At 64.2% G+C, this 113,126-nt stretch carries 107 protein-coding genes, 1 tRNA gene, 1 other RNA gene and 4 pseudogenes (2 of these 113 cut by a window edge); 66 read left to right on the plus strand and 47 right to left on the minus strand.

The annotated features are described in order from the left end of the window. Positions 1–689: the end of a preprotein translocase subunit SecA gene (secA, locus tag G7077_RS13135; protein ID WP_166412094.1), read on the plus strand. Its footprint begins 2,038 nt before the window's first position; 689 of the gene's 2,727 nt are visible here — the last part of the coding sequence; its start codon lies beyond the left edge, outside the window; the stop codon is at positions 687–689. A gap of 10 nt (positions 690–699) precedes the next feature. After that, positions 700–3,789 (plus strand): bifunctional proline dehydrogenase/L-glutamate gamma-semialdehyde dehydrogenase PutA, encoded by a 3,090-nt coding sequence (gene putA, locus G7077_RS13140; RefSeq protein WP_166412095.1) that lies wholly within the window; start codon positions 700–702, stop codon positions 3,787–3,789. A gap of 162 nt (positions 3,790–3,951) precedes the next feature. Here the strand turns inward: putA and G7077_RS13145 are convergent. Both G7077_RS13145 and G7077_RS13150 read right to left on the minus strand, forming a co-directional pair. Further along, positions 3,952–4,026 (minus strand) — tRNA-Asn (locus G7077_RS13145). A 56-nt stretch (positions 4,027–4,082) separates the two neighbouring features. Next, positions 4,083–4,877 (minus strand): NAD kinase, encoded by a 795-nt coding sequence (locus G7077_RS13150; protein WP_166412096.1) that lies wholly within the window; start codon positions 4,875–4,877, stop codon positions 4,083–4,085. Between the two features lie 130 nt (positions 4,878–5,007). Between G7077_RS13150 and G7077_RS13155 the strand changes: the two genes are divergently transcribed. Further along, positions 5,008–5,814, plus strand: coding sequence for an EAL domain-containing protein (locus G7077_RS13155; protein WP_166412097.1), 807 nt, complete (start codon positions 5,008–5,010; stop codon positions 5,812–5,814). On the opposite strand, the gene mfd is transcribed toward G7077_RS13155, so the two are convergent. After that, positions 5,811–9,296: a transcription-repair coupling factor gene (mfd, locus tag G7077_RS13160; RefSeq protein ID WP_166412098.1), complete on the minus strand. Its 3,486-nt coding sequence runs from the start codon at positions 9,294–9,296 to the stop codon at positions 5,811–5,813. The two genes, G7077_RS13155 and mfd, sit on opposite strands and share 4 nt — an antisense overlap. 88 nt (positions 9,297–9,384) lie before the next feature. Next, positions 9,385–9,646: pseudogene (locus tag G7077_RS14635) on the minus strand (FAD assembly factor SdhE). 103 nt (positions 9,647–9,749) lie between these two features. Between G7077_RS14635 and recG the strand changes: the two are divergent. Continuing rightward, positions 9,750–11,804 (plus strand): ATP-dependent DNA helicase RecG, encoded by a 2,055-nt coding sequence (gene recG, locus G7077_RS13170; protein WP_166412099.1) that lies wholly within the window; start codon positions 9,750–9,752, stop codon positions 11,802–11,804. A gap of 9 nt (positions 11,805–11,813) precedes the next feature. Further along, positions 11,814–12,263, plus strand: coding sequence for a DMT family transporter (locus G7077_RS13175; protein WP_166412100.1), 450 nt, complete (start codon positions 11,814–11,816; stop codon positions 12,261–12,263). On the opposite strand, the gene tyrS is transcribed toward G7077_RS13175, so the two are convergent. Then, positions 12,260–13,468 carry a tyrosine--tRNA ligase gene (gene tyrS, locus G7077_RS13180; RefSeq protein WP_166412101.1) on the minus strand — a complete coding sequence of 403 codons (1,209 nt, stop codon included), beginning with the start codon at positions 13,466–13,468 and terminating at the stop codon, positions 12,260–12,262. The genes G7077_RS13175 and tyrS overlap by 4 nt on opposite strands. 60 nt (positions 13,469–13,528) lie before the next feature. On the opposite strand from tyrS, the gene G7077_RS13185 reads away from it, so the two are divergent. Both G7077_RS13185 and G7077_RS13190 read left to right on the plus strand, forming a co-directional pair. Then, positions 13,529–14,068: a DOMON-like domain-containing protein gene (locus G7077_RS13185; RefSeq protein ID WP_166412102.1), complete on the plus strand. Its 540-nt coding sequence runs from the start codon at positions 13,529–13,531 to the stop codon at positions 14,066–14,068. A 9-nt stretch (positions 14,069–14,077) separates the two neighbouring features. Beyond that, a complete protein-coding gene (locus G7077_RS13190) occupies positions 14,078–15,277 on the plus strand; it encodes an exo-beta-N-acetylmuramidase NamZ family protein (protein ID WP_166412103.1) in 1,200 nt (399 codons plus the stop codon). A 6-nt stretch (positions 15,278–15,283) separates the two neighbouring features. Here G7077_RS13190 and G7077_RS13195 read toward each other — a convergent pair whose 3' ends face one another. The 3 genes from G7077_RS13195 to G7077_RS13205 all read right to left on the minus strand — a co-directional run bounded on the left by G7077_RS13195 (position 15,284) and on the right by G7077_RS13205 (position 17,690). After that, positions 15,284–15,988 (minus strand): DUF6975 family protein, encoded by a 705-nt coding sequence (locus tag G7077_RS13195; RefSeq protein WP_166412104.1) that lies wholly within the window; start codon positions 15,986–15,988, stop codon positions 15,284–15,286. Positions 15,989–16,090: 102 nt separating this feature from the next. Beyond that, positions 16,091–16,420, minus strand: coding sequence for a PspC domain-containing protein (locus G7077_RS13200; protein WP_166412105.1), 330 nt, complete (start codon positions 16,418–16,420; stop codon positions 16,091–16,093). Between the two features lie 178 nt (positions 16,421–16,598). After that, positions 16,599–17,690 (minus strand): extracellular catalytic domain type 1 short-chain-length polyhydroxyalkanoate depolymerase, encoded by a 1,092-nt coding sequence (locus G7077_RS13205; RefSeq protein ID WP_166412106.1) that lies wholly within the window; start codon positions 17,688–17,690, stop codon positions 16,599–16,601. Positions 17,691–18,029: 339 nt separating this feature from the next. Here G7077_RS13205 and G7077_RS13210 point away from each other — a divergent pair, with 339 nt between their 5' ends. Then, complete coding sequence (locus G7077_RS13210; protein WP_166412107.1) at positions 18,030–19,319, plus strand: DEAD/DEAH box helicase; 1,290 nt, start codon at positions 18,030–18,032, stop codon at positions 19,317–19,319. Here the strand turns inward: G7077_RS13210 and G7077_RS13215 are convergent. From G7077_RS13215 to G7077_RS13255, 9 genes are all read right to left on the minus strand, one after another. Further along, on the minus strand, positions 19,316–19,714 hold the full coding sequence (locus G7077_RS13215) for a hypothetical protein (protein WP_166412108.1): 399 nt from the start codon (positions 19,712–19,714) through the stop codon (positions 19,316–19,318). The genes G7077_RS13210 and G7077_RS13215 overlap by 4 nt on opposite strands. 96 nt (positions 19,715–19,810) lie before the next feature. Continuing rightward, complete coding sequence (locus G7077_RS13220; protein ID WP_166412109.1) at positions 19,811–20,491, minus strand: fimbrial biogenesis chaperone; 681 nt, start codon at positions 20,489–20,491, stop codon at positions 19,811–19,813. Next, a complete protein-coding gene (locus G7077_RS13225) occupies positions 20,491–22,842 on the minus strand; it encodes a CS1-pili formation C-terminal domain-containing protein (RefSeq protein WP_166412110.1) in 2,352 nt (783 codons plus the stop codon). The genes G7077_RS13220 and G7077_RS13225 overlap by 1 nt, the downstream gene beginning before the upstream one ends. A 128-nt stretch (positions 22,843–22,970) precedes the next feature. Beyond that, complete coding sequence (locus G7077_RS13230; protein WP_166412111.1) at positions 22,971–23,516, minus strand: hypothetical protein; 546 nt, start codon at positions 23,514–23,516, stop codon at positions 22,971–22,973. A gap of 12 nt (positions 23,517–23,528) precedes the next feature. Then, positions 23,529–24,077, minus strand: coding sequence for a hypothetical protein (locus G7077_RS13235; protein ID WP_166412112.1), 549 nt, complete (start codon positions 24,075–24,077; stop codon positions 23,529–23,531). An 86-nt stretch (positions 24,078–24,163) separates the two neighbouring features. Further along, positions 24,164–24,754, minus strand: coding sequence for a 5-formyltetrahydrofolate cyclo-ligase (locus G7077_RS13240; protein WP_166412113.1), 591 nt, complete (start codon positions 24,752–24,754; stop codon positions 24,164–24,166). Continuing rightward, positions 24,742–24,895, minus strand: a non-coding RNA gene (gene ssrS / locus G7077_RS13245) — 6S RNA. The genes G7077_RS13240 and ssrS overlap by 13 nt, the downstream gene beginning before the upstream one ends. A gap of 11 nt (positions 24,896–24,906) precedes the next feature. After that, positions 24,907–25,218: a cell division protein ZapA gene (locus tag G7077_RS13250; protein WP_166412114.1), complete on the minus strand. Its 312-nt coding sequence runs from the start codon at positions 25,216–25,218 to the stop codon at positions 24,907–24,909. Continuing rightward, positions 25,218–25,385 (minus strand): hypothetical protein, encoded by a 168-nt coding sequence (locus tag G7077_RS13255; RefSeq protein WP_166412115.1) that lies wholly within the window; start codon positions 25,383–25,385, stop codon positions 25,218–25,220. The genes G7077_RS13250 and G7077_RS13255 overlap by 1 nt, the downstream gene beginning before the upstream one ends. A 125-nt stretch (positions 25,386–25,510) precedes the next feature. Here G7077_RS13255 and tkt point away from each other — a divergent pair. The 6 genes and pseudogenes from tkt (at position 25,511) to G7077_RS13290 (ending at position 31,612) form a co-directional block, all read left to right on the plus strand. Beyond that, positions 25,511–27,486 (plus strand): annotated as a pseudogene (gene tkt, locus G7077_RS13265) (transketolase). Beyond that, positions 27,480–28,490, plus strand: coding sequence for a type I glyceraldehyde-3-phosphate dehydrogenase (gene gap, locus G7077_RS13270; RefSeq protein ID WP_166412497.1), 1,011 nt, complete (start codon positions 27,480–27,482; stop codon positions 28,488–28,490). Before tkt ends, gap begins: the two are co-directional and overlap by 7 nt. Positions 28,491–28,492: 2 nt before the next feature. Continuing rightward, positions 28,493–29,695 (plus strand): phosphoglycerate kinase, encoded by a 1,203-nt coding sequence (locus G7077_RS13275; protein ID WP_166412118.1) that lies wholly within the window; start codon positions 28,493–28,495, stop codon positions 29,693–29,695. 23 nt (positions 29,696–29,718) lie between these two features. Next, complete coding sequence (locus G7077_RS13280; protein WP_166412119.1) at positions 29,719–30,618, plus strand: fructose bisphosphate aldolase; 900 nt, start codon at positions 29,719–29,721, stop codon at positions 30,616–30,618. Next, positions 30,615–31,289, plus strand: a complete 675-nt coding sequence (gene thiE, locus G7077_RS13285; protein ID WP_166412120.1) for a thiamine phosphate synthase — start codon at positions 30,615–30,617, stop codon at positions 31,287–31,289. Before G7077_RS13280 ends, thiE begins: the two co-directional genes overlap by 4 nt. 47 nt (positions 31,290–31,336) lie before the next feature. Continuing rightward, positions 31,337–31,612: a hypothetical protein gene (locus G7077_RS13290; RefSeq protein ID WP_166412121.1), complete on the plus strand. Its 276-nt coding sequence runs from the start codon at positions 31,337–31,339 to the stop codon at positions 31,610–31,612. On the opposite strand, the gene G7077_RS13295 is transcribed toward G7077_RS13290, so the two are convergent. Next, on the minus strand, positions 31,609–32,274 hold the full coding sequence (locus G7077_RS13295; protein WP_166412122.1) for an HAD family hydrolase: 666 nt from the start codon (positions 32,272–32,274) through the stop codon (positions 31,609–31,611). The two genes, G7077_RS13290 and G7077_RS13295, sit on opposite strands and share 4 nt — an antisense overlap. A 21-nt stretch (positions 32,275–32,295) precedes the next feature. Next, entirely contained in the window at positions 32,296–33,036 is a 741-nt protein-coding gene (locus G7077_RS13300) for a DUF72 domain-containing protein (RefSeq protein ID WP_246167226.1), read from the minus strand. Between the two features lie 59 nt (positions 33,037–33,095). Here G7077_RS13300 and G7077_RS13305 point away from each other — a divergent pair, with 59 nt between their 5' ends. From G7077_RS13305 to G7077_RS13440, 28 genes are all read left to right on the plus strand, one after another. Next, a complete protein-coding gene (locus tag G7077_RS13305; RefSeq protein ID WP_166412124.1) occupies positions 33,096–34,184 on the plus strand; it encodes a L,D-transpeptidase family protein in 1,089 nt (362 codons plus the stop codon). Next, positions 34,184–34,831, plus strand: coding sequence for a M23 family metallopeptidase (locus G7077_RS13310; RefSeq protein WP_166412125.1), 648 nt, complete (start codon positions 34,184–34,186; stop codon positions 34,829–34,831). The genes G7077_RS13305 and G7077_RS13310 overlap by 1 nt, the downstream gene beginning before the upstream one ends. Positions 34,832–34,876: 45 nt before the next feature. Continuing rightward, positions 34,877–35,440: an elongation factor P gene (efp, locus tag G7077_RS13315; protein ID WP_166412126.1), complete on the plus strand. Its 564-nt coding sequence runs from the start codon at positions 34,877–34,879 to the stop codon at positions 35,438–35,440. Positions 35,441–35,552: 112 nt separating this feature from the next. Next, entirely contained in the window at positions 35,553–36,365 is an 813-nt protein-coding gene (locus G7077_RS13320; RefSeq protein WP_166412127.1) for an inositol monophosphatase family protein, read from the plus strand. Positions 36,366–36,473: 108 nt separating this feature from the next. Then, complete coding sequence (gene ndhC, locus G7077_RS13325) at positions 36,474–36,851, plus strand: NADH-quinone oxidoreductase subunit A (RefSeq protein ID WP_166412128.1); 378 nt, start codon at positions 36,474–36,476, stop codon at positions 36,849–36,851. Beyond that, the gene (locus G7077_RS13330) at positions 36,842–37,423 is read left to right on the plus strand and encodes a NuoB/complex I 20 kDa subunit family protein (protein WP_425505286.1); all 582 of its coding nucleotides are present in this window, start codon (positions 36,842–36,844) and stop codon (positions 37,421–37,423) included. Before ndhC ends, G7077_RS13330 begins: the two co-directional genes overlap by 10 nt. Beyond that, entirely contained in the window at positions 37,423–38,313 is an 891-nt protein-coding gene (locus G7077_RS13335) for an NADH-quinone oxidoreductase subunit C (protein ID WP_166412129.1), read from the plus strand. The genes G7077_RS13330 and G7077_RS13335 overlap by 1 nt, the downstream gene beginning before the upstream one ends. Before the next feature lie 26 nt (positions 38,314–38,339). Continuing rightward, the gene (locus tag G7077_RS13340; protein WP_166412499.1) at positions 38,340–39,560 is read left to right on the plus strand and encodes an NADH-quinone oxidoreductase subunit D; all 1,221 of its coding nucleotides are present in this window, start codon (positions 38,340–38,342) and stop codon (positions 39,558–39,560) included. Between the two features lie 294 nt (positions 39,561–39,854). Then, the gene (locus G7077_RS13345) at positions 39,855–40,544 is read left to right on the plus strand and encodes a complex I 24 kDa subunit family protein (RefSeq protein ID WP_166412130.1); all 690 of its coding nucleotides are present in this window, start codon (positions 39,855–39,857) and stop codon (positions 40,542–40,544) included. After that, positions 40,545–40,685, plus strand: a complete 141-nt coding sequence (locus tag G7077_RS13350) for a hypothetical protein (protein WP_166412131.1) — start codon at positions 40,545–40,547, stop codon at positions 40,683–40,685. Beyond that, positions 40,685–41,995: an NADH-quinone oxidoreductase subunit NuoF gene (nuoF, locus tag G7077_RS13355; RefSeq protein WP_166412132.1), complete on the plus strand. Its 1,311-nt coding sequence runs from the start codon at positions 40,685–40,687 to the stop codon at positions 41,993–41,995. The genes G7077_RS13350 and nuoF overlap by 1 nt, the downstream gene beginning before the upstream one ends. A 70-nt stretch (positions 41,996–42,065) precedes the next feature. Then, positions 42,066–42,740 carry a hypothetical protein gene (locus G7077_RS13360; RefSeq protein WP_166412133.1) on the plus strand — a complete coding sequence of 225 codons (675 nt, stop codon included), beginning with the start codon at positions 42,066–42,068 and terminating at the stop codon, positions 42,738–42,740. 73 nt (positions 42,741–42,813) lie between these two features. Then, positions 42,814–43,548 (plus strand): hypothetical protein, encoded by a 735-nt coding sequence (locus tag G7077_RS13365; protein ID WP_166412134.1) that lies wholly within the window; start codon positions 42,814–42,816, stop codon positions 43,546–43,548. 153 nt (positions 43,549–43,701) lie between these two features. Then, entirely contained in the window at positions 43,702–44,346 is a 645-nt protein-coding gene (locus G7077_RS13370) for a hypothetical protein (protein WP_166412135.1), read from the plus strand. Between the two features lie 237 nt (positions 44,347–44,583). Further along, positions 44,584–45,144, plus strand: coding sequence for a hypothetical protein (locus G7077_RS13375; protein ID WP_166412136.1), 561 nt, complete (start codon positions 44,584–44,586; stop codon positions 45,142–45,144). Between the two features lie 180 nt (positions 45,145–45,324). Beyond that, positions 45,325–47,337 (plus strand): NADH-quinone oxidoreductase subunit NuoG, encoded by a 2,013-nt coding sequence (nuoG, locus tag G7077_RS13380; protein WP_166412137.1) that lies wholly within the window; start codon positions 45,325–45,327, stop codon positions 47,335–47,337. Beyond that, on the plus strand, positions 47,334–48,392 hold the full coding sequence (gene nuoH / locus G7077_RS13385; protein WP_166412138.1) for an NADH-quinone oxidoreductase subunit NuoH: 1,059 nt from the start codon (positions 47,334–47,336) through the stop codon (positions 48,390–48,392). Before nuoG ends, nuoH begins: the two co-directional genes overlap by 4 nt. Next, the gene (gene nuoI, locus G7077_RS13390; RefSeq protein ID WP_166412139.1) at positions 48,389–48,871 is read left to right on the plus strand and encodes an NADH-quinone oxidoreductase subunit NuoI; all 483 of its coding nucleotides are present in this window, start codon (positions 48,389–48,391) and stop codon (positions 48,869–48,871) included. The genes nuoH and nuoI overlap by 4 nt, the downstream gene beginning before the upstream one ends. A 16-nt stretch (positions 48,872–48,887) precedes the next feature. Next, complete coding sequence (locus tag G7077_RS13395) at positions 48,888–49,493, plus strand: NADH-quinone oxidoreductase subunit J (RefSeq protein WP_166412140.1); 606 nt, start codon at positions 48,888–48,890, stop codon at positions 49,491–49,493. Beyond that, the gene (gene nuoK, locus G7077_RS13400) at positions 49,490–49,795 is read left to right on the plus strand and encodes an NADH-quinone oxidoreductase subunit NuoK (protein WP_166412141.1); all 306 of its coding nucleotides are present in this window, start codon (positions 49,490–49,492) and stop codon (positions 49,793–49,795) included. The genes G7077_RS13395 and nuoK overlap by 4 nt, the downstream gene beginning before the upstream one ends. Continuing rightward, positions 49,795–51,846, plus strand: a complete 2,052-nt coding sequence (gene nuoL / locus G7077_RS13405; RefSeq protein WP_166412142.1) for an NADH-quinone oxidoreductase subunit L — start codon at positions 49,795–49,797, stop codon at positions 51,844–51,846. Before nuoK ends, nuoL begins: the two co-directional genes overlap by 1 nt. Continuing rightward, the gene (locus tag G7077_RS13410) at positions 51,846–53,405 is read left to right on the plus strand and encodes an NADH-quinone oxidoreductase subunit M (protein WP_166412143.1); all 1,560 of its coding nucleotides are present in this window, start codon (positions 51,846–51,848) and stop codon (positions 53,403–53,405) included. The genes nuoL and G7077_RS13410 overlap by 1 nt, the downstream gene beginning before the upstream one ends. Continuing rightward, positions 53,406–54,839, plus strand: coding sequence for an NADH-quinone oxidoreductase subunit NuoN (nuoN, locus tag G7077_RS13415; RefSeq protein WP_166412144.1), 1,434 nt, complete (start codon positions 53,406–53,408; stop codon positions 54,837–54,839). 47 nt (positions 54,840–54,886) lie between these two features. Then, entirely contained in the window at positions 54,887–55,531 is a 645-nt protein-coding gene (locus G7077_RS13420; protein WP_246167576.1) for a biotin--[acetyl-CoA-carboxylase] ligase, read from the plus strand. 3 nt (positions 55,532–55,534) lie between these two features. Next, the gene (locus tag G7077_RS13425; RefSeq protein WP_166412145.1) at positions 55,535–56,305 is read left to right on the plus strand and encodes a type III pantothenate kinase; all 771 of its coding nucleotides are present in this window, start codon (positions 55,535–55,537) and stop codon (positions 56,303–56,305) included. 8 nt (positions 56,306–56,313) lie between these two features. Then, the gene (locus tag G7077_RS13430; RefSeq protein WP_166412146.1) at positions 56,314–57,951 is read left to right on the plus strand and encodes a ribonuclease J; all 1,638 of its coding nucleotides are present in this window, start codon (positions 56,314–56,316) and stop codon (positions 57,949–57,951) included. Further along, positions 57,951–58,211 (plus strand): DUF1467 family protein, encoded by a 261-nt coding sequence (locus tag G7077_RS13435; protein ID WP_166412147.1) that lies wholly within the window; start codon positions 57,951–57,953, stop codon positions 58,209–58,211. The genes G7077_RS13430 and G7077_RS13435 overlap by 1 nt, the downstream gene beginning before the upstream one ends. 266 nt (positions 58,212–58,477) lie before the next feature. Next, positions 58,478–58,990, plus strand: a complete 513-nt coding sequence (locus tag G7077_RS13440; protein WP_166412148.1) for a hypothetical protein — start codon at positions 58,478–58,480, stop codon at positions 58,988–58,990. 37 nt (positions 58,991–59,027) lie between these two features. Here the strand turns inward: G7077_RS13440 and G7077_RS13445 are convergent, their stop codons facing one another. Further along, positions 59,028–61,280 carry a coiled-coil domain-containing protein gene (locus tag G7077_RS13445; RefSeq protein ID WP_166412149.1) on the minus strand — a complete coding sequence of 751 codons (2,253 nt, stop codon included), beginning with the start codon at positions 61,278–61,280 and terminating at the stop codon, positions 59,028–59,030. A gap of 96 nt (positions 61,281–61,376) precedes the next feature. Here G7077_RS13445 and G7077_RS13450 point away from each other — a divergent pair, with 96 nt between their 5' ends. Genes G7077_RS13450 through G7077_RS13460 form a run of 3 tightly spaced genes read left to right on the plus strand, consistent with a single transcriptional unit; the run spans position 61,377 to position 64,960 of the window. Next, the gene (locus G7077_RS13450; RefSeq protein WP_166412150.1) at positions 61,377–62,564 is read left to right on the plus strand and encodes a glycosyltransferase family protein; all 1,188 of its coding nucleotides are present in this window, start codon (positions 61,377–61,379) and stop codon (positions 62,562–62,564) included. A 34-nt stretch (positions 62,565–62,598) separates the two neighbouring features. Then, on the plus strand, positions 62,599–63,657 hold the full coding sequence (locus G7077_RS13455) for a DUF2336 domain-containing protein (protein WP_166412151.1): 1,059 nt from the start codon (positions 62,599–62,601) through the stop codon (positions 63,655–63,657). Beyond that, on the plus strand, positions 63,638–64,960 hold the full coding sequence (locus G7077_RS13460; RefSeq protein ID WP_166412152.1) for a sensor histidine kinase: 1,323 nt from the start codon (positions 63,638–63,640) through the stop codon (positions 64,958–64,960). Before G7077_RS13455 ends, G7077_RS13460 begins: the two co-directional genes overlap by 20 nt. On the opposite strand, the gene G7077_RS13465 is transcribed toward G7077_RS13460, so the two are convergent. Beyond that, entirely contained in the window at positions 64,957–66,243 is a 1,287-nt protein-coding gene (locus G7077_RS13465) for a citrate synthase (RefSeq protein WP_166412153.1), read from the minus strand. The genes G7077_RS13460 and G7077_RS13465 overlap by 4 nt on opposite strands. Further along, positions 66,240–67,654: pseudogene (gene gltX, locus G7077_RS13470) on the minus strand (glutamate--tRNA ligase). Before gltX ends, G7077_RS13465 begins: the two are co-directional and overlap by 4 nt. 29 nt (positions 67,655–67,683) lie before the next feature. Here gltX and G7077_RS13475 point away from each other — a divergent pair. Continuing rightward, positions 67,684–69,483 carry a ComEC/Rec2 family competence protein gene (locus G7077_RS13475; protein WP_166412154.1) on the plus strand — a complete coding sequence of 600 codons (1,800 nt, stop codon included), beginning with the start codon at positions 67,684–67,686 and terminating at the stop codon, positions 69,481–69,483. On the opposite strand, the gene lexA is transcribed toward G7077_RS13475, so the two are convergent. Both lexA and G7077_RS13485 read right to left on the minus strand, forming a co-directional pair. Beyond that, positions 69,477–70,124, minus strand: coding sequence for a transcriptional repressor LexA (gene lexA / locus G7077_RS13480; protein ID WP_166412155.1), 648 nt, complete (start codon positions 70,122–70,124; stop codon positions 69,477–69,479). The genes G7077_RS13475 and lexA overlap by 7 nt on opposite strands. Before the next feature lie 80 nt (positions 70,125–70,204). Next, complete coding sequence (locus G7077_RS13485) at positions 70,205–72,133, minus strand: peptidylprolyl isomerase (RefSeq protein ID WP_166412156.1); 1,929 nt, start codon at positions 72,131–72,133, stop codon at positions 70,205–70,207. Positions 72,134–72,238: 105 nt separating this feature from the next. Here G7077_RS13485 and tpiA point away from each other — a divergent pair, with 105 nt between their 5' ends. The 5 genes from tpiA (at position 72,239) to trxB (ending at position 76,522) form a co-directional block, all read left to right on the plus strand. Continuing rightward, a complete protein-coding gene (tpiA, locus tag G7077_RS13490; protein WP_166412157.1) occupies positions 72,239–73,003 on the plus strand; it encodes a triose-phosphate isomerase in 765 nt (254 codons plus the stop codon). Positions 73,004–73,035: 32 nt separating this feature from the next. Then, positions 73,036–73,416, plus strand: coding sequence for a preprotein translocase subunit SecG (secG, locus tag G7077_RS13495; RefSeq protein WP_166412158.1), 381 nt, complete (start codon positions 73,036–73,038; stop codon positions 73,414–73,416). A 72-nt stretch (positions 73,417–73,488) separates the two neighbouring features. Further along, the gene (gene pyrG, locus G7077_RS13500; RefSeq protein WP_166412159.1) at positions 73,489–75,123 is read left to right on the plus strand and encodes a CTP synthase; all 1,635 of its coding nucleotides are present in this window, start codon (positions 73,489–73,491) and stop codon (positions 75,121–75,123) included. A 10-nt stretch (positions 75,124–75,133) separates the two neighbouring features. Next, the gene (locus G7077_RS13505; protein WP_166412160.1) at positions 75,134–75,439 is read left to right on the plus strand and encodes a putative quinol monooxygenase; all 306 of its coding nucleotides are present in this window, start codon (positions 75,134–75,136) and stop codon (positions 75,437–75,439) included. A 117-nt stretch (positions 75,440–75,556) separates the two neighbouring features. Continuing rightward, entirely contained in the window at positions 75,557–76,522 is a 966-nt protein-coding gene (trxB, locus tag G7077_RS13510) for a thioredoxin-disulfide reductase (RefSeq protein WP_166412161.1), read from the plus strand. Here the strand turns inward: trxB and panD are convergent, their stop codons facing one another. The 3 genes and pseudogenes from panD to fmt all read right to left on the minus strand — a co-directional run bounded on the left by panD (position 76,523) and on the right by fmt (position 78,666). Next, on the minus strand, positions 76,523–76,930 hold the full coding sequence (gene panD, locus G7077_RS13515; protein ID WP_246167229.1) for an aspartate 1-decarboxylase: 408 nt from the start codon (positions 76,928–76,930) through the stop codon (positions 76,523–76,525). Between the two features lie 100 nt (positions 76,931–77,030). Then, a complete protein-coding gene (gene truA / locus G7077_RS13520; RefSeq protein WP_166412163.1) occupies positions 77,031–77,771 on the minus strand; it encodes a tRNA pseudouridine(38-40) synthase TruA in 741 nt (246 codons plus the stop codon). Continuing rightward, positions 77,768–78,666, minus strand: a pseudogene (gene fmt, locus G7077_RS13525) (methionyl-tRNA formyltransferase). The gene truA and the pseudogene fmt overlap by 4 nt, the downstream one beginning before the upstream one ends. 46 nt (positions 78,667–78,712) lie before the next feature. Between fmt and recR the strand changes: the two are divergent. Then, complete coding sequence (gene recR / locus G7077_RS13530) at positions 78,713–79,309, plus strand: recombination mediator RecR (protein WP_166412501.1); 597 nt, start codon at positions 78,713–78,715, stop codon at positions 79,307–79,309. 31 nt (positions 79,310–79,340) lie between these two features. Continuing rightward, positions 79,341–79,880 (plus strand): peptide deformylase, encoded by a 540-nt coding sequence (gene def, locus G7077_RS13535; RefSeq protein WP_166412164.1) that lies wholly within the window; start codon positions 79,341–79,343, stop codon positions 79,878–79,880. Positions 79,881–79,896: 16 nt separating this feature from the next. Here def and G7077_RS13540 read toward each other — a convergent pair whose 3' ends face one another. Continuing rightward, on the minus strand, positions 79,897–80,295 hold the full coding sequence (locus tag G7077_RS13540) for a four-helix bundle copper-binding protein (RefSeq protein ID WP_166412165.1): 399 nt from the start codon (positions 80,293–80,295) through the stop codon (positions 79,897–79,899). Positions 80,296–80,449: 154 nt separating this feature from the next. On the opposite strand from G7077_RS13540, the gene G7077_RS13545 reads away from it, so the two are divergent. Continuing rightward, positions 80,450–81,826 carry a DNA recombination protein RmuC gene (locus G7077_RS13545; protein WP_166412166.1) on the plus strand — a complete coding sequence of 459 codons (1,377 nt, stop codon included), beginning with the start codon at positions 80,450–80,452 and terminating at the stop codon, positions 81,824–81,826. Between the two features lie 357 nt (positions 81,827–82,183). Here G7077_RS13545 and G7077_RS13550 read toward each other — a convergent pair whose 3' ends face one another. The 8 genes from G7077_RS13550 to G7077_RS13585 are packed head-to-tail and all read right to left on the minus strand — an operon-like array spanning position 82,184 to position 87,983. Then, a complete protein-coding gene (locus tag G7077_RS13550) occupies positions 82,184–82,870 on the minus strand; it encodes an META domain-containing protein (RefSeq protein WP_166412167.1) in 687 nt (228 codons plus the stop codon). A 27-nt stretch (positions 82,871–82,897) separates the two neighbouring features. Then, positions 82,898–83,695: a TrmH family RNA methyltransferase gene (locus G7077_RS13555; RefSeq protein WP_166412168.1), complete on the minus strand. Its 798-nt coding sequence runs from the start codon at positions 83,693–83,695 to the stop codon at positions 82,898–82,900. Then, complete coding sequence (locus G7077_RS13560) at positions 83,695–83,967, minus strand: HPr family phosphocarrier protein (RefSeq protein WP_166412169.1); 273 nt, start codon at positions 83,965–83,967, stop codon at positions 83,695–83,697. The genes G7077_RS13555 and G7077_RS13560 overlap by 1 nt, the downstream gene beginning before the upstream one ends. Then, positions 83,964–84,380: a PTS sugar transporter subunit IIA gene (locus G7077_RS13565; RefSeq protein ID WP_166412170.1), complete on the minus strand. Its 417-nt coding sequence runs from the start codon at positions 84,378–84,380 to the stop codon at positions 83,964–83,966. Before G7077_RS13565 ends, G7077_RS13560 begins: the two co-directional genes overlap by 4 nt. Before the next feature lie 4 nt (positions 84,381–84,384). After that, positions 84,385–85,284 carry an RNase adapter RapZ gene (gene rapZ, locus G7077_RS13570; RefSeq protein ID WP_166412171.1) on the minus strand — a complete coding sequence of 300 codons (900 nt, stop codon included), beginning with the start codon at positions 85,282–85,284 and terminating at the stop codon, positions 84,385–84,387. Beyond that, positions 85,284–85,736, minus strand: a complete 453-nt coding sequence (locus G7077_RS13575) for an HPr kinase/phosphorylase (protein WP_166412172.1) — start codon at positions 85,734–85,736, stop codon at positions 85,284–85,286. The genes rapZ and G7077_RS13575 overlap by 1 nt, the downstream gene beginning before the upstream one ends. Continuing rightward, positions 85,733–87,304 carry a sensor histidine kinase gene (locus tag G7077_RS13580; protein WP_166412173.1) on the minus strand — a complete coding sequence of 524 codons (1,572 nt, stop codon included), beginning with the start codon at positions 87,302–87,304 and terminating at the stop codon, positions 85,733–85,735. Before G7077_RS13580 ends, G7077_RS13575 begins: the two co-directional genes overlap by 4 nt. Further along, a complete protein-coding gene (locus G7077_RS13585) occupies positions 87,273–87,983 on the minus strand; it encodes a response regulator transcription factor (protein ID WP_166412174.1) in 711 nt (236 codons plus the stop codon). The genes G7077_RS13580 and G7077_RS13585 overlap by 32 nt, the downstream gene beginning before the upstream one ends. A 201-nt stretch (positions 87,984–88,184) precedes the next feature. Here G7077_RS13585 and G7077_RS13590 point away from each other — a divergent pair, with 201 nt between their 5' ends. Continuing rightward, positions 88,185–89,795: a phosphoenolpyruvate carboxykinase gene (locus G7077_RS13590; RefSeq protein WP_166412175.1), complete on the plus strand. Its 1,611-nt coding sequence runs from the start codon at positions 88,185–88,187 to the stop codon at positions 89,793–89,795. A 22-nt stretch (positions 89,796–89,817) separates the two neighbouring features. On the opposite strand, the gene G7077_RS13595 is transcribed toward G7077_RS13590, so the two are convergent. Together G7077_RS13595 and G7077_RS13600 are read right to left on the minus strand one after the other, a co-directional pair. Continuing rightward, positions 89,818–90,273 (minus strand): NfeD family protein, encoded by a 456-nt coding sequence (locus G7077_RS13595; RefSeq protein ID WP_166412176.1) that lies wholly within the window; start codon positions 90,271–90,273, stop codon positions 89,818–89,820. Beyond that, positions 90,273–91,277, minus strand: a complete 1,005-nt coding sequence (locus tag G7077_RS13600; protein WP_166412502.1) for an SPFH domain-containing protein — start codon at positions 91,275–91,277, stop codon at positions 90,273–90,275. The genes G7077_RS13595 and G7077_RS13600 overlap by 1 nt, the downstream gene beginning before the upstream one ends. Positions 91,278–91,346: 69 nt before the next feature. Here G7077_RS13600 and G7077_RS13605 point away from each other — a divergent pair, with 69 nt between their 5' ends. From G7077_RS13605 to G7077_RS13620, 4 genes are read left to right on the plus strand one after another with little or no spacing between them, the layout of a single operon-like run. Then, positions 91,347–92,132, plus strand: a complete 786-nt coding sequence (locus tag G7077_RS13605; RefSeq protein ID WP_166412177.1) for an HpcH/HpaI aldolase/citrate lyase family protein — start codon at positions 91,347–91,349, stop codon at positions 92,130–92,132. Positions 92,133–92,171: 39 nt separating this feature from the next. Next, complete coding sequence (guaB, locus tag G7077_RS13610; protein WP_166412178.1) at positions 92,172–93,665, plus strand: IMP dehydrogenase; 1,494 nt, start codon at positions 92,172–92,174, stop codon at positions 93,663–93,665. Positions 93,666–93,668: 3 nt separating this feature from the next. Further along, entirely contained in the window at positions 93,669–94,844 is a 1,176-nt protein-coding gene (locus G7077_RS13615) for an RsmB/NOP family class I SAM-dependent RNA methyltransferase (RefSeq protein ID WP_166412179.1), read from the plus strand. 25 nt (positions 94,845–94,869) lie between these two features. After that, positions 94,870–95,364: a tetratricopeptide repeat protein gene (locus G7077_RS13620; protein ID WP_166412180.1), complete on the plus strand. Its 495-nt coding sequence runs from the start codon at positions 94,870–94,872 to the stop codon at positions 95,362–95,364. Here G7077_RS13620 and rsmA read toward each other — a convergent pair. From rsmA to G7077_RS13640, 4 genes are all read right to left on the minus strand, one after another. Then, positions 95,361–96,203, minus strand: a complete 843-nt coding sequence (gene rsmA / locus G7077_RS13625) for a 16S rRNA (adenine(1518)-N(6)/adenine(1519)-N(6))-dimethyltransferase RsmA (protein WP_166412181.1) — start codon at positions 96,201–96,203, stop codon at positions 95,361–95,363. The genes G7077_RS13620 and rsmA overlap by 4 nt on opposite strands. Beyond that, a complete protein-coding gene (gene pdxA, locus G7077_RS13630) occupies positions 96,173–97,177 on the minus strand; it encodes a 4-hydroxythreonine-4-phosphate dehydrogenase PdxA (RefSeq protein WP_166412182.1) in 1,005 nt (334 codons plus the stop codon). The genes rsmA and pdxA overlap by 31 nt, the downstream gene beginning before the upstream one ends. A 10-nt stretch (positions 97,178–97,187) precedes the next feature. Next, complete coding sequence (locus G7077_RS13635) at positions 97,188–98,537, minus strand: peptidylprolyl isomerase (RefSeq protein WP_246167231.1); 1,350 nt, start codon at positions 98,535–98,537, stop codon at positions 97,188–97,190. A 68-nt stretch (positions 98,538–98,605) separates the two neighbouring features. Next, positions 98,606–100,804: an LPS-assembly protein LptD gene (locus G7077_RS13640; RefSeq protein ID WP_166412184.1), complete on the minus strand. Its 2,199-nt coding sequence runs from the start codon at positions 100,802–100,804 to the stop codon at positions 98,606–98,608. A 150-nt stretch (positions 100,805–100,954) separates the two neighbouring features. Between G7077_RS13640 and G7077_RS13645 the strand changes: the two genes are divergently transcribed. The 3 genes from G7077_RS13645 to ndk all read left to right on the plus strand — a co-directional run bounded on the left by G7077_RS13645 (position 100,955) and on the right by ndk (position 103,357). Then, positions 100,955–102,421 carry a leucyl aminopeptidase gene (locus G7077_RS13645; RefSeq protein ID WP_166412185.1) on the plus strand — a complete coding sequence of 489 codons (1,467 nt, stop codon included), beginning with the start codon at positions 100,955–100,957 and terminating at the stop codon, positions 102,419–102,421. After that, complete coding sequence (locus G7077_RS13650) at positions 102,421–102,858, plus strand: DNA polymerase III subunit chi (RefSeq protein WP_166412186.1); 438 nt, start codon at positions 102,421–102,423, stop codon at positions 102,856–102,858. Before G7077_RS13645 ends, G7077_RS13650 begins: the two co-directional genes overlap by 1 nt. Before the next feature lie 76 nt (positions 102,859–102,934). Beyond that, on the plus strand, positions 102,935–103,357 hold the full coding sequence (ndk, locus tag G7077_RS13655) for a nucleoside-diphosphate kinase (RefSeq protein ID WP_166412187.1): 423 nt from the start codon (positions 102,935–102,937) through the stop codon (positions 103,355–103,357). Positions 103,358–103,360: 3 nt separating this feature from the next. On the opposite strand, the gene purN is transcribed toward ndk, so the two are convergent. Both purN and purM read right to left on the minus strand, forming a co-directional pair. Continuing rightward, positions 103,361–104,326 carry a phosphoribosylglycinamide formyltransferase gene (purN, locus tag G7077_RS13660; protein ID WP_166412188.1) on the minus strand — a complete coding sequence of 322 codons (966 nt, stop codon included), beginning with the start codon at positions 104,324–104,326 and terminating at the stop codon, positions 103,361–103,363. Next, positions 104,319–105,389 carry a phosphoribosylformylglycinamidine cyclo-ligase gene (gene purM, locus G7077_RS13665; RefSeq protein ID WP_166412189.1) on the minus strand — a complete coding sequence of 357 codons (1,071 nt, stop codon included), beginning with the start codon at positions 105,387–105,389 and terminating at the stop codon, positions 104,319–104,321. Before purM ends, purN begins: the two co-directional genes overlap by 8 nt. 66 nt (positions 105,390–105,455) lie before the next feature. Between purM and G7077_RS13670 the strand changes: the two genes are divergently transcribed. Then, complete coding sequence (locus tag G7077_RS13670; RefSeq protein ID WP_166412190.1) at positions 105,456–106,775, plus strand: heavy-metal-associated domain-containing protein; 1,320 nt, start codon at positions 105,456–105,458, stop codon at positions 106,773–106,775. Positions 106,776–106,891: 116 nt separating this feature from the next. Beyond that, positions 106,892–107,389 (plus strand): HdaA/DnaA family protein, encoded by a 498-nt coding sequence (locus G7077_RS13675; RefSeq protein WP_166412191.1) that lies wholly within the window; start codon positions 106,892–106,894, stop codon positions 107,387–107,389. On the opposite strand, the gene rnd is transcribed toward G7077_RS13675, so the two are convergent. Further along, positions 107,386–108,564 (minus strand): ribonuclease D, encoded by a 1,179-nt coding sequence (gene rnd / locus G7077_RS13680; RefSeq protein ID WP_166412192.1) that lies wholly within the window; start codon positions 108,562–108,564, stop codon positions 107,386–107,388. The genes G7077_RS13675 and rnd overlap by 4 nt on opposite strands. A gap of 110 nt (positions 108,565–108,674) precedes the next feature. On the opposite strand from rnd, the gene aspS reads away from it, so the two are divergent. Further along, the gene (aspS, locus tag G7077_RS13685) at positions 108,675–110,450 is read left to right on the plus strand and encodes an aspartate--tRNA ligase (RefSeq protein ID WP_166412193.1); all 1,776 of its coding nucleotides are present in this window, start codon (positions 108,675–108,677) and stop codon (positions 110,448–110,450) included. Here aspS and greB read toward each other — a convergent pair. Both greB and G7077_RS13695 read right to left on the minus strand, forming a co-directional pair. Next, positions 110,413–110,916 (minus strand): transcription elongation factor GreB, encoded by a 504-nt coding sequence (greB, locus tag G7077_RS13690; protein ID WP_166412194.1) that lies wholly within the window; start codon positions 110,914–110,916, stop codon positions 110,413–110,415. The genes aspS and greB overlap by 38 nt on opposite strands. 10 nt (positions 110,917–110,926) lie before the next feature. Then, positions 110,927–112,879 carry a lytic transglycosylase domain-containing protein gene (locus tag G7077_RS13695; RefSeq protein ID WP_166412195.1) on the minus strand — a complete coding sequence of 651 codons (1,953 nt, stop codon included), beginning with the start codon at positions 112,877–112,879 and terminating at the stop codon, positions 110,927–110,929. A gap of 90 nt (positions 112,880–112,969) precedes the next feature. Here G7077_RS13695 and dapA point away from each other — a divergent pair, with 90 nt between their 5' ends. After that, positions 112,970–113,126, plus strand: partial view of a 4-hydroxy-tetrahydrodipicolinate synthase gene (gene dapA, locus G7077_RS13700; protein WP_166412196.1) — the beginning only. The gene runs 719 nt beyond the window's last position; only the first 157 of its 876 coding nucleotides appear in the window; it begins with the start codon at positions 112,970–112,972; the stop codon falls past the right edge of the window.

Consider the following 113,126-nt stretch of genomic DNA (forward strand, 5'->3'; position numbering starts at 1 on the left):
CGATCATTGCGGTCCATTGCCCTGAAGGCACCTATCCCGAACAGTGGGACGTAGCGGGCCTGAAAGACAGCCTCGATTACGTTCTGGGCCTGCAGCCACCGGTCGACGACTGGTTGCAGGAAGAGGCGATCGACCAGGAATTGGTGACCGAACGCGTTCACCAGCTGGCCGAAGCCAAAATGGCCGACAAGCTGCAGGACCTCGATCCGGAACGTTGGGCGGAGGCCGAAAAGAATATCCTGCTTCAGACGCTCGACCACCACTGGAAAGAGCATCTGGCGACGCTCGACGCCCTTCGCGCGGTGATCCACCTGCGCAGTTATGCGCAGAAAAAGCCGATCGACGAATATAAGCACGAGGCGTTTCTGCTGTTTGAACGGCTGCTGGTGTCGATCCGTGAAGAAGTGACGCGGATGCTGATGAATGCGCAGGTCCAGCTCCAGCCGGAGCCGTTCGAGTTGCCCGAGTTCGTAACCCAGCATCTCGACCCGTTCTCGGGTGACGACGATACGGCGGACATCGATCCCGCCACCGGTGCGATCCTGTCGAGCCTGCCCTCATTCGGCATTCCTCAACCGGCCATGCCGACCAGTGAGGGTGAGCCGGTGCCCCCGCCCGCTAGCCGCAACGCGCCATGCCCCTGCGGTTCGGGCCGAAAGTATAAGCATTGCCACGGGCAGATCGCCTGAGCGGCACGAGATGATGATCGACCGGAGCAACCTTCGGCGCGCATACCGGGAGGACGAAGAACAGGTCACGTCGCGGCGCATCGCCGAGGCACGCCTGTCGCCCGAAGCCGCCGCCGAAACACGCGCGACAGCCCGTGCTCTTGTACAGGCGGTGCGCGCCCACAAGCCGGCGGGTATCGATGCCTTCATGCAGGCTTACGATCTGGGCAGCGAGGAAGGCATCGCCTTGATGTGCCTTGCCGAAGCTCTGCTGCGGATCCCCGACGCGCATACCGCCGACGAACTGATCGCCGATAAATTGTCCGGTCCGGATTGGGCGGAGAAGCTTGGCGCTTCCAACTCGGCCTTCGTTAACGCCGCGACTTTCTCGTTGCTGCTGACCGGGCGGGTGCTTGAGGGCGCCAACGATCGCAGTGACAATTGGCGGGCGGTGCTTGGCCGGGCGGTCGGGCGTCTGGGCGAACCGGTGGTCCGTACCGCCGTAAGCCAGGCGATGCGTATTCTCGGGCGGCAGTTCGTGTTCGGCCGTACCATCGACGAGGGGCTGCGCCGGGCGGCACCGGAGCGGGCGCAGGGCATCAGCCACAGCTTCGACATGCTAGGCGAGGCTGCGCGCACCCATGCCGACGCCGCGCGCTATGCCAAGGCATATCACGATGCGCTGGACCGGATCGTGGAGGAAGCCGACGGCGGGTTCGTCCGCTCGCCCGGGATTTCGGTCAAGCTGTCCGCACTTCATCCGCGGTACGAGTGGAGCCATGCCGAGGAAGCGAAAGCGGCGATCCTGCCCGTGCTTCGGGACCTCGCTGCAAAGGCTTCCGCTGCGGACGTCCATCTGACTGTGGACGCCGAGGAAGCCGACCGGCTCGAATTGTCGCTGGACATCATCGAAGCCATTGCCGGAGAGGATAGGCTGTTCGCGAATGGCTGGTCCGGCTTCGGGCTTGCGGTGCAGGCCTACCAGAAGCGCGCCGCGCCACTTTGTGACTGGGTTGCGGCGCTCGCCCGCAAGCACAAGCGGAGGTTGATGGTTCGGCTGGTCAAGGGCGCTTACTGGGACACGGAAATCAAGGCCGCGCAGGTTGCAGGACTAGCCGATTATCCGGTGTTCACACGCAAGGTGGGTACCGACGTGTCCTACATGGCCTGTGCGCGGACGTTGCTTCAGGCGGATGATGCAATCTACCCCGCCTTCGCTACCCACAATGCCGAGACGATCGCCGCCGTGAAAACCTTGGCCGCTGGTCGCTCCTTCGAGTTCCAGCGGCTGCACGGCATGGGTGAAGGGCTTTACGATGAACTGGCGCGGCTGGAGGCGGCGATCGGCGATAAGCGCACGCCGGTGCGCATCTATGCGCCCGTCGGCAGCCACAAGGATCTGCTCGCTTATCTCGTTCGGCGGTTGCTGGAGAATGGCGCCAACAGCAGTTTTGTGAACCGCGTTGCCGACGATCAGATTTCTCTCGATGACCTTGTGAAAGATCCGGTTGCTGAGCTGGAGCGGCTCAGCCCTAGGCGCAATCCCGCCATCCCGCTGCCCCGCGACATCTTCGGTTCCGCACGGCGCAACAGCGTCGGGGTGGACCTTTCCGATCCACTTGTGCGCGACCCGCTGCTGGAGCGTCTCGGCGCACTGGAAAGCCGAACCTGGTCGCAAGGCAATCACCCGGTTGCCAGCCCGCAGAACCGCGGCGCTGTCGTCGGCAGTATTCAGGAAGCAACTGGGGACGCCGTGGATCGCATGGTTCGCGCCGCCCACGCCGCGCAACCGGAGTGGGACTCGCTTGGCGGCGAGGCTCGCGCACGCCTGCTTGATCGAACCGCCGACCTCTTCGAGGAGCATCGCGAGCAGTTCTTCTCCCTTTGCATCCGCGAGGGCGGCAAGACCTTACCCGACGCAGTGCTGGAAGTGCGTGAGGCTGTCGACTTCCTGCGTTTCTACGCTTCCGAGGCCCGGTCCAAATTCACCCGAGCACTTCCGCTTCCGGGCCCGACGGGTGAGCAGAACGAGCTTCGAATGCACGGGCGCGGTGCATTTGTCTGCATCTCGCCCTGGAATTTCCCGCTGGCGATCTTCACCGGGCCGGTCGCGGCCGCCCTCGCGGCCGGCAACAGTGTCATCGCCAAGCCAGCCGAGCAGACGCCGCTGATTGGCGACCTCGCGATAAAGTTGATGCACGAGGCGGGAGTTCCGCAGGATGTGGTGCAACTCGCATTTGGCGATGGTAGCGTTGGTGCCGCCTTGACCGCGCATCCGTTGATCGCCGGTGTGGCTTTCACCGGCTCGACCGAGGTGTCGCGCCTCATCAACCGGAGCTTGGCGGAACGCGACGGGCCGATCGTGCCGTTCATCGCAGAAACCGGTGGGCAGAACGCCATGATCGTCGACAGCTCTGCGCTTCCGGAGCAGGTCACTCGCGACGTCGTCTCCTCCGCCTTTCAGAGCGCTGGCCAGCGCTGCTCAGCACTTCGGGTCCTGTTCGTGCAGGAGGATGTGGCGGACACCATCATAGACATGATCGCCGGAGCCATGAAGGCCCTCACGATCGGCGATCCGGCCGATCTCCGCACCGACGTGGGACCCGTCATCGACGAAGAGGCGAAGCAGGCGCTCGAGGAGCATCTCGACTGGCTTGACGCTAATGCCAAGCGCCTCTGCCGGCTGGAGCTTCCACAGGCAACCGCCGACGCCTGCTTCGTTGCGCCGGCCATGTACGAGATCAGCTCGCTGAAGCAGCTTAACCGCGAGAACTTCGGACCGATCCTGCACGTCGTGCGATTCAAGGCCGATGCGCTGGCCCAGGTGATCGATGACATCAACGCGACTGGGTACGGGCTGACGCTGGGTCTTCAGAGTCGGATCGACACCACCCGTGATTTCGTCGAGCAGCGCGCGCGGGTGGGCAACTTCTACGTCAATCGCAACCAGATCGGCGCCGTGGTCGAAAGCCAGCCGTTCGGGGGTGAAGGCCTATCCGGCACCGGCCCGAAGGCAGGTGGCCCACATTATGTCGCCCGCTTCGCGACTGAGCGGGTCACCTGCATCGACACGACGGCGGCCGGCGGAAATGCCAGCCTGATGGCGGCAATCGAGGGCTGATCGTCCCGCTTCGGGACGAAGCGCCGAACCGACGCTGGAGCATGACGCAAGGCTGTGGTCGGTAAAGGCGCGGGGTGGTCTTTAGCGATACACGAACGCACCTCGCCGGGGCGGCTGAGCGCAAGCTCGGCCGCTTCGTTCGTTCCGGTGCATTCTAGATACTGGCTCCCCGAGTTGGATTCGAACCAACGACCAAGTGATTAACAGTCACCTACTCTACCGCTGAGCTATCGGGGAGCGGTCCTCATCGGACGAACGCGCCTATGACAAAGGGCGCTGCAATTCGCAAGCCTCTAAGTCGCGAACTGCTCCATCGCGATCCGCTCATCGAGGGCATGGTCGGGATCGAACAACAAGGTCAGCGCCCGGCTGCGGTCGAGACGAACGTTGACCTCGGCGACGTCGCGCACCTCATATTGGTCGGCAACGGCCGACACTGGCCTGTTCTCGCCCTCTAGTACCCGGAAGCGGATCTCCGTGTCGTCGGGCAGGATCGCGCCGTTCCAGCGCCGCGGGCGGAATGGGCTGATCGGGGTTAGGGCCAGCATCTTGGCGGCCAGCGGAAGAATCGGGCCACGCGCCGACAGGTTGTAGGCGGTCGAGCCGGCCGGCGTTGCGACCAGCACGCCGTCGCAGGCTAATTCCGGCAGCACCACGCGGCCGTTCACCGAGATCTCGATCTTCGCTGTCTGCCGAGTCTCACGGAGCAGCGAAACTTCGTTGATGGCCGCATGGGTGAAGCTGCTGCCGCTCACCGTCGTTGCACGCATCTCCAGCGGAGCGACACGGACGGGTTTGGCGGCAGCGATCCGGGCGATGAAATCTTCGGTCCGCCATTCATTCATCAGGAAACCTACCGTGCCCTTGTTCATCCCGAATACGGGCCGGCTGACACCGCCTTCGAGCATGGCGTGAAGGGTCTGCAGCATGAAGCCGTCACCGCCAAGGGCGACGATCGTGTCCGTGTCTTCGTCGCCGGCCCATTCGTAAAGCTCGCGAAGCTCCCGCTCCGCCGCCTTGGCCGCCTGCGTGTGCGAGGAAAGGAGCCCAATGCGGGCTCGCCTGATTGCCCCGCGATCCGTGTCCATGCTGGCCTGCGCTCCTGAGGCAAGTTCGGGACGGCTTCATAGAGCGACAGCGAGGCGGCGTCACTGTCCCGTTTCGAGCCGCCCCGAATTGGAGGGTTTCGCCACGCCGAAGTCTCGCCGTAGCTGCGCCATGACCAAGATTACCGAAGCCCTTCGTTGGGGCAAACGCATCTCCGATCAACCGTCCGGAGCGCTTCGGCGCGACCTCTTGCTCGAAGAGGTCATCGCGCGACAGGGCGTGCAGGTCCACTATCAACCGCAGGTCGCGCTTGCGGACGGCACCATCAAGAGCGTCGAGGCACTTGCCCGCTGGGGCGTTGAGCCCAGCGCCGACCGGTTGTTCGCACGAGCGCATGCGAGCGGTCTGACCGAGCGCCTGTCGCGCCTGATGCAGCGCAAGGCACTTCGCGCCGCAGCGACTTGGGAGGGCCCGCTCAAGGGACTTGGGCTCTCCATCAACCTCCTGCCACAGGACATTTGCCGCCCCGGCTATGAGCAGTGGCTGATGGACGAGATGGAGGAGGCTGGGGTCAATCCGCGACGGGTAACGCTGGAGCTGACCGAGAGTGCGCTGCTCGACGATCACCAGCTGGTCGCCGGCAAGCTCGCTGCATTGCGCGAAGTGGGAGTTCGAATCGCAGTCGATGATTTCGGAACGGGCTATGCATCGCTTGCGTACCTCATCCGGCTACCGCTCGATGTCGTGAAGATCGACCGTGTCCTCGTGTCGAACATTGTTCATGGCGAGCGCGACCAGATCGTCATGAAGGCGATGATCCGCCTTGCGCACGACCTTGGCCTGCAGGTGCTGGTCGAGGGCGTCGAGGACGAAGCGCAGCTGCACCTTCTCGCCGAATGGGGCTGCGACCATTACCAGGGCTTTCTCGCCGCGGGCGCGCTCGACGAGTACGAGCTGCGCGGTTTCCTCGCGAACTAGGCCGCTTTCTTTGCCGCCTCGCCGGCGAGTGCGACCCGGGACAGGCCGCGCGCCAGCTGAAGCGCGCCGTTAAGCCGCGCATCCGGCGAGTCCCAATCGCGTGCCACGACCATCTTGCTGTCGGGCCGGAGCTTGGCCGTGCCCTTCAGCCGGTCGACGTACGCCAGCAGGCCAGGCAAGTCCGGGAAGCCGCTGTCGGCGAAGCTGACGACTGCGCCCTTTGGGCCGACGTCGAGCTTGGCAACGCAAGCCTGGCGGCAATGGAGCTTGGTCTCGACGATTTTGAGGAGGTTGCCGGTTTCCTCCGGCAGCGCGCCGAAGCGGTCGATCATCTCGGCTGCGAACTCGTCCACCGCTTGGCGGTCCTCCAGCTCGCCGAGGCGGCGGTAGAGGCCCATCCGCAAATCGAGGTCGGGGACATACGTCTCTGGAATGAGGATCGGTGCGTCTACGCTGATCTGCGGTGAAAAATCCTCCTGCCGCGCCGAACCGCCGGCTTTCACCTCGACGATCGCATCCTCCAGCATCGACTGGTAAAGTTCGAATCCAACCTCCTTGATGTGGCCCGACTGCTCGTCGCCGAGCAGGTTGCCGGCGCCGCGAATGTCGAGATCGTGGCTGGCGAGCTGGAATCCCGCGCCGAGGCTGTCGAGGTTGGCAAGCACCTGCAGGCGCTTCTCCGCCGTTTCCGTAATCTGCCGGTCCGCGGCCGTTGTCATGTAGGCGTAGGCGCGCGTCTTCGATCGACCGACGCGTCCGCGGAGCTGGTAGAGCTGGGCAAGCCCGAAGCGATCGGCGCGGTGGATAATGAGCGTGTTGGCACTCGGAATGTCCAGGCCGCTCTCGACAATGGTGGTCGACAGCAGCACGTCATACTTGCGGTCGTAGAAGGCGCTCATGCGCTCCTCCACCTCGGTTGCGCTCATCTGGCCGTGGGCGGCGACCGCCTTCACCTCCGGCACTTCCTCGCGCAGCCACTCCTCGATGTCGGGCAAGTCGGCGACGCGCGGAACGACGAAGAAGCTCTGTCCGCCGCGATAATGTTCGCGCAGCAGCGCTTCGCGGACCACCACCGGATCCCACGGGGTCACGTAGGTGCGCACCGCTAGCCGGTCGACTGGCGGGGTCTGGATGACGCTGAGCTCGCGAAGGCCGGACATGGCCATCTGCAGCGTGCGTGGGATCGGGGTGGCGGTAAGGGTGAGGACGTGGACGTCTGCCTTCAGCGCCTTCAGCTTTTCCTTGTGAGTGACTCCGAAGCGCTGCTCCTCATCGACGATGACGAGGCCCAACCGCTTGAACTCGAGTCCCTTGGCAAGAAGTGCGTGGGTACCGATGACTATGTCGACGCTTCCGTCCGCCAGGCCTTCCTTGGTCTTCTTGGACTCCGTTGGCGTCACCAGCCGTGACAGGCGGCCGATGTTCATCGGAAAGCCGCGAAAGCGTTCGACAAAGTTGGTGTAATGCTGGCGGGCGAGCAGGGTCGTCGGCGCGATCATCGCCACCTGCTTGCCCGACATCGCCATGACGAAGGCGGCCCGGAGCGCGACCTCCGTCTTCCCGAAGCCGACGTCGCCGCAGACCAGACGGTCCATCGGCTTGCCAGCTTCCAGGTCCGCGAGCACGTCCTCGATCGCGCGTTCCTGGTCGTCCGTCTCCTCATAAGGGAAGCCATTGACGAACTGCGGATAGGCTGAGTCGCGCTCGGCCGCGGGGGCGGGGCGGGTAGCACGCAGGGCCGCGGTCTTGATGAGCTCGCCCGCAATCTCGCGGATCCGCTCCTTCATCTTCGACTTGCGGCGCTGCCAGGCCTCGCCGCCGAGCCGGTCGAGCGCCACGCCCTCGCTCTCGCTGCCGTAGCGGGTCAGAAGCTCGATGTTCTCGACCGGAACATAGAGCTTGTTGCCGCCCGCATATTCGAGCGCGACGCAGTCGTGCGGCACTTTGCTAACGGGGATCTGGGTCAGCCCCTCGTAGCGGCCGATTCCGTGGTCGGCATGGACGACGAGGTCGCCCGGGGTGAGCGTCGCCAGCTCCTGAAGGAAGGCGGCGGCACCCTTGCGCTTCTTGCGGCGGCGGACGAGCCGGTCGCCGAGCATGTCCTGCTCGGTCAGCACCGCCACATCCGGCGTGGTGAAACCATGCTCCAGCGGCAGGACGATCAGCGCCGTGCCGGTCTTAGTGCCCAGCGCCTCCTGCCACCCGTCGACGGGCTTCAGCGACTTGACGTCATGGTCGTCGAGAAGCCCCGCAAGCCGCTCGCGCGCGCCGCGGGTGTAGCTGGCCAGCACGACCTTGCGTCCATCCTTGCGGAGCTTGGCGATGTGCTTGGCGACGGCTTCGTAGACGTTCGCCTGCTGGGCGCGCTCCGGTCCGAAGTCGCGGGCGGGCTGGACGTCGAACGCGATGCTCCGCTCGGACTCCGGCTCGGGAAAGGGGGAGGCGAGATGGATGCGGCGCTCCGCGGCCTCGCCAGTCCACTCGTCCGTGGAAAGGTAGAGTGCCGACGGCTTGAGAGGCCGATAACTGCCCGCGTCGCTGGTCATCGCGCGAGTACGATTATCGAAATAGTCCTGGATCGACTCGCGGCGCGCCTTCAGCGCCCCGTCAGCGCCGCCGTCGCGGACGATGATGTCCTTGTCGCCCAGATGCTCGAAGAAGGTCGAGAGCTTGTCCTCGAGCAGTGGCAGCCAATGCTCCATGCCGGCCATGCGCCGGCCTTCGGACAATGACTGATACAGCGGATCCTCGGTTGCCTGCGCGCCGAACGTCTCGCGATAGCGGGAGCGGAAGCGCTTGATGCTCGCCTCGTCCAACAGGGCTTCGGACGCGGGCATCAGGGTGAAGGCCTGGGCGCGGTCGGTCGAGCGCTGATCCGACGGATCGAAGCGGCGCAGGCTCTCTACCTCGTCCCCGAAGAAATCCAGGCGCAGGGCATCGGACTCACCGGCGGGGAAAAGGTCGATCAGCGACCCGCGCACGGCATATTCCCCAGCCTCCGCCACGGCGTCTGCCCGCTGGTAGCCGAGGTCGTTAAGCAGGCTGATCAGCGCCTCGCGCTCCAGCCGCTCTCCCTCGGCAATCCGGCGGGTAAGCTGGCGAACACGAAACGGCGTCAGCACGCGCTGATTGGCGGCGTTAGCGGTGGCGATCAGCAGCTGCGGGCCGTCCGCCTTGCGCTGGAGGGCGCTCAAGGTTGCGAGTCGCTCGGCCATCACGCGAAGGGCGGGCGAGGCGCGGTCATAAGGTAAGCAGTCCCAGGCGGGGAAGGTCAGCACCTCCACCTCCGGCGCGAACAGGGGCGCCGCGTCGGCAAGGCTCCGCATGGCGCTCTCGTCGGCAGCGATGACGACCGCGCGGCCCTTACCGGAACCATGCGCGGCGCGCGCCAGATCGGTTGCGAGCCAGGGAAGATAGCCGGCCGGCACGCCCGATAGGGTCAGCGCCGACTTGGCGTTCAGAATTTTCTGGAGATCAGCCACCAACCACCATTTAGGAGAAACACGCCCGGAAACAGGCACAGGCGCGGACAAAGCCGCTCAACCCGAACGGCGAAATAGGGTCAGAGTTTCACTTGGCAACCTTGATGTAGTCCAACGCCCGTAAGCCCGGCAGCAGGGGGCATAGATGGCGGGCGGATCGCCCTTGCCGAGCGCCCAGGCCATGATGTCGACGTCCTGCTCTTCCAACAGCCGGGCGAACAGCGTGCGCTCCTTCTCGGACCAGCTCTCGCAATGAGCGTCGAAATACCCCCGACCATGATGTCGGCTTCCTTCGTGCCGCGATGATGCGCGCGCCAGTGCAGGCGCTTGAGGTCCGGGTCGGTCAGCATGGGGGCGGTTTAACGGCATTCGTTGGTCATTGCGAGCTTAGCGCGGCTATCCAGCAGCGGATGGATTGCTTCGTCACTGCGTTCCTCGCAATGATTGAGGTGCATGCGCCCCGAGATCCTCAATCCCCTGTTTGCCGAGGTGGAATCGCTGAAGGGCGTGGGACCGCAACTCGCCAAGGCGCTGGCGCGGCTGAAGCTGACGCGGACAATCGACTTGCTCTTCCACCTGCCGACGGGCGTGATCGAGCGGATCGCCGCCCCTGCCGCCAGCGGGGCGTTGCTTGGACGGATGGTCATCCTGGAGGTAACGCCCTTCGACTTCCGCCAACCTCGCTCCGGGCGCGGACCGACGCGGGTGCCTGCCTCGGATGCCGATGGCAACACGATCACGCTCGTCTATTTCAACAATCCCGGCTGGGCGAAGAAGCAACTTCCGCTGGGCGAGAAGCGCATCGTCTCGGGCAAGCTCGAGGCCTATGGCGACGAATGGCAGATCATTCATCCCGACGTCGCGGAGCCGGATAAGGCCGAAGCGTTGCCGCTGCGGGAGCCGGTCTATCCGCTGACCGAAGGGCTGACGAACCGGCGCACGGGCGAGCTTACCGCAGCGTCCCTGGAGCGTGCCCCGGCGCTGCCCGAGTGGATCGAGCCGGGGCTGCTGCAGCGCGAAGGCTGGTCGGCCTGGCGCCAGTCGCTGGCCGAGGCGCACCGCGATCCCGCCGCTTTCTCGCGCCGCCGCCTCGCCTATGACGAAGTCTTCGCCAACCAGTTGGCCCTGATGCTTCTGCGGCAATCTTCGCGGCGGAAGCGGGGCCTGCCGTTGGCGGGGACGGGCGAACTGATCGGTCGCCTCAAGTTACCCTATGCGCTCACCGGCGCCCAGCAGCGGGTCTCCGAGGAAATTCGGGGCGACATGGCGCAGGAGACTCCCATGCTTCGGCTGGTGCAGGGCGATGTGGGCTCGGGCAAAACCCTGGTCGCCCTGCTGGCGATGCTAACGGCGGTGGAGAGCGGGGCGCAGGCCGCCTTTCTCGCGCCGACCGAGATATTGGCGCGGCAGCATCATGCGACCTTGTTGAAGCAGCTCGACAGCATCGGCGTGCGCGTCGCCATTCTCACTGGCCGCGAGAAAGGACGGGCGCGGGACAGCGTTCTGATGGGACTTGCCGACGGCTCTGTGGACATCCTCGTTGGCACCCACGCCATTTTCCAGGAAAAGGTCGCCTACCGGAACCTCGGGCTTGCCATTATAGACGAGCAGCACCGTTTCGGCGTGTCTCAGCGCCTGCTCCTCGCTTCCAAGGCCGAGCGGCCGCCGCACCTGCTGGTGATGACAGCGACGCCGATTCCGCGCACGCTGACGCTCACCCAATATGGCGAGATGGACGTCAGCCGCATTGACGAAATGCCGCCGGGCCGTTCGCCGAACGAGACTCGTGTGATCAGCGAGGAACGGCTGGGCGACGTGATCGACGGACTCGGGCGGCACATCGACGCGGGTGGGCAGGCTTATTGGGTGTGCCCGCTTGTGGAAGAAAGCGAGAAGAGCGACGCGGCTGCCGCGGAGGAGCGGGCACGGTTGCTGAAGTCGCGGTTCGGCGATCGCATTGGGCTGGTGCATGGGCGCATGAAGGGGCCGGAGAAAGATGTGGTGATGGCGGAGTTTGCCGCCAACCGCTTGTCCGTGCTTGTGGCGACCACCGTGATCGAAGTCGGCGTCGATGTGCCCAACGCGACCTTGATGATCGTCGAAGGCGCGGAGCGCTTCGGGCTGGCCCAGCTACACCAGCTTCGGGGGCGGGTAGGGCGGGGGGAGGGGAAGAGCGTCTGCCTGTTGATCCGGGGACAGCAACTCAGCGGGACGGGCCGCGCCCGTTTGGCACTGATGCGCGAGAGCAATGACGGTTTCCGCATTGCTGAAGAAGACCTTCGCCTGCGCGGTCCCGGCGAAATCCTTGGTACCCGCCAGTCGGGCGACGAGGCGTTCCGGGTCGCCACTGCCGAGGACGTCGCCGAACTGGCGCCAATCGCCCAATCGGACGCACGGCTGCTGCTGGACCGGGACGGCGGCCTGTCCGGGCCGCGCGGCGAGGCGGCAAGGACTTGCCTTTACCTGTTCGAGCGTGATCAGGCGATCGCACTCATCCGCTCGGGATAAGGATTGATCATGCCGCTCGCCACGTTTTTCCCCATCGTGCTGATGTTCGTTGCGGGTGGCCTGGTCGCCGTCCAGGCGCCGACGAATTCGATGATCGCCAAGGCTGGCGGATCGCCGGTGCTTGCCGCGCTCGTGTCCTTCGCGGTGGGCACGGCAGCGCTGCTGGCCGTCTGGCTGGGCAGTGGCACTCGCCCGGCGCCGACCTCCTTTGCGGGGCTGCCGACCTATGCCTGGTTCGGCGGACTATACGGCGCGGTCTATGTTGCGGCCGCCGCCTTCGCCGCGCCCAAGATCGGCCTCGCCGCCCTGCTGACCATCGCGATCGCCGGGCAGATCACCATGGCGCTGTTGCTCGATCATTATGGCGCGCTCGGGCTCGCGAGGGCGCCGATCAATTTCGGCCGGGTGGCGGGTGCCGTCCTGGTCGTCGCGGGTGTGTTGCTGGTTCGCCGAAGTTAGCGGGTCAGCAGGCCGTGTTTCTTGCGGCCGAGGCTGATCTTGCCTTCGCCCATCGTTCTCGCAGGGTCGGTGACGACCTCATCGTTGAAACGCACCGCCCCTTCATCGACCTTGCGCCGCGCTTCCTTGTTCGAGCCTGCAAAGCCCAGCGCCGTCAGAGCCTGAACGACGGTCATCCCTTCGCTTAGCGCCACGCTCGGCAAATCCTCACCTGCGCCGCCCTGCTCAAACGTCGTGCGCGCCGTTTCCTGCGCCGCTTGCGCCGCATCGCGACCATGGAGCATCGCCGTCGCCTCGGTTGCAAGCACGACCTTGGCGCTGTTGATCTCGGCCCCTTGCAGCGCCTCCAACCGAGCTACCTCGTTCAGCGGCAGATCGGTGAACAGCCGCAGAAAGCGGCCCACATCGGCGTCCGCCGTGTTCCGCCAGAACTGCCAGTAATCGTAGGCGGGCAGCTGGTCCTCGTTCAGCCAGACGGCGCCATTCATCGTCTTGCCCATCTTGCCGCCGTCCGCGGTGGTGATCAGCGGCGTGGTGACGCCGTAGACCTCAGTCCCGTCCACCCGGCGCGACAGCTCGACGCCGTTGATGATGTTGCCCCACTGATCCGACCCGCCCATCTGCAGCCGGCAGTTTGCGCGGCGGGAAAGCTCCAAGAAGTCATAGGCCTGGAGGATCATATAGTTGAACTCGAGAAAGCTCAGCGACTGCTCGCGGTCGAGGCGCAGCTTGACGCTGTCAAAGCTCAGCATCCGGTTGACGGAGAAATGCTGGCCGATGTCCCGGAGGAATGGGATATATTCGAGTCGATCGAGCCATTCTGCATTGTCGAGCATGATTGCGTCGGTCGGCCCGTCGCCGAAGGTCAGGAAGCGGCTGAACACCCGCTTGATTGAGGTGACATTGGCCTTGATCGTATCGTCGTTGGTAAGCTTGCGGGCCTCGTCCTTGAAGCTCGGATCGCCGATCTTGCCCGTGCCGCCGCCCATCAAAACGATCGGCTTGTGCCCGGATTGCTGAAGCCGGCGAAGCAGCATGATCTGCACCAGGCTGCCGACATGGAGGCTCGGCGCCGTCGGGTCAAAGCCGATATAACCGGTGACGATTTCCTTGCCTGCAAGGGCGTCGAGCGCCGCCGGATCGGTCACCTGGTGAATATAGCCGCGCTCGTCGAGCAGGCGTAGAAGCGAAGAAGTGTAAGTCATGTCGGCCAAGGCGATTAGACGCCGCAAGTCATTCCCTCAACCGTCCGGAGTGGTGGTCCAATGCTGCAGCTCAACCTGATCCCGCATCCCGCCACGCCGCCTTCCGGTGCACCATTCAAGGTCTGGGCAAGCGTCGACCATGCCGCCTCTCTGGCGGCTGTGGCGACCACTAACATCTGGTTCGGTATCGGAGCGCCTGCGAGCCGCTTCCTGATCGCAGAGCCAGGCGAGCCCGAGCGAGCCGACGAGTTGTGGCGCACCACGTGCTGCGAAGCATTTGTCCGGCCGCTTGGCGAGGACGCGTATGCGGAATGGAACTTCGCCCCTTCAGCCAAGTGGGCGTCCTACGCCTTCTCCGGCTATCGCACTGGAATGACCAATGCCGAGGTCGATAATCCCCCGTACATCCGGGTGGAGGACAATCTCACCTGGTGGGCGTTGGGGGCCACCATCACCCTCAATGCCGACATCAACTGGGAATTGGGCCTTTCCGTCGTGCTCGAAGAAGGGGACGGCACCAAGTCCTATTGGGCGCTGGCGCATCCATCGCCTCAGCCGGACTTCCACAACCCCGGTTGCTTCATGGCGCGGCTCGCCTAGACAGCCGACATGACCCTGTTCGGAATCGACCGGCTGCTTGCCGAGCCGGAACTTCGCCGTCCCCTGGAGGGCAAGCGCGTCGCTCTCCTCGCGCACCCTGCGTCGGTTACCCGGGATCTGACCCATAGTCTGGACGCGCTCGCGGCAGCGGGCGTGAACCTCAGCGCAGCGTTCGGCCCGCAACACGGGCTTCGGGGCGACAAGCAAGACAATATGGTGGAGTCCGAGGATTTCACCGACCCGCTGCACAACATTCCGGTATTCAGCCTCTACGGCGAGGTCCGCCGACCAACCGGGGAGTCGATGGAGACGTTCGACGTCATCCTCATCGATCTGCAGGACCTCGGCTGCCGCATCTACACCTTCATCACGACCCTGCTCTACATCCTTGAAGCGGCAGCCGTGCATGGCAAGGGCGTGTGGGTGCTAGACCGACCCAATCCGGCAGGACGGCCAATCGAGGGTTTCACCCTTCACGAGGGCTGGGAAAGCTTCGTCGGCGCCGGACCGATCCCCATGAGGCACGGCCTCACCCTGGGCGAGCTCGGCCGCTGGTTCGTCGATCACTTCCGGCTCGACGTCGACTATCGGGTCATCGAGATGCAGGGTTGGACACCCGAGCACGGGCCCGGCTTCGGCTGGCCCGAGAATCGTGTGTGGATCAATCCAAGCCCGAACGCCGCCAATCTCAACATGGCACGCGCCTACGCAGGCACGGTCATGCTGGAGGGCACGACGCTGAGCGAAGGCAGGGGCACCACCCGGCCGCTCGAACTGTTCGGCGCTCCCGACATTGATCCTCACGCGGTACTGAAGGAAATGGGCCGCATCGCCCCGCAATGGCTGGAAGGCTGCAAGCTTCGCGAGGTCCATTTCGAACCCACCTTCCACAAGCATGTTGGGCAACTATGTGCAGGATTGCATATCCATGCGGAAGGTGGCTGGTACGACCATCAGACGTTCAAGCCCTGGCGCCTGCAGACGGCAGCCTTCAAGGCCATCCGTAACCTGTGCCCCAACTATTCTTTGTGGCGCGATTTCCCGTACGAATATGAGTTCGGAAAGCTGGCGATCGACGTGATCAACGGCTCACCGCTGCTGCGCGAGTGGGTGGACGACATCACATCCGTCGCTGGGGACCTGGAGCAGGCGGCATCGGCCGATGAGGAGGCCTGGGCGGACGAGAGCCGCCGTTATCGCCTCTACTGATAAGAGCTAGAAGTCGCCGCGGGCACTGGCGCGCGCTTCAAGCAGGTCGAACAAGGCGCGATGCTGCAAAAGCAGCTGCTCGGCCCCGAAGCTAACGGCTCGCTGCGCTGCAGCCGTGTCGATGCAATCGGCAATGACTTGGCGCACCGACCCTTCGTCGGGCATGGACGGCGGCGGACAATCGACCCCGGCACGTGCCGCAGCCCGGTCGAGCAAGCGACGGATCGGCCACCAGTCGCCGACCATTGCGGTCGCTGCTCCAAGCGCGCAGCCCGGCCGCTCCGACATCGCCAGCGTCTCCAACGCCCGCCGCTGCCCGGCCATGCTGCTTTCCGTTTCGGCGGCGCCTGGGGTGCTTGGAACCGGCCCGACCGAAGCAGTCAGCCGCACCAGATAGTTGCGCTCCCGCTCGAAAGCGTCGGCGGCACGGCCCAGCCAGGATTGCAGCGGGCCGGCAGACTCGCGTTGCAGCGCCAGGTCGAACATGCCGGGATGACGGCCGTGAAGGCTGCACATCAGATGGACGGCATCGGACAGATCGCGCGCCAGGTTGGGGCCCGACGCTTCCAAGAGGAAGGATAGGTGCGGGTGACGCGCGCAGCCGTCATTGTGCACACGGGCAAGCTGGGCCTCCGCAATGCTGAGTTGCGGACGGTCTGCTGACCGGTTTAGCGCCATTCCCTGTCCCTCGCTTCCGTTTCGTGCCGGCATTCACTGCCGTCACTTTCTAAAGCGTGACCGTAAAGACGAGGTTTATGCCGTCTTAGGCTCTTGGTCAGATAGGTAAATGCCGGAGCGCGGGGCGGAATCAACCTAGGCCGCTAGGGGAACCTGGACCTCCAGAGCTTCTGGCGCGACCGGCGGCAAGGGAGCCGAAGGAGCCTGCGGCGCTTCAGGAGCTTCCGGAGCGCGCGGAGCGAGGCTGTTCAAATCTTGCGAGGAACGCACCGGATAGATCCAGCGCGACACTGCAACCGGAACGCCCAATGCAAGGTAGATTGCCGCAACCCCGACGGGGTTGAAGAAGAATCCGCCGGAAAGCGCGAGGCGGAGCCAGTTGGGATGGAAGCCGAAATCACGGCCAATCGCCTCGCAGACGCCCAGAACGGTGTCGTTGCGGAGAATGAGGTTCTGGCTTTGCATCTGTTATTCCCTTTTAGGTGCGGCCAACCGGCCCGAGTTCGATGCAAAGGATTAAGCAAGCGTCGTGCCAATTTGCTAATGCACTGCAATCAAAGGTTTTTTCTTGCAGGTGCCCTTGGGCAGCGGGCGACAACGTTAGCGGATCATGCGAACAGGTTGGGAATATCCGCCAACCGCATCATCGGATCAGCCCGGCAGTTCTCAGCGCACCCTCGATCGTTCCTTCGATGAAGTCGCCCAGGTCGTTCCTTTGATGATCGGCGTCGGGCGAGGGCGTTGTCGGTGCATGCGAGGAACGATCGGCCTTGCGGCGCTTCGGCACAATGCCCCAGAACTCGCTGATCAGATATGTCGAGGAAATTCCGGCATCGAGCATGTGCGGGCCAGACCGCTCTGAAAGGCTAGCATCCGATGGATCCAAGGGCGTCCCGTGACCAAGGCCACCGATGAGATACTCCTCGATGACAAGCCGACCATCGGCATCGCGCCAGCGTCGGCGCCGATGGCTGCCGATAGTCTTGGTCTCTCCAGGGCCGGCCAGATGATGCAACCCTTTCCATTGTTCGATCAAGGCGTCGGCGTTCGCCGGGGCCACCGTGTGGTCGGCAGTCCCGTGCCACACGGAGAGTCGCGGCACCGGGGCCGCGTTGCCGCCGGCGGCACGGGCGATTGCGGATAGCTTATCGCCGCTCGGAAGGTCGTGACCGCGCATCAGGTCGAAGGCTTGGGGAACGTTGGTCGCAACGCCGTAGGGCAGGCCCGCGATCACCGCGCCGGCCGCGAACAGGTCCGGGTAGGTCGCGAGCACGACGGCCGCCATGGCGCCGCCGGCCGACAGCCCGGTCACATAGATGCGGGCTGAATCCAGGCGGTGCCGGGCGATCATGGTCTCGACCATGTTGCGAATGGATAGGGCTTCGCCATGACCCCTCGTGGCGTCTCCCTGAAGGAACCAGTTGAAGCATAGGTTCGGATTATTGGCCTGCTTCTGCTCAGGATAAAGAAGCGCAAAGCCGAAGCGGTCCGCCAGCCGCGACCATCCGGCGCTTTCGTCATAGGCGCCTGCGGTCTGCGTGCAGCCATGAAGGACTACAACGAGCGGCGCCCCACTGGGAAGATCAGCCGGGACATACTCCCACGCCCTTAGATTGCCCGGGTTGGAGCCGAACTTCGGAAGCCGCGACAAATGATGCGGCACATCGGTGCCCTGGAGGCCGCCAAGCCGCTTCATGCGGGTAAGTCGAGCCACGGTGTCGTTGAGGTTTCGCATCGGTGCAAACTCCAGAACTGCTACAGCCTGTGTTTGCTGCACTGCACAATATGCCGCGTAGGCGCGCAAATTCAATGGATTAAGCGGTTCATCGTGATTGCGTTCTTTGCACCTGAAGCGCCGGACAGACACCCGGGGAAGCACTGGTTCATTGACTTACAGTTGCTCTTGGACCATATCGCTCCTGCTCGACGCCCAAAGGTGGCGTGAACCGGCCTTTAGCCGCAGCTCCGCGTCGAACGATTTTCCAAGAGCCTCCCTTTTCACGCGGGTTGTTCAGACCCCGCTGTGACGCCGGCATGTTGATGCTGGCGGCATCGCTCATGAGTGAGTTTATCAATGTCATTTCAATACCTCGGGCTTTCTCAGCCCGTTCTTCGTGCGCTTGCGTCCAAGAATTACACGGAAGCCACGCCAATCCAGCTGCAGGCGATCCCGATCGTCCTAGGTGGTCACGACCTGCTGGGCATCGCCCAGACCGGCACCGGCAAGACTGCGGCATTCATGCTGCCGTCGATCGATGCGCTGGTCGAGAAGCGCCGCGTTCCGCGGCCGGCGACCTGCCGGATGCTGGTGCTTGCGCCGACCCGCGAGCTTGCGTCACAGATCGCGGAGAGTGCGCGAGCTTACAGCCGCTTTTCCAACTTGTCGGCGACGACCGCGTTTGGCGGCGTTCCAATTGGCAAGCAGCGCAAGGCGCTGGAGCGTGGCGTCGACATTCTCGTCGCGACGCCGGGGCGCTTGCTCGATCTGGTCGATCAGCGCTTCCTGTCGCTGCGCGAGGTGGAAATCCTAGTCCTAGACGAGGCCGACCAGATGCTGGACCTGGGCTTCATCCACGCACTGAACAGCATTGCCAAGATGGTGCCGGCGCAGCGCCAGACTTTGTTCTTCTCGGCCACCATGCCGCCGGCCATCCGCAAGATCGCCGAGCGGTTCCTGACCAAGCCGCAAGAGGTCAAGGTCGCTCCGGAAGCCACAACCGCGGAGCGCGTCGATCAATATGTCAGCTTCTTGCAGAACGGTGAGAAGCAGGCGCTTTTGACGATGATGCTCCGCACGGGCTTTTCCGAGCGTGGCAACATGGATCGCGTGCTGATTTTCACCCGAACCAAGCGTGGCGCCGACAAGGTGGTTCGGGCACTTGGCGCCAACGGGATCCAGGCGGTCGCCATTCACGGCAACAAGAGCCAGCCCCAGCGCGAAGCGGCGTTGGCCGCCTTCCGCGCCTGCGAAATCCGCGTGCTCGTCGCCACTGATATCGCCGCCCGCGGGATCGACATTCCGGGCGTCAGCCATGTCATCAACTTCGAGCTGCCAAACGTGCCGGAGCAATATGTCCACCGCATCGGCCGCACGGCGCGCGCGGGTGCCGACGGCATCGCGATCGCGTACTGCGCCGAGGACGAGCGTCCGTACCTCAAGGACATCGAAAAGCTGACCAGGCAGAAGATCGCGATCGCGCCGCTTCCGGATAATTTCGTGTCGGAGGCGTCCCGGGTCGTGTCCGCTCCTGCCCCAGCCAAGAACCCGCCGCGGCACGGTCAGCGCCAGAACCTGTCGCGCCAACCCACCGCGCGTCCAAACGGGAGCCGGCGTCCAAGCAGGCAGCGTCGCCGTTCGGCCTAGAGCGGCGCGACGATCAGCAAGGGTGGCTGGGCTCCGTCGGCGGGTTTCACCGACACCTCGGCAGCTTCACCAGAAGCGCATCCCGGCCGTGCCGCTGACTGAAAGGTGAGCGGCGCGCCCGGGCGCAGCACTGCCGCTTGTGACGCGTCGGATTCCCGCCACTCCGCGCGGTCTGCGTTCTGAAGAGCCACGCTGAAGGCCTGCAGGGGACTGTTGGAGTGGACGCACCAGCGTGCATGGTCCGCGTCGTTCCCGGCACGCTCAACGGTCAGCCGAACGCCGACGCTGGCGCGGATGGTGATGGTGGCACTCGACGTCTCGCCCGGCCGCGCCTCCGCCGACGCCGTTGCGGGCATCACGCCGACGAAGATCATGGCTAAGAGGCGCGTAACCATCAGCATCCAACCCGGTTGCACCAGAAAAGTGCCACTGGCTACGGATGCGACGGTATTCAGCTCCTTGGACTTGGGTCCACTTCGGAGTCGTCTGGTTCAAAGCTTCCTTTTACTGATCCCGCCTGGCGACCGGACCACATACTCAACCGGGCCATCATTCTTCAGCTCGACGCTCCAGCTTGCGCCGGGGTAGAGCCTCTTTCCGGGCAGGTCGACGCACCCTTGACCAGCGGAAGAGCATTGCCGGCCTTCGGATAGCTCCGCACTGACGTTGCCCTCGTTGCGCCAGTTGATCCTTGGCCCGCTACGCTCGGCGGTCACCTTCTCGATCGCAACCGCCGGGCGAACCATCACCAGCGCGTCATACCCGATTAGGACCTTCAGCCCCGACTGGTTGGCCGTTATGTCGCCGACCACCGGCTTGATCGTCACCCGGTACACTCGCTCGCGGTCGGACGGTGGAACGATGTCCGCAAACCGTAGCAATTTATGCTGCCCCGGCTCCAAAACCATACGGGCGGGCGATACGAGTAAGCCCAGCTTTTCCGGATCGGGGTCCTCGACCCTACGCTCGGTCGGTTGTCCGGCATCGACGATCCGGTGCGGTTCGATCGCTACATAGGCACGGTCCTTGTCGTTGTTCCATATCTCGACATCCTGACGCGCAACCTTTCCCGGCTGCAGCTCCACGACCAGTTGACTGACGACGATCTCGGCCCGCGCCGTGGATGGCGTGAGGACAGAAGAAAGGAGAGCGGAGAAGAATAAGCGTTTCATCAGCACATCACCTTACCGAGCGCGGCATAGCCGGCCTTGGGTTGCAGGTTCGAAGGAGTGACCCGGCAGCGCTCGCCGCCGGAACGGGTGAACAAAAGCTCGTCGCCCTTGGCCAGATCGACCTGGAAAAAGCCGGCGGAGTCGCTCTCGCCGATGCCGTGCCGGGTCTCGACCCGGGCGTCGGCGATGGGCGCGCCGGATTGATCCACGACCTTTCCGAACACCGTTACCATTTCTTCGACGGACCAGCGCAGCGCCGCGACGGTGCCGGGGAACAGGGTTACCGATCGTTCCTGCGTGTCGAAGCTTGCATTGGCGCCGCTCACGGGCCGCAGGCGGACGTCGTACCGCCGATAAGCCGGCAAGTAGACGGGCAGTTGCTGGCCGGCCCTCAGGCGCCCCTTGGGCATGTTGTTGATCAGCAGGTCGAACTCGGCATCTTTGGCATCGCCCGCGACCGAGGCGATCAGCGCGCTTTGCATCAGCTCGCGTCCACCAAATGCCGCGCCGGTCCCGGACAGTGCCAACCCGGCCTGGATGTTGACGCCATATTGCGTTCCCGCCGTGTCGCCAAAGCGATGAAGGACATCCCCCTTGGAGACGCCAAAGCGGCTGTAGAGGGAACCTCCGGCACGAACATTGGTGTCCTCGACCGTTCGTTCGGCTGCTGCCGTCGCGTTCCACTCGCTCCGGTCCGCCGCCTGATGATAGAGTTCGCCGGCAATCGTTCCGACCATCCGCTGGGCGCGCTCTCCATCCTGGCGGCGAGAGGCATAGCCGGCGTTGCCGATGAGGGATCGTCCATGCGCAAAGGCGTTCAAGCGAAAGCCGACATAGGCCGCGGTGCTGCTCCGGCTACGCTGGGCGTCCGCCTGGAACGCCAACTGGAGCCCGCTGCGCTGCACCACGGGCAAGGTGATGCTCGGGCCCACCGAATAGTCGCTCCGGCGGCCCCGATCGTGGCGGTAAGCGCCGGTGACGCCGACATAGCCTTGGCCGATCCGGTACCCGATGCTTCCGCTCGCCTGCGTGTAGGTGCCGCTTCCCAGCCGGGTGCGATCCAGCACCCCGTCGCTGAAGCCGTCGGCGTAGGCGGGGACGGGGATCAACGGTCTATTGTCCTTGCTGGAAATCCGGCGGAGATCGACGTTGAGGCTCAACGGCCCACTGCCAGTCGAGCTGGCCTGGATCAGGGCACCGGTGTCGCCGCGTGTCGAGAGTAGGGCAGCGGCCCTCATGCGGACGGTCCGGCCAAGGTGATATCCGCCTAGCTGCACCATCGAACGCCGCTGCGTTCCGACGACTGCAGCATCAACCGCGAAGCCGGCGCTTAGCCGGTAAGCTCCACCCGCTTGGTAGTAAAAGGTGCCGGACGGGCTTACCGGGCGATGACGGCGCGTGTTGGCGAGCATCCCGGCATAAGCGAACAGCATCGGCTTGCCTTGCGGAGCGACCTGAGCGTTGCGGGCGAAAAAGCGGCGCTCTTCCCGTGTCCGGCCGCCCGTATCGTGGATCCGCAGCACCAGCGCGTAGGCGCCGGTCGGAAGCGCGGTCGTGTCGATGAGGTTGTTGCCCGCTTCATAGGCGCGGCTGTCGAGCAGGCGCCCGTCGACCAGGATGTCGACCCGGGTTGCGCGGTCGAGAAACAAGTAGAGCGGCGTTCCTTCCAGCAGATCCTTGTCCGTCCGTGTGTCGAACTGCGTCGCAACTCCGGCACCCACGATACGCGGTTGCCCCACGAGATCGATCCCTGGCGCCCAGAACATTCCTGCCGAGTAGCGAAGATTACGCGCATCGACCTCGGCGACCAGATTGTCGACGACCAAGCCGTAGCCGCGCGCATAGGAACTGTCGGAGCGGACTCTAGCGTTGCCGGCCGCCAGCAGGGTGCGGTTCTGGATATTGTAATTGGTCCGCCCTCCCGAACCGGAGAGGGTGAGACCGACCGAACTCACCATTGAGGGAGCTTTGGACGGCGCTTCCAGATAATCTTGGGGCACCAGCGACGTGGGTGCGAGAAGGCCAGGATTGACGAACAGGTCGATCCGAAAACGTTCCTCGTCGAAGATGATGCCGGCCACCGCAGGGGAAAGGCGCCCACACTCGTCCGTTTTCATTGGTGAGCAGATGAGGGCAGCGTTGGCGGGCAATTCTCGCGCAAGCTCTGCCAACAGTTGCTGCGGGTCGAGAATGCCTGGAAGCAATGATATGGCTTGCTCAGGATCATCGAACCGAACCTTGCCCGGCCGGACGGTCAGTTCGACGTCGCCGACCTTCTTGCCACCGAAATAGAGGTCGGCGAGCACCGGTCGCGGTTCATCCAGGTTCGCGAATCCGGACGGGGCCTCCATTGCGACTGCAAAGGTTGCCGGTTGTTGCGACGAGTTGTTTGCATGCGCCGCCATCCCCATGACAAAACATGGTAAACAAGCGAGACCCCACGAGGCCCGTTGCAGCCGAGATGTCGTGCCGCGCATCATTATTCCGGGGCGACGACCAGCGTCAGTGTGCCCGTGTAGGATCCGGCGGTGGCGCTCGAAAGCGCGGCGGAACGAAGGACGACGATCAGGCTTGCCGTTGGTCCCTGATTGCAGTTCTGATTATTGGCGGTGCTCGTTTGACCGGTTAGCGCATTGTTCGGCGACAGTATGGTACCGGTCGTTTGGCCGGAAGATGCGCTCCACTGGACTTCGTAGGCGAGCGTTGCCGCGCCGTTGCTGAGGGTGAACAGACCGCCTGTGCCCGAGCCAGTGGCACGGACGTTATAATTGTCCGTCTGGCTGAACACGCAAATGCTCTCGCTCATCCGGGCGTCGCTTGTCAGGTTGGTGATAGTCCCGAAGCTGAGATCGGTGAGATCGTCGATCTTCGCTTTCTGAGCGTAGGCCGGAGCCGGGCACAGGGCCGCTACCGTTGCAAGCAACGCCGAGAGGCGCACCATCCAACGGCCGCGGCCCCGTGAGCTCAGCCGAGCTCCGAAGTCCCGGTCGATCGAATTGGCGCCATCTGTTGGGATGGCCACCATGCCGGCACGTCCTTATTCTGGCGCGACGACGAGTGTCAGCGTGCCGGTGTAGCTGGCGCCTGCCGTCATGCTCTGCAGGTCGGCAGTCGCCATTTTCACGATCAGGCTGGCGCTGGAGGTCGGGCCCGACGCGCAGCCCGCGCGGGTCGCCGTTGAGGTAAGACCGGTCAGTGCGGTGCTCTTTGTGAGTGCGGTACCCGAGGTCTGGCCGCTGCTGCCCGCCCATTCGACGGAATAAGGCACGACAGGAAGCGAAGCACTCGCCAGGGTAAAAGCACTGGACGCGCCGTTGCCGGTCGCCGTGATGTTGTAGCCCCTGGTTGCGGTGTTGCTCCACACGCAGACGTTCTGGTTGTTCGACGCTGCAGTGCCCGGATCGACGCTGCTGAAGGTCACGTCGCTCAGCCCGGTGATCTGCACGCGCGTCGCCACCGATGCACTGATCTGGACGGTGCCTTGCGACGTCGCGGCAAGATTGCCTTGAGTCGCGGCCTGCGCGGCCCCCGACGAGAAAAGACTGGCACTTGCAAGAAGCGCCGCACTGAAACGGTTGAAGTTCATTCTGGCCCCCACTTGTCCACTGGATAGAGATCCACCCGAAGCGGATTAATCGATCTGGGTTAAACGGAGGTAAATGCCGTGTGAGGTTAGCGTTTAACGAACCTAATCAAGCCGTCGGGGCTTGCAAAAGCATCCAGGGGAACGTCCCACGGGTCGGGCGGGATTTCCTCGATCATCTGAAACGACCAACCCACGCCGATCAGGTGCGCGCCATTGCGCTTCAGAGGGGTGAGCACTCGATCATAGTGACCTTTGCCGCGCCCCAGGCGCGTGCCGGCGGGGTCGATCGCCACGAGTGGCACGAGAACAACGTCCGGCGTGACTTCTGCCGCATGCAACGGCGGCTGATTGATTCCGAACAAGCCCACTGAATTGGGGTCGGCACCAAGAAAGCGGAACGGCTCGGTAGGGTTATGGAAAGCGGGATAGGCAGCGACTGCGCCCACGGCCCGTGCCTCCTCCATTGCCCAGACCGGGCTGATCTCGCTGCCAAGGGCCGCGTAGCCCGCGACCACACGCGCATTGGCGAGCACCGAGGTGAGGTGAAAGGCAAGGCGGCGTTCAAGGCGAGTCCGCTCGGGATCGTCCAACGTGCGAACGAACTCCTTGCGGCGCTCCATCGCGTCGCGGCGAAGCCGATCCTTGTCGACGGGGAAGGGAAGTGACGAGACCACCATGGCCGTTTGCCGGAAATCCTCTGACGCCACAAACGTCAGGTGGGAACCATATGATCCGGACCAGGGTCCGGGCAGGGACAGCTCCCTAGGATGAAGAATAGCCTCAGGGATTTTGCGAAGCCACGTACCGGGCAGTACTCGTCATGGCCTATTTAGGAACTGGACGCGTCTCGCTCAAGGGTCTCCGCAAGCCGTTCCAACCGGCTTGCCAAGGCATTGGCCGCAGCGGCGAGCTCATCGGTCGGGGAGGGCGGCTGGGCGGACTTCTTGTCGATAAGCTGGTCGGCTAGAAGAAGGGACGCGAACAGCAGTTGCCGCGCTTCCGACAAGGTCCCGAGCCCCGCCAACGCTTCACGGCTCTTCTGATCCACCATCGCCGCAGCGGTGCGCAGGTTGGCTTCCTCGCCGTCTCGGCACGCGATGCGGTAGCTTCGGCCAGCGATGTTCAGGTCGACATCCGCCATCAGCCGGCTGCCCTGATGAGTTCGTCCAGCTCGGCGACCACTTCCCGGACTTTGGCGCGGAGTTCCTCGGCGCCTTTATCCTGCGGACGCGCGGCAAGGGCGCGCTCGATGCGATCCAGCGCCCGGTCGGCTCGGTCCAGTGCGATCGAGATGCCCCCGTCGGTCATGGCAGAAGCGACTACGCAAGATGACCCGGGCTCGCAAGCATTGACGCTCAACGGCTCACCCCCCAAAGGGGCCTTCCTGTCGGTCCGGTGAGTCCGGACCAATCCCATCGACGGAGCGAGACGACGTGCAGCCGACCCAACGCCGACTGGCCAATGCGATCCGCGCACTGGCAATGGATGGAGTTGAAGCCGCAAACAGCGGGCATCCGGGATGCCGATGGGCATGGCCGACGCGGCGACCGCCTTGTTCACCCGCCATCTGAAGTATGACCCGGCCGATCCGAAATGGCCCGACCGCGACCGCTTCGTGCTGTCGGCCGGCCATGGGTCGATGCTGGTCTATGCGTTGCTGTACCTGACGGGATACGAGAAGCCGACGCTGGACGACATCAAGAACTTCCGCCAGTTGCACAGCCCCTGCGCCGGCCACCCGGAAAATTTCGAGCTTCCAGGCGTGGAGTGCACCACCGGGCCCTTGGGCCAAGGTCTCGCCATGGGTGTCGGAATGGCCATTGCGGAACGGCACCTCAACGCGGTGTATGGCGACGATCTGGTCGATCACCGCACCTTTGTGATCGCGGGCGATGGCTGCCTGATGGAAGGCATCAACCATGAGGCGGTCGGTATTGCCGGTAACCTCCGCCTCGGCCGCCTGATCGTGCTTTGGGACGACAACAAGATCACCATCGACGGCTCCACCGACCTGTCGCGCAACGAGGATGTGGTCGCCCGCCACGCGGCGTGCGGATGGCACACGGTCGAATGCGACGGAATGGATGCGGGCAAGGTCGCCCAGGCGATTGAGAAGGCTATTGCGGACCCGCGCCCAAGCCTCATCCGGTGCAAGACCATCATCGGTTATGGTGCGCCCAACAAGCAGGGCACGCATTCGGTGCACGGCGCTGCGCTCGGCAAGGATGAGGTTGAGGCTGCCCGCAAGGAACTGGGACTCGAGCCCAAGGAATTCACCGTGCCTGACGACGTGCGCAAGGCGTGGCTCGCCGAGGGTCAGCGGTGCGCAACCGACCGGGCCGAATGGTACCGCCGCCTGGAAAGCAGTGGCAAAAAGGACGAGTTCCTCGCCCGTGTGCAGGGCAATGTTCCGTCCGATTGGCTGAAGCCGCACGTCGACGCGCTCGTGGCCAATGCGCCCAAGGTGGCGACCCGCAAGGCATCGGAAATGGCGCTGGAGGCGATCAATGCCGCAACGCCGTGGACCATCGGCGGCTCTGCGGACCTTACCCCGTCGAACAACACGCTGACCAAGGGCCTGCAGTCACTGACCGCCGAGAATTACAGTGGCCGCTATCTTCACTACGGCATCCGCGAGTTCGGCATGGGCGCGGCGATGAACGGCATGGCGCTGCATGGCGGCGTTGTGCCCTACGGCGGCACCTTCCTGGTCTTCGCCGATTATGCCCGCCCTGCGGTTCGTCTCGCTGCGCTGCAGGGCGCCCGGGTCATCTTCGTTTTCACCCACGACAGCATCGGCCTCGGCGAAGACGGACCGACACACCAACCGGTCGAGCACCTCGCCAGCCTGCGGTCGATCCCCAACCTCAACGTCTATCGTCCCGCCGACGCGGTGGAGACGGCGGAAAGCTGGGCCTCGGCGCTGGAGCATGAAGGGCCGAGCGTCCTTGCGCTGTCCCGCCAAAACCTGCGCGCGGTCCGCTCGGAAGCCGCCGACGACAACCTCAGCCATCGCGGCGCCTACGTCCTCCGCAAGGCGGGCGGCAAGCGCAAGGCAATCCTGATCGCTACCGGCTCCGAAGTCGAACTCGCCCTCGACGTCGCCGAGCGCCTTGAAGGTGAGGGCGTCGGTGCCGATGTTGTCTCCATGCCCTGCTGGGAACGTTTCGAGGCGCAGGATCAGTCCTATCGCGACAGCGTCCTTCCGCCGGCCGGGCCCGAGCAGATCCTGCGCGTGTCGATCGAGGCCGGAAGCACCTTCGGCTGGGACCGTTACACGATGGTGAACGGCCTGCGCCTCGGCATCGACCGCTTCGGCGCGTCGGGCAAGGCCGAGGACCTGTTCAACTATTTCGGCCTCACGCCCGAGGCCATCGCACCCAAGATCATGGAGGCGCTCCAATCATGACGAAAGTAGCAATCAACGGCTTCGGCCGCATCGGCCGACTGGTCGCCCGCGCGATCCTTGAGCGCCCCGACTGCGGGCTGGAGCTCGTTTCGGTCAACGACCTTGCCGACGCCGAAAGCAACGCCTGGCTTTTCTCGCGTGACAGCGTCCACGGGAAGTACCCGGGCGAGGTGAAGGCGGACGGCAACGACATCGTCGTCGACGGCAAGCGCATCAAGGTGACGGCCGAGAAGGACCCGGCCAATCTGCCCCACCGCGATCAGGGCATCGAGCTGGTGCTGGAATGCACCGGCTTTTTCACCGACCGTGCGTCTGCCCAGAAGCACATCGATGCGGGGGCCAAAAAAGTGCTGATCTCGGCGCCGGGCAAGAATGTCGACCTCACCGTCGTCTTCGGCGTCAACCATGACAAGCTGGAGGCGGGGCACACCATCGTTTCCAACGCATCCTGCACCACCAACTGCCTGGCCCCGGTTGCCAAGGTGATGAACGACACGGTCGGCATCGAACGCGGACTGATGACCACCATCCACGCCTATACCAACGACCAGAAGATCCTCGACCAGATCCACAAGGATATCCGCCGTGCGCGCGCCGCGGCCATGTCGATCATCCCGACCACCACCGGCGCAGCCCGGGCGGTCGGCGAGGTTCTTCCCGAGCTCAAGGGCAAGCTCGACGGATCGTCGGTGCGCGTGCCAGTACCGGACGGAAGCCTGGTCGACCTGACCTTCACCCCCAAGCGCGATACGACGCGCGAGGAAGTGAATGAGATCCTGCGCAAGGCGGCGGAGAGCGGCCCGCTGAAGGGCGTGCTAGTCTACACCGAGGATCCTTTGGTCTCTGCCGACATCGTTCACACGCCCGCGTCGTCGACTGTCGACGGCCTCGAGACGGCGGTGCTGGAAGGCAAGCTGGTCCGGGTCGTCAGCTGGTACGACAATGAATGGGGCTTCTCCAACCGCATGGTCGACACGGCCTGCGCGATGGCCAAGCTCAGCTAAGAATGGCGCAGTTCAAGACGCTTGATGACTTGCCGGAGGACCTCTCCGGCAAGCGCGTCCTCGTGCGCGTCGACCTTAACGTCCCGATGGACGGCGCGCGGGTGACCGACGACACTCGGCTTCGTGCCGCAGTGCCGACCATTGCCGAGCTGTCGGACCGCGGTGCCGTGGTTCTGCTGCTCTCGCATTTCGGGCGTCCAAAGGGTCAAGTCCGCCCCGACATGTCCACGGCTCAGCTCGTAATGCCGCTACACCGCCTGACCGGCCGCTCCGTACGGTTCATCGAGGATTGCCAGGGACCGGAAGCGGAACGGGCAGTGACGACCATGTTGCCGGGCAACATCGGGATTTTGGAAAATACGCGCTTCCATCTCGGGGAAGAGAAGAACGACCCGGAGCTGACCAAGGCAATGGCCGCGCTCGGCGACTATTATGTCAATGACGCCTTCTCCGCTGCTCACCGCGCCCACAGCTCGACTGAAGGAGTCGCACACCTCCTGCCGAGCTTCGCGGGCCGCGCCATGGAAGCAGAGTTGAGGGCGCTGGAAAAGGCGCTCGGCGACCCCGAACGCCCGGTCGCCGCAGTGGTCGGCGGTGCCAAGGTCTCCTCCAAGCTCGCCGTCCTCGGCCACCTGGTCGGCAAGGTCGACCATCTGATCATCGGCGGCGGCATGGCCAATACTTTCCTCGCCGCACGAGGCGTCAACGTCGGCAAGTCGCTGTGTGAGCATGACCTCACCGGCGAGGCGGAAAGCATTTTCACGCGCGCGGAGCAGGCGAATTGCACCATCCACCTTCCTTACGATGTGGTGGTTGCCAAGGAATTTGCCGCCAACCCATCCTCAATGCGCACCTGCAACGTGCACGAGGTGGGCGCGGACGAGATGATCCTCGATGTCGGTCCAGCCGCAGTCGAAGCGCTCGGCGACGTGCTGAAGACCTGCCGTACCCTGGTGTGGAATGGCCCGCTCGGCGCCTTTGAAACCTCGCCGTTCGACGCTGCCACCGTGGCGTTGGCGCAAATTGCGGCGGCGCTGACCAAGGATGGCGGGCTGGTCTCTGTCGCGGGCGGCGGCGATACAGTTGCGGCGCTGAACCATGCGGGGGTGGCAGCCGACTTCAGCTTCGTCTCCACCGCGGGCGGCGCCTTCCTGGAGTGGATGGAAGGACGGACCCTTCCGGGTGTTGCTGCGCTTATCCGCTAGGATCAACAAAGCAGGGGCTTTGAATGCAGTTCGAACAAATGCGTGCGCGGATCGCCGACGGGCAGGGGTTCATCGCGGCGCTCGACCAGTCCGGAGGATCGACGCCGAAGGCGCTTACTGGTTACGGCATTACGGAAGGCAGCTGGTCCTCGGACGAGGAGATGTTCGACCTTATCCACCGCATGCGGGAGCGGATCATCACCTCGCCCTGCTTCGGCAGCGGAAAGGTCATCGGCGCCATCCTGTTCGAGCGGACCATGAATGGCCTGGTCGAGGGCAAGCCGACCCCGCAAGCGTTGATCGAGCGCGGAATCGTGCCCTTCATCAAGATCGACAAAGGCCTGGAGCCGGAAGAGGACGGCGTTCAGCGCATGAAGCCGATCGAGGACCTCTACTCCCTGCTGGAGCGCGCCAAGAGCCTTGGCGTATTCGGCACCAAGGAACGGTCGGTGATCAACCTTGCCAACCCCGACGGGATCGCGGCAACCGTCACCCAGCAGTTTGATGTCGCGCAGCAGGTCTGCGAGGCGGGGCTGGTTCCGATCATTGAGCCCGAAGTGAACATCAGGAGCCCGGAGCGCGACGCGGCCGACCGGCTGCTGCTCGACGAACTGCTGATCGCGCTGAACGACGACCCCAACGGTGCGCCGGTCATGCTGAAGCTGTCGCTGCCGGCGACGCCGGGGCTGTTCCAGCCGCTGATCGACCACCCGCGCGTGCTCCGCGTCGTCGCGCTGTCGGGCGGGTACAGCCGGGCGGACGCTTGTGCCGAATTGGCGAAGAACCCGGGCATGATCGCCAGCTTCAGCCGCGCGCTTCTTTCTGATCTTCGTCAGCAGCAGAATGACGAGGAGTTCAATTCCACGCTCGGCGCCGCGATCGACCAGATTCACCGCGCATCGACCGCCAAAGAGCCGGCATGAGCGACGAGCCTGAAGACGACTTCGACCCGACCATCTGGTCGCCGCCCCAGCGGACGGCGCCAGCGCAGTTGTACCTCATCTCCCCTCAGGAGGTAGGTGGTGCGTTTCCCGACCGGCTAAGGTCCGCGCTGTCGGCAGCACCGGTTTCGGCGTTTCAGCTCCGGATCAAGAATGTCGACAGCCACGAACGCGCCCGCCTGGCCGAGCCACTTCAGCGCATCTGCGCCGATCATGACACTGCCTTCATCGTCAACGACAGCGTCAGCTTGGCCAAGCGCCTCGGTGCGGATGGTGTCCACCTGGGGCAAAAGGATGGTGAGGTCAGGGAGGCCCGCGAGGTGCTCGGCCCTTCTGCGCAGATCGGCAAGACTTGCCACGACAGCCGTCATTTCGCGATGGAAGCGGGTGAGGCAGGGGCCGACTATGTCGCCTTCGGCGCTTTCTATCCCACAACAACAAAGCCGAGTAACTATCGGCCGCATCCAGGGATTCTTAGCTGGTGGTCGTCGCTGTTCGAGATTCCCTGCGTTGCCATCGGCGGCATCACACCCGACAATGCACAACCTTTGCTGGATGCTGGCGCGGACTTCATCTCCGTTTGCCAAGCCGTCTGGGGGCAGGACGATCCGGGTGCGGCGGTTAAGCGCTTCCAGCAGGTGATGGGCTTTTAGGAACGGGTCGGCATTGCCGTTGGTTCTCTTCGCCAAGGAGAGAAGACATGGCCGAAGACAAAGTGACGATGCCCGTTGACGGTTCTGGCAGCGAACGCCGCGAGCCGGACGAGAATGGCGAACTCGCCTCCCGCCGCGACGAGCAATCGGGTGGCCTGCCCAACGTCGGCGAATCCGGCGGCGGCGCTTACCCCAACCCGCATGAGGGGAAGGAAGGCGGCGGCTTCCAGGGCGGCCAGTCCGAGCAAGGCTATTACGGCAAGGGCCGTCTCGGCGAGAAGGACGTCGGAGAAAGCAATAACGAGGTCTCAACCGGAGACTAAGCGTCCGCCAGCGGCGACTGCGCATAGTCGGCCAATAAGGCGCCGACATCGTCGTAGATCGCCAGCGGCCCGTGCGACGCCAAGACGTCATCCGTAAATCCGCCAGACCGGACGGCGATACTCGGGATGCCTGCCGACGCCGCAGCCTTCAGATCATAGGGGCTGTCGCCAACGACGATCGCAGCTTCGGGAGCCGAGCCGACCTTTTCCAGCGCCGCCTCGAAGATGTCGGGGCAGGGCTTGGAATGAGCGACATCGTCTCTGCTGGTTGTGGCGGTCACCAGGTCGCCGACTCCAAGCAACTCGACCCAGTAATCCAGCTCCTCCCGTGAGGCGGAGGAGGCCAGCACGACCGCTTTGCCGTCGGACCGAACCCGTTCGATCAGCGCCTTGGCGTCCCGAAACGGCTTCACCTGCGCGCGATAGCGTTTCTTGAACGCTTCCCCTTCCGCCTCGCCGAGCTGTTTCACCTCACCAGCCGAAATCCCGGGGAGCAAGGTCGGAACCAGATTGTCGCCGCCTTTGCCCACCTGAGCATGGATCGCGTCGCGGTTGAACCGATGACCAGCATCGCGGAACGCGTCTTCCCAGGCACTGATATGCTGTTCGTTGCTATCGACGAGCGTACCGTCGATGTCGAAAAGGATGGCAGTCAAAGGCATGGGAGCACAAAGCCCGGCCACTCAACTGGTTGCGGCTAAAAGTCTTGCCAGCGTGCGCGCGTCCTCGATCGCATGCAGGTGGATGTCGTTGTTGAAGTAAGCCCAGGCTGAGCGCCCCCGAGCGCGCTGCTCCCGCAGCCACGCAGCCCAATCCGCCATCTGCTCCTCGCTGTAGCGACCCCAATATTTGCCGCCGGTGCCATGAAAGCGGACGTATGCGGTGCGGCCGCTCGCCCAGCGAGGCGACACCAGATCTTTGAGGTCATGGGCGACGAAGCCGGCTCCGCGGCTCTCGAGCAGCGCCAGCACCTCTTCGTCGTACCAACTGGCGTGCCGGAACTCGACGACATGCTCCAGGTCGGTGGGCAAGCGTCGAAGGAAGCCGTCGAGCCGCGGCAGGTCTTTGTGAAGGCTTGGCGGGAGCTGGTAGAGGATCGGGCCGAGCGCTGGCCCGAGCCTTCGTACTAGGTCGATGAACTCGTCCACCTGGCTTTCGCAACCGGCAAGCTTCTTCAAATGGGTGATGAAGCGGTTTGCTTTAACGGCATAGCGGAAGCCAGGAGGCGCTTTTTCCCGCCAACCGTCGAAGGTTGAGGGAAGGGGCAGGCGATAGAAGCTGGCGTTGATCTCGACGGTGCCGAATTCGTCCGCATAATGTTCGAACCAACGCTTCTGCGGCAATCCGGGCGGGTAGAAGCCTTCCTTCCAGTGCCGATACACCCAGCCTGAACAGCCGACATGAATGCCACTGACGGGCGGCACGGAAACTCCAGGCGGTTCCATCGTTGCACCCGAAACAGTTCTAAGCCCAGGAGAGTTGCGTGCCCCGGAAAACCTTGCGTTGGAGCGCTGGCGCGATTGCCGCCGCGAGCGCTGCCCTTGCTTTCGCTCAGTCCGACAAACAGGCCGCTGCACAGCCCGCTGCCGGCGGCTCTAAGGGTGCAGCCGCAGGAAACGCCTCGAGCGTCGACAACAGGCTCTTGCATGCGCAGGTGCTTCTGGACACTGCCGGTTTTTCGTCCGGGGTCATCGATGGTCGCAGCGGCAGTGCGCTGAAGCAAGCCCTGCACGGTTTCCAGGAGGCAAGGGGTCTCAAACGTTCCGGCGAACTCGACAAACCGACAATCCAGGCATTGCTCCAAGCCAACCGGCCCGCCGTCGTGCAGGTGAAGCTCACGCCGGACGATGTGCAGGGGCGCTTCATCTATCCGTTTCCGAGCAAGCCCGAGGAGCAGGCCAAGTTGCCCTTCATGGGCTATCGCAACATGTTGGAGAAGCTCGCGGAGCGTTACCACACCACTCCAGCGACCATCGTTGCACTGAACGGACCGGAGGCGAAGATCGGGGTGGGCGCCACCCTCAAGCTGCCAAACGTGGTGCCGGCGTCCCGCGACTATGGCGGAGCGGATGGCAAGCAGGCGCAACTGCTGAACCTACTCAACATCGACGGCAACCAGCCGCAGGGGAACTTCATCGTCGTCGATAAGAGCGACGGCGTCCTGAGGGTCTACCAGGGCGATGCCAATGCCGCCTCGGGTAAAGGCGGCAAGATGTCCGGCAAGCTGGTTGCGCAATTTCCGGTGACCACCGGATCCAGCCATGATCCGCTTCCGCTCGGCAATTGGAAAGCGACGACCTATTCTTTCCTGCCGCCGTTCAATTATCAGCCGGACTTGTTCTGGGATGTCAGCGACGACAAGGCCGATCAAAAGCTGCCCGCTGGACCCAACGGCCCGGTCGGGGTAGCCTGGCTCGACCTGACGAAGGAGCATTACGGCATTCACGGCACGCCTGAACCCCAAACGGTGAGCAAGACGGAAAGCCATGGCTGCCTGCGCCTGACCAACTGGGACGTCGTTCGGCTTTCCAGAATGCTGAAGCCAGGGTTCACGGCGGTGTTCAAGGCCTGATGCGGACCGGCCTGACCATTGTCGTTACGGCAGTCGTCACGGCCGTTCTCACCAGCATATTCTGGGTTACCGCGTACAACATCGCATCACCGCTCTCGTCTGAGCCGAACGGCAAGGTCGCGCGCAAGGGCGATGTTGCCGTGGTCAATCCTAAGGGCAGCCCAGATGTGGCGGTTGCGGAGAGCGTGGAGGTTGGGCCGGCGGGCCTGGCGATCCCGGTTCAGGGCATCGAAGCCGGCCAACTTACCGACACCTTCACGCAGGCGCGTGCGGGCGGGGCCAGGGTCCACGACGCAATCGACATCATGGCTGCGGAAGGCACGCCGGTGATTGCAGCGGCCGACGGCACGGTCGAGAAGCTCTTTTTCTCGGACGGGGGCGGGGGAACGACCGTCTATGTCCGTTCGCCCGATCAGCGCTGGACATATTATTATGCCCACCTGCTGAGCTATGCGCCTGGCCTTGCCGAAGGCCAGCAGGTTAGGCGCGGCCAAATGGTCGGACGCGTGGGTCATACCGGCAACGCCAGCCCATCCGGCCCGCACCTGCACTTCGCGATCAACCGCATGCAGCCCGGCGAGAAGTGGTACGATGGCACGCCCATCAACCCGTACCCGCTGCTTGCCGGAAAGAAGGCGAGCGGCTAGAGCGCGCGCCGGCTCTTTCCACTATCAGCATATAGGCGATCTACAATGAAGATCAGCGGCGTGGACATTCGTCCCGGCAACATCATCGAATATGAAGGCGGCATCTGGCGTGCCGTGAAGATTCAGCACACCCAGCCCGGCAAGGGCGGCGCCTATATGCAGGTGGAGCTCAAAAACCTTATCGATGGCCGCAAGAACAACGTGCGCTTTCGCTCGGCCGAGACGGTGGAGCGCATCCGCCTCGACACCAAGGACTTCCAGTTCCTGTTCGCGGACGGCGACATGCTGACCTTCATGGACAAGGAAACTTACGAGCAGATCAGCTTGCCCGCCGATCTGCTCGGCGACGCCGCGGCCTTTCTTCAGGACGGCATGGACGTGGTGATGGAGCTTCACGAGGAGCGTCCGATCTCCGTCCAGCTCCCCGACCAGATCGAAGCGACGATCGTCGAAGCCGACGCGGTAGTGAAGGGGCAGACCGCCTCGTCCAGCTACAAGCCCGCCATCCTCGACAATGGCGTGCGCGTCATGGTGCCGCCGCACATCAGCAGCGGAACCCGCATCGTCGTCGACGTTTACGAACAGACCTACGTCCGCCGCGCGGACTGATCGCTTCCCCTCCCGCCGGCGGGAGGGGATTAAGGGGAGGGCCTGTTCCTCCTGCTTGAGAACAATCCCTCCCCCTGCCCCTCCCGCAGGGCGGGGAGGGGAGAAGGAAGCCATGGTTGCCCATTCCGGCCTGATCACCGTCATGACCCGCGCCGCCCGCAAGGCCGCGCCGCGCCTTCGCCGCGACTTCGGCGAGGTCGAGCAGCTGCAGGTCAGCCGTAAAGGGCCCGGCGACTTCGTGTCGATCGCCGACAAGGCGGCCGAGCAGACGATCGTGGAGGAACTCCGCAATGCACGCCCAGACTGGGGCCTGCTGCTGGAGGAAGGCGGCGAGGTGGAGGGCAATCCAGACAAGCCTCGCTGGATCGTCGACCCGCTCGACGGCACGACCAACTTCCTGCACGGCATTCCGCACTTTTCGATCTCGATCGCTGTCGAAGAGCGGGCACCCAACGGCACCCGTCAGATCAGCCACGGCCTGGTCTACCAGCCGCTGACCGATGAGACCTTCTGGGCGGAAAAGGGCAGGGGCGCCTGGCTCCATGACCGCCGCCTGCGCGTCTCGTCGCGCCGCGACATGAGCGAGGCGGTGATCGGCACCGGAATTCCCTTCCTCGGCCGCGGCGACTCCGAGGAGTGGAGCAAGATCTACGAAGCCGTCGGTCCGGAGGTCTCCGGCATCCGCCGCTTCGGTTCCGCCGCGCTCGACCTCGCCTGGGTCGCTGCCGGCCGCTTCGACGGCTTCTGGGAAAAGGAACTGGCGCCGTGGGACGCTGCTGCCGGCCTGATCTTGGTGCGCGAAGCCGGCGGCTTTGTCACCGACTACAAGGGCGCCGACCGTGCCTATGAGAAAGGCGAATATATCGCTGCCGCCGCCGGCATTCACAGCCGCCTGCAGAAGCTCATCGCCGGAGCGTTGCGTTAGGCCTAAAATCCGTTCCGAATTGCCACCCTCGGCAGTTGCGGGAGGGAAGCGGCTGGCCTAAAGCGCGGCCAAATCTCGGGTCCCCGAGCAAGCTTGTTGGAGTTCTCCTTGGCCAGCGTCGCCTTCGGATATCTGCCGATCCTGTTGTTCCTGCTGGTCGCGCTCGGCCTGTCGACGGCATTCGTGGTGCTGCCGATGATCGTCAGCCGCTTCACCGGCGCGCATCAGCCGAACCCGGAAAAGCTCAGCGAATATGAGTGCGGCTTCCCCGCGTTCGAGGACAGCCGGGCGCAATTCGACGTCCGCTTCTACCTTGTCGCCATCCTGTTCATCGTCTTTGACCTTGAAGCCGCCTTCCTGTTCCCGTGGGCGGTGTCGCTCGACAGCACGGGCTGGGCCGGCTGGACGGGCATGATGGTGTTCCTTGCCGAGCTTGGCCTTGGTTTGGCCTATGCGTGGAAGAAGGGAGCCCTGGAGTGGGAGTAACCCTTCGCCCGGACGAAACCCGGCTTCCGACCGAGGCAGAATTGGCGCGCGCTGCAGGCCTGGAGGCCGGCGGCGTCGACATGACCAAGTTTGAGGAGATGCGGCGAGAGCTCGATGAAAAGGGCTTCCTGGTCGCCTCCGCGGAAGACCTGTTCACCTGGGCCCGCACCGGCTCGTTGTGGTGGATGACCTTCGGCCTGGCCTGCTGTGCGGTGGAGATGATCCACGTCAATATGCCGCGCTACGACCTCGAACGGTTCGGCGTCGCCCCGCGCGCGTCCCCACGCCAGTCGGACGTGATGATCGTCGCCGGCACTCTCTGTAACAAGATGGCGCCGGCGCTGCGCCGAGTTTACGACCAGATGTCGGACCCCAAGTACGTCATCTCGATGGGCAGCTGCGCCAATGGCGGCGGTTATTACCATTACAGCTACTCGGTGGTGCGCGGCTGCGACCGCATCGTGCCGGTCGACATCTACGTGCCGGGCTGCCCGCCGACGGCCGAAGCCTTGCTCTACGGAATTCTCCAGCTTCAGCGGAAGATCCGCCGCGAAGGGACGATCCAGCGCTGATGCTTGCTCCGCAGGTTCCCCAGACCGCCTCCAACGAGGGCGTGATCGAGGCTGCGAAGGCGGCGCTTGGCGCGTCGGTGCTGGACGTGAAGGATCATGTCGGCGAAGTGACACTGACCGTCGCCCGTGATGCAGTGGTTGAGGTCTGCCGCACCCTTCGCGACACGCCAGGCCTCGAATATCAGCAGCTGATGGAGATCGCCGGGGTCGACTATCCGGAGCGCGCGGAGCGCTTCGAGGTCAACTATCATCTCCTCTCGCTCACTCAGAACCGCCGCGTTCGCGTCAAGGTGCTGACCGACGAGGTCACGCCGGTGCCGAGCATCACCTCGCTGTGGCCGGTGGCGGGCTGGCTCGAGCGCGAGGTATTCGATCTTTACGGCGTCACCTTCGCCGGCAATGCCGACCTCCGCCGGATCCTCACCGACTATGGCTTCGAGGGCTTTCCGCTGCGCAAGGACTTCCCACTGACTGGCCATACCGAGATGCGCTATTCGGAGGCGGAGAAGCGCGTCGTCTACGAGCCTGTTTCCTTGCCGCAAGACTTCCGTACCTTCGATTTCCTGACGCCGTGGGAAGGCCCGGAATACCGGCTGCCCGGCGACGAGAAGGCCGAGCCGCAGGCTGCCGGCGCCGCCTCGCCCGCGCCCGCGAGCGGCGAAGCGCCCAAGGTTGTCGCCGCACCGGCAAAGGACGCCGGAAAGCGCGAGCCGCCCTACGCGGGTGACAATGAGGAACGCGCGCGTAAGGGCGCCAAGGAAGCGGATGCCGAAGCGTCCAAATCGAACGAAGCCAAGGCGCAGAGTGAAGTGAGCAAGCCCAGCGACACGCCCGATCCCAAGCCGAAAGGGGGCGCCAATCGCCGCCGGCCCGGTGGAGGCACGGCATGACGGACGTGCGCACGGTAGAAGTCAGCATGGGCGGCGGCGTCGGCGCGACCAGCGGGTCGGACATCCAGCCCGACCAGGGTCAGCCGAACAATTACACGATCAACTTCGGCCCGCAGCATCCGGCGGCGCACGGCGTGCTACGCCTAATCATGGAGCTGGACGGCGAAATCGTTGAGCGCGTCGATCCGCACGTCGGCTTGCTTCACCGCGGCACCGAAAAGCTCATCGAGTACAAGACCTACCAGCAGGCGATCCCTTACTTCGATCGCCTCGATTACTGCTCGCCCATGTGCATGGAGCATAGCTTCGTGCTTGCTATCGAGAAGCTCATGGGCCTCGAGGTGCCGATCCGCGCGCAGTACATCCGCGTGCTGATGGCGGAGCTGACCCGCATCAAGAACCATATGCTGAACCTCGGCAGCCACATCATGGACGTGGGCGCGATGACGCCCAACCTGTGGCTGTTCGAGCTTCGCGAAGATCTGATGCAGATCTACGAGCATGTCTCGGGCGCGCGCATGCACGCCAATTATTTCCGCGTCGGCGGCGTCCACTACGACATCCCGCCCAAGGTGCTGAACATGATCGGGGAGTTCCTCGACAAGCGCCTGAAGCTGTTCGAGGACGCGATCAGCCTCGTCGCCGACAACCGCATCTTCAAGCAGCGCAACGTCGACATCGGCACCGTCAGCAAGGAAGACGCGATCGCCTGGGGCTTCTCCGGCCCGATGATCCGCGCGTCGGGCATCCCATGGGATATCCGCCGGAGCCAGCCGTACGAAGTCTACGACCGGATGGAGTTCGACATCCCCGTTGGCACCAACGGCGATTGCTACGACCGCTTCATGGTTCGCGTCGAGGAAGTCCGGCAGAGCTGGAAGATTGCGCGTCAGTGCCTTAGCCAAATGCCCGAAGGACCGGTCGGAAGTCTCGACCGCAAGGTCTATCCGCCGCCGCGCGGTGAGATGAAGCAATCGATGGAAGCGCTCATCCATCACTTCAAGCTCTACACCGAAGGCTATCACGTGCCCGCGGGCGAGGTCTATGTCGCCACCGAAAGTCCCAAGGGCGAGTTCGGCGTCTACCTCGTCGCCGACGGCACCAACCGGCCCTACCGCTGCAAGATCCGCCCGACCGCCTTCAGCCACCTTCAGGCGATGGACTTCATGATGAAGGGCCATATGCTCGCGGACACCACCGCCGTCCTGTCCGCCATCGACGTAGTGTTCGGGGAGTGTGACCGGTGATTGGTCCTTTCCATCTTTTCTACCGGCTAGAGTGTTGGTTGGTCGAAGCGCGCCCGAACAATCCATTCGCTGGGCGCCTCGCCTACGTGGTGGCGCTGTTCGCTTTCACTGCTTTCTGGTTCTCTGTTTCAAGGGGACTGCAGTGGATCGCACCCTCGGCAGAACTCACGTCCTGGGTTTCAAGGAACTGGGGCTGGTTGATCGTTGCAAGTCTCGGAATTCAAGTGATTTACTCATTCTGTAGGCTCGTGCTTGATACCAGAACAACGGGCAGCGCGAGCAACGGGATTCAAAATGGCTGAACAAGCTGCAATCCCCGACGAGGCAGAGGTCCGCGCGCGCTGGTCCGGATTCCAGTGGACTTCGGAGAACGCCCGGAAGGCTGCGGAGATCATCGCCCGCTATCCCGAAGGCCGTCAGCAGTCGGCGTCCATCCCCCTGCTCGACCTCGCCCAGCGGCAGGTCGGGGAAGAAACAGGCACGCAGGGCTGGCTTCCGGTGCCCGTGATGGAGTTCGTCGCGGCGCAGATCGACACGACGCCGATCCGCATCATGGAGGTCGCGACCTTCTACACCATGTTCAATCTGGCGCCGGTCGGCCGCTACCATGTGCAGGTGTGCGGAACGACGCCGTGCATGCTGCGCGGGTCGGACGACGTGCTGGAAGCCTGCTACAAAAAGGGTCTTCGCAAGGGCCACACGACCGCTGACGGCCTGTTCACGCTGACCGAGGTCGAATGCCTCGGCGCCTGCGCCAACGCGCCGATGGTCCAGATCAACGACGACAATTACGAGGACCTCACCGAGGCGAGCATGACCGCCGTCCTCGACGCGCTCGCCCGCGGTGAGAAGCCCAAGCCAGGTCCGCAGATCGATCGCCAGACCAGCTGCCCCGAAGGCGGCCCGACCACGCTGAAGAAGATGGCCGAGCGCAACTACGACTATCGCGCGCAGTGGAATGCTGCGGCTGGTGAGGGCGCGTAAGTGGAACAGCTGCTTCCCATCATCGTCGCCGCCGTGCTCGCCTTTCTGGCGTTCCGCTTCATCGCGGGGCTGGTGAAGTTTGCCGTGCTGGCGCTGATCGTTATCGCCGTCGCGCTCTGGTACACGGGAGTCATCGGCTGATGGGCACCACCACCGCACTGTCCGACAAGGACCGCATCTTCACCAATGTCTACGGCTTCCAGTCGCCAGATCTGAAGGCGGCGCAGGCTCGCGGCGATTGGGACGACACCGCCAAGCTGATGCAGTTGGGCCAAGACGGCATCATCGACGTGGTCAAGGCATCGGGCCTGCGCGGCCGCGGTGGCGCTGGCTTCCCAACGGGCATGAAGTGGAGCTTCATGCCCAAGGAGCCCAAGCCGGGTAAGCCCAACTTCCTCGTCATCAACGCCGACGAGTCCGAGCCGGGAAGCTGCAAGGACCGCGAGATCCTGCGCCACGATCCGCACAAGCTGGTCGAAGGTGCTTTGCTCGCCGGCTTCGCAATGCGCGCCCGCGCCGCCTACATCTACGTGCGCGGGGAGTTCATCGAAGAGACGGCCGCGCTCCGCAAGGCGGTCGCCGAGGCCTACTCCGCAGGCTTGCTCGGCAAGAATGCGGCGGGCTCCGGCTACGACTTCGACCTGTTCGTTCACCGCGGCGCCGGCGCCTATATCTGCGGCGAAGAAACGGCGATGCTCGAAAGCCTCGAAGGCAAGCAGGGTAAGCCGCGCCTCAAGCCGCCGTTCCCGGCCGGCGCAGGCCTCTACGGCTGCCCGACGACCGTCAACAATGTCGAGAGCATTGCGGTGGTGCCGACCATCCTTCGCCGCGGCGCCGCCTGGTTTGCCAGCTTCGGGCGCGAGAAGAACGAAGGCACCAAGCTGTTCCAGATCAGCGGCCATGTGAACAAGCCCTGCGTCGTCGAGGAAAGCATGGGCATCAGCTTCAAGGAGCTGATCGACCGCCATGCCGGCGGCATTCGCGGCGGCTGGGACAATCTGCTGGCGGTGATCCCGGGCGGTTCGTCCGTTCCGTTGGTCCCGGCCGAGCAGATCATGGACGCGCCGATGGACTTTGACGGTCTCAAGGCGCTCGGCTCCGGCCTCGGCACCGCGGCCGTGATCGTCATGGACAAGTCCACCGACATCGTCCGCGCGATCAGCCGCCTCAGCTATTTCTACAAGCATGAAAGCTGCGGCCAGTGCACGCCGTGCCGGGAAGGCACCGGCTGGATGTGGCGCACCATGGAGCGGCTGCGCGAAGGTGACGCCGACGTCGCCACCATCGACCGACTGCTCGACGTCACCAAGCAGGTCGAAGGCCACACCATTTGCGCGCTAGGCGACGCCGCCGCCTGGCCGATCCAGGGCCTGATCAAGCATTTTCGCCCCGAGATCGAACGCCGCATCGCCGAGCGCGCTGGACGAACGATGCTGGAGGCGGCGGAATAGGTCTTCGTCGGCGTTTTCCGCCTGCGGATCCTCATGATACTATGCCGCCGATGTTTGTCGGGGTTGTTCTATGCACCGTGCTTCCAGGGTCATTGTCGCAGCGGCCGCATTCGGATCGGCAGACGCCGCAACTGCGCAGGGCGCAGGATCGCACGCCGGGCCCGTGGATGGCCGCCCAAGTCACGCCGAGATCTGGACTACACCGGAAGCAAGCCACATCGATAATCGCACTGAGACCGGCTGGTCCGCGCTTGCGAACCGCTACGAGAGCGCATTGCAATTTGTCCGTTGCGCCGGCCGGATTGACCCCGCCGGCGTGGTCGGACTGATCGATCGGCCAATCGGCCATGGTGACGAAGCGCGCACCATGCAGCGGTTTGCGGGGCGCTACAGGGTCTGCGTCGGCGAAGCAGGTGCCGTTGCACCTTTGTTGATTAGAGCGGCCATCGCCGAGTCGCTGTTGATCCATCAACATGGATTGCTGAAGCAAGCCGCGGCCAGGATCGGAGTGCCGAGCGTCGTCGAAGGCTACCCGATCGGCCGCATTGCCTCCTGTCAGGTGCAAACGGCGCCGGTGGCGGTCTCGAGCTTATTCTCGACCCGTCCGGGAAGCGCGGAGGAGCGTAAGGCTGCCGATGCCGTCCTCGCCGCAACACCCCGCTGTGGAGGCGTCGCGGGCCGGATGCATCCAACGGCAGCCCGTCTCGCGCTTCTCGATGCGGTGACCGGTGCGGATCCGCGTTGATCCTCCCGGCGCGGCGCCATTTGCGTTTACGGTGATGAGGCGTAATCTTCCGTCGAAACGAGGAGGATGCCCGATGTTGAAAGTAGCCTTTGCCGCCCCGGCGGTCCTTTCCGCCGTCCTGATGTCTCAGGTCGCCGTCGCGCAGGGATCTCCCGCTCGCGCGAACCAGGAGGTGTTCGACGTCTCCAACAAGGAATCCGATTACTTCGAGAACACGTTTCGCAACGCGACGCCCCAAGGCGGCGATACATATGCGAACGTCTTGCGGTTCGCGACCTGCGCTGCCCGGCTGAACCCCGCCGGCGTAGCGGCAATCTTGAACTATGATGCCGGAAGCTCGCAGGAGTTGGGTGCCATTCGCGACCTTACCAAGCGGTACGGGTCCTGCGCGATCACCCGGCGCACTATCCAGCCGGTGATGCTGCGCGGAGCCGTGGCGGAAATCCTGTGGAAGCAGGCGGGTGCCGACCCTAACCCGTCGAAGCGCTCCTCCGTCGGCATCGAGGAAGTCGAGGACTTCATCCAGGCGTCGCCGCGCGGTGAGCAGAAGTTCAAGGCCGCGAACCTCGCTTTGTCCTGGGTATCGCGCTGCCAGGTGATGGCGTTGCCGACCGAGGCCGCAGCCGTGCTTTCGACCACACCCAACTCGCTGGAAGAGCGAGCGGCGGCACAGGCGCTTTATGCCAAATCGACGACCTGCGGGGTGGTGAAGGGCCTTGAAAAGACGCCGCCGACGCTAGTTCGGGCCGGGCTTGCCGACGCATTCTACCAGGACCGCCGCAAGGCGACCATGGCCAGCGCACGCTAACCGCTTCGCAAGCCGATGTGTCAGGTGCGATGTCTCAAGATGCCTGATGCCCCTTGAGCAAGCGTCTGGTGGAGCGTACTCTCGGCGTGCCGGATCTCTAAGCTCAACCGCGCCGATGCGCGGGCAGGTTGGTGGCTGAAAGGAAGATCTGAGATGGTGACCAAAAGGAAAATTGCCGTCTTGGCGGGGGTCGCGTCGATGCTCTGTCCGACCGGCGTCCTTGCCGGCGGCAATGCCAAGCTTACCGGTGAATTCTCGCCCGAAGCCTGGCAATTCATGCGTGATTGGGAGGAGGTTCGCGCCTTCGCCAACGGCGGATACGATCATGCGCTCCGCTTTGCCGAATGCGTGAGCTCGTATAACGCGGCCGCACCTGCGTCGATTTTGTCCCGCCCCATTGGGGATAGTCGGTACCGCAGCGATCTGGTTCGCCTCGCGTCACGTTACCGCGGGTGCGGTACACGCGTCACGGTACCCCCATTGCTGCTTCGCGCCGCTTTCGCCGAACTCAGCATCCGCCAGGGCGCCGTTCGCGCGGGCGCCGGAACCAGCTATGTCGGGGTTCCCGCGAACATCAAGTCATTCCCTGTCGCGGCGCTAGCGGCGTGCCAGCTGCGCACCGCGCCGGGGCTGATCCAGGATGTTCTGTCCACCCGTCCCGGTGAGATGGCGGAAGAAATCGCAGTCAAGCGACTGTTCGCCAGTACGCCGCGATGTACGTCCTTGGCGAAAGGTTCAATCACGCCAACGGCGGCTCGCCTGGCGCTGATCGATGCCGCTTACTCCATTCGTGACTGATGGCCCCGCCTTATTGACCATCCGGTGCAAGGGCGTAAGCTGACTGAGCCGGATCTTATTTGAGCGCGAATATCGCAAGGTTGCCGCTTCTGCGGCTGAGGAGGCGAGAAAATGAAGCCTGTCACGATAACGATGTTGGCCGTTTGCCTGACCATGTCTGGCGGTGCAGTAGCCCAGACGCAGCCCCAGCCGTCCACGCCTCCTAGTCCGCCAACGCCGTCGAACTTGCCGTCGAACTTGAGCGGTTCGATCACGCCCGGCTCATCCAGGGATGCATATGCGTTTGCTTACAACACCGATTGGGTAGGCCGGCAGCAGCAATCCTATCGCGACGCCCTGCGCTTCGCTTCCTGCGTGTCGCGCTACAACAGCTCGCTCGTCCGATCTGCGGCGCTTTCGGATGCAAGCAAGCCCGCGGGACGCGACGTTCTTCGCGACATCACCATCCGCCAGCGGGGCTGCGCAGCCACGCCCAGCCTGATGTCGGCCGCGATCATGCGCGCTGCGTTCTTCGAAACGGCGTTTGAAAATGGCTATGTGACGGCCCCGGTGGCCGGTCTTGGCATGTTCCGTGACGAGGATAGTGAATTGGCTGTCAGCGCCTGCCAGCTTCGAACCGCGCCACAGGCGGTAAAGACCGTCCTCAGCACTGACCCGGAATCTGCTGCGGAGCAGCAGTCGGTGGCCGCTCTGCTTGCCCAGACGCGGGGTTGCGGCTCGGTGATCGTGGAAGACGGCGGCGCCACGGTATGGCGCCTCGCCTTGCTCGAGGCGGCATCGCGCGCAACAAACGGCTGATCTCAGCTTTTTCTGATCTCGGCCCGCTTGGGGCCTTACTTAGCTCTGGAAGTCTGGCGAGACAGCGACTAGTCGGCGTGCAACTTCAATTCCGAACTTGCACCCGCATGCTTGAGCCAGACCTTTCATTGACCCATCCTCGCGACGAGCGAACCGGCGCGATGCGACCGGAGTTCTGCCGTGCCTAAAGTCACCGTCGATGGCGTCGAGCTTGAAGTTCCGCAGGGCGCGACCGTGCTTCAGGCGTGCGAGCTTGCCGGCAAGGAGATTCCGCGCTTCTGCTACCATGAGCGGCTAAGCATCGCTGGCAATTGCCGCATGTGCCTCGTTGAGGTGGCGCCGGGCCCGCCCAAGCCGCAGGCGTCGTGCGCTCTACCCGCGGCGGATGGGCAGACGATCAAGACCGACACGCCGATGGTCAAGAAGGCGCGCGAAGGGGTGATGGAGTTCCTGCTCATCAACCATCCGCTCGATTGCCCCATCTGCGACCAGGGCGGTGAATGCGACCTTCAAGATCAGGCAATGGCCTACGGGCGCGGCTACACGCGCTTTGACGAGAACAAGCGCGCCATCGACGACAAGTACATGGGTCCGGTCATCAAGACGTCGATGACTCGCTGCATCCAATGCACCCGCTGCATCCGCTTCTCGTCCGAGGTCGCCGGTGTACCCGAGATCGGTATGCTCTACCGCGGCGAGGACAGCCAGATCACGTCCTACCTTGAACGGGCGATCGACAGCGAGTTGAGCGGCAATTTGGCCGATGTCTGCCCGGTCGGCGCCTTGCTTCAGAAGCCGCAGATCTTCGAGATGCGCCCGTGGGAGCTGCGCCGTGTGCCGGCCATCGACGTCATGGACGCGGTCGGCTCCAACATCCGCCTCGACCTGCGCCAGCGCCAGGTGATGCGCATCTTGCCCCGCATCAACGAGGATGTGAACGAGGAGTGGATCAGCGACAAGACAAGGCACCATGCCGACGCGCTGGTCCGTAACCGCCTCGACCGTCCTTGGGTGCGTGAGAATGGCAAGTTGCGCGCGGCGAGCTGGAGCGACGCACTCGACCTCTTTGCAAAGCAGCTGAAAAAGGCGGGCGCCAACGTCGCCGCCATAGCCGGCGACCTGTTGGACGCAGAGACCATGTATGCGGCCAAGAAGCTGCTTGCAGGGCAGGGAAGCACACTTCTTGAAGGGCGGCAGACGGGCCTTTCCTACGACACGTCGAGCCTCTCCGCCGTGTCGTTCAACTCAACCATCGCCGGAATCGAATATGCCGACGCCATCCTGCTGGTCGGCTCGCATATTCGTTGGGAAGCGCCGCTCGTCGCGACCCGGATTCGCAAGGCGGCTCGCAAGGGTGCGGCAATCTACGGCATCGGGCCGGAAGCCGACCTTGGCTTCAAGGTCCAGTGGCTCGGCAACGATTCAAAGCTGCTCGGCAAGCTGCCGACGGACGTTACGAACGCATTTGGCGCAGCTGCCAAGCCGGCAGTGGTGGTCGGTCCGGGCGCACTCGCTGCCGGCGCGCTAGGCGCTGCGCTGGCGCTCGTTCAGCCGCTCGGCCTCATCAAGGATGGATGGAACGGCTTCAACGTCGTCCATACCGCGGCCTCGCGCATGGCGGGATTGATCCTCGGCTACGCGCAAAAGGGCGGCATCGCCGACATCGAGGCGGCAAACCCGGGTCTCGTCCTGCTCCTCGGCGCTGACGAGGTCGCACCGGACCGCTTCAAGAGTGCGTTCAAGGTCTATGTCGGCCATCACGGAGACAAGGGCGCGAAGCTGGCAGACCTCATCTTGCCCGCTGCGTCCTATGCCGAAAAGCATGGCACCTACGTCAACCTCGAAGGTCGGGTGCAGCGCGGTGAGCGCGCCGCCTTCCCGCCGGGTGAGGCGAAGGAAGACTGGGCGATCTTCCGTGCCGTGTCGCAATTGATCGGTCAGGATCTGCCATTCGACAGCTTCGACCAGCTCCGCGCCCAGATGGTCGCCGAACATCCTGAGCTTGGCCGTGACGGACTGATCGACCTGCCCTGGTCGGCACCGGTGCTTGCCGGCACGGCCGGTGGCGAGATCCGCTACCCGATTAGCGATTTCTACCTCACCAACGCGATCGCGCGCTCCAGCCCGACCATGCACCGCTGCTCGGAAGAGCTTGTGCACGGCCACGCGGCCACCCTGGAGGCAGCGGAATGACCGCCTTTTTCCAGAACTGGGGCGTGACCTACGAATGGTCATGGTTCCTCGCGACGATTATCGGCATTCTCGTCATCGCCCTGCCGCTGATGCTCGCCGTGGCGATGATCATCTATGCCGATCGTAAGATCTGGGCAGCCATCGCCCTCCGCCGTGGTCCCAACGTGGTCGGCCCGTTCGGCCTGCTGCAAAGTTTCGCCGACGGTCTGAAGGTTTTCCTCAAGGAAACAATCGTCCCGACCAGCGCAAACAAGGGACTGTTCATGATCGCGCCGATCGTCGCTTTCACGACGGCGCTGATCGTATGGGCCGTGATCCCGTTCGACGCGGGCGTGGTGCTTGCCGACATCAACGTCGGGCTGCTCTACGTCCTCGCGGCCAGCTCGCTCGGCGTCTACGGCGTTATCGTCGCTGGCTGGGCCTCCAACTCCAAATATCCGTTCTTTTCCGCGCTACGGGCCGCCGCACAGATGGTGAGCTACGAAGTCTCGATCGGCTTCGTTCTGATCAGCGTCGTTCTGTGGGCGAACAGCTTCAACCTATCCACCATCGTTCTGGCGCAGACCGGCCATGTGTTCGGCCTGCTTAACGGCTTCGGCTTCAACCCCCTGCTGTTCCCAATGGCGATTGTGTTCCTGATCAGCTCGATGGCCGAGACCTTCCGCACCCCGTTCGACCTGACCGAGGCCGAAAGCGAGCTCGTTGCCGGTTTCCAGACCGAATATAGCTCGATGAGCTTCGCGCTCTTTTGGCTCGGGGAGTATGGCAACGTCATCTTAATGACGGCGCTGAACGCCCTGCTGTTCTGGGGCGGGTGGCTGCCGCCGCTCAACATCGACCTCATCCCCTGGTTCGATATCCCGGGGATCATCTGGCTGTTCGCGAAGATGATGTTCTTCTTCTTCGTCTTCAGCTGGGTTCGTGCCACCGTCCCGCGGTATCGCTACGACCAGCTGATGCGCCTCGGCTGGAAAATCTTCCTGCCGCTCAGCCTCGTCTTCGTTTTCCTCGTGTCGGGTTACCTGATGCTGACCCGCTATGGAGCCGCCGCATGATCGGCCAGTGGCTGAAATCGTTCACGCTTTGGGAGCTGGTGAAGGGTCATGCCCTGACCCTGAAGTATTTCTTCAAGCCCAAGGCGACCATCAACTATCCGTACGAAAAGACGCCGCAGAGCCCGCGTTTCCGCGGTGAACATGCGCTGCGCCGCTATCCCAACGGCGAAGAGCGCTGCATTGCCTGCAAGCTTTGCGAGGCAGTCTGCCCGGCATTGGCAATCACCATCGAGGCCGAACCGCGCGAGGACGGCAGCCGCCGGACCACTCGCTACGACATCGACATGGTGAAGTGCATCTACTGCGGGCTGTGCGCGGAAGCCTGTCCGGTTGACGCCATCGTCGAGGGCCCCAACCTCGAATTCGCGACGGAAACGCGCGAAGAACTGCTCTACGACAAGGCCAAATTGCTCGCCAACGGCGATCGCTGGGAACAAGCGATTGCGGCGAACCTTGCCGCCGACGCGCCCTACCGATAAGCGCCCCCGCAATCTCATGATCGCTCTTATCGCATTCTACCTGTTCGCGACGGTTACGATTGCCTCGGCAATCGCGGTGATCTTCGCGCGCAATCCCGTTCATAGCGTGCTGTGGCTGATCCTCGCCTTCTTCAACTCGGCGGGCCTAATGGTGCTGCTGGGCGCCGAATTCATCGCGATGCTGGTGGTGATCGTCTACGTCGGCGCGGTCGCGGTGCTGTTCCTGTTCGTGGTCATGATGCTCGACATCGATTTCGGCCAGCTGCGCTCGGGCTTCTCCCGCAACCTGCCGTTCGCGGTGCTGATCGCGCTGGTGCTGTTTGCAGAGATACTGATCGGCGTTCAGGCCCGGGGGTCGGGGCCGGCGATGAACGGTGCGAATGCGGCGAACAATGGACAGTCCAACATCGTCGCCTTGGGTGAGCAGCTCTACAGCCGCTACTTGATGCCGTTCGAACTGGCCGGCCTCATCCTGCTGGTGGCAATGATCGGCGCCATCGTCCTCACCCATCGCCAGCGGACCGGCACTCGCGGGCAGAATGTGTCCAAGCAGATCGGCCGCCGTCCAGAGGACTCGACCCGCAACCTGAACCCGGGCGTCGGCGAGGGCATGAAGCTATGATCGGCCTCAACCATTATCTCGCGGTCGCCTCGATCCTGTTCGTGCTGGGCGTGTTCGGGATCTTCATCAACCGCCGCAACGTCATCCTGATGCTGATGGCGATCGAGCTCATCCTGCTCAGCGTGAACATCAACCTGGTCGCCTTTTCGGCGTATCTGGGCGATCTCGCCGGGCAGGTGATGGCCATGTTCGTCCTCACTGTTGCCGCCGCCGAGGCCGCCATCGGTCTTGCCATTCTCGTTATCTTCTTCCGTCGTGTCGGCACCATCGCCGTCGACGCCGCCGACAGGATGAAGGGCTGATGCACCCGCTCGTCTTTATCGTCTTCCTGCCGCTGCTCGCCGCGGTCGTCGCCGGCCTGGGCGGGCGCCTGATTGGCAAGGTTCCGGCCAAGGCGATCGCCACCGGCGCGCTGTTCATTTCCTGCGCGCTCAGCTGGCCGATCTTCATTTCCTACCTGTCTGGCGAGGCGCAGCCGACCGTCGTCCACGTGCTCGACTGGATCCGCTCCGGCGATCTCCAAGTGGACTGGGCGCTCCGGCTCGATGCATTGACGGCCGTGATGCTGGTGGTGGTCACCAGCGTGTCCAGCCTCGTCCACCTCTACAGCTGGGGCTATATGGCCGAGGACCCCAGCCAGCCCCGCTTCTTCGCTTATCTGTCGCTATTCACCTTCGCGATGCTGATGCTGGTGACCGCCGACAGCCTCGTCCAGATGTTCTTTGGCTGGGAAGGGGTGGGCCTTGCTTCCTACCTCCTTATCGGCTTCTGGTACCACAAGCCGTCCGCCAATGCCGCCGCGCTTAAGGCGTTCGTCGTCAATCGCGTCGGCGACTTCGGCTTTTCGCTCGGCATCTTCGGCACTTTCCTGGTGTTCGGCACCGTCTCCATTCCGGCGATCCTCGCCGCGGCACCTGGCATGGCCGGCTCCACCATCGGCTTTGCCGGAATGCGGGTCGATACCATGACCTTGCTCTGCCTGCTGCTGTTCGTCGGCGCGATGGGCAAGTCGGCGCAGCTCGGCCTTCACACCTGGCTTCCGGACGCGATGGAGGGCCCGACTCCGGTCAGCGCGCTGATCCACGCCGCGACCATGGTCACCGCCGGCGTCTTCATGGTCTGCCGCCTGTCGCCCATGTTCGAAGTCAGCGAGACGGCCAAGCATGTCGTGACATATGTGGGCGCCGCCACCTGCATCTTCGCGGCGACGGTGGGCACGACCCAGAACGACATCAAGCGGGTCGTCGCTTATTCGACCTGCTCGCAGCTCGGCTACATGTTCTTCGCGGCGGGCGTCGGTGCCTATGGCGCGGCGATGTTCCACCTGTTCACGCACGCCTTCTTCAAGGCTCTGCTGTTCCTCGGCGCCGGCTCCGTCATCCACGCCATGCACCATGAACAGGACATGCGTTTTTACGGCGCGCTTCGTAAGGAGATCCCGCTGACGTTCTGGACGATGATCGCGGGTACGCTGGCAATCACCGGCGTCGGCATCTTTGGGATCGGCTTCGCAGGCTATTTCTCCAAGGATGCGATCCTGGAGAGCGCCTGGGCGATCGGCAGCGTTCCGGGCCACATCGCCTTCTTCCTCGGCGCATTCGCGGCGCTGCTGACCAGCTTTTACAGCTGGCGCCTCATCTTCCTGACCTTCTTCGGCAAGCCGCGTTGGGCGGCGTCCGAGCATATCCAGCATGCGGTTCACGGTGACTCCCATGACCATCCGGACGAAGAGCATGGCGACAGCAGCCATGACGCGCATGGCGTTCCGGCGACCGGCACCGCGGGCTACCACCCGCACGAAAGCCCGCTGCCAATGCTGGTGCCGCTGATCCTGCTTTCCGCGGGTGCAGTCTTTGCGGGCCTGGTCTTTCATCACGCCTTCATCGACGCGGAGGGCGGCGCGCACTTCTGGAATGGCAGCCTGGCGTTCGATGCACATCTCGCCCACGCCGCGCATGAGGTCACCGACTGGGTGAAGTTCACGCCGTTGACGGTGATGATGATCGGCCTAGCAATCGCCTACAACAACTATGTCCGTCGTCCGGAGGCCGCGGCGGGGTTCGTGAAGCAATTCCCGGCGCTTCACCGCTTCCTGCTCAACAAGTGGTATTTCGACGAGATCTACAATATGATCTTCGTTCGCCCCGCGCTCTGGTTCGGCCGTTTGTTCTGGCACCGGGGCGACGAGCAGACGATCGACCGTTTCGGTCCGCATGGCGCTGCAGTCGCTGTCGGTTTCGGCAATCGCCTGACCACCCGCCTGCAATCGGGATATCTTTATAGTTATGCACTCGTGATGCTGCTCGGCCTGATCGGCGCGGCGACCTGGGCCATTCTGTGGGCTGGTCACTGATGAACGGCTTGCCCTTGCTTTCCCTGTTGATCTTCGTGCCGCTGGTCGCGGGCGCCATTTCCTTGTTCCTGAAGGCAGAGGGCGCACGCTGGATCGCGCTCATCGCAACCCTGATCGACTTCGGGCTCGGCCTGCTGCTGTGGGCGAATTACGACATCGGCGGCGCCCAGTGGCAATTCACCGAGCATTTGGGTCCCGCCAACAGCTTTGCCTGGGCGCTCGGGATCGACGGCATCGCGCTGGTGCTGATCCTGCTATCCGTCTTCCTGATGCCGATCTGCATCGGTGCCAGCTGGCGGTCGATCGAGAAGCGTGTGCCGGAATATATGGCCGCCTTCCTGCTGATGGAGGCGCTGATGATCGGCGTCTTCGCGGCGCAGGACCTGTTCCTGTTCTACGTCTTTTTCGAAGCCGGCCTGATCCCGATGTACCTGATCATCGGCATCTGGGGCGGCGTCGAGCGGATCAAAGCCAGCTATAAGTTCTTCCTCTACACCCTGCTCGGCTCGGTGCTGATGTTGATCGCCATGCTCTATATGGTGGGGAAGACCGGCACGACCTCGATCCCGGTGCTGATGGCGACCGATTTCCCGCCGCACGTCCAGACCTGGCTGTGGCTGGCCTTCTTTGCCAGCTTCGCGGTCAAGATGCCGATGTGGCCGGTCCACACCTGGCTCCCCGACGCCCACGTGCAGGCGCCCACGGCGGGCTCCGTGATCCTGGCGGGCGTGCTTCTGAAGATGGGCGGCTACGGCTTTATCCGCTTCTCGCTGCCGATGTTCCCCGAAGCGTCGGCGCAGTTCGTGCCCTTGGTATTTGCGCTGAGCGGCGTTGCCGTCGTCTACACCAGCCTCGTCGCGCTCGTGCAGCGCGACATGAAGAAGCTGATTGCATATTCCTCAGTCGCCCACATGGCGTTCGTCACCTTCGGCCTGTTCGCCTTCAACCGGCAGGGCATCGAAGGCGCGATGATCGTGATGCTGAGCCACGGCCTAGTCTCGGGCGCGCTCTTCCTGTGCGTCGGCGTCATCTACGACCGGCTCCACACCCGGGAGATCGAGCGCTACGGCGGCCTGGCGAACAACATGCCGGGCTATGCCTTGCTGTTCCTGCTCTTCACCATGGCGAGCGTCGGCTTGCCGGGCACCAGCGGCTTCGTGGGCGAGTTCCTGAGCCTCCTCGGCACCTATGAGGTGTCCAGTTGGGCGGCCATCGTCGCAACCACCGGTATCATCCTCGGTGCCGCCTACATGCTCTACCTTTACTGGCGCATCGCCTACGGCACGAGCCGCAATGCCGATGCCGCCGCCATGCCCGACCTCAACATACGCGAATGGTGGCTGCTCGCCCCGATTGCGGCCGTGGTGCTGTGGATGGGCGTCTATCCTGAAAGCTTCATGGCGCCGATCCGCAAGGACGTCGGTGTCCTCCTGACGCGTATCGAGCGCGCCAAACCGGCGGGCGACGCGCACCTTACCGCCGGCAAACCGCCGTTGAAGACGCTCGTAGGTGAGGAAGAGCCACCTGCCCATGCGCCCGCCGCAGAGGCGGCACACTAGATGAACCAGTTCGCCCCTATCCTCCCTGAGGTGATCCTGACCCTAGGCGCCATCCTGTTGATGATGGTTGCCGCATTCGTTGGTCGCCGCGGCGCCGCACTGACCAGCTGGTCGGCGGTTGCGCTGCTGCTTGCCGCCACGGTGGCGCTCATCGGCGCACCTTCCCATGCGGGACCCGTGTTCGGCGGCCTGCTCAGCGCGGACCTGTTCGGCACCTTCGGCAAGGCACTGATCTTCCCGGCAGCCGCGGTCGCCATCATCGCTGCGCAAGGCTGGTTCGAGCGGCACACCGAGCATAGCCCCGAATATGCGGTGCTGATCCTGCTGAGCTCCGTTGGCATGTCGGTGATGGTCTCCGCGACCAGCCTCATCACGCTCTACGTCGGTCTCGAGCTTCAGAGCCTCTCGGCTTACGTGCTCGCTTCCTACAGGCGCAGTGACGAACGATCGGCCGAAGCCGGCCTCAAATATTTTGTGCTCGGCGGCCTCGCCAGCGGCATCCTGCTCTACGGTATCTCGCTGCTGTACGGCTTCACCGGAACCATGAACTTCAACGGCATTGCCGCTGCCTTCGGCCGTGAGACGCCGGGCCTTGGGCTTCTCCTCGGCCTTGTGTTCATGATGGCGGGCGTCGCCTTCAAGGCGAGTGTCGTGCCGTTCCACATGTGGACGCCCGACGTGTACGAAGGCGCACCGACCCCGGTCACCGCCTTCTTCGCCTCCGCGCCGAAGGTCGCCGCCATCCTGCTCGGCACCCGGGTCTGCATCGAGGCATTGGGACCGGCGACCGACGCCTGGCGGCAGATCATGATCTTCGCGGCGCTCGCCTCCATCTATCTCGGCGGCATCGCGGCGTTCGGTCAGACCAATATCAAGCGGCTGCTCGCTTATTCGTCGATCAACAATGTCGGCTTCGCGTTGATCGGCCTTGCCGCGGCAGGGCAGGCGGGGACGTCCTCCGTGCTCTTCTACATGGCCGTATATGTCGCGATGACGCTGGGCGTCTTCCTGTGCGTGCTTCGCATGCGCGATGCCGAAGGACGTCCGATAGAATCGCTCGAAAGCCTGTCCGGACTATCGCAGACCCGGCCGCTGCTGGCTGCGGCCTTTGCTATCTTCATGTTCAGCCTTGCCGGCCTCCCGCCGTTCTTCGGATTCTGGCCCAAGCTGATGGTGTTCAACGCCGCCGTCGACGCGGGCCTGTTCCCATTCGCCATTGCCGGCGTGATCGGCACCGTGATCGGAGCCTATTACTATTTGAGGGTCGTGAAGATCATCTATTTCGATGCCCCCGCCGAGCCCTACGCCGAGGTTCGCGAGCCGGTGCAGAGCGCACTGATCTTCCTTTCCATCCTAGTCGTGTCGCCGCTCGGCTATCTCCTGATCCAACCGCTTGGCGAGCTCACCAATCGCGCCGCAGGGGCTCTGTTCTGAGCCGTATCCGCATCGTCGAGCGGACCGGCTCGACCAATGCCGACCTGCTGGCTGACGTTGGGGCGGTCGAAGGCGACTGGCTGATCGCGCTTGCGCAGGATTCGGGGAAGGGGCGGCAAGGCCGCCCGTGGCAATCGCTGGAGGGTAATTTCTTCGGCTCGACCTTGGTGACGATCAGAGCCGGTGACCCGGCACCGCAAAGCCTGTCGCTTGCTGCAGGTCTTGCGGTGATTCGCGCCGTAGAGGCGGTGGCGCCCGCGACCGGGCTCATCCTGAAGTGGCCTAACGACCTGCTGATGGGACAGGGCAAGCTCGCCGGTATTCTGCTGGAGCGGAGCGGCGACCGTCTGGTCGCCGGCTTCGGGGTCAACCTTGCGGTCGCGCCGGACCTTCCCGACCGTGAAGCCGCGACGCTCGCCTCCGTGGCGCTCGTCAGCCCGCAAAGCTTTGCTCCCGTCCTCGCCGGTGCCTTCGCGCGCGCCCTCGAAATGTGGCGCACGGACTCGGTGCGCCTCACCACCGCGTGGATGGAAAGCGCCCACGCAATCGGCACGTCGTTGCGCTTCCACGACGATTCGGGCGCGGTTACGGAAGGCAAGTTCGCCGGGCTGGAAGCGGACGGGGCGCTTCGCCTGGAGCTTGCCGACGGGTCGGAGCGGACGGTCCGCGCCGGCGACATTTCGCTGGAGTAGGCCATGCTGCTCGCGATCGATGCCGGTAACACCAACCTCGTCTTCGCTTTGGTCGACGGCGACGCCATCAAGGCGCGCTGGCGCATTGCAACCGACCCGCGCCGGACCGCCGACGAATATGCCGTCTGGCTTCACCAACTGCTCCAGCTCGAAGGTTATGAGCGGAGCGCCGTCACGGCCGTCATTATCGGCACGGTGGTTCCCCGCGCGCTTCACAACCTTCAGGTCCTCGCCCGCAAATATTTCAGCGTCGAGCCGGTGATTGCCGGGCAGGGCGCCGCCGCCTGGCCGCTAAAGCTCGACGTCGACGAGCCGCAGAATGTCGGCGCCGACCGGGCTCTCAATGCCATCGCGGCCCACGCCAAGCATGCAGGCGACCTGATCGTCGTCGATTTCGGCACCGCCACCACCTTCGACGTGATCGACGGCCAAGGCGCATACAAGGGCGGGATCATCGCGCCTGGCCTCAACCTCTCGCTCGACGCTTTGGTAAGCGCCGCTGCCAAGCTCCCGCGAATCGCGATCGAGGCACCAGCATCCGACAGCGTCGTCGGCCGTACCACGCAGAGCCAGATGCTGATCGGCATCTACTGGGGCTATGTAGCGATGATCGAAGGGCTGATTGCACGCCTCCGGGCGGAGATCGGCCGCCCCGCGAAGGTCATCGCCACGGGCGGTCTCGCCACCATCTTCAACCAACGCACGACCCTGTTCGACGCGGTTGAACCCGACCTCACCATCCAAGGGTTGATCCTGCTCCACAAGCAGGTGTGAAAGAACGAATGACTCCAGGCGAAGAATTGCTGTTTTTGGCCCTCGGCGGGTCGGGCGAGATTGGCATGAACGTCAATCTGTACGGCTGCCGCGGCCGCTGGTTGATGGCCGATCTCGGTCTCACGTTCGCGGGGCCCGATTATCCTGGCGTCGACCTCATCCTGCCCGATCTGGAGTTCATCGAACGCCAGCGCGGCAAGCTCGAGGGCATCATTCTCACCCATGGCCACGAAGACCATATCGGCGCGCTGCCCTACCTTGCTGCCGACCTCAAGGTGCCACTCTACGCCACTCCGTTCACCGCAGGCCTCATCGCCGGCAAGCTGGAAGAGGAGGGGCTTACCGGCCAGGTAAAGCTCAAGATCGTCGAACGCGGCGGCCAGGTCGAGCTCGGTCCCTTCAAGGTCCGATTCGTCGCGCTGTCCCACTCCATTCCGGAAGGCAACGGCCTGCTGATCGAAACGCCGCATGGGCGCGTCTTTCACACCGGCGACTGGAAGATCGACGACACGCCGGTGCTTGGCGAGCCGCACAGTCCGGAAGTGCTGGCCGGTATCGGCGACGAAGGCGTGCTCGCCCTCGTGTGCGATTCCACCAACGTCTTTCAGGATGCGCCCTCCGGCTCAGAGCAAAGCGTTCACGCCGGCTTGGTCGAACAGGCACGAAAGGCGAAGGGCAGGGTACTCGTCACCACCTTCGCCTCCAACGCTGCGCGCCTTCAGACGCTGGGCCGGGTTGCCGAAGAGAGCGGCCGTCGGGTCGTGGTCGCCGGCCGCTCGCTCGACCGCATTCTGAAGGTTGCGAAGGCCACCGGCTACCTCCTCGACTTCCCCGAACCGGTCCGCTTCGACGAAGCCATGACCCTGCCCAAGCATGAGGTGCTGATCATCGCCACCGGCGGCCAGGGCGAACCCCGCGCCGCGCTCGGGCGTATCGCTTCGGGCAATCACGAGCTGAAGCTAGGGCAGGGCGACACCGTCATATTCTCGTCGCGGATCATCCCGGGCAACGAGGTATCGATCGGCCGGATCATGAACCAGCTGTCGGATCTCGGCGTCCTCATCGTCACCGAGAAACAGGCGCACGTTCACGTGTCGGGCCATCCGGGCCGACCCGAGTTGAAGCAGATGTACGACTGGATTCGTCCGGAAATAGTGGTGCCCGTGCATGGCGAAAAGAGGCACCTTGCGGAACATGCCCGGCTCGCGCTTGGGCATAGAGTCCCTAGGGCAATCGTCCAGGAAAATGGTGACGTCATTCGTCTCGCCCCCGACGGCCCCAAGAAGGTCGGTGAAGAGCGTGTCGGGCAACTGGTGCTCGACGGCGACGTGATCCTTCCCGCTGACGGTACCACCATCAACGAGCGACGCCGGATCGGCGTGAATGGCGTATTGGCCGTCACGCTGCCGATCGACGGTCAGAAGCGGCTCGCCGGCGACATCGCCGTCCGCCCGTTTGGCGTGCCGGTCGAGGAGGACCGCGACGATTTCATTGCCGATGCAGTCGGCGCGGCGGCCGCAGCCTACGCGCCAGGCAGCGATCAGGAGAAAACGCGCGAGGCTGTCCGCCTCGCCGTCCGCCGCTGTGCCACCCTGTGGACCGGCAAGAAGCCCATCGTGGACGTCAGCTTCATCACGGTGCGCTGATGAAGGCGACGTCCATTTCGGCGATCTACCTGCTCTTCTTCGTCGCCAGCGCCTTCATCCTTCTTCCCTTTGGCGTGAAGACAGACGAGGAAATGGGCGCGGAGCGTGTTCCCGGCCAGGCGGAGAGCGCGCCGCACCGCTTCGACCTGCCGCGACACCTGCTCAAAGCGGCGCTACTCGCGCTGATCCTGTTCGGGATCTACTACGTCAATTGGCAGTTCGGGTGGGTCACCATGGACGACCTCGACTTGTACAACTGAACCGCCGTTCGTCGCGTCTGCGCGGCGCCCTGCAACACGAAGCCTGCCGTTCGTCGAGCCGACGTAGACCGCGTCGCTCCCGCTAGCCAGCTTGCAGCGGATTGAGCGAAAGGTTTGGTATGCGCAGGTGGGGCAGGATGGCGCTTTTGGCAGCAGGCGCAACGCTGGTGTCTCCGGTTTTTGCACCTCAGCTGCTCGCCTTCCCGCATAGCGCAAGGGTAGGGAAGCACCTTGTCTACTCCGAGCGTCCAATCGATGACGCGACGGTGGCGGCGGTGCGAAGGGCCGACGCGCTTGTGGCGGCTTCTCCCCTGCCAACGAAGGCAAACCAAAGCATCTTCCTCACGCAGGGAGGTTTGCGTTGGCACTGGCTGTCGCAGCGGGGCGCCGATGGCCCCTTTGGGCTCTCTCGTCCGATGGTCGAGACGATTGTGATCAACAAGAACGACCCAGGCGCGGATGCCGTGTTTCGTCGCTCGCGCGTTGGCGGCAAACGAGCCCTGTCGAGCACGATCACTCATGAGATCACCCACGGCGCGATCAGGCGGAAGTTCGGGATTCTGGCCGATAAGCGGTACCCTCAGTGGCTGACCGAAGGCTTGTGTGATTACGTTGCCGGCCGCAGCACGCTGACCGATGAGGAGGCGGAAGCGCTGGAGCAATCCGATCCGGGCCACCCGGCGCTGCTGTACTGGCGTGGACACAAAAGGGTGAAGACGGCTCTGCTTCGGAGCGGAGGCTCAGTCCCGAAGCTCTTCGCCGCTTTTCGCTTATGGTGAACGTGTTTTCGACACCACGACGTAAATGATTACGAATTTAGCGCCGGCGTTCAACCGCTTCGGCCAGGGCGACGTATAGCTTGCCCATATCCGATGACATCAGCGTCACCGCCATCATCCCGCCGTCGCGGTCGGCTAGCACGCGCCGAAGCATTGCTTCGAAGTCGCTGATGTAGCGGTTGACCGACTGCTGGAACTCGCCGTCGACGTTGTAATGGCTGCGGATTGCCTTGCTTTCGGTGCCGCCGAGCAGCCGCACCGCCCGCCGCGTGAATACGCCGCGATTGCCCTTGAGGTAGCTGTCCCACGCTTTCTCATCCACCTCGTCGGACAGGATTTTGCCGACGTCGATCGCCGCCGAGTTCATCGAGTCCATCAGCAGCGAAACGCGACGTGCAAAGCTGTCGCTGTCGCGCTCGCGTTGCTCCTTATCGGTGTCCGTGATGTGCCGCTCGAGCGCCGTCGCACTCTGGCCGAGGTTCAGCATCTGCTGAGTAAGTCGGTCGGACGCGCTTCGGGCGGACTCCACCGCATGCGCCGCCAGTTGCTCGACGCCGCGCAGCTTCTCTTCGATGCTGTCGCGGATGACCTGCTCCAGCGCTTCCTTGGTCGCCTCCGACAGGCGACCCGCGCTTTCGGGGATCACGGAAGTGATCGCATCGCGCGCTCGCTCCGCGGCATGGGAGGCGGTCTCACGCACTTGCAGCAGAGCGGTGACCAGTGCCGGCGCAGTCTCCGCCGTCAGGCGCTCGGCGTCTTGCTGCGCCGCCGCGATGCTGCCGAGGAGGTCGCTCAGCTGTTCGTGCTGACCGCTGATGGCCGCCCGCGTGGCGTCGAGCCGTTGGTTCGCTTCTGCGGCGGCGTCGCGAATTCTTCCGAGCTCCGGCTGTGCTGCCTGAGTCGTCTCGAGGAGGGTGGAAGCGCCCGCCTGCGCCTCACCAAGCGCTTGCGCAAGATTGTCGGTCAGCTCGGTCTGAAGCGTGGCGATGCTCTCCCGAAGCGCCGTCGTGCGCTCTGCGAGCTGCTCGATGGTGTGATCGCGCGCGCCGGCATTGTCGGCCAGTGCGTCCAGCTCGGCCCGTGCTCGGCCCAGCGATCCAAGGAAGCGGTTCGCGCGTTCGTCCCCGTTGGCAGCCAGTTCGGTAAAGCGCTGGTCGATCAGCGCCAGCCCGCGGTCGATCTCGGCGATCATCCGCTGAGCCGAGCGCTCCTGCTCCGCAACGCGGGACGACAGCCCGTCGAGCGACTGGTTGGCGCTGGCGACGTGATTGCCCAGTACCGCCGCAGATTCGACGCCCGCGCGCCCGATTCCCGCCGCGGCCTGCTCGACCAGTGCGGAAATGGCGGCGGACTGCGCGTCCACGCCTTGGCGAACCTCGTCAAGCGTCGCCACCGTCCGCGCCAGCAGGGCATCGAGCGCGGAAGAGAAGCTGCCTTCCGCTTCGCTGACCCGGACGGCCGCGGCGGCGCCTGCGCTCTCGATCTGCGTCAAGTGGCCGACCAGCCGATGGGCGGCGTCGCTGACCGTTGTGTCGGTGTCGCGGGTGCGCTCGGCAATGTCCGCAAGCACTTGCGTCAGCGCCGCTGTCCGCACCTGGCTTTCATTGCCGATCCCCTCAAATTGCTCGCGGAGCGATGTCACCACCGCTTGCGCCTTGGGAAGATCGTCGAGGATCACTGCAAGGTCGTTGCGCGCGCTCTCCGCGGCGCGGTCGATCAGCTGCGCTTTGCCGGTGAGGCGATCACCCGTCGCGTCGAACTCGCGCGCTGCGCTGCCGAGCTTGGCGCTTGCTTCATCGCCCAGCGACATGAGCCGCTCGGTGGTTGCGGAAAGCGCTTGGTGACTCTCGGCAATCCGCTGCGACAGCACGCCCAGCAGGCCCTCGAGCGAGCGGGCCTCGGTGCGCATCGCGATCACCGAGCGCGTGAATTTCTCTGCTTCCCGCCGGCGGGTGCGGCCGAACATGATCCAGACGAGCCCGAGCAGCGCCAACGGCCCGGCAGCCACGGCAATCCATTGCGCAATCTCGGGAGAGCCCAGCGGCTGCCGCGCAAGCGCCCGCCCAGCGGACCAGGCCGTATAGCCCAGCCATAAGGCGGCAAGAGCCCAGAGCGCTGCGGCAAGCACGGTTCGCCCTCCGCCGGGGCTCGGCTGGGTCTCCGCCTGGCTTTCCTGCCACTGAATGGGATCGAACCCGCCGTCGAATGCTTCGCTGCCGTCGCTCTCGACCCTCTGATCGAGCTCCAATGGAGGCAGGGACTCGCTCGACCGTTGGGGATTGCTGCTCATGAACGGCAGTTTACCATCTTTGTGCAGGCGGGAAAGTGATTAGAGAGGGCAGTCGCGGCGCGTTTTGAGACGCGGCAAGGGGCGGGGAGGATTGAAATGACGCTAGGCGCGCTGATCGCCGCCTATCAGGAAGATGACGAGGGCGGGCTGCGCGCCTTGCTTCCGCTCGCCGGTCAAACATTGGTCGAGTATCAGGCGCGTTGCGCAGCCGCGGTCGAAGCCTCGCCGATCGTCGTTCTGGTTGAGCGCATCCCTCCCCAACTACATGAAGCGCTGGAGCGGCTTCGCGGCGACGGCATTTCGGTGGTGACCGTCGGCGACGCGCAGGAGGCGGCGAGCCGGTTCGAACCCACGGGTACCATCCTCCTGCTCGGCGATGGGGTGGTGCCAACGCCTGATCTGGTGGCGCAGATCACCTCGGCAGGGGAGCCGCTGATTGCGACAGTTCCTGACGACGACGTGCATGATCAATTCGAACGGATCGATGCCCAGTCCCGATGGGCAGGGGTGGCGGCGATCGATGGTCACCTGCTGTCGTCCACTGCCGCCATGTTGGGCGACTGGGACCTCCAGTCGACTTTGCTCCGCCGCGCGGTTCAGGATGGCGTCGAACGTGTCGCGCTCGACCCATCGATGGGCGCGCCGCTGCTCGTCGACCGGGCAGAGCAACTCGGACATTTCGAGACTGCCCTGTTATCAGCATCGCGCGGAAGCCGGCGTGACTTCGCCAGCCGTTATCTGCTGCCCTGGATCGAGGATCTCGCGACCCGCGAGTTGATCGCGCGTGAAGTGCGTCCTGTTTGGATGATCCGCGCTGCCCTGGCACTGACTTTGGCAGCATCGGCAGGATTTTTTCTTGGCTATCCAGCGACTTCCGTCGTTCTTCTCCTGCTCTCCGCGCCTCTCGACTTAATTGCCGGCCGCTTGGCGGTGCTTCGCCTGAGGCCCTTGCCCCAGACCCTCTTCAGCCGCCGCATGCTGTGGCCGGCGGCGGGACTTGCCCTTGTGGCCTTGGGCTGGTGCAGCATGAAAGCGGGCGCGGGGTGGGGAGCATTGGCCTCGGCAGCGGCCGCCGCTGCGTTCGCCGAAGCGGCGCGCCGAGAAACGCCCAGTCTTCCACTCGACGGAGAAGTTTGGCTCTTCTCACGGCGCAACGCCATCCTGCTGGCAGTTCCGTTTGCCGCTCTTGGTGGCTGGGCAGTGCTGCTGGCCGGTCTCGCGATCTACGCAGCTGGCAGTTTCTTCCTGCTCCAGAAGGTCCGCCACCGCGAGTTTTTGCATTGACCGGAGATTAACTCCAAGCAGTTAAAGAGGGGTGATGACGCCAGAGGAGTGGCCGATCTGGGCTCCCCCGCCGAAGGGGAGCATGCACCCTGCGCTTCCCGCGGGGGCCGATCGGCTGACTACCGTTCGGCAAGATTTCTTCCTGGAACCGGACTTCCGCCTCAAAGAACAGCAGATTGCGACAATGACGGCGCTGCTGCACCGGCTGGTCAGCGATGTCGCGACAGAAATCCAAGCCGTGCTGCCGCGCGATTGGCTGCCGGCCAACGAAGATCATGAAGGCCTCGTTCAACGGCTGAAACGCGCGGGTCTCCTCGACATCACCGAACTTGTGGAGTTGCTCCTCCGCCGCGCCGACGAAGAGCGGGTCCAGTCCGCAGCGCAGCTCCGTGACGGCGGCCGCGCCCGCAACCTTGTGCAGCCGCTGGTCGCGGATCCGCAGCCGGAGATCGCCGCCGCAGCCATGGCCGCGCTGATTGCCCGTGGGCGCCGCCGTGACCGCTACGGGCGCGCGGTGATCGAACTCGACGATCTGTCGGCAAAGGCTGCTGCCGAGCTGGTATTTGCCATTGCCGCCGGCCTCCGCGAACGTCTGCCCGTTACGGTCGACGCGGCAAGCGCCGAGCGCCAGTTGGGTTCAGCCGCTACCGAGCGACTTGGCTCGCACGATGACTCACGCGCCCTGGACGCATCGACCGCCCGGCTCGCCGACGCGCTGCGCCATGCGGCTCGGATTACCGACTCGCTCCTCGACGATGCAATCCAGCAGGGGGACATCGGCTTACTAAGCCATCTTCTCGCGGCGCGCGCACGGGTCGACCATCGCCTCATCTTTCAGGAGCTGACGAGCTGCCAGAACCGCCGCGTCCTTATGCTTCTTCGCATTGCGGGCGTTTCCCGATCCGTGGCCGCAACCTTCCTCGCGCAGATTGGCGACCTTGTCGGCCTTCCATCCGCAGCCGCAAGCCTCGAACATTTCGAAAGCTGGTCCGATGAGCAGTTGCACGGGGTCAGGACGTGGTGGCAGTTGGACGATGGCTTCCAGCGGGCGCTAAGCAAGCTTGGGAACGGTAATGGCCACCGCGCCGCCTGACCCGGACCTGATCACGGGTCGCCTCGACTCGTCCGATCGCCTGATCGAGGCTGATCCGCCGCTGCGCAGGCTTCAGGAAGAAGCCGGCGGCTCCCTTGGAACCCGGGTTTGTGTCCCCCAGCTGGCAAGCCTCGCCGAGGTTGCGCGGCGCCTGCAAACGGCTTTGGTGCGCCCGGTACAGGCGGCGACCAGCGACAATGACGTCGACCTGCTTGTTCGCCTGACCCCTGAAGGCAGCGACCTCCTGATTGCGGTGGAAAGCTGGACTGAGCGCCCCGCCAAGCCATCCAGGCTGGCTGCAATGGCCGGCGCTCGTCTCGACACCATGCTCGACACGGGCATGACCTGGTCGGTGAACGACCGGCTCGAACTCGTCGACGTCTCGCGCGAGCTCGCCGAACATCTGGAATCCCGTCCCGACCGCCTGGTCGGCCTGCCCATCACCAAGCTGCTGAAGCTGGAGGAGAATGAAGACGGCGAATTGCCGCTTCTCGCGGCATTGGCCTCAAGGAATGCTTTTCGTGATCAGCATGCGCGGGTACGCGGCGGCAGCGGCGCGCGCCTGACGTTAAGCGGCGACATCGTACGCGACGGCACCGGACAGTTCGCCGGACTGGCGGGCGAGGCCTTCGTCGAGAAAGCGTCGGTCGTCGCGCCCCCCATCGAGTTCGACCGGATATTCGATGAGGCGCTTCGTTCACCGCTCGACCAGATCATCGCCGAGGCGGAAAAGATCGTCGGCGAAGCGGATGGGCCAATTCAGCCCGACTATGCCGCGTACGGCGCCGACATCGCGACGGCGGCTCGGCACTTGCTGTCGGTAATTGCCTCCATGTCGCCGCAAGGCAGTGCGCCGGATGACGTTTTCAACCTGGCGGAGGCTGCCGAAGAGGCCGTGCTTCTGCTCGAAGCCACGGCACAGGAACGCCGGATTGCCGTTCAGCTGCAGGCGCGCCGGCGGCTTCCAGCGCAGGGCGATCGCCGGGCCGTAATCCAGATCCTGGTGAACCTGATCGGCAATGCGATCCGCCACTCACCCGACCGCGGCCATATCGACCTTTATTTCACCCGCTCCGACGGACAGGTGTCGGTCGCAGTCGAGGACCAGGGCCCAGGCGTCCCTGAGGGTGATGAAGAACGAATCTTCGGCAGGTTCGAGCGCGCGCATGATGAGGGAAGCAACACCGGGCTCGGCCTCGCCATTGCCCGGCGTCTTGCGCGCTCGATGGGTGGTGACGTGACCCTGGAGACGAAGGCTACGCCCGGTGCCCGCTTCTCGCTCAGCCTTCCTGAGGCGCGTTAGCGCTGCCCGACGGGCACGTAGTCGCGCTGGGTGGCGCCAACGTACAGCTGGCGCGGACGGCCGATCTTCTGCTCAGGGTCCGAGATCATCTCGTTCCAATGCGCGATCCAGCCGACCGTGCGGGCCAGCGCGAATAGGGCCGTGAACATCTCGGTCGGGAAGCCGATCGCATTGAGGATCACGCCCGAATAGAAGTCGACGTTCGGGTAGAGCTTCTTCTCGATGAAATAATCGTCCTTGAGCGCGATCTGCTCGAGTTCCCGGGCGGTATCGAGCACCGGATCGCTGATGCCGAGGTCGTCGAGGACTTCCTGCGCCGTCTCCTTCATCACCTTCGCGCGCGGGTCGAAATTCTTGTACACCCGGTGGCCGAAGCCCATCAGGCGGAAGGGATCGTCCTTGTCCTTGGCGCGGGCGATATATTCCGGGATCCGCTCCGGACGGCCGATCTCGCGCAGCATGTTGAGCGCGGCTTCGTTGGCGCCGCCATGCGCCGGTCCCCACAGGCAAGCAATGCCCGCCGCAATGCAGGCGAACGGGTTGGCGCCCGACGAACCCGCCAGGCGGACGGTCGATGTCGACGCATTCTGCTCATGGTCAGCGTGAAGGATGAAGATGCGGTCCAGCGCGCGCTCGACGATCGGATTGATCAGATATGGCTCGGCGGGGACGCCGAAGGTCATGCGCAGGAAGTTGCCAGTGTAGCTGAGCTCGTTCTGCGGATACATGAATGGCTGGCCGACCGAATATTTGTAGGCCATCGACGCGATTGTCGGCATCTTGGCGATCAACCGGTGGGACGCGATCATCCGCTGCGTCGGATCGGTGATGTCCGTGCTGTCATGGTAGAAGGCCGACAGCGCGCCGACCACGCCGCACATCACGGCCATCGGGTGAGCGTCGCGGCGGAAACCACGGTAGAAGGTCGATAATTGCTCATGCAGCATGGTGTGCCGCATGATGGTGCTGTTGAACTTCTCCAGCTCGGCCTGGTTCGGAAGCTCGCCGTTCAGCAGGAGGTAGGACACCTCCATGAAGCTCGACTTCTCGGCCAGCTGGTCGATCGGATAGCCGCGGTGCAGAAGGACGCCCTGCTCGCCGTCGATATAGGTAATGGCGCTCTGGCAGGCCGCAGTCGAGGTGAAGCCGGGGTCGTAGGTGAACATCCCCGACTGACCGTAGAGCTTGCGGATGTCGATGACTTCCGGCCCAACGGTGCCGGGCAGGACCGGGTAGGTCAGCTCCTTGCCATCGGTGGTCATCGTCAGGGTCTTGTCACTCATGCGCTGGGCTCCACCATCTGGTCGGCAATGCGGGCGAGGCTTTCGTCTCTGCCCAGCAGTGCAAGCACGTCGAAAATTCCGGGCGATGTCGTCTTTCCGGTCAGCGCCGCGCGCAGCGGCTGGGCCAGCTTGCCAAGCTTCAGCCCCTGACGGTCGGCGACCTCACGGACGGCGCTCTCAAGCGCGTCATGGCTCCACTCGTCAAGTGCGCTCAACGCAACGTGCGCCGAGTGCAGGGCCGCACGGGCATCAGCCGTGAGCAACCCCGCCGCCGCCTCATCGAATGAGAGCGGACGCTGGGCGAACAAAAAGTGAGCGCCCTCAGCCAGTTGGTTGATGTCGTGCGCACGAGCTTTGAGCTCCGGCATGGCGCGGGTCAGAAGATCGCGATCAACGACATCGAACGGCAGCTTGGGCGCCACCAAGTCCGCCAATCGGCGGTCGTTGGACTGCCGAATGTAATGGCCGTTAAGGTTCTCCAGCTTCTTGAGGTCGAACCGCGACGGCGACTTTCCGACATGGTCGACGTCGAACCATTCCACGGCCTGCTTCCGGCTGATGATCTCCTCGTCGCCGTGACCCCAACCAAGGCGAAGGAGATAGTTGAACAGCGCCTCGGGCAAGATGCCGAGCTCGTCACGATAACTGTCGACGCCCAGGGCGCCGTGCCGCTTCGACAGCTTCGCGCCGTCTTGGCCGTGGATCAGGGGCACATGGGCATAGATCGGCCGAGTCCAGCCCATCGCATCGATGATGGCCAGCTGGCGAAAGGCATTGTTGAGATGGTCGTCGCCCCGGATCACGTGGGTGACGCCCATGTCGTGGTCGTCGACCACCACCGCCAGCATGTAGGTTGGAGTGCCGTCCGAGCGCAGCAGCACGAAATCGTCCAGCTCGACGTTCGCAACCGAAACCCGACCCTGCACAAGATCCTCGATGACGGTTTCGCCGTCTCGCGGCGCTTTGATGCGCACCACGAACGGGGCGTCGGGGAGGGCGCATCGGCGCAGTCCCGCCACTCGCTGTTGATTCGGAACGGCCGTCGCTCCGCTTGCGCCGCTTCCCGGCGGGCCTGCAGTTCCTCGGAGGTCAGGTAGCAACGATAAGCAGCGCCGCGCTCCAGCAATTCGGCAGCCACCTCCGCGTGGCGCTTTTCAAAGTGCGACTGGAAGTAAGGCGTGTCATCGCCTTCGATCCCGAGCCAGTTCAGCCCGTCAAGGATGGCGTCGATGGCCGGCTGTGTCGAACGGGCCTTGTCCGTGTCCTCGATGCGAAGCAGATATCTCCCGCCGTGGTGGCGGGCGAACAGCCAATTGAAGAGAGCGGTGCGGGCGCCGCCGATGTGAAGGTAACCGGTCGGCGACGGCGCGAAGCGCGTGACCACCGGCTGCGACGAATGGCTTGCGCTCAAGCCTGCTTTCCTCTTCTTGTGCTGCTGCAATGCAATGGACGAGCGCCCCTACCATAGCGGGTGCGCCTCATCCACAGCGTGCTCGGGGCTTTGGACAGGCGCGCTTAAGCGCAATTCTGGAAGGAATAGAAGCCTTTCTGGAGCGTGAGCGCGCGCAGCTGCCGCTTTGGCTGGTGGCCGGCTTCGGTGCGGGCATCGCCGGCTGGTTCACGCTCGGCAGCCCGGCAGCATGGGCTGCCTTTTTGTGCCTTTGCGCCGCGCTTGCCGTCGTCGGACTTCTCTTCCCACCGACCCGGACAGGCCGCGCTGTGTCGTGGTTTGCTGCGGCCGCCGCATTGGGATGTGCGTTGGTTTGGGGTCGCGCGGAATGGATCGCAGCCCCCAAGCTGTCACGTCCCGTGGTTACAGAAATGACGGGCAGGGTGGTTGCAGTCGAGCAGCTCGTCGCCAAGGGCGATGTCCGACTGTTGCTCGTGCCGGACAGCAAAAATCTTCCTCCCAAGGTGCGGGTATCCGCCAAAGTCGACGGGGTTTCCAAGGACGTTAACCGCGGCTCACTTGTCCGGCTCCGCGCTCGCCTGGCGCCGCCGCCCTCGATGGCGCTTCCCGGAAGCTACGATTTCTCGCGTGATGCCTGGTTCAAGGGCATCGGCGGTGTTGGCCGGGTGCTTGGACCCGTCGTGCTGGTGAAGAAAGGCGAGGGCGCCTTCCTCGACCGGACGCGCGAGCGGCTGGGTACGCACATTCGCGAGCGCCTGCCGGGTGCGAAGGGCGGGATCGCCGCTGCCCTCGTCACCGGCGACCAGAATGGCGTTCCGGAAGATGATGCGGAGGCGATGCGCCGAAGCGGGCTCACGCACCTGTTGTCGGTCAGCGGCCTTCACATCGCCGCGGTCATCGGTGCCGTGATGTTCCTGACCCTGCGCCTGCTGGCCCTCAGCGAGACGCTTGCGCTCCGCTTCAATCTCGTCCTGGTGTCGGCAGCGGCAGCGGCAGGTGCTGTGGCAGGCATCTTCTACACGCTCCTGACCGGCGCGCAGGTTCCGACGGTGCGGAGCTGCGTGGCAGCTTTGCTCGTGCTTGCCGGCATTGCTTTGGGGCGCGATGCGCTCAGCATGCGGCTGCTCGCCGTCGGCGCTCTCGTCGTCCTGCTGTTCCGGCCGGAAGCCATCGCCGGCGCCAGCTTCCAGTTCAGCTTCGCCGCGGTTGCCGCGATCATCGCCCTTCACTCGAGCGCATGGGCTCGCCGCCACCTCCAGGCGCGGGAGGAGCCGTGGTGGGCAAGGGGGCTGCGCTGGTTCGGCGGCATGATCGCCACCGGGCTGGCGGTCGAAGCGGCGCTGATCCCCTTTGCGTTGTTCCACTTCCACAAGGCGGGGCTCTATGGCGTCGGCGCCAACATTCTCGCCATCCCGCTCACCACCTTCGTGATCATGCCGCTGGAGGCTGCCGCACTGCTTGCCGACGCGATCGGCCTGGGCGCTCCGCTGTGGGCCCCGACGAGCTGGGCACTCGGCCTGCTACTCGGCATTGCGCATGCAGTGGCGGGCACGACGGGCGCGGTTGCGACGGTTGCATCCATCCCGACTTGGTGCTTCGCCTTGTTCGCTGCGGGCGGATTGTGGATCTGCCTATGGGTAAGCCCCATCCGCTGGCTTGGCCTTGCGCCCGTGGCCTTCGCCGCAATCGGCACCTTGTTGAAGGCCGACCGGAAGTTTCTGGAGCAGACCGGCGGCCTTGCGATCACCCTTGGTAGCACCCCGCACGTGGCAAGTGTTGCTGCTCAGGTAGGCGATCACCCCTGGGCGGCCACCACGAGTCCTCAGTAACGCCGGATCAAGCCCGCCAGCTTGCCTTGGATCTGCACGCGCCGCGGCTCGTAGCGCTGCGCTTTATAATTGCGGTTGGCCGGATCGAGACGGATCATCTGTCCCTCGCGGCGGAAGGTTTTCAGGGTCGCCTCCTCATTGTCGACCAGCGCCACCACGATTTCGCCCTCGCGCGCCGTGTCCACCTTGCGGATCAGCGCAAAGTCCCCATCGAGAATGCCTTCCTCGACCATGGAGTCGCCCGAAACCTCCAGCGCATAATGCTCGCCCGGGCCGAGCAGGGCCGCAGGCACGGAAAAGCTCTCCGTTCCTTGCAGTGCTTCGATTGGCGTGCCGGCGGCGATCCGGCCGTGAAGGGGGATCTCGATCGTGTCGTTCGCTGCCACGGGGATCGCGTTCTTCGGCGTCGGCACCGCGGTATTCTTCACTTCGGGCAGTTTCAGCACCTCGAGGGCACGGGCGCGATTGGGCAAGCGGCGAATGAACTGCCGCTCCTCCAGCGCTGAGATCAACCGGTGCACGCCCGACTTGGACTTGAGGTCCAGCGCCTCGCGCATCTCATCAAAGCTCGGGCTCACTCCTGTGCGGCCGAGCCGCTCGTTGATGAACATCAGCAATTCATGCTGTTTCGAAGTCAACATCGGCGCCACTCCCTGTTCCGAATGGAACGAACGGAGAACGTCTATGAAACGGAACGGCTCCGGTCAAGAGCCTCGTTCACTCACGATCCGGCGAGAATCCGTTTCTTCGCGTCGGCAATGGCGTCGTCGTAGCGCCTGACACCGATGTTCTTGCGCACCGCGGTTAGGAATTGGCGTGCATAGTCGGTCGATGTCGCTTCCTGGAAGTCCTTCTGGACCTGAGCGATGAGACCAGGCTGCAACACGGCATTACCCGGCGTGACCCCGTTCAGCTTCACGACCGCGAAGCCGCCGCCGGCGGGGTCCGCCACCATGCGGCTCTTCCCCGTCGTGAGGGTGAAAAGCGCCTGGATGGAGGCGGGCACCTGCCCCTGCATCTCTGCCAGCTGCAGTCTTCGCACGGCAACTGGCCGCGGGGCTGGAAGGGTGACCCCGGCCTGTGCCGCAGCCTGCGCCAGCGGCATGCCGCGCGCGACCTTGGCTGCAATGGCGGTTGCCGCGGCCTTCGCCCGGTCGCCCGCTTGCTTACGCACCCAGTCAGCCGAGACGCGGTCGCGAATGGACGCAAGCGGTGCAGGGGCCGGCGCCACGACCTGCGCGGGACCCACAAGGACGTTGTCCGTTCCTTCAGGGTTCAAGGCAACGATCTCCGGATCGTCGCTCTCGCCAAGCTCAAAGCCCCGCTGCACCGCCGGCGCGAGTTCCGGCGGCAGCTTGAAGGAGGGGTTTGCCCGCGAAGCGCCGTTGGCGGTGATCAGCGGGGTTTGTTCAATCGTCACCTTGGCGGCGGCCGCGGCCTCCTGGAAGTTGCGGCCGTCCGCAATCGCATCCTCGATCTTGCTGACGAGATCGGCCAGCGCCTCCTTGCGCTTCGCTTCGGTCAGCCGCGGCGCGATTTCCGCCTTCGCCTGCTCCAGGCTCTTGCCCGGCTGCTCGCGCACTTCCTCGACCTTGACGACGGTCCAGCCGAAGTCGGAACGGACCGGCCCGACGATTGCACCCTTGGCCGCCGAAAAGACGCTCCCTGCGACCTGAGCCCCACCAAGCGAGGTCAATTGCTCGCGGGTCTGTTCGCCAAGATTGGTGAAGGCAGCGTCGGCCTTGCCCTTGGCGGCCGCCTCAAGACTGCCGCTCGCCTTCGCCGCTGCCGCAATTGCGTTCGCCGTCGCCTGGTTCTGGACAACCACCTGGCTCAACGTCCGCACACTTTTCGGCGCATAGCTGGCGCGGTTCTTCTGATAGTCGGCGGAGATCTCCTGATCCGTGGCTGTTACCGATGCCACCTGCGCGGCGCCGATCCGGGCAAAGCGGAGCACCCGCTGTTCGGGTACCATGTAACTGGTGCGATTGGCCGCATAATGAGCCTGGATATCGGCATCCGTCGGCTTCAGCCCGGCGGCAAACGCCTGCACCGGTACGAGGCCGATTTCACCCTGCCGAAGCTCAAGCAGCATGGAGGCGTAGTTTTGCGCCACGCCAACGGGGATACGCGGGCTCGCCGCGACCGGCTGCAAGATCAGCTGCTGCAGAATTTCCTGACCGATCAAGCGGCGCAGCTCGCCGTCGGTCAGCCGCTGCTGGTTGAGGAACTGCTGATAGGCTTGTTCACTGAACCTACCGTCCAGGCCTTTGGTGCCGGGGAGGTTGGCGATTTCGGCGTCGATCAAGCGCTTGGAAACGACGAACCCGGTCTTGCGGGCGAACTCCTGAAGCGACATCTGGTCGATTAGGTCGGCCACCGTCGCATCGAAGCTGTTGGTGAGGTCCGCCATGGTCGCCGCGGGGTTCTGCTGCCGCAGCATGTTCAAGCGGCGTGCAAGCTCATCCTGCAATTGCCGTTCAGTCAGCTTCTGTCCGCCGACCTTCGCCAGCGTTCCCGAGCCGCCGCCCGAACCCATGAAGCTTTGCGCATCCGTCAGCGCCAGCGATGCAAGAATCGCCACCCCGAAGGCGACCAGAATGACGGTGCCGATCTTGGATTTGGAGAGGCGTCGGAAAGAAGCGATCATCGATAGGTCTCAACAGGCGTGAAAGGCGGTGCTTTAGGAGGGGCGCGGCGCATCAGCAAGGCGGGGAGCTTTCGCGCTGCCAGCATAAAGGCTAAACTGAATGTTATGATACAGAACAAATATGTGGTTGGTAATTGGAAGATGAATGGCGTCGGCGCGCACCTCGAAGAGGTTCGGGCGATCGCCGGCGGCGCTGCACGATATCGTGGCGTAGACGTGGCCTTATGCCTCCCGGCAACGCTGATCCACCGTGCCGCGGATGTCGTTCCGGGTTTTCCGGTCGGGGCGCAGGACGTGCACTTTGAACCGCACGGCGCGCACACCGGCTGCCTTGGCGCGGCCATGCTGGTCGATGCCGGCGCGGTCCTTACCATTGTCGGTCACTCGGAACGGCGGGAGCGGGAGCGAAGTGCCGAGGTGCGCGCCAAGGCCGAAGCGGCGCAGGCAGCGGGTCTGGACGTTATCGTCTGTGTTGGCGAAAGCCTTGAAGCGCACGAGGCCGGCGCAACCATCGAGACCGTCTGCCGGCTCGCCAACAAGAGTCTTCCCGAACAGGTTGGACCGACCCGGCTGACCCTGTCCTACGAACCTGTCTGGGCGATCGGCAGCGGCAGCACACCCAGTCCTAAAGAAATCGGCTGGGTTGCAGGCGCGTTGCGCGACCTGGTCGACAAACGGTTCGGCGGCCAAGGTGCCGGCGTTCGAATTCTTTACGGCGGCTCCGTGAATGGCAGCAACGCCGCCGAGATCTTCGCAGTGCCGAATGTCGACGGTGCCTTGGTCGGCGGTGCGAGCTTGCGGGCGATCGACTTCCTGCCGATCGTTGCGGCCGCGGCGGAGGCTGTTGAACGACAAGGAGCGATAGCCTAGATGCGCCGCACTGATTGCAACGAAAGCACTCCATGTTCACCTTCCTCCTGATTGTTCAAGTATTGATCGCGACGGCGCTCGTCGCCGTGATCCTGATGCAACGCTCGGAAGGCGGCGGACTTGGTGTTGGCGGCAGTTCGTCGGGTTTCATGACGGCGCGGGGTGCTGCGGACTTCCTCACGCGCTCGACCGCGGTGCTTGGAACCGTCTTCGTTGTCCTGTGCATTGCCATGGCCGCCTACGCCGGCGCGACACGCAAACCGCAATCGGTGGACACGTCGCTCGCCAACAGCGCGGGATCTGCCGGGGCGCTGACCCGAACGGAGACCCAGGCTCCGGCGCAGCCCGCCGATGCGAACGAAGCAGGGCCGGTCGCGAACGGGGCGGCGCCGACCGTTCCGCTGCAGCAATAAGCGGCTCGCCTTAACTTTTTTCGATTCGCCCGCTTGCCCAAGCGGGCTTCGGCACCCTAAGTCTCAACTCCCATGGCGCGGTTCATTTTTGTCACCGGCGGCGTGGTCTCCTCGCTCGGCAAGGGTCTTCTTTCGGCATCGCTCGGTGCGCTTCTACAGGCGCGCGGCTTCAAGGTGCGCATCCGAAAGTTCGACCCCTATCTAAACGTCGATCCGGGAACCATGTCTCCCTATCAGCATGGTGAGGTCTACGTCACCGACGACGGTGCGGAGACCGATCTCGACCTCGGCCATTACGAGCGTTTTACCGGCATTTCGGCGCGACAGTCGGACAATGTCACGACCGGGAGAATCTACCGCGACATCATCATGAAGGAGCGGCGCGGCGATTATCTCGGCGCGACCGTTCAGGTGATCCCGCACGTCACCAATGCCATCAAGGAATTCGCGCTGTCGGACATCGACGGCCTGGACTTCGTGATCTGCGAGATTGGCGGCACCGTCGGCGATATCGAGAGCCTGCCTTTCGTCGAGGCGATCCGTCAGCTTCGCAACGACCTCGGCCGGGACCAGACCGTCAGCGTTCACACCACGCTCGTGCCGTGGATCAAGGCGGCGGGTGAATTGAAGACCAAGCCGACGCAGCATAGCGTCCGCGAAATCTCCAGCCTCGGCGTTGCGCCTGACGTCTTGCTCTGCCGCTGCGAGAAGGAAATTCCGCAATCCGACCGGGAGAAGATCGCTCAATTCTGCAACGTGCCGCCGTCGGCCGTCATCCAGGCGCTGGATGCCCGTTCGATCTACGACGTGCCCTTGCAATATCACAACGAAGGCTTGGACGACGAAGTCCTGAAGGCCTTCCGTATCCATGATGCGCCTGCGCCGGACCTGTCGCGGTGGACTGACGTCATGGACCGCGTCGACCATCCCGAAGGCGAGGTGACGATTGGCGTTGTTGGCAAATATGTCGGCCTTCCCGACGCCTACAAAAGCCTCAACGAAGCCTTGGTCCACGGCGGCCTGGCCAATCGGTCCAAAGTGCACATCCGCTGGCTTGATGCCGAAATGTTCGAAGGCGACGACGACAATCTCGCCGCCGAACTCGAGCCTCTTCATGGCATCCTCGTGCCCGGTGGCTTTGGCGAGCGCGGGACGGAAGGCAAGATCGCCAGCGTCCGCTTCGCCCGCGAACGCAAGGTGCCCTTCTTCGGCATCTGCCTCGGCATGCAGATGGCCTGCATCGAAGGCGCGCGGAACCTCGCCGGTATCGCAGAAGCTTCGTCGACCGAGTTTGGCGAGACACCGGAGCCGGTGGTTGGCCTCATCACCGAGTGGATGAGCAACGAGGGCCTGCAGAAGCGCGCTGAGGACGGCGACATGGGCGGCACCATGCGGCTAGGCGCCTACGACGCGAGGCTGTCCGGCAACAGCCATGCCGCCGCCGCTTACGGCACGACCGAGATCAGCGAGCGCCACCGTCACCGCTATGAGGTCAACATCCACTACAAGGATGCGCTTGAGAAGGGCGGCCTGGTCTTCTCCGGAATGTCTCCAGACGGCCAGTTGCCGGAAATCGTGGAGCGTCCTGACCACCCCTGGTTTATCGGCGTCCAATTTCACCCCGAACTCAAGAGCCGCCCCTTCGAACCGCACCCCTTGTTCGCCGGGTTCATCGCCGCGGCCGTGAAGCAGAGCCGGCTGGTTTAGGAGTGGCGGAATGGTCGTCGAATATATTCGCTATGCGCTGACGACCCACACTCCCGACGAGTTGATTGCTGCTTATGGGCTTGCTGCCAAGCATCTTGGCGCAGCGCCGGAGTGCGCCTCGTACGAGGTGGCTCAGTGCGAGGAAGTCCCCGCCTCGGTCACGGTCCGGATCACCTGGGAATCGACCGATGCGCATCTGAACGGCTTTCGCAAAGGCCCGAACTTCCCACCGTTTCTAAGCGCGATCCGCCCGTTCATACCCGAGATTGCCGAGATGCGGCACTATGCGGTGAAGGATAGCTGGACCCGCGCCTAGGCGCCCGAACCAGCGGACAGCCGAACCTGTTGCGCCCTGAAGAGGGAGTGATGTCAAGCTCGCAAACATCGTCACCTTTCCGTTGCGGGTGGGAGGCAGCGACCTTACATCCGGCCCATGACCAATATCGTTTCCACCCGCGTCGCGATTCTTGGCTCGGGCCCTGCCGGCCTTTCCGCCGCCATTTATGCCGCGCGCGCCGGTCTCGCCCCTGTGGTGATCCAGGGAATCCAGCCCGGTGGCCAGCTGACCACCACGACCGACGTCGAAAACTACCCTGGTTTCCGTGACGTCATCCAGGGCCCCTGGCTGATGGAGGAAATGCAGGCCCAGGCCGAGCATGTCGGGACCAAGATGGTGTGGGACTATATCGTCGATGTCGACCTCTCCCGCAGGCCGTTTCGGCTGCAGGGCGACAGTGGCACTGTGTACAGTTGCGATACGCTCGTGATCGCCACGGGCGCTCAGGCCAAGTGGCTGGGCCTGCCGTCGGAGGAGATGATGAAGGGCAAGGGCGCATCCGCTTGCGCCACCTGCGACGGCTTCTTCTACCGCGGCAAGAAGGTTGCGGTGATCGGCGGCGGCAACACCGCCGTCGAAGAGGCACTCTACCTCACCAATCATAGCCACGACGTCACCCTGATTCACCGTCGCGACACGCTGCGTGCAGAGCGGATCCTCCAGGATCGGCTCTTCGCCCATCCGAACGTCAAGGTGATCTGGAACCACGAAGTCGCCGAGTTCGTCGGCGGCGGTCAGCCCGAAGCACTCGTCGGCCTTGACCTCCGCGACACCCGCACCGGCGCCATCACCCGCATCGACGTCGACGGCGCCTTCGTAGCCATCGGACACAAGCCGGCGACGGAGCTGTTCCAGGGTAAGATCAAGCTCGACGAGGACGGCTACATCGAGGTCGTCACCGGCACCACCCGCACCAATGTCGAAGGCGTGTTCGCCTGCGGTGACGTCATGGACAAGGTTTACCGCCAGGCAGTGACCGCCGCCGGCACAGGCTGCATGGCCGCGCTGGACGTGGAGCGTTTCCTCGCGGCGCAGGAATATGAGGCGCTCGCCGCCGAATAGTTAGGTGGCTGCTTCGGTCGCCCACTTCTGCCCGGGCTGGCCGGGAACCGGTTCGGCTGGGTCGTTGCCGAGCTTCACCACGCGATTGTCGCCGTCGACGTGAACCACCGTGGGCTTGCGGGTCCGGGCTTCGGCCTCGTCCATCACGGCATAGCTCATGATGATCACGAGGTCGCCCGCATGCACCAGATGCGCCGCAGCGCCGTTGATGGTGATGGTGCGCGATCCCGCCGGTGCGGTGATCACGTAAGTCTCGATCCTGGCGCCGTTTGTGATGTCGACAATCGCCACCTGTTCCCCTTCGAGCAGGTCCGCCGCTTCCATCAACTCCGCATCGATCGCCACCGACCCGACGTAATCGAGGTCCGCCTGAGTCACCGTTGCCCGGTGAATCTTCGACTTCATCATGATCCGCTGCACGGCGGCGAAACTCCCAAGGGCACGCGTCAGGCGCGGCTACTAGCAGATTTGCATGGTGAGACCAGCATTCAAGTGCTGCAACGCAGCATCAGGGATAGACGGCTTTAACGAAGTAAAGGCCGTCCGGCGGCGCGTTGAACCCCAGCGCCGCCCGATTCCGCGCTTCCAGAGCCTTGCGCATTTCGTCAGGTCGCCACTGCCCCCGGCCGACGAGCGAAAGACACCCAACCATCGACCGTACCTGATGATGAAGGAAGCTCCGAGCTGCCGCTTCGACCAGCACCTCGTCACCCTTATGCCGAACGTCGAGCCGATCGAGCGTCTTCACCGGACTGTCCGATTGGCAGTGCACCGACCGGAACGTCGTGAAGTCATGACGTCCCACCAGCATCGCCGCGCCCGCCGCCATTGCAGCGACGTCGAGGTCCACGCCGATGTGCCAAACTTTGCCGCGCTCCAGCGCCGGCGGCGCCCGGCGGTTCAGGATGCGATAGAGGTAACGCCGCCCGACGCACGAGAAGCGTGCATGCCAATCGTCCGCGGCCGGCTCGACCGTCAGGACCGACACAGGGGCGGGGCGCACCAGAGCATTCAGCCCCTCCCGGAGCCGGTGCGCCGTTATTTCCCTTACAACATCCACATGCACGCTCATTGCCAGCGCATGCACGCCCGCATCGGTGCGCCCCGCCGCGATCACCGGCGCCTGCTCGCCCGTCATCCGCTCAAGCGCATCTTCCAGCGCCTGCTGTACCGACGGTCCATGGTCCTGCCGCTGCCAGCCCATGAAGGGGCCGCCGTCATATTCCACCGTCAGCCGCCAGCGGGTCACGGAAGGATCATGCCCTTGGGGATGGCAAAACCACGGAGAAGCTCGACTGGGGTCATCGCGCCACGACCAGCCCGCTGCACCTTAGTGGGTGTGATCGCGCCGGAGACGCAGGCTATCGTAAGTTGATCGTCGACAACCTCCCCTGCAGCGCCGCTTCCCTCCGCAGAGCGCGCCTCCAACAGCTTGACCCGCTCGCCATTCGCCTCGAACCAGGCACCCGGCGTGGGCGCAAACGCCCGAACCTGTCGCAAAATCTGCTCCGCCGGCTGCGTCCAGTCGATGCGCGTCTCGGCTTTGTCGATCTTCGCGGCATAGGTGACACCCTCGTCCGGCTGCGGCTCGGGCGGGGTAGGGTGGTCCAGCCAATCTAACAGCGCCGTCGCGCCGAGTTCCGCCATCTCTTCCGTCACTTGCCCGGCGTTCTTGCCGTCCAGAACCAGCTCCCGCTTGAGCAGCATGGGCCCCGTATCGAGCCCCTCATCCATCCGCATGATGGTTATCCCGCTGATCGCATCACCGGCCAGGATCGCGCGGTGGATGGGGGCTGCCCCCCGCCAGCGCGGCAGCAGAGAGGCATGGACGTTGATGCATCCGCTCCTTGGCGCCTCCAGGATCAGTTTCGGCAGGATCAATCCGTAAGCGGCCACCACTGCGAGGTCCGCATCCATTAGGGCAAAGCGCGACTGTTCCTCCGCGTTGCGCAGGCTCTTGGGGTTCTCACCTCGAGGCCCAGCTCTTCGGCCCGCGCATGCACCGCCGTTTTCCGGTCGGCCTTACCCCGTCCGGCGGGGCGCGGCGGCTGACAATACACCGCCGGGACCTCGTGCCCAGCCTCGACCAGCGCGTTCAGAGTCGGCACCGCAAAGTCCGGCGATCCCATGAAAATGATCCGCATGGCGCCGGCTATGGCGAAGATGGGGGAAATTTCCTACCTCATCGCTATGGCATCCCGCGAAATCGAAGCGCTTGCGAACGCATTGGCCAGACTCCCGGGACTAGGCCCGCGCTCGGCGCGCCGTGCCGTCCTGCATCTAATGAAGAAGCGCGAGAATGCCCTGCAGCCCTTGCTAGCGGCGCTCCAGACCGTTTCGGAGAAGCTCTCCACCTGCTCAACCTGCGGCAATGTCGACACGTCCGACCCCTGCAGCATCTGCGCCGACCCGCGCCGTGACGAGACCATGCTTTGCGTGGTCGAGGAAGTGTCCGACCTCTGGGCGCTTGATCGCTCCCGCCTTTTTCCCGGTCGCTACCATGTGCTTGGCGGCCGCCTCTCCGCGCTGGAGGGTGTGCGGCCCGAAGACCTCACCATCGATCGCCTCGTCGCCCGTGTGTCGAACGGCGGCACCGACGAGGTCGTTCTCGCCATGAATGCGACCCTGGAAGGCCAGACCACCGCCCATTACGTCGCGGAGCGGCTCGAGAAATTTCCCGTTCGACTCAGCCAGTTGGCGCATGGACTTCCCGTCGGCGGTGAACTCGACTATCTGGACGAAGGTACGCTGGCGCAGGCCCTGCGCGCACGCCGCCCGGTTGCTTGAACCAAACCGTTCAAAAGCCTAAATAAAGCGCATGGCCATTCTCCCCATCGTCGAAGTCCCCGATCCGCGCCTGCGGCAGATCTCCAAGCCTGTGGAGCAGGTGGACGAGGAGATTCGCACTCTCGTGCGCGATATGTTCGAGACGATGTACGACGCACCGGGCATTGGCATCGCCGCCATCCAGGTCGGCGTTCCCAAACGCATCCTGGTGATCGATCTTCAGGAGCCGGAGGAAGAGGGCGGTGAACCGGTCAAGGCACCGCGAATCTTCATCAACCCGGAAATCCTGACCGCGTCGGAGCAGGAGGTCCCCTACAACGAGGGGTGCCTCTCCATCCCAGAGCAATATGCCGAGGTCGACCGCCCGGATCGCATTCGCGCGCGCTGGCTCGACGAGCATGGCAATGCCCACGAGGAAGAGATTGACGGCCTGCTAGCCGTCTGCCTGCAGCACGAGATGGACCATCTCAACGGCATCCTCTTCATCGACCACCTCTCCCGCTTGAAGCGCGAGATGGTGCTCAAGAAGCTTGCCAAGCAGCGGAAAGAACAAGGGAAAAAGGCGGCATAGACCGCCTTCGTCCGGCTTAGACGGGCTCCACCACGGACAGCGCCGCATGCCGGCAGTCCGCCGCACACTCGCGGCACATCTGCGCGCACAGCTTGCAATGCTCATGGTCATGGCGCTCGCACTCGGCGGCGCACTCATCGCAGGCACGGGCGCATAGCTCCAGCAGCTCGCGAAGGATTTGCGGGTTTGATCCCGTCCGCCGAAGCCCCAGCCGCGCCGTCGCCTCACAGACATCCGATACGTCCAGGCACAGCCGAATGCACTGGGTCATGTCCATATTCTCGGCCGAACATGCATCCGCGCAGCTCAGCGCCATCTTCGAACAATACATGGCATGGTGCACGGCGTCGCCGAGCGGCTGATTGACGTGGCCGTCGACTAGCGGATGCAACCCGATCATCTTTCGTACGGACATGCGGTTCCTCTCTCGTTGTTGCGAACGTAGCGAAGCAGCTTGCTTCGAGTTCCTTTATGGTTTGCTTCGTCGCATGCACTGCTTCCGATAACAATTCCGCGCTTGAGAGGCGATGCAGTCGGGCCTACAGTTCCCATTCTGTTCCGGGAGGCGAATGATGGACGCGGTGGGGATGTTGGTCGCGCTTGTGGCGCTTGGACTCGGCGCCCTGATCGGTTTCCTCATTGCCAGTCGTCAGGCCGCGGCCGCCAAGCAAGTCACCGAAAGCCTTCGCTTGCAGCTCGACGGAGTGGGCCGGGAGCGGGAGAGCGCGTTTCAGGAACTCGGCGCCCTGCGGAATGCCCACAGCGAGGCACAGGCGAAGCTAGCCGCACTGCAGGCGGCTCAGCAGGAGCGCGAACGCGGCTTTGAGCAGCAGATTGCCTCGCTCGAAAAGGCCAAGGAAACCCTCGTCGTCCAATTTCGGGAGATTGGCGACAAGCTCCTCGAAAAGGCTCAGAGCGACTTTCTTGCCAAAGCCGATGACCGCCTCGCCAAGGCGGACAAGGAACAGACCGCAAAGCTCCAACAACTGCTGCAACCGGTCGAATCTACCCTCAAGCGCTACGAGGAAGGACTGCAGCGGGTCGAGAAAGATCGGATCGACAGCTATGCGGGCCTGCGGGAGCAAGTCGAACTGGTGCGCGCAGGGCAGGGGCAAGTGCGCGACGAGGCGCGCCGCCTGGTCACCGCGCTGACGTCATCGCCCAAGCAGCGGGGCCGCTGGGGCGAGCGGAGCCTTCAGAACGTGCTGGTCCAGGCTGGGCTGGTCGAAGGCATCGACTTCAACATGGAGGTGTCGACCGACGGCGAAGAGGGACGCCTGCGCCCCGACGCGATCGTCAACCTGCCGCAGGGCCGCAAGCTGGTGATCGACGCTAAATGCTCATTGAATGCTTATCTCGACGCCTGCGACGAGGTGGACGACGACAGGCGCACGGCCTGCTTCAAGGCGCACCTCGCCTCCGTCCTCCGCCACGCCCAGCAGCTCGGGAGCAAAAACTACTGGGCGCAGTTCGGTGACGCCGCCGATTTCGTCATCATGTACATCCCCGGCGAACACTTTTTATCCGCCGCGCTTGAGCAGGACGAGCAGCTTTGGGAAAAAGCGTTCAAAGACAAGGTGCTGCTGGCTACTCCTACGAACCTGGTCGCAATTGCCCGCACGGTGGCCAGCGTCTGGCGGCAGGAGCGGCTCGCGGAGGCTGCCGAGGAAATCGCAAGCATAGGCAAGGAGCTCCACTCCCGAATCGCGACCATGGCGGACCACATCGCGCGCATGGGAAAAAATCTCGCGACAGCAAACACGGCCTACAACCAAATGGTCGGAAGCTTTGAAAGTCAGGTTCTCACGCAGGCTCGCCGATTCGAAGGATTGGGTGCGGGGAGCGCCAAGGAAGCAGTCTCACCGCCCATGATGGAGGCTGCGCCTCGTCCTCTCACGAAGCTCGTAGGGCCATCCGGGAACTCGCCTGCGGCGAACGAAGAGTGAACAATCTTACTTGCATTTCTTCCGCCTCAGCGTAGCATCGGGAGGTCGGCATAACGCTTGTAATTTGCTCTCGAAGAAGAGCCCCTCAGATGGGCCGGGTGACAGAGCACACACAGCTTCTTGTCGGCATAACGAAGGAGGAAGTCGTGGGCTATGCCTTGATGTCCTCTGAGCCGACGCCTCTCAGTAAGTGGGCGGTCGCTATCCTCGATGAGAAGGGGATGATTAAGCGCCGTTTGCCCTGTGAGTGCGAGACTGAGTCTGAGGCTCGCAAGTACGCCGAGACGTACGAGCGCCTCTTCGGATAGCAGAGGGGGGTCGGGGCTCTCGGGTCCCGGCCTTTCTCATTTTGCAACTTTAGTAGCCCCGCCTTAGCTCGATCCGACCGTTGGGATTGCTCAGCGTCAGGCGGTCGCCACCCTGCCAGTCGGCGATGACCGGCTGCGACAAGATGCCGAGTCCCTGGTTTTCGAAGCTCATTGCCGGTTCGGCGCAGGCCATCCGAGTCGCCGCAAGGTTGCTGACGCTGACGGTGGCCCCGCGCTGGAGATAGCGGCCGCCGGCCGAGTTGCAGCCGAACTTCACGCCGATCCGGTCGTCGGCATCGAAGCGCACGTAATATTCGCCGGCGGGCGGTGTCGACCGTCCATTGACCGCCGCCACTCGCCAACTGCTGCCGGCAAGGCTGGCCGACGCAATCGGATCGCCGCCGCAGCCGTTGAATTGGCGACCGTCGACACTGACCTGGACCTTGTCCGGATAGGTGCGGTCGCTCATGCCGTCGCTGCACTGCGCATGGATGATGTTCACGCCGATCCTAGGGGTCTGGTAGATCTCGCCCGCAACACCGTGGATGACGCGGGGTAGGGGTTGGCGGACCTGCGCACCATCGGCGGGAATGAAGGCGATCTCCCGGTCGTCGATCACTAGCGACCAGAAGGGCTCCGTTCCGACGGCGCGGTACGGAGCCGGCGGCGGCGGCGGTGCCGGAAGGCAGGCGGTGAGCGCGGCGGCAAGCGCGGCGGGAACGATGATACGCAGCATAAGGGCAACCTCCTGGTCGTCCTTATCCTAGCGCCAGCTTGCCCGAACCTGAAAGGCCATCACCGCCGCAGCGATTGCCGCGTTCAGGCTGTCGGCCCGCCCCGACATCGAAATCTTCACCAAGAGGTCGCATTCCGGCTCGTAATCGGCGGGGAGCCCCTGCTGCTCATTGCCGATCAGCAAGAAGCAAGGCTTTTCGTAGGTAACGCCGAGATAGTCATGCTCGGTTTTGAGGCTGGTGCCGACCAGCTGGCCTTCACCGTTCCGGAGCCAGGCCAGGAACTCCGGCCACCGTGCCGCGGCGATTTGCTGCGTAAAAAGCGCTCCCATCGATGCGCGTACCGCCTCGACGGAGAAGGGGTCGGCGCAATCGTCGATCAGTATAAGCCCGCCAGCGCCGACCGCGTCGCCGGTGCGCAAAATGGTCCCGATATTTCCCGGGTCGCGAAGCGCCTGCGCCACCAGCCAGAGAGGAGAACGCCCGCGATCAACCTTGGCCAGCGCCACGTCCGGCTGCCGGAAGGCGCCGAGCAGCATCTGCGGATTGTCCTTGCCGCTCATCTTCGTAAGGATCTCGGGCGTGGTCTCGATCACGTCGGCACCATTGGCCTCCGCGGCGGCGATGATCTCCTGGGCTAGCGGGTGAACTCCGCCAGCGCTGGAATAAGCAACGATCTCAGGAAGATGGCCCTCATCGCGCGCTTCGGCGATGATCCTCAGCCCCTCAGCTAGGAACAGGCCTTCACTGCGCCGCGCCTTCTTGTCGCGGAGGGAGCGGAGGCGTTTGACGGTGTCATTGGAAAAGGACGTGATCTGCCGGGGCATCAATCTTCCCCGAAGCGGTCCTCGACCAGGGTGACGAGCTGGGTCATGGCGTCGTCTGCACCGTCGCCTTCGGTGTGAATGACGATGCTGTCGCCAAGCGCGGCGCCGAGCATCATCAGGCCCATGATCGAGGTGCCGCAGACGCGGTTGCCGTCCTTTTCGACCTCGACCTTGGCCGGCAGCTGGGCGGCAAGTCCGACGAACTTGGCACTGGCGCGCGCATGCAGGCCCCGCCGATTGGTGATCTCGACCTGACGGCTGAGCACGCTCAAGCCGCGGCTTCCCCGGCTTCGCCGAGAATCTCGGAAGCGACCGAGATGTATTTGCGGCCAGCCTCGCGGGCGGCGGCAACGGCGGCATGCACGCCCATCACCTTGCGGGCACCTTCGAGGCGGATCAGCATCGGCAGGTTGATGCCGGCGATCACCTCGATATTCTCGCTCTTCATCAGGCTGATGGCGAGGTTGGACGGCGTACCGCCGAACAGGTCGGTGAGGATGATCACGCCCTTGCCCTGATCCACTCGGCCGATCGCATCCGCGATGTCCTGTCGGCGAGCCTCCATGTCGTCTTCCGGCCCGATGCAGATGCCTTCGATCGCGCCTTGCGGGCCGACCACATGTTCCATTGCGGTGATGAACTCGGCCGCCAGACGGCCGTGGGTCACCAGCACTAGTCCGATCATTCGTTCAACTCGCTTCCACTGGGGACCGCCGGTCGCCCTCGATCGTGTCGCGTGGCGGCGAGGGGAGGTCCCGGTGACGGACGTTCGGGGAAAAACCCGCGCCGCGCAACCGCTCCGCCATCTCCACGGCTGCGGCGACGGACCTGTGCCGTCCCCCCGTGCAGCCGAACGCGACCGTGACGTAATTCTTACCCGCGGCCCAGTAGCGGGGAATCCAGTCGGTGAGAAGCGATTCCAGCCTGTCCACCGTGTCGCTCCAAGCGGGATCGGCAGCGACATAGTCTTGGACTGGGGCATCCTCACCTGTGAGCGGCCGAAGATCGTCTACCCAGTGAGGGTTGGCAAGGAAGCGCAGGTCGAACACCAGGTCTGCGGTGCGGGCAATGCCGCGCGCGAAGCCGAACGACATAAGGGTTAGAACTGGCTGCTCGGCATCGGACCCATAGCGGCGGATCAGTTCTTCACGGAGGTCCGCCGGCGTAAGCTCGGTCGTATCGATGATGCTGTCCGCCGTGTGGCGGAGCGTCGCCGTCGATGCACGCTCCCGGGCGATGCCATCCTCCGCCGGGCGGTCTGGCGCCAACGGATGGCGCCGCCGGGTCGCGGCATAGCGACGAAGCAGTTCGTTGCCCGAGCAATCGATGTAGAGAAGCTCGGTGACGATGTTGGGGATGGCGTGGAGGCTGTCCCGAAGCGTAGCCGGATCGAACCCGCGGCTCCGGACGTCCATACCGATCGCCAGCCGTGCCCCGTCGGCGGCGCCGTCGACGAAACCGGAAACCAGGTTCAGAGGCAAATTGTCCGCGCAGTCCCAGCCGAGATCCTCCAGCACGTCGAGCACCGTCGACTTGCCGGCTCCCGACATGCCGGTAACGAGAAGCAGTCGCGATCGCCGGCGTTCCATCAGAACTTCCGACCGAAATGATCGAGTGCAATGGCGACCTTGGGAGCGGCCGAGGCGGTCCTGGCATCGATCCCGACCAGCGGGATCGCAATGCCAAGAATCGGGCGTTCGCTGCTGTCGTCCGGCATTCGAACGACTTCGCCGGTAAGCTCCACCAGCAGGGCCACGGGAACGTCCGTGGCGTGCGGCATGTCGACGATGCCGAGGCCGCGGATCTCCAGCTTGCCGGCGATGGTGGGCGGGCAAGTTGAGATCAGTCGGTCGCCCTGGCGTTTGACGATGGTCTGGTCGTCGCTGACCAGTGTCCAGCCGCGATCGATCAGCTGCAGCGCCAGGTCCGATTTCCCCGCGCCAGACATTCCGGTGATGAGAACGGCGCGGCCATCCTTTGCAACCGTGCTGGCATGGATCGACTCGGATGAGAGCCGGGCGGCACCGGGCGCGCTGCTCATGGTCGGTCTGCCGCAGGCAGCTTGATAGTGAAGCGAGCGCCTGAAGGCGCGTCATCGCGGTCCTGCACGTCGATCTCCCCGTCATGACCCTCGACAATCGCTCGGGCGATCGCAAGGCCAAGTCCCGAATGGCGTCCGAAGCTGTCGGCGTCAGGCCTCACCGAGTGGAACCGGTTAAAGATCGCTTCCCGGGCGTCGGCGGGGACACCCGGACCCTCATCGTCGATGCGTATGCGCACTTCCTCTCCGACGCGGGAGGCAACAATCTCAACCAGCCCGCCCGGCGGCGAGAAGCTGACGGCATTGTCGACCAGATTGTCGATCGCCCGGGCAAGCCGTTCGGGGCGACCCATCACCACGGCAGTGGAGCGGCGCGGCCGGGCAAAGGCGATCCTGGCATTGCCCTTTTCCCGTCGCACGTCCCAGCTGTTAACCAGTTGTTCGATCAAAGTGCCGAGGTCGACCACTTCGAACGTCGCGCGGGCAAGTTCCGCATCGGTGCGCGCTGCTTCACCGATGTCGCCGATCAGTCGGTCGAGCCGCAGGACATCCTGCTTGGCAACGGCCAGAAGCTGCTGACGAAGTTCCGGCTTTTCCACGCGGTCCAAGCTGTCGAGGGCGGAGCGGAGCGAGGCGATGGGGTTCTTGAGCTCGTGGGTGACGTCGGCCGCGAATGCCTCGATATTGTCGATCCGCTGGCGCAGCGACTGGCTCATGTCCGACACGGCGCGCGCAAGCAGGCCGATCTCGTCGCTGCGGGAGGGCAAGCGCGGAACCTTGACTTCCCGGGCACGCCCCAGCCGAACCCGCTGTGCCGCCAGCGCAAGCCTCCTCAGTGGCCGAACGATGGTTCGTGCAAGAAACAGGGACAAGAGAACGGACAGAAGGATGGAAAGTCCGAGCATCAGCAGCAGGGCGCGCCGCTGCTCCCGAACCGTGCGGGTGAAGTTGCGGTCGTTGGAGGTCGACAAGAGGACATAGCGACCCATTGGCTGCGCCGCGGAGAAGACTGGTGTCAGGTCGGGCGCGTTGCGGATCTGGTCGGCAACTTCGCCGGTCGAGCGGGCGCGCACCGCCTCTGGCCATGCGGTCAGCCGATCATTCACCGGCTCGGCGAAATCCTCATCGGCGATCGCGCCGACCAGGGCGTTGAACCCGCGATCGAGTGCGCGCGCCACGCTTTTGGTCCAGGGTTGCTGTGCGGGGTCACGGAGCGCGTAGGTGGGCCCGGTCGTCTGCCAGCTGTCGGCGACCAGCGCGCCATCGGGGCCGTAGAGGCGAAGCCGGGCCTTGCTCGCTTGTGCAAGCGCGCCGAGCGCTTTCGGGCGCTCACTAGCGGGAACAAGAGTCAGTGCGCGGGCGGCGATCCCGAGTTGCAGGTTGGTCTGCGATTCCCGTTCGTCGCTCAGCTGATTCCGGAATGCATCGAGATAGAGGACGCTGGCGGCGAGCAGCACAAGCGTGAGAACGTTCACCGCGAGGATGCGGTGGGCAAGCGTCCATCGCCCCGACCAGCTTAGGTCGAGTCCCGGATCCTCATTCGTCGTCGAAACGGTATCCGACGCCATACAGGGTCTCGATTGCATCGAATTGCGGGTCGGTCGCACGGAACTTGCGCCTGATCCGCTTGATGTGACTGTCGATCGTGCGGTCGTCGACATAAACGTCGTCCTGGTAGGCGATATCGAGCAACTGATTGCGGCTTTTCACCACGCCAGGCCGCTGGGCAAGCGCTTCAAGGATCAGGAACTCCGTCACCGTCAGGGTGACGTCCTTGCCGCCCCACTTCACCTTGTGACGGGCGGGATCCATGGTCAGCCTGCCCCGCTCAAGCACTTGCTGCTGCGGTTCATCGTCCCCTGCCGAGACTTCGCCTCGCGCGAGATCCTGCCGGCGCAGCAAGGCGCGGATCCGGGCAATCAGCAGACGTTGGGAAAAAGGCTTAGCGATGTAATCGTCGGCGCCCATCGCCAGACCCATCGCTTCGTCCAGTTCGTCGTCCTTGGATGTCAGGAAGATGACCGGCATGGCGCTGATTTCGCGAACCCGGCGGAGCAATTCCATCCCATCCATCCGGGGCATCTTTATATCGAAGACGCCAAGATCGGGAGGGTTGTCGCCGAACGCTTTCAGCGCTGCAGCGCCGTCGGTGTAGACCCGGGTCACGAAACCCTCGCTCTGGAGCGCGATCGACACGGAGGTGAGGATGTTGCGGTCATCGTCGACCAGCGCGATCACCTGGCTCATCGGCTCGCTCCGGTCTGCCCCATCGTGGCGACTTAGCCAGCGGCAGCGGGGCAGACAAGGCCAGCGGCCGACGCCTTGCTATACCACATAACCAATCTATAGGCCTCTACATAGCCTCGATGTTCCTCTAGATGGATGTCCATAGACCTCGATCGAGGGTGGCCGGACGCACGGCCGCAACAAGAAGCTTTGGAGTAGAATGTGGCAAACAGAGTCCCGAATCGCGGCTTGGATGCTCTCGGCATTTCCACCGGCGCGGAAATCCACTGGAACTTGGAAACGGCGCCTTTGGTGGAACGCGCGGTAGCGCGCGGCGAGGGGCAGTTGGCCAAGCATGGTCCGTTGGTGGTCCGCACCGGCAAGCATACCGGTCGAAGCGCGCAGGACCGCTTCGTCGTCCGCAACAGCGTGACCGAAGACAGCGTGTGGTGGGGCAGGTCGAACAAGCCCATGGAGCCGGAGGCCTTCGATCGCTTGCACGAAGATTTCCTCGCGGCGCTTGGCACGAAGGATCAGTTGTTCGTCGCCGATCTTTACGGCGGCTCGCAGCCTGAACATCGCGTCCATGTCCGCGTGGTCAACGAATATGCCTGGCATAATCTGTTCATCCGGACCTTGCTGGTCCGTCCCGATGCGGCCGACCTGCCTGATTTCGATCCCGAATATCTCATCATCGATTTGCCGACCTTCCGTGCCGACCCCGAGCGGCACGGCTGCCGCACGGAAACGGTGATTGCCGTCAATCTGGAGAAGAAGATCATCCTGATCGGCGGCACCGCTTACGCCGGCGAGATGAAGAAGTCGGTGTTCGGCCTCCTCAACTTCATCCTTCCCGAACATGGGATCATGCCGATGCACTGCTCCGCCAACATCGGCGCAGCCGGCGACACGGCGATCTTCTTCGGCCTGTCCGGAACGGGCAAGACGACCTTGTCAGCCGACCCCAAGCGGACGCTGATCGGCGACGACGAACATGGCTGGTCCGACACCGCGGTCTTCAATTTCGAAGGCGGCTGCTACGCCAAGATGATCCGTCTTTCGGAAGAAGCCGAACCCGAGATTTACGCGACCACCAGGCGGTTCGGCACCGTCCTCGAAAATGTCGTCATGGATCCGGACACGCGTGAGCTCGACTTCGACGATGCCAGGCTGGCGGAGAACAGCCGGGGTGCTTACCCGATCGACTTCATCCCAAATTCGTCCGAAGCGAACATGGGGCCTGTCCCACGGAACCTCGTGATGCTGACGGCAGACGCGTTCGGTGTGCTTCCGCCCATCGCGCGCCTGACGCCAGACCAGGCCATGTATCACTTCCTATCCGGCTACACGGCCAAGGTCGCGGGCACCGAGATTGGCGTTACTGAGCCGGAGGCGACCTTCTCCACCTGTTTCGGCGCACCGTTCATGCCTCGCCACCCGTCCGTTTACGGCAACCTGCTGAAGGCGCGGATCGCCGAGGGCGGTGTGTCGTGCTGGCTCGTCAACACTGGCTGGACCGGCGGCAAATATGGCGTCGGCCGCCGGATGCCGATCAAGGTCACCCGCGCGCTTCTCGACGCGGCGCTGGATGGCAGCCTCAACAATGCCGAGTTCCGCAAAGACCCCAACTTCGGCTTCGAAGTGCCGGTGGCGGTTCCGGGTGTCGACCCGACGATCCTCGATCCGCGCCGCACCTGGAGCGATCCCGCCGATTATGATGCGACCGCGGCGAAGCTGGTGGACCTGTTCGTCAGCAACTTCGCGCAGTTCGAAACACACGTCGACGAGGGTGTCCGGTCGGCAGCGCCGTCGGCGACAGCAGCGGCGGCGTAATCGCCGCCCGCGAGCGGGTCACCTAAGTCGAAGGAAGTGTACGCTCGACGTCGATCCTCAGGCAATTGCCGTCGACGCCCGTGATCCGCGCCCGGTCGCCGGGTTGTGCGGGGCCCCCGCGGGCGCTCCATTCGCCGTCGCCTAACCGGACCCGGCCGCCATGGTCGTCCACGGCCTCGATAACCAGGACGGACCGGCCGATCAGACGTGCTGCCGGGTCGTTAAGATGCTTGGCATGATGGTCGACAGCGGCATTGCCGTAGATTCGGCGCCCCGCAGCAACCGCCAAGAGGGCGTAGAGTGCGAATAGGGCGAGCTGCGCGGGCACGCCCAGGCCGAACAATAGGGTAAAGGCGCCGGTCGCGATGGCGGCTGCACCGATGAATACGAGAAAGAAGCCGGGCGCGAGCATCTCCAGCATCAGCAGCAGGATGCCGCCGATCGCCCAGAGCCAGCCCGGCTCAAGCCCGAACGGCATCAGCCTTCGATCCTCGGCAGTCCGGAAATGGTCGGTGGCGCCCCGCGGGAAGCAGTCGCCTCGCGCTTCACCTTGGGTGTCGCCTGCGCGTTGCCGCCTTCGCCGAACACCTCCTTGGCCAGCTCGCCGATGCCTCCGAGCGTTCCCATGAGTTGGGTGGCCTCGACGGGGAACAAGATGGTTTTCGCATTGGGCGAGGTCGCGAACTTGCCGAGCGCCTCGACATATTTCTGGGCGACGAAATAGTTGATCGCCTGACCGCTGCCGCTCTCGATGGCGTCGCTGACCGCCTTCGTCGCCGCGGCTTCCGCCTGGGCAGCACGCTCGCGGGCTTCGGCTTCACGGAAGGCCGCCTCCTTCAGCCCCTCGGCCTGCAGGATTTTTGCCTGCTTTTCACCCTCGGCCCGGAGGATCTCGGACTGACGCATGCCTTCGGACTCGAGGATGGCCGCACGCTTTTCGCGCTCGGCCTTCATCTGCCGGGTCATGGCGTTAACGATGTCGGAGGGCGGGCGGATGTCCTTCAGCTCGACCCGCGTGATCTTCACGCCCCACGCTTCCGTCGCATGGTCGACGACGGCGAGCAGCCGTGCGTTGATCTCGTCACGCTTCGACAACGTTTCATCGAGGTCCATCGAGCCCATGACCGTGCGAAGGTTAGTGGTCGAAAGCGCCATGATCGCCATGTAGAGGTCGCTGACCTCGTAAGCGGCCTTGGCAGCGTCCAGCACCTGGAAGAAGACGACACCGTCCACCGCCACCATGGCGTTATCCTTGGTGATGATCTCCTGGCCCGGAATGTCGAGCACCTGCTCCATCATGTTGATCTTGCGGCCGACGCGGGTGACGAACGGGAAAACGAAGTTGATGCCCGGCTCGGCGACCCGAACGAATCGGCCGAAATGCTCCAGCGTATAGCGGTAGCCCTGATGAACGATCTTGACGCTCATCATGATGAAGAGAACAACAAGCGCAACCAGCGCCAGCATGAATGTCGACAGCATCATCGAATCTCACCCCCCAAGGTGACTGCATGATGCGTCGTCCAGGCCGTAATCGGAAGGGAAATCGGTATGGGTGCTGACCTTCATTCGGTGCGCTCTCTCCTGTTCCTTCCAGCCTCCAATCCGCGCGCGATCGCCAAGGCGCGAACCTTGGCTGCGGATCTCGTGATTCTCGACCTCGAAGATGCGGTGAAGCCGGAGGACAAGGTAACGGCGCGTGCGACGGCGGTTGCGGCGTTGGCCGAGCCCTGGCCCATGCCGGTCGCAATCCGTATCGATGGCGTGCAGGATCTGCAGGCGGTCGCAGCATCGGCAGCGGACATCGTCGTGCTGCCCAAGGTCGAGGAAGCACCCGACACGATGGCGCAGCGTGCCGGCAAGCCCGTGATTGCGATGGTCGAGACCGCCCGTGCTGTCATGAACCTTCGCGAAATCGTCGCCGCAAAGGGCGTAGCCGGCCTCTTGGTCGGCACCAACGATCTTGCGGCGGATCTTCGTCTGCCCGGCTCGTCGCGGCGACAGGCCATGGCGATGGCGCTTCAAAGCGTCGTCTGCGCCGCCCGCTCTGCCGAGCTTCCGGTTTGGGATGGAGTTTTCAACAGACTCGATGACCAGGATGGCTTTGAGGCTGAGTGCCGCGAGGGACGCGCACTTGGTTTCGACGGCAAGAGCTTGATCCACCCAAGTCAGATCGACCCCTGCCATCGCGTCTTTGTGCCCAGCGAAGAAGAGGTGGCCCGCGCAGAGCGGCTGATCGCGGCTGCGACGGGCGGTGCCCAGCGGTTTGAGGATGCGATGATCGAATCCATGCATGTCGATCAGGCCCGGCGCACAGTTGAGCGTGCCCGCCGCTAGGCGTCTTGGCGAATCGCTTCCGGCCTGCCATGGGCCGATATGGCTCAGCTCAACGACACCGCTTCCGCCGCCTGGCCCGACATTCCGTTGGGCCTCACCTTTGACGACGTCCTGTTGCAACCGCGCGAATCCAGCGTCCTGCCGAGCCAGGCCGGTACCCGGACGCAGCTGACCCGCGGCATCCCGCTCAACATCCCAATTCTTTCCTCCGCCATGGATACGGTGACGGAGGCGGACATGGCGATCGCCATGGCGCAGCTCGGCGGCATCGGCGTCCTCCACCGCAACCTGACCGTGGATGAGCAGGCGGCTGCAATCCGCGCCGTGAAGCGCTTCGAAAGCGGCATGGTCGTCAATCCGATCACCATGCGCCCGGACCAGACGCTCGCCGAAGCGCTGGAGCTGATGCAAACCCACCGGATCAGCGGAATTCCAGTTGTCGAGGGTTCCGGCAAGCTGTGCGGTATCCTGACCAACCGCGACGTCCGCTTCGCTGAGAACCCGCGTCAGCCCGTGTCGGAACTGATGACCCGCGATAATCTCGCAACCGTTCCTCTTGGGACGAGCCAGGAAGAAGCGCGCCGTATCCTCCACCAGCGCCGAATCGAGAAATTGCTCGTCGTCGACGAGGCCGATCATTGCGTCGGCCTGATCACCGTCAAGGATATCGAGAAAGCGGTGGCGACGCCGAACGCCACCAAGGACGAGCAAGGTCGCCTTCGGGTTGCCGCCGCCACTACGGTCGGAGACGCCGGTTTCGCCCGGTCCGAAGCCTTAGTTGAGGCAGGCTGCGACTGCATCGTGATCGACACGGCGCACGGCCATAACGTCGACGTCGCACGGGCCGTCGGGCGAGTGAAGGAAGTATCCAACAGCGTTCAGGTGGTCGCCGGCAACATCGCCACAGCCGATGCTGCCAAGGCGCTGATCGACGCCGGTGCCGATGCAGTGAAGGTCGGAATCGGTCCGGGTTCCATCTGCACCACGCGGGTCGTTGCCGGAGTCGGCGTTCCCCAGCTGACCGCGGTTATGGCCGCGGCGCGGGCGGCGCGAGATGCCGGGATCCCCGTTATCGCCGATGGCGGTATTCGTACCAGCGGCGACATCGCCAAGGCGCTCGCGGCGGGTGCGTCGACCGTGATGGTCGGCTCTCTCCTCGCCGGCACCGAAGAGGCGCCTGGCGAGACCTTCCTGTACCAGGGCCGAGCCTACAAGAGCTATCGGGGCATGGGCTCGGTCGGCGCGATGGCGCGCGGCTCGGCCGACCGTTACTTCCAGCAGGACATCAAGGATCATCTCAAGCTGGTGCCCGAGGGCATCGAAGGACAGGTGCCCTACAAGGGCCCGGTCCGCGATATCATCCACCAGCTGGTCGGCGGGGTGAAAGCGGCGATGGGCTACACGGGTTCGGCGACGATTGCCGAGCTTCAGGAGCGTGCACAGTTCGTGCGCATCACCAACGCGGGCCTTTCCGAAAGCCATGTTCACGACGTGACCATCACCCGGGAAGCACCAAATTATCCGACCCGTTAGGTCATGACTCCCGCGGCACGCCTGCAAGCGGCGGTGGAGATTCTGGACGAAGTCATTGCATCCGTGCGTGACAATGGCGCGCCGGCTGATGCGATCGTCACCCGTTACTTCAAGGCACGCCGCTATGCCGGCTCATCCGACCGTCGGGCCGTACGGGAAGTCGTGTTCCGCGCCATTCGCCGGTCGGCCGATTGCCCATCGACTGGGCGCAGCGCGATCCTCGGCCTCGCATCGGAGCAGCCGGACCTGTCGGCACTTTTCGGGCAACCACGCGGGCCGGAGCCACTTAAAGCCGAGGAGGCGATCGCGGCCGCGGGCGTTGTTCCCGATTGGCTGCGCGATGAATTGTCGCCCCTGGTTACAGCTGAGGAGCAGGCCGCATTACTCGACCGCGCTCCCCTCGACCTTCGCGTTAACGCGCTGAAAGGAGCGCGGGACGCGCTGCTTCCCGAGTTCGTGGAGGGGAGCGCAACGCCGCTCAGTCCATGGGGCATCCGACTTCCGGCAGACACGCGAATCGACGATCATCCCGCCTTTCTCGGCGGTGCCGTCGAGGTTCAGGACGAGGGCAGTCAGCTGATCGCGCTTGCATGCGCCGCACGGGACGGCGAGCGGATCGTCGATCTATGTGCCGGTGCAGGCGGCAAGTCGCTCGCGCTGGCGAGTGCGGCGCCACGCGCTGCCATCCTTGCCACCGATAGCAATCGGGCGCGACTCGGGCAGCTGGCGCCGCGCGCCGCGCGGGCCGGAGCAGCCATCGAGACCATGCTGCTCAACCCGCCGCGGGAACTGGATCAGATGGCCGACTGGCGCGGCGCTGCCGACCTGGTGCTGGTCGACGCACCTTGCTCGGGAAGCGGGACATGGCGCCGGAACCCCGAAGGTCGCTGGCGGCTCACGCCCGAGCGGCTATCGCGGTTGATCGAGACCCAGCAACGTTTACTCGCTATTGCCGCCGAGCTCGTCCGGCCGGGTGGCCGGATCGTTTACGCCGTCTGCTCGCTACTCGGCCGCGAGGGGCCTGGGCAAGCCGATGCCTTCCTCAGCCGCCGTTCAGGCTGGGTCGGGCACGACCCGCTGCAGGGCATCGGACGGGCCGACGGACCTGGACGGCTCCTCACTCCGGGCCATGACGGAACGGACGGCTTTTTCATCGCACGGTTCGATTCACCGTGCTAACGTAAGGGGTTCCTTGGAGTTGGCCATGCGCTTCAAACCTCAGATGCTGGTTCTCGGTCTTGCCGCATTCGCGCTCGGGGCGCCGGTCTCGGGGCAGCGCAGCGACGATCAGCTCAACCCGCGTTCGGTCGAGCTTCAGAAGCAGGGCGAGGCGCATTATTCGGCGGGACGCTTCAACGAGGCGACCGACACGCTTGAGACCGCACTTGCGGTCGACCCGCGCAACCGCACGGCCTTTGTCGATCTTGCGCGCGTCGCCACCAAAGAGAAATTGTTCGGCAAGGCCATCCGCCTGACCAACAAGGCGTTGCTGCTCGATCCCAACGACAGCAATGCCCTGTCCGTTCAGGGCGTGGCGATGGTGGAACTCGGCGCCTCGGCCCGCGCCCAGGCGAACCTTCAGAAGCTGAAACAGCTTTGTCCGCAGGGCTGCCCGCAACTCAGCGCTCTGTCGAGCGCGCTGACGCGCGGCCCGACCGTCGCGTCGGCGAAGCAGGCGACGACCACCAAGACGAATTAGGACAAGAGACGCGCGAGCGCGACGAAGTCGCTGACCGCCAACGTTTCCGCCCGCCGTTCCGGGGCAATCCCGCATTGCTCGAGCGCCGCCAGCGCGCCGGGCATCGCCTTCAACGCCGATCGCAGCATCTTGCGTCGTTGCCCGAATGCCGTCTCGGTCAGCTTCGACAAGATCGCCGGGTTCACTCCTTCGGGCTGAGCAGCGGGAGTGATGTGGACCACAGCGGAAGTGATCTTCGGCGGAGGGACGAAGGCGGAGCGATTGACGTTCATCGCAATACGCGCGTGGCATCGCCACTGAGCCGCAATCGACAGACGCCCATAAGCGGGTGTGTCCGGGGCGGCGACGATCCGCTCAGCAACCTCCTTCTGGAACATCAATGTCAGTGACCGCCACCAGGGCGGCCACGAGGCGTCGAGCCATCGCAGCAGCAGTGCGGTTCCGATGTTGTAGGGCAGATTGGCGACCACATGCGCCGGACCGCCCGTCGCCTGCACCTCATCCACCTCAAGCGCATCGGCCTCAACTAGCTGCAGGCCGGAATGGTCGTGCTGAAGCTCGGCCAAAGCTGGGATGCAGCGCCGATCCCGCTCCACCGCCACCACGCGGGCACCTGTATCCAGCAGGGCGCGTGTTAGGCCACCGGGACCTGGACCGACCTCATACACGATGTCCCCAGCCTCAAGCCCGGGGATCGCGGCAATACGGGCGAGCAATTGCCGGTCGAGAAGGAAATTCTGGCCGAGCGCCTTGCTCGCGGAGAGGCCGTGGCGAGCGATAACGTCACGCAGCGGCTCGACAGGGCTGCTCACCGATTGCGGGCCCGATGCTCCGCGCATTCCGCAGCCATCCGGATTGCCGCCGCCATTGCCCGCGGATCAGCCTTGTCCTGCCCCGCAATGTCGAACGCAGTGCCGTGATCGGGGGCCGTCCGCACGATCGGCAGGCCAAGGGTGATGTTGACGCCTTCGTCGAAGTGCAATGCCTTCAAGGGCACCAATGCCTGATCATGGTACATGCACAATGCCGCATCGTAGCGGGCCCGCGCCACCTCGTGGAACAGGGTATCGGCGGGATGAGGACCGGTGACGTGCCAGCCCTCGGCAGTCAGCGCCGCGATTGCGGGCCCGATGACCTCGATTTCCTCACGGCCGAGCGATCCGCCCTCACCGGCGTGGGGGTTGAGCGCGGCGACGGCGAGCTTCGGCTGCTCGATGCCGAAGTTGCGTTGAAGGCCCCGGAGGGTTGCTCGGCCGCGGGACTCGATGAGCCCGCTCGTCAGCTGCTGAGGAACCTGCGACAAGGCAATGTGGGTCGTGACGGTGACCGTCTTCAGCGACGGTCCGGCAAGCATCATCGCAACGTTTGCTGAGGCTACGCCGCAGCGCTCCGCGACAAATTCGGTCTGGCCGGGATGGCTGAAGCCGATGGCGTACAATTGCTCCTTGGCGACCGGGCCGGTGACCACCGCAGCCGCCGAACTGGATCGGGCAAGGCCAACCGCAAGTTCAAGCGCATCGAGGGAGCAATGGGCGCCTGCAACGCTGGGGTGGCCGGGCAGCACATCCTCCGCCGACGGAAGTGCAAGAAGGGGCAAGCCCGTGTCGAACACGTCGGCTGCATGCTGTGGATCGGTGATGATCGCGATCGGCCCGTCCCACACCTTCTCGACCGAGCGGGGATCGCCGATCGCGACAAATGGGGGTAGCTCGAACCGCCCGCGATTATCCCAGCACTTGGCAATCACTTCCGGGCCGATGCCCGCAGGATCGCCAAGCGAGATCGCCAGCGGTGAAGAGCCCAAGCGCGCCATCGCGCCCGCCTTAGCGATATTCGATGATCGCGTCGCGCCGGAGATCGCGAAGGTAGCGCCGGGCACGGAGGTTCACCCGGTCCTCCTTGGTCGCAGCATAAATTTCGTCATAGCTGGGTGCCTGCGCCGCGACTTGGTCGCGACCGCACAGGACGAAGGTGCGAACGCCTTCGTTGAGTGAGCCGAACGGCTGCGTTGCTTGTCCGACTTGCATCGCCAGCATGATGTTCTGCAGCGCGGGTGGAAGATCGCGCATCTTGATCTCGTCGCGCTGCACCAGATCCGCCTTGAAATCCGCCGCGAGCTTGTCGGCGCCCCCGCAGCCGCCGACGTTGCGCGCGGCTGTGCTGAAGCGTTCAACAAGGCCCTGACGCTCGGCCTGGGACGATCCCGGCGCGAAGTTCAATGCTACCTGCTTGAGGCTCAACACCGCGTCGCGAGGGTCGTTGGTCAGAACCTTGCGGGCATCCTGAACAGCGACGATCGAGAAACCGCCGGAGACCGGAATCGGATCGCTGACCTGGCCTGGCTGCAGCTGGCGAAGGGCAGCGGGGAGGGGATCGGGCAGCCGTTCGGGACGAATCCAGCCGAGGTCGCCGCCGACGACGGCCGTCGTTGCCTGGGAATAGTTGCGGGCGAGGCCGGCAAAGGACGCACCCTCGCGAATCTGCTCAACCAGCCGGGCTGCTCCGGCGCTGACCTGATCCCGGTTTACGGAGGTTGCGGGAAGGAAGATCTCGCTGACCTTATATTCGTCCGTGCCCTTGGCAGCCTGAAGACGACTGATGACGGCGTTCACTTCATCCTCGCCAACCGTCACATCGCTTTCGATCTTCTCGTTTAGAAGCCGCTGCCAGGCAATCTCGCCTTCGATCTGCCGCCGCATGGTGCGCAGCGATGAACCGTTCGCGACCAATGTCTTGCCCAGCTGATCGACGGTCTGCTTGTTCTGCTGCGCCACACGCTCGAGCGCGCGATCGATGTCGGCCGGTTTGACCTCGACTTCGGCCTTCTTGGCGTCCTGGATCTGGAGCAGTTCGTCGATCAGGTTGCTCAGGATCTGCTGGCGAAGCGGTCCCACTTCCTCTGCCGGGATACGGCCGCCGTTCGCCATCGCCAGCAGCGCCAGCCGCTGATCGATGTCGGTCTGAGTGATCACCTGTCCGTTGACGATCGCGGTGGCCTTGACGACCGACGGCATGGTCGTGCCGAACAATTGAGGGTTTTGCGGCAGGTTCAGCGTGCTGACGCTGTTCACCGGTGCCGCCGCCTGCTGCGCCATCGCCGTGGTTGCAAGCGCAACGGCCGCGGTGGCGGCTAGCGCAGTCTTGCGCGCCGACGAAATCTTCAAAGCTGCCACTCCAGTTTTCCCTCGCTCTTTCAGCATATTACCTCATGGCGCTTAAGCTGCCGCCGCTGAACCTCAAATTAGCGGCCTAGTCCCTTCAGCCCGAAGCTCAATGAGAAGGTGCTTCCCTTGCGGAAGCTGCCGATCCGCTCATAATCGCGCCGCCACGATACGCCAAGCTGAATGCAATCGTCCTCGTAGAGGATGCCCAGTCGGTTCCGCACCGCCTCGAACCCGTCGGCAAGGGAGAGTGGGTCTTCCTTCTTGCTGCTGAGGTCCACCACCGTCGCACCGAACACGGACCAGTAACGGGCAAATCTGACTCGACCGGCAAGCCTGAGCTCTTCCTTGTCGCGCAAATCCTCGATTGTATCGTCGATGCCGCGGTTCAGGCGAAGATAGCCGATCTGGACATAGGTCTGGTTGGTGCCGGCGGTCAGATCGACCTCGTTGCGGCGAATTGCGAAACTATCCTTGTCGAGCCGGTATCGGTGGCTGAGATCTATAAACCGGCCGTAGCGGATCCGGGTACGGCCAACGATGTCGGACCAGCGGTCGGTAAGGCCCGTGCCTTCCGGAAACAGGCTGGGATCCCGCCTGAGCCGATAGCTTTGCCCGACGACCGCATCGAACGACAGGCGCGAGCGGTCGAGCGCCCACTCAAGCCCGTAGGTAACACGCGATCCGTCTTCCCACCGATCGTAACCCGGGAAGCGATTCAGCGCGAACAGGTTGCTGTCCTCCAGATCGACCGCCCGCGCATCCTCGTTAGGGATGTCGAGGTTGAGCGTCGGCGGCGTCAGGACGAGTTGGACCCGGGGGGTGAGCCGCTGAACGCCACCGAAGGCGGCGCCGACCAGTGGCCAGCGCATGTCCGCCGCAAGTGCGCCGATGCCGCGTGCGTGCCAGCCGCTTTCTCCGCGGTAGAATGAGGGCTCGACGCTGCCGTCCGTATCGGTGTGGTAGAGGTCGCCGCGCGCATAGGCCGTCAGCGTCAATTCCTGCCCCATCGGCGTGTAGCGTCGCAGGTCCCAGCGTGCGCTGGTGAAAGCGCGCTGCGTATCCTGGCCCTCGACACGAAGAATGGAGAGGCTGTTTCCCTGAAGCTCTACCGTCCCGCCGGCAACGTCCTGTAGCCGGAACCGAGCGTCGATCGCAGGCAAGGCGATCGGCATCTGCTTCTGCCGGTCGTCGACGCGCAGCCCCTGAAAGGCCCATCCCGCGATGCTGATGTAGGAGTTGGTGTTAATTCGCTCGGCGTTGACGAAGCTCCGCAAGCGGTCATCGCGGGTGATGTCATAGCGGCGAGTGACGGTCTTGTCGGTCGCAGCGCGGAAAGCACCGGTGATGCTCCATTCCGGCGACAGCTGCGCCCGGCCATTCCCTTCAAGGTAGCCGCGAAAGCCGTGACCTTCATATTCTTCGCTCTGAAGATCGGCGCTTTCGATGTGGCCGTAAGTTCCGAAGCCGCCGATCTGAAATGCGCCGAGCTTGTTCAGCTGCCGATACTTCAGCTCCAGCGCGGGAAGCACGTTGGTGTAGGCGTGCGGGGTGACGGTGAGATCGCGATTAGGAGCGATTCGCCAGTAATATGGGATTGCGATCTCCAGGCCCTTGCGGCTGGAGATGCTGAAGTCAGGCGCGAGGACGCCGCTGGCTCCGCCCGAGCCGCCTCCCGTTGCAACGCTGAAGACCGGGAGCAAAGGCAGGTTCATGCCGAACAGGCGAAGGCGGCCTCCTCGAAAGCGGGTCTGCCCACGCGCCGGATCGTGAATGACCTCCGCGGCCGTGATCGCCCAGCTTGGCGTGCGCGGACAACCGCTCGGCTTCGTCACCGGGCATGGCGAGTAGATCGCGTTCTGGAGCGTAGTGACGTTGCCGGTCCGGGTCCCGCTGGTGGCGGCAATGCGACCGCCGCTTTCGAGCACGACCAGCAAATTCTGGATCGTGCCGTCGCGGAGGCTGTCCGTCAGGTCGACGGTCTCTCCGACGAGCTTGTCGCCCTGCGGATTGGTGACGACCACGTTGCCGCTTGCCTGGACCCGACCGGTAGCGCGGTTCCACGTGACTCGGTCGGCGGCGAGATAGTTGCCGTCGTTCGCCATTCGGACGCGACCGCTTGCCGCGACGATCTCGGCATCCGTGTCATAGCTGACCTCGTCGGCGCTGAAGTCGACGCTTTCCTGCTGGTTAGACGTCACCGGGATGGGCGGCCCTGACACCTGGGCGGCAGCAGGAGCGCACAGCAGCGCCGCAATCGGCAACGCGGTCCACCACATGAACGTATTGCGAGGAGATTGGGTCGACCGCTGAGCTTGCACGAGGGCGGGACTATCGCCTCCAACCCGCAAGCTCAATCCGCTTGGCAATGTCTTTGCGGCGAGGGCCGGCCTGTCTAAAGAGCGACCAACCTTCAGATAGGATGTTGCATGCTGATTGAATTCTCCGCCGCGCGCCCAGAGGGCAAGTACGCCCTCGTCGTTCCCGTCGCCGGCAAGGACCTGTCGCCGCTGAATGGCCTGAGCGATTCCGATCGGGCCAAGGCCGCGCTTCCGCTCCACCGCTTTGAAGGCGAAAGCGGCAGCTCGGTCGAGCTGTTCACCGACGATGGCGGGCAGCCGAGACGCCTGCTCGTCGTCGGAACCGGGATTGGTCCGGTCGAGGGTGATGGCGCGGAGAAGCTTGGCGGGAGCGCGGTCGCAAAGCTGCTGACATCGGGCGAAACCCACGCCGTAATCGACCTCACCGGACAGAACTTTTCCGCCGACGCAACGGCACGCGTTGCCCTGGCCGCGGCGCTCCGTTCATGGCGGCACGATCAGTATCGTACCAAGCTGAAGGACAATCAGAAGCCGACGCTGGAAAAGATCACCTTGGTTGGCGCAGCGGACGAGGCGAGACAAAGGTTTGAGAGCCGTTATGCGCCGCTGGTGGAAGGCATCCGCCTTACGCGCGAGCTGGTTACGGAACCGGCCAACATCATCTATCCAGAAACCTTCGTCGACCGCTGCCGCCACCTTTCCGAGCTCGGGATCGAGATCGAGGTGTTGGACGGCGCCCAGATGGCCGAGCACGGCATGGGCGCCTTGCTGGGCGTCGCGCAAGGATCGGTCCGCGATCCGCGCCTGCTGATCATGCGCTGGAACGGCGGCATGGCCGGGCAGCCGCCGGTCGCCTTCGTCGGCAAGGGCGTGACCTTCGATACCGGCGGCATCTCCATCAAGCCGGCCGCCGGCATGGAAGCCATGAAGTGGGACATGGGCGGCGCGGGCGCCGTGGCCGGCGCGATGAAGGCGCTGGCTCTGCGCAAAGCCAAGGCCAACATCGTCGGCATCTGCGGGCTGGTCGAGAATATGCCCTCCGGCAACGCCCAGCGCCCCGGCGACGTGGTCACGACCATGTCCGGCCAGACGGTGGAAGTGATCAATACCGACGCCGAAGGCCGCCTCGTGCTCGCCGATGCGATCACCTATGTGCAGCAGGTCGCGAGGCCCAAGACCATCATCGACTTAGCAACGCTCACGGGCGCGATCATCGTCAGTCTTGGTCACGAATATGCCGGCCTGTTCACGCCGGACGACAAGCTCGCGTCCGAACTGACCCAAGCAGGGCAGGCTGTGGGCGAAAAATTGTGGCGGCAGCCGCTGCACGACAGCTTCGACCGGCTGATCGATTCCCCGATCGCCGACATCAAGAATGTCGGACCGCGCGAGGGCGGATCGATCACCGCCGCGCAGTTCATCAAGCGCTTCGTCGACGACGGCGTCCGCTGGGCGCACCTCGACATTGCCGGCACCGTTTGGGCCGACAAGCCCGCCGCCACCTACGACAAGGGTGCGACTGGCTTCGGCGTGCGCTTGCTGGACCAGTTCGTCGCGGACCAGCTCGAAGGCTGATGCAGGTCGACTTCTACCAGCTCGAGGGGATGCCGCTCGAACAGGTAATTGCGACCTTGGCCGAAAAGGTGCTGGCCAGCGGTGGTCGGCTGCTCGTGGTGGCCGGCGACGAGGCACTGCTCGGCAAGCTGAACCGGCTGCTGTGGGATGCGGGGCCGACGAGCTTTCTCGCCCACGGCTTGGCGGGAGGTGCCGATGATGCGCGCCAGCCGATCCTTCTCAGCACCTCGGAAGATGCGCCCAACTTGGCGCGTAACATCCTGATTGCAGACGGTGAGTGGCGCGATGCGGCATTGACCTTCGATCGTGCTTTCCACTTGTTCGACGGCACCACGGTCGAGCAGGCGCGCCTCGCCTGGAAGCTGCTGGCGGGCAGGGAAGGGGTGGAACGCCGCTACTGGCGGCAGGAAGGCGGGCGTTGGACGCAGGCGGCCTGACACTTGCGGCCCGCGCGCTCCGCCGCTAGGCGCTGCCGCAACTTTCCACCACCTACAAGCAGGAGACCGCTCGGCTATGGCGACCGAACGCACCTTTTCGATCATCAAGCCCGATGCCACCCGCCGCAACCTCACCGGTGCCGTCACGAAAATGCTGGAAGACGGCGGTCTTCGTGTTGTCGCGTCCAAGCGTATTCACATGACGCGCGAGCAGGCTGAAGGCTTCTACGGCGTTCATCGCGAGCGTCCGTTCTTCAACGACCTGTGCACCTTCATGACCAGCGGCCCGGTGGTCGTTCAGGTCCTGGAAGGCGAGAATGCCGTCGCCCGCAACCGCGAGATCATGGGCGCCACCAACCCCGAAAATGCCGACGAAGGCACCATCCGCAAGGTTCACGCGGAATCTATCGAGGCCAATTCGGTCCACGGCTCCGACAGCCTCGAAAATGCCAAGATCGAGATCGACTATTTCTTCAAGCCGGAAGAAATCGTCGGCTAATCGCTAGAACGTCTCCGCCGCGCGCATCAATTTGGTGAGGCGCGGCGGAGCGACGATGCTCCAGCTGCGCCGAAGCCATTCGGCGACATGGTCCCAGTCGACATTCTGCCGGTCGAGGCGAATGCCGATCCAGTCGGACGGACCATAGTAGGCCGGCCGAAAGTAGATGTCCGGCTCGCTCTCGGTGAGATGGGCCATCTCGTCCTGCCCACCGCATTTTACCAGCACGCCGATGCTGTCCTCGCCATGGTGGCGATCCCACATGATCGCAAAGAACTTGCCGCTGCTCTCGCTGCCGACGCGCCAGGCTGGAGAACCGTGGCTGGTCTTTGAGCGCGTCTCCGGAAGTTCCAAGGCTAGCTCGCCGACCTTCTGCTCGATCCATGATGGGTCGAGTTCCCGTGATACGTACCCGGCGAGTGCGCGGGGGTAGAGCTGGTGCTCGGCAATCAGCACGCGTGCCGCCAGCGTCTCGGCACTGTCGTCCGGCAGAACCGCCACTTCCGTCTGCGCGAGGATGGGGCCGTCGTCCAGCTCGGGCGTCACGATATGCACGGAGCAGCCCGCGACCCTGTCACCGGCGTCGAGCGCCTTTTGGTGAGTATCTAGGCCCTTGTACTTGGGCAGCAGGGATGGGTGGATGTTGAGGATGCGGTTGGTCCACTTGCCGACGAAATCCGCGGGCAAAATCCGCATGAATCCAGCCAGTGCTATATAGTCAGCTCCTGCTTCCCTGAGCTTGTCGTCCAGCTGCCCAAAGAATGCTTCGCGGCCCAGCTCCTTGGCCGACAGTCGGAGCACGGGAACACCCTCCGCCTCCGCCAGAAGTAGCCCGGGCGCCTGGGGCTTGTCGCCACTGACCAATGCGATCCGAAAGGGACAGTCGGCGGCTTTGGCAGCATAGAGCAGCGCAGCCATGTTGGACCCGCGCCCTGAGAGCAGAACGGCGACCTTGGCGCGATCAGCCATGAAGGTGGGTCGCGCTCCAGGCCTCACCGCTGCCCCAGCTGCCGGCCGCGCCGCTGACCGTGCAGCCACGCTCACCGGCTTCTACCCGGCCGATACGGAAGACCTGCTCCCCTGCAGCTTGGAGAGCGGCGGTGACCATGTCGGCATTCTGTGACGGCACGATCGCGACCATGCCGATCCCGCAGTTAAAGGTTCGCGCCATTTCACCCGCTGCGATGGATCCGCCCTCCTGGAGCTGCGCGAAGAGCGATGGGAGCGTCCAGCTTCCTGTGTCGATTGCAGCATGGCAGCCGTCCTTCAGCACCCGTGGCACGTTCTCGAGCAGGCCGCCGCCGGTGATGTGCGCCAGGCCGTGAACCTGTCCCGCCTTCACCAGCGGAAGCAAAGACCGCACATAGATGCGCGTCGGGGTCAGCAACGCCCGGCCGAGGTCGCCTTCGACGCTCCAACCGCAGTCCGCAATGATCCGGCGCACGAGCGAAAAGCCGTTGCTGTGCACACCATTGCTTGCCAGGCCGAGGATGACGTCACCAACGGCCACCGCACTTCCCGTAAGAACCTTGTCCCGGTCAACCGCCCCCACGCAGAAACCGGCAAGGTCATAGTCGCCGCCGCTGTACATGCCCGGCATTTCCGCCGTTTCACCGCCGATCAGCGCGCAGCCAGCCTGCCGGCATCCTTCTGCGATGGAAGCGACAACCGCGGCCGCAACCTGCTGGTCCAGCTTTCCGGTCGCGTAATAATCGAGGAAGAAGAGCGGCTCTGCACCCTGGACGATAAGGTCGTTGGCGCACATGGCGACGAGGTCGATCCCGACACCATCGTGCTGGCCTAGGTCGATGGCGAGCTTCAGTTTTGTCCCAACGCCGTCGTTCGCGGCGACCAGCAGCGGATCGGAATAGCCGGCCGCTCGAAGATCGAACAAACCGCCAAAGCCGCCTAGTTCGACCTCGGCGCCGGGGCGGGAGGTTGAGCGGGCGATCGGCGCAATGGCCTTCACCAAGGCATTGCCGGCATCGATGGAGACGCCGGCATCGGCATAAGTGAGTGGCTTTTGGCTCATTAACAGGCGCCACTAGAGACAAGCCGCTTGGATTTCCACGCTATTGTCGCCAAAAGCGCCTCCTACATGTCTCGCCGCCTGCTCGCACTCTTCGCGCTGATCCTCCTGGGCGCCGTCGGAATTTCCGCCGGGCTTCAGGCGCAGCTCGAATCCGCCGATCGCGGCATCGCGCCGATCGACAGTTCGGGCACGCTGGAGATCACCGGTATCCACGTCGACGTCGGCGGAAAGGATGCGCAGGACGCGCGCTTCTCCGGCTGGCGCGTGGCGCAGCGCGAAGGGTTCAAGGCGCTTTGGGCCAAGACGCATAAGCTTCCGGTCAGCCAGGCACCGACGCTTTCGGATACGGTCCTGGACGGCATGGTCAGCTCGATCATCGTCGAACGCGAACAGATCGGCCCCAACCGCTACATCGCCGACCTCGGTATCTTGTTCGATCGTGCCAAGGCAGGCGGCCTCCTCGGCATCGGTGGTGAAATGCGGCGTTCGCAGCCGATGCTGCTGATCCCCATCCTGGTAAGCGGTGGTACTGCGACGTCCGTTGAGCTGAAGAACAGCTGGCAGCGCGCCTGGGCCCAGTTCCGAACCTCGCAAAGCACAATCGACTATGTGCGGGTGAGCGGGCTTGGAGTGGATCCGGTGCTGGTGAACGCGGCCCAGACGGACCGTCCCGGCCGTGGATGGTGGCGCAACATCGTCGACCTGTACGGGGCTGCGGACATCCTGGTCGCCGAGGTCCAGTTGAACCGTGCCTACCCCGGCGGTCCTGCGCGCGGGCGCTTCATCGCGCGCCACGGGCCGGACAGTGAGATCGTCGGCGGTTTCGAACTGATGGCTGCGGATGGAAATGTTCAGGCGATGATGGACGAAGGCGTGCGCCGGATGGACGAATTGTTCCAGCGCGCACTTCTTGCCGGCCGCCTGCAGCGCGACTCCTCGCTCGATCTGCCGCCGCCGCCCGAATTGCCGCAACTCGAGGAAGAAGAGCCCGAGGAGGCGAAGCCGCAAGAAGCGGTGGCGCCGGCCGCCTATCAGATCCAGATCGTGTCGCCCGATGTGAACACCTACAACTTTGCGGTCGCCAACATACGCACGCTTGGCGGGGTCGACAGCAGCCAGGTGGTCGGGGTCAACATCGGCGGTGTCAGCTACATCCACGTCATCTTCCGCGGATCGCTGTCACAGCTTGCGGCAGCGCTGTCAGGCCGAGGGTATAGCGTCGAAAATCTCGGCAGCGCCGTGCGGATCAGCGGCAATGCCGGGCCGCCGCCGCCGCGGCCGACGCCCCCGCCTGCCGCAACGCCGGGAGCCACGCCAACAACGCCGCCGGCCAGCACGCCTCAACAGCAACCCAATCCGGCTACGACGGGACCGACCTCTCAGTGAGCAGCCGGCCCGACCAGATAGCGCTCCCGCTCGACTGGCCCCAAAGCGACGGTGATTCCCGTTTCATCCTGAGCGATGCCAATCGCGAGGCGTTTGACCATTTCCGGCGGCTAAGCATGTGGCCGGTCAAAGCCACTATCCTGACAGGCCCACGCCGGTCGGGGAGGACGTTGCTGGCGCGAAGCTTCGTCGAGCGGGTCGGAGGCCGGCTCTTCGACAATGCCGACCAGCGCGAAGAGGAGGAGCTGTTTCACGCCTGGAACCAGGCGCAGGACAGCGGCCGTCCGTTGGTCATGATCGCCGATGTCGTGCCACCGGAATGGACGCCGGCTCTACCTGACTTGCGAACGCGGGTTGCCGTCACTCCAGTGGTCCGGATCGGACTGCCCGACGACACCTTGTTTTCCGCTCTCATCCAATTGCTGTTCGCCGACCGCGGGCTGCACATCCCGGCCGAAGCACTCAAGTTCATGAGCGAGCGGCTGTACCGTGACTATTGGAGCGTTGAGCGGGCGGTCGAGGCGGTCGATCGCTACGCTATCGCAGAACGCGCGCGCATCAGCCTGCCAACCATCAAGCGCGCCCTCGTCGAAGCAGGGATGATCGACGGCTAGTCGGCCGGAGCTTCGGCGATCCGGCTCATCTTGAGCTTGCCATTTTCGACCCCGAAGCCGAGCCGTCCCTCGACCAGATCGAGCGCGTCCTTGCCGAACTGATCGAAGCGCCAGCCCTTTAGGATGTTCAGGTCCTTGCGCACGCCGGCGGCCAGCGCTTCCAGATCGTCCGAACGGGCAATCAGCCGTGCAGCGACGCCGATTTCCTTTGAGCGGATCTTCAGCAGGAGCTTCAGCAAGTCGCTGATCAGCACTCCATCCTTCGTCAGCCCCGGACGGCGCGGTTCGCGGTCGGGCAGCTCATCCGCCTCCAGCGGCTTGGATGCGGCAATCGTTGCCATCAGCCGCGCGCCGATGTCGTTGGCTCGCCAGCCGGCGGACAGGCCGCGAATCTTGCCAAGGTCGTCCTGTGTCTTTGGTGGGTGAAGGACGATCTCGCTCAGCGTGTCGTCCTTCACGATTCGGCCCCGAGGCAGGTTCTTCGACCGCGCCTCGGTCTCACGCCAGGCGGCAACGGCCTTCAGCCGGCCAAGCACCGCCGGATTGCGGCTCGGAAGCTTCAGGCGCTTCCAGGCATCTTCAGGCTCGAACGCGAAACTGGACGGGTCCGCGAGGCGCTCCATCTCCTCGTCGAGCCAGGCGCCGCGTCCGTTACGCCGAAGCTTCTCGACCATCTTGGGGAAAACGGTGGCAAGGTGCGTAACGTCGGCAATCGCATAGTCGATCTGTCGCTTGTCGAGGGGGCGACGGCTCCAGTCGGTGAACCGCGCACCCTTGTCGAGGCTATGGCCGAGCAGCGACTCGATGAGATTGGAGTAGCCGATCTGCTCGCCGTGCCCGAGCGCCATGGCCGCGATCTGGGTATCGAAGAGCGGGTAAGGGGTCTTTCCGGTGAGGTTATGGACGATCTCCAGATCCTGGCCGCCGGCGTGGAAGACCTTAAGCACATCCTCATTGTTCACGAGGAGGTCCAGCAACGGTTTCAAGTCGATATCGGCGAGGGGGTCGATCGCGGCGGCTTCCTCCGTGCTGGCGACCTGAATCAGGCACAGCTCGGGCCAATAGGTATTTTCGCGCATGAACTCAGTGTCGACGGCGATGAAGGGCTGGGTCTTCAGCCGGTCGACGAGGCTCGCAAGCTCTTCGGATGTGGCGATAAGTGGATGAATCTGCATGAGTGAGAGGCGCCATAGCGGCGGCCGCGCGCCTTGACAAAGAGCAGATTCGCGGGCGTAGCGCGGCCCTTCATTTCCTATAACCTTCAGACGCCGGAAACGCCATCATCATGCACGCCTATCGCAGCCACAATTGCGGCGACCTTCGCTCCAGCCATGTTGGCGAGACAGTGCGCCTGTCTGGTTGGGTCCATCGCAAGCGCGACCATGGCGGCGTGCTGTTCGTTGACCTTCGCGACCATTACGGGATCACGCAGATCGTCGCGGATACCGACAGCCCGGCATTGCCGATCCTCGACCGGCTGCGGGTCGAGTCGGTGGTCACCATCGACGGCAATGTGAAGGCGCGTGCCGAGGGCACCACCAACGCGAACTTGCCCACCGGCGACATCGAGGTGTTCGCCCGTGAGGTCACCGTCCAGTCGGCCGCCGCCGAACTGCCGATGCCGGTGGCGGGCGACCAGGAGTATCCCGAGGATATCCGCCTGAAGTACCGCTACCTCGACCTCCGCCGCGACCGCGTGCATCAGAACATGCTGCTCCGCTCGCAGGTGATCGCCTCGATCCGCCGACGAATGATTGAGCAGGGCTTTACCGAGTTCCAGACCCCGATCCTGACCGCCAGCTCGCCCGAAGGCGCGCGCGACTATCTTGTCCCCAGCCGCGTCCATCCGGGCAAATTCTACGCACTCCCGCAGGCGCCGCAGATGTTCAAGCAGCTGCTGATGGTTGCCGGTTTCGACCGCTACTTCCAGATCGCGCCTTGCTTCCGCGATGAAGACGCACGCGCCGATCGCAGCCCGGGCGAATTCTACCAGCTCGACTTCGAGATGAGCTTCGTCACGCAGGACGATGTGTTCAACGCCATCGAGCCGGTGCTTTCGGGCGTGTTCCAAGAGTTCGCGGGCGACCGCTACGTCACGCCGGCCGGCGAGTTCGTACGCATTCCCTACAAGGAAGCTTTGCTGAAGTATGGCAGCGACAAGCCGGACCTCCGCAACCCCTTGCTGGTGTCCGACGTCGGCCAGCACTTCGCGGGCTCAGGCTTCGGCCTGTTTGCGAAGATCACCGACGGCGGCGGCGTGGTCCGCGCGGTGCCGGCGCCGAACACCGCTGGGCTCAGCCGCAAGTTCTTCGACGACATGAACGAGTGGGCACGCGGCGAGGGGTTCGCCGGTCTGGGCTATGCCACCCGCAAGGGCGGCGAATGGGGTGGGCCGATCGCCAAGAACCACGGCACCGAAGGAATGGACAAGCTCGCCGCCGAAATGGAACTCGGCCCCGACGACGGCATCTTCTTCGCTGCGGGCAAGGAGGCCGAAGCCGCCAAGCTCGCCGGATTGGCCCGAACGCGCGTGGCCGAGCAGCTCGACCTCATCGAGAAGAACGCCTACCGCTTCTGCTGGATCGTCGACTTTCCGATGTTCGAATATGACGAGCAGGCGAAGAAGATCGACTTTTCGCACAACCCCTTCTCGATGCCGCAGGGCGAATTGGAGGCGCTCGAGACGAAGGATCCGCTCGACATCCTGGCGTGGCAGTATGACATCGTCTGCAACGGCGTGGAGTTGAGCTCCGGCGCGATCCGGAACCACCGTCCGGATATCATGTACAAGGCGTTCGAAATCGCCGGCTACAGCCGTGAGGACGTAGACACCAATTTCCCCGGCATGATTGGCGCGTTCAAGTATGGCGCGCCGCCGCACGGCGGCTCGGCGCCCGGCATCGACCGCATCGTCATGCTGCTCGCCGACGAGCCGAACATCCGCGAGGTGATCGTCTTCCCGATGACCCAGAAAGCGGAAGACCTGATGATGAACGCGCCGGCGCCGGTGACGCCCAAGCAGCTCAAGGAGCTGTCGATCCGGGTTGTGGCGGATAGTTGATGGCCAGCACCTCATAGCTCTTCTCGCCAGCCGGTAAGCGGACGATCCGCTCGTCGCCGATGCGGGCGCCGATGAGCGCGCGAGTGATGGGGGCGCTCCATCCGATGTGACCAGAGGAGGCGTCCGCCTCGTCATTGCCGACGATGGTAACGGTTCGGCGGTTATCGTCCGCATCGGCCAGTTCGACCGTCGCGCCGAAGCGGACCTGGTCACGGCTGCCCTGCGCCGCGGGGTCGACGACCTTGGCATCCTTCATCACCTTGGCGAGATAGCCGAGACGCCGGTCAATCTCACGCAGCCGTTTGCGGCCGTAGATGTAATCGCCATTCTCCGATCGGTCCCCGTTGCCGGCGGCCCAGGAAATGGTTTCAACCAGCTTCGGCCGCTCGGTGCCGAACAGCTGCTCATATTCGGCGCGGATGCGGGCGAAGCCTTGCGGAGTGATGTAGCGGTCGGTCGAGCTCATGTGCCCAGCCTTAGCCTGGACGCGACTTCCCAAGATAGCGGGAGACATGCATAGCCGATTGCGGCGTGGGCGACGGGTTCAGGCTGTCATAGACGACGCTGTTCTCGATCACTCGCTGGACGTAGCCCTTGGTCTCGGTGAACGGGATTGCCTCAATCCACTTAAGAACGTCGACGTTTCCACGCGGGTCGCCATTGGCGTTGATCCATTTGCGAACGTTGCCGGCGCCCGCATTGTAGCTTGCCACCGCCAGCGGAACGTTGCCGCCCCAAATATTAAGCAACCGCTGGAAGTAAGCCGAGCCGAGCATCACGTTGTAGGCGGGATCGGAGGTCAGCCGGCCATAATCATAGCCGTAACCCATCTTGCCCGCCTGCTCCTGCGCAGTGCCCGGCATCAGCTGCATCATGCCGCGCGCGCCAGCGTGGCTGACAGCCGTTCGGTCAAAGCTACTCTCCTGTCGCGTGATCCCGTTGACCACCGATGGCAGGCTGGCTCGCTGGGCGAGGGCATGGACCGGGAAGGCCTGGCGGACATAGAACATGCTGCCGTTGTTGCGCGCTGCCCGGGCAACCCACACCGGCAGGTCGTCGCGACCGGTCTGCCGACCCATTTCGACAGCCAATGCGCGCTGGTTATTGTCCGTCAGCGATTCGGCAAGTGCACGGACGAAAAGCGCCTGATCCTGCCGTTGGCCTTGCTGGTCGAGCAGCCGCGTGGCGCGCACTAGGGGATTGCTATTGAAGAAGGCGCGGGCTGGGTCGTTCGGCGCAACCGCGGCGGCATGACCCGGCGCAGGGACGTTGCGGCCCGTCCGTTCAAGCGCCAGCTGTCCGTAGAAGAGTTCGGGATAGGCGGCCGCACGCTGGAAGTAGGAAGCGGCGGTTCCGGCCTGGCCTGCCGCAAGGGCGGCGCGTCCTGCCCAGTAGCTGCCCTTGGTCAGCACTTGGAGCGACTTGCCGCCGCGTGCGTAGCGATCGAACAAGGCGATGGCGTCGAGCGGCTTGGCATTGCGGTCCAATGCAGTCGTGCCGGCGAGCCACGTCAGACTGGTATATTTGTCCCGGATGCCGAGCGGCTGGGCGGCGATATCGGTGCCCGCGGGGAAGGCGTCGTCGACCTGCCGAGCGATGTTGTAGGCGGTGACATATTGCCGGTCACGGTAAGCGCCGTTCGCCAGAGCCAGCAGCATTTCATAGAAACGGTCGGGATCACCTGGACGGATCGAGAATGCATGGGGACGAGCCGCCAGCGATCGTGCGGCTTGCTCGCTTCCGGCTGCCCGAAGGTAGCGAAGGCGATCCATCAGCAAACCCGCGTCCAGTCCGACGAGCCCCGCGACTTGCGAGAAACGCTGCTCGGCATCAGCGGTGCGTAGCTGCATCGCGATGCGCGCGGCGAGTGCAGGCTGCCGCGCCGGCGTTGCCAGACCCACGAAACGCTGGGCGTCGGTCGGCTTTTTGGCGAACAGAAGACCGTCGACCCTTCGCTCATGATCCGCGGCGGTAAAGATCCCGCCTAGCCGGGCATAGAGCTGCTGCTCATGCTCTGGGCCGAGGTCACCCGCCGCCCAGGCACTGCGCGCCGCGGATGCCGCCTCCGCCGAGCGACCCGCAGCCTGCAACGCCATCGCCAGCTGCGCATGGCCGTTGCCAGTAGTGGGTGCTTTCTGCCCGAAGAATGCGAGCACGGTGGGACCATGTTCGCCGATCCGCATGGCTTTCTCGGCGTTGAGGCGCATGTTCGTCTCACCCGGCCAACCGGGATTGGCGATCAGGAAACCCGCGTAGGTCGCGAAGCCGTAGCGATCGCTCTGACGGAGCTGCCGCCAGGTGCCAAGGGCGGCATTGATGTCGGCATTGGCGTAGGCTGGAACGGCCCCGTAGCGGACCGTCGGAAGCTGAGCGGAAGCGGATGGTGCCACCATCAATCCGACGGCGAGGAGAAAAGCTGCGCGCCTCATGCTGGACATCATGCCGATACCGTCCTTATCAGGCCATGAACGTGGCCACCCCGTCATGTTCAGCAAACTCACCGCACAAGGCTTAGGTTCATGTTTTTCGGGTCTATTCCCGCGCTGATCACCCCCTTTTCGGATGGCCGTGTCGACGAGGCCACATTCCGCGATTTCGTGGAGTGGCAGGTCGCTGAGGGCAGCGATGCGCTGGTGCCGGTGGGCACCACCGGAGAATCCGCCACCCTAGATTTCG

The organism is Sphingomonas piscis (genome assembly GCF_011300455.1).
Lineage (GTDB): Bacteria > Pseudomonadota > Alphaproteobacteria > Sphingomonadales > Sphingomonadaceae > Sphingomicrobium > Sphingomicrobium piscis.

Bases quoted from the DNA above. Each gene is read 5' to 3' on its own strand.
- G7077_RS13640 (WP_166412184.1), bottom strand. From the start codon at position 100,804: ATGTGGTGGACCGCGTTGCCGATTGCGGCGCTGCTGTGCGCTCCTGCT.
- trxB (WP_166412161.1), top strand. From the start codon at position 75,557: ATGACCAATATCGTTTCCACCCGCGTCGCGATTCTTGGCTCGGGCCCT.
- def (WP_166412164.1), top strand. From the start codon at position 79,341: ATGGCCATTCTCCCCATCGTCGAAGTCCCCGATCCGCGCCTGCGGCAG.
- panD (WP_246167229.1), bottom strand. From the start codon at position 76,930: ATGATGAAGTCGAAGATTCACCGGGCAACGGTGACTCAGGCGGACCTC.
- G7077_RS13555 (WP_166412168.1), bottom strand. From the start codon at position 83,695: ATGCCCCGGCAGATCACGTCCTTTTCCAATGACACCGTCAAACGCCTC.
- G7077_RS13335 (WP_166412129.1), top strand. From the start codon at position 37,423: ATGCTTGCTCCGCAGGTTCCCCAGACCGCCTCCAACGAGGGCGTGATC.
- G7077_RS13505 (WP_166412160.1), top strand. From the start codon at position 75,134: ATGGTCGTCGAATATATTCGCTATGCGCTGACGACCCACACTCCCGAC.
- G7077_RS13435 (WP_166412147.1), top strand. From the start codon at position 57,951: ATGAAGGCGACGTCCATTTCGGCGATCTACCTGCTCTTCTTCGTCGCC.
- G7077_RS13220 (WP_166412109.1), bottom strand. From the start codon at position 20,491: ATGAAACGCTTATTCTTCTCCGCTCTCCTTTCTTCTGTCCTCACGCCA.
- G7077_RS13275 (WP_166412118.1), top strand. From the start codon at position 28,493: ATGGCGCAGTTCAAGACGCTTGATGACTTGCCGGAGGACCTCTCCGGC.
- G7077_RS13365 (WP_166412134.1), top strand. From the start codon at position 42,814: ATGTTGAAAGTAGCCTTTGCCGCCCCGGCGGTCCTTTCCGCCGTCCTG.
- efp (WP_166412126.1), top strand. From the start codon at position 34,877: ATGAAGATCAGCGGCGTGGACATTCGTCCCGGCAACATCATCGAATAT.
- guaB (WP_166412178.1), top strand. From the start codon at position 92,172: ATGGCTCAGCTCAACGACACCGCTTCCGCCGCCTGGCCCGACATTCCG.
- G7077_RS13675 (WP_166412191.1), top strand. From the start codon at position 106,892: ATGTGGCCGGTCAAAGCCACTATCCTGACAGGCCCACGCCGGTCGGGG.
- G7077_RS13550 (WP_166412167.1), bottom strand. From the start codon at position 82,870: ATGCTGCGTATCATCGTTCCCGCCGCGCTTGCCGCCGCGCTCACCGCC.
- G7077_RS13645 (WP_166412185.1), top strand. From the start codon at position 100,955: ATGCTGATTGAATTCTCCGCCGCGCGCCCAGAGGGCAAGTACGCCCTC.
- recG (WP_166412099.1), top strand. From the start codon at position 9,750: ATGCGCCCCGAGATCCTCAATCCCCTGTTTGCCGAGGTGGAATCGCTG.
- G7077_RS13565 (WP_166412170.1), bottom strand. From the start codon at position 84,380: ATGATCGGACTAGTGCTGGTGACCCACGGCCGTCTGGCGGCCGAGTTC.
- G7077_RS13455 (WP_166412151.1), top strand. From the start codon at position 62,599: ATGACGCCAGAGGAGTGGCCGATCTGGGCTCCCCCGCCGAAGGGGAGC.
- thiE (WP_166412120.1), top strand. From the start codon at position 30,615: ATGAGCGACGAGCCTGAAGACGACTTCGACCCGACCATCTGGTCGCCG.
- rapZ (WP_166412171.1), bottom strand. From the start codon at position 85,284: ATGGAACGCCGGCGATCGCGACTGCTTCTCGTTACCGGCATGTCGGGA.
- G7077_RS13360 (WP_166412133.1), top strand. From the start codon at position 42,066: ATGCACCGTGCTTCCAGGGTCATTGTCGCAGCGGCCGCATTCGGATCG.
- G7077_RS13155 (WP_166412097.1), top strand. From the start codon at position 5,008: ATGACCAAGATTACCGAAGCCCTTCGTTGGGGCAAACGCATCTCCGAT.
- G7077_RS13445 (WP_166412149.1), bottom strand. From the start codon at position 61,280: ATGAGCAGCAATCCCCAACGGTCGAGCGAGTCCCTGCCTCCATTGGAG.
- G7077_RS13605 (WP_166412177.1), top strand. From the start codon at position 91,347: ATGGGTGCTGACCTTCATTCGGTGCGCTCTCTCCTGTTCCTTCCAGCC.
- G7077_RS13320 (WP_166412127.1), top strand. From the start codon at position 35,553: ATGGTTGCCCATTCCGGCCTGATCACCGTCATGACCCGCGCCGCCCGC.
- G7077_RS13340 (WP_166412499.1), top strand. From the start codon at position 38,340: ATGGGCGGCGGCGTCGGCGCGACCAGCGGGTCGGACATCCAGCCCGAC.
- G7077_RS13545 (WP_166412166.1), top strand. From the start codon at position 80,450: ATGATGGACGCGGTGGGGATGTTGGTCGCGCTTGTGGCGCTTGGACTC.
- G7077_RS13540 (WP_166412165.1), bottom strand. From the start codon at position 80,295: ATGTCCGTACGAAAGATGATCGGGTTGCATCCGCTAGTCGACGGCCAC.
- nuoI (WP_166412139.1), top strand. From the start codon at position 48,389: ATGATCGGCCAGTGGCTGAAATCGTTCACGCTTTGGGAGCTGGTGAAG.
- G7077_RS13620 (WP_166412180.1), top strand. From the start codon at position 94,870: ATGCGCTTCAAACCTCAGATGCTGGTTCTCGGTCTTGCCGCATTCGCG.
- G7077_RS13230 (WP_166412111.1), bottom strand. From the start codon at position 23,516: ATGGTGGCCATCCCAACAGATGGCGCCAATTCGATCGACCGGGACTTC.
- G7077_RS13410 (WP_166412143.1), top strand. From the start codon at position 51,846: ATGAACGGCTTGCCCTTGCTTTCCCTGTTGATCTTCGTGCCGCTGGTC.
- G7077_RS13485 (WP_166412156.1), bottom strand. From the start codon at position 72,133: ATGATCGCTTCTTTCCGACGCCTCTCCAAATCCAAGATCGGCACCGTC.
- G7077_RS13200 (WP_166412105.1), bottom strand. From the start codon at position 16,420: ATGCAAAGCCAGAACCTCATTCTCCGCAACGACACCGTTCTGGGCGTC.
- G7077_RS13295 (WP_166412122.1), bottom strand. From the start codon at position 32,274: ATGCCTTTGACTGCCATCCTTTTCGACATCGACGGTACGCTCGTCGAT.
- lexA (WP_166412155.1), bottom strand. From the start codon at position 70,124: ATGTTGACTTCGAAACAGCATGAATTGCTGATGTTCATCAACGAGCGG.
- G7077_RS13175 (WP_166412100.1), top strand. From the start codon at position 11,814: ATGCCGCTCGCCACGTTTTTCCCCATCGTGCTGATGTTCGTTGCGGGT.
- nuoL (WP_166412142.1), top strand. From the start codon at position 49,795: ATGCACCCGCTCGTCTTTATCGTCTTCCTGCCGCTGCTCGCCGCGGTC.
- G7077_RS13670 (WP_166412190.1), top strand. From the start codon at position 105,456: ATGTCTCGCCGCCTGCTCGCACTCTTCGCGCTGATCCTCCTGGGCGCC.
- pdxA (WP_166412182.1), bottom strand. From the start codon at position 97,177: ATGGCGCGCTTGGGCTCTTCACCGCTGGCGATCTCGCTTGGCGATCCT.
- G7077_RS13600 (WP_166412502.1), bottom strand. From the start codon at position 91,277: ATGCTGTCGACATTCATGCTGGCGCTGGTTGCGCTTGTTGTTCTCTTC.
- recR (WP_166412501.1), top strand. From the start codon at position 78,713: ATGGCATCCCGCGAAATCGAAGCGCTTGCGAACGCATTGGCCAGACTC.
- tpiA (WP_166412157.1), top strand. From the start codon at position 72,239: ATGATACAGAACAAATATGTGGTTGGTAATTGGAAGATGAATGGCGTC.
- G7077_RS13650 (WP_166412186.1), top strand. From the start codon at position 102,421: ATGCAGGTCGACTTCTACCAGCTCGAGGGGATGCCGCTCGAACAGGTA.
- G7077_RS13240 (WP_166412113.1), bottom strand. From the start codon at position 24,754: ATGGTGGTCTCGTCACTTCCCTTCCCCGTCGACAAGGATCGGCTTCGC.
- G7077_RS13430 (WP_166412146.1), top strand. From the start codon at position 56,314: ATGACTCCAGGCGAAGAATTGCTGTTTTTGGCCCTCGGCGGGTCGGGC.
- G7077_RS13280 (WP_166412119.1), top strand. From the start codon at position 29,719: ATGCAGTTCGAACAAATGCGTGCGCGGATCGCCGACGGGCAGGGGTTC.
- G7077_RS13195 (WP_166412104.1), bottom strand. From the start codon at position 15,988: ATGCCGGCACGAAACGGAAGCGAGGGACAGGGAATGGCGCTAAACCGG.
- G7077_RS13235 (WP_166412112.1), bottom strand. From the start codon at position 24,077: ATGAACTTCAACCGTTTCAGTGCGGCGCTTCTTGCAAGTGCCAGTCTT.
- G7077_RS13585 (WP_166412174.1), bottom strand. From the start codon at position 87,983: ATGAGCCAGGTGATCGCGCTGGTCGACGATGACCGCAACATCCTCACC.
- G7077_RS13460 (WP_166412152.1), top strand. From the start codon at position 63,638: ATGGCCACCGCGCCGCCTGACCCGGACCTGATCACGGGTCGCCTCGAC.
- putA (WP_166412095.1), top strand. From the start codon at position 700: ATGATGATCGACCGGAGCAACCTTCGGCGCGCATACCGGGAGGACGAA.
- G7077_RS13250 (WP_166412114.1), bottom strand. From the start codon at position 25,218: ATGGCGGATGTCGACCTGAACATCGCTGGCCGAAGCTACCGCATCGCG.
- G7077_RS13150 (WP_166412096.1), bottom strand. From the start codon at position 4,877: ATGGACACGGATCGCGGGGCAATCAGGCGAGCCCGCATTGGGCTCCTT.
- G7077_RS13425 (WP_166412145.1), top strand. From the start codon at position 55,535: ATGCTGCTCGCGATCGATGCCGGTAACACCAACCTCGTCTTCGCTTTG.
- nuoH (WP_166412138.1), top strand. From the start codon at position 47,334: ATGACCGCCTTTTTCCAGAACTGGGGCGTGACCTACGAATGGTCATGG.
- G7077_RS13395 (WP_166412140.1), top strand. From the start codon at position 48,888: ATGATCGCTCTTATCGCATTCTACCTGTTCGCGACGGTTACGATTGCC.
- greB (WP_166412194.1), bottom strand. From the start codon at position 110,916: ATGAGCTCGACCGACCGCTACATCACTCCGCAAGGCTTCGCCCGCATC.
- G7077_RS13465 (WP_166412153.1), bottom strand. From the start codon at position 66,243: ATGAGTGACAAGACCCTGACGATGACCACCGATGGCAAGGAGCTGACC.
- G7077_RS13205 (WP_166412106.1), bottom strand. From the start codon at position 17,690: ATGCGAAACCTCAACGACACCGTGGCTCGACTTACCCGCATGAAGCGG.
- nuoN (WP_166412144.1), top strand. From the start codon at position 53,406: ATGAACCAGTTCGCCCCTATCCTCCCTGAGGTGATCCTGACCCTAGGC.
- G7077_RS13185 (WP_166412102.1), top strand. From the start codon at position 13,529: ATGCTGCAGCTCAACCTGATCCCGCATCCCGCCACGCCGCCTTCCGGT.
- purM (WP_166412189.1), bottom strand. From the start codon at position 105,389: ATGAGCCAAAAGCCACTCACTTATGCCGATGCCGGCGTCTCCATCGAT.
- G7077_RS13575 (WP_166412172.1), bottom strand. From the start codon at position 85,736: ATGAGCAGCGCGCCCGGTGCCGCCCGGCTCTCATCCGAGTCGATCCAT.
- rnd (WP_166412192.1), bottom strand. From the start codon at position 108,564: ATGCAGATTCATCCACTTATCGCCACATCCGAAGAGCTTGCGAGCCTC.
- G7077_RS13475 (WP_166412154.1), top strand. From the start codon at position 67,684: ATGCAATGGACGAGCGCCCCTACCATAGCGGGTGCGCCTCATCCACAG.
- G7077_RS13190 (WP_166412103.1), top strand. From the start codon at position 14,078: ATGACCCTGTTCGGAATCGACCGGCTGCTTGCCGAGCCGGAACTTCGC.
- G7077_RS13210 (WP_166412107.1), top strand. From the start codon at position 18,030: ATGTCATTTCAATACCTCGGGCTTTCTCAGCCCGTTCTTCGTGCGCTT.
- ndk (WP_166412187.1), top strand. From the start codon at position 102,935: ATGGCGACCGAACGCACCTTTTCGATCATCAAGCCCGATGCCACCCGC.
- G7077_RS13695 (WP_166412195.1), bottom strand. From the start codon at position 112,879: ATGAGGCGCGCAGCTTTTCTCCTCGCCGTCGGATTGATGGTGGCACCA.
- secG (WP_166412158.1), top strand. From the start codon at position 73,036: ATGTTCACCTTCCTCCTGATTGTTCAAGTATTGATCGCGACGGCGCTC.
- G7077_RS13595 (WP_166412176.1), bottom strand. From the start codon at position 90,273: ATGCCGTTCGGGCTTGAGCCGGGCTGGCTCTGGGCGATCGGCGGCATC.
- rsmA (WP_166412181.1), bottom strand. From the start codon at position 96,203: ATGCGCGGAGCATCGGGCCCGCAATCGGTGAGCAGCCCTGTCGAGCCG.
- tyrS (WP_166412101.1), bottom strand. From the start codon at position 13,468: ATGACTTACACTTCTTCGCTTCTACGCCTGCTCGACGAGCGCGGCTAT.
- G7077_RS13310 (WP_166412125.1), top strand. From the start codon at position 34,184: ATGCGGACCGGCCTGACCATTGTCGTTACGGCAGTCGTCACGGCCGTT.
- nuoK (WP_166412141.1), top strand. From the start codon at position 49,490: ATGATCGGCCTCAACCATTATCTCGCGGTCGCCTCGATCCTGTTCGTG.
- G7077_RS13580 (WP_166412173.1), bottom strand. From the start codon at position 87,304: ATGGCGTCGGATACCGTTTCGACGACGAATGAGGATCCGGGACTCGAC.
- G7077_RS13215 (WP_166412108.1), bottom strand. From the start codon at position 19,714: ATGGTTACGCGCCTCTTAGCCATGATCTTCGTCGGCGTGATGCCCGCA.
- G7077_RS13345 (WP_166412130.1), top strand. From the start codon at position 39,855: ATGGCTGAACAAGCTGCAATCCCCGACGAGGCAGAGGTCCGCGCGCGC.
- aspS (WP_166412193.1), top strand. From the start codon at position 108,675: ATGCACGCCTATCGCAGCCACAATTGCGGCGACCTTCGCTCCAGCCAT.
- nuoF (WP_166412132.1), top strand. From the start codon at position 40,685: ATGGGCACCACCACCGCACTGTCCGACAAGGACCGCATCTTCACCAAT.
- G7077_RS13225 (WP_166412110.1), bottom strand. From the start codon at position 22,842: ATGGAGGCCCCGTCCGGATTCGCGAACCTGGATGAACCGCGACCGGTG.
- pyrG (WP_166412159.1), top strand. From the start codon at position 73,489: ATGGCGCGGTTCATTTTTGTCACCGGCGGCGTGGTCTCCTCGCTCGGC.
- purN (WP_166412188.1), bottom strand. From the start codon at position 104,326: ATGGCTGATCGCGCCAAGGTCGCCGTTCTGCTCTCAGGGCGCGGGTCC.
- G7077_RS13370 (WP_166412135.1), top strand. From the start codon at position 43,702: ATGGTGACCAAAAGGAAAATTGCCGTCTTGGCGGGGGTCGCGTCGATG.
- G7077_RS13290 (WP_166412121.1), top strand. From the start codon at position 31,337: ATGGCCGAAGACAAAGTGACGATGCCCGTTGACGGTTCTGGCAGCGAA.
- G7077_RS13450 (WP_166412150.1), top strand. From the start codon at position 61,377: ATGACGCTAGGCGCGCTGATCGCCGCCTATCAGGAAGATGACGAGGGC.
- G7077_RS13615 (WP_166412179.1), top strand. From the start codon at position 93,669: ATGACTCCCGCGGCACGCCTGCAAGCGGCGGTGGAGATTCTGGACGAA.
- G7077_RS13255 (WP_166412115.1), bottom strand. From the start codon at position 25,385: ATGACCGACGGGGGCATCTCGATCGCACTGGACCGAGCCGACCGGGCG.